Source organism: Verrucomicrobium sp. BvORR106 (assembly GCF_000739655.1).
Lineage (GTDB): Bacteria > Verrucomicrobiota > Verrucomicrobiia > Verrucomicrobiales > Verrucomicrobiaceae > Verrucomicrobium.
This window is the reverse complement of the sequence record NZ_BATR01000102.1, coordinates 1-85,201: the sequence shown is the minus strand read 5'-3', so window position 1 is coordinate 85,201 and position 85,201 is coordinate 1. Positions and strand designations below refer to the sequence as shown.

69 protein-coding genes are annotated in these 85,201 nt (G+C 60.5%); 29 read left to right on the top strand and 40 right to left on the bottom strand.

Translation table 11 applies throughout. From position 1 onward, the window contains the following. Nucleotides 1–86: 86 nt before the first annotated feature. Entirely contained in the window at nucleotides 87–2,867 is a 2,781-nt protein-coding gene (rnr, locus tag BV106_RS17980) for a ribonuclease R (RefSeq protein ID WP_038166974.1), read from the bottom strand. 133 nt (nucleotides 2,868–3,000) lie between these two features. Here rnr and BV106_RS35830 point away from each other — a divergent pair, with 133 nt between their 5' ends. After that, nucleotides 3,001–4,773, top strand: a complete 1,773-nt coding sequence (locus BV106_RS35830) for a family 16 glycoside hydrolase (RefSeq protein ID WP_051946013.1) — start codon at nucleotides 3,001–3,003, stop codon at nucleotides 4,771–4,773. A gap of 211 nt (nucleotides 4,774–4,984) precedes the next feature. Here the strand turns inward: BV106_RS35830 and BV106_RS17970 are convergent, their stop codons facing one another. Continuing rightward, nucleotides 4,985–6,112: a Gfo/Idh/MocA family oxidoreductase gene (locus BV106_RS17970; RefSeq protein ID WP_265595811.1), complete on the bottom strand. Its 1,128-nt coding sequence runs from the start codon at nucleotides 6,110–6,112 to the stop codon at nucleotides 4,985–4,987. Between the two features lie 7 nt (nucleotides 6,113–6,119). On the opposite strand from BV106_RS17970, the gene BV106_RS17965 reads away from it, so the two are divergent. From BV106_RS17965 to BV106_RS17885, 17 genes are all read left to right on the top strand, one after another. Continuing rightward, nucleotides 6,120–7,010 (top strand): alpha/beta hydrolase, encoded by an 891-nt coding sequence (locus BV106_RS17965; RefSeq protein ID WP_063767954.1) that lies wholly within the window; start codon nucleotides 6,120–6,122, stop codon nucleotides 7,008–7,010. 75 nt (nucleotides 7,011–7,085) lie between these two features. After that, nucleotides 7,086–8,255, top strand: coding sequence for a PLP-dependent aspartate aminotransferase family protein (locus BV106_RS17960; protein WP_038166972.1), 1,170 nt, complete (start codon nucleotides 7,086–7,088; stop codon nucleotides 8,253–8,255). A 56-nt stretch (nucleotides 8,256–8,311) separates the two neighbouring features. Continuing rightward, a complete protein-coding gene (locus tag BV106_RS17955) occupies nucleotides 8,312–9,808 on the top strand; it encodes a PLP-dependent transferase (protein ID WP_081891878.1) in 1,497 nt (498 codons plus the stop codon). Nucleotides 9,809–10,421: 613 nt separating this feature from the next. Beyond that, a complete protein-coding gene (gene urtB, locus BV106_RS17950; RefSeq protein ID WP_038166969.1) occupies nucleotides 10,422–12,176 on the top strand; it encodes an urea ABC transporter permease subunit UrtB in 1,755 nt (584 codons plus the stop codon). Beyond that, the gene (gene urtC, locus BV106_RS17945) at nucleotides 12,176–13,342 is read left to right on the top strand and encodes an urea ABC transporter permease subunit UrtC (protein ID WP_038166968.1); all 1,167 of its coding nucleotides are present in this window, start codon (nucleotides 12,176–12,178) and stop codon (nucleotides 13,340–13,342) included. The genes urtB and urtC overlap by 1 nt, the downstream gene beginning before the upstream one ends. Continuing rightward, on the top strand, nucleotides 13,339–14,106 hold the full coding sequence (gene urtD / locus BV106_RS17940) for an urea ABC transporter ATP-binding protein UrtD (protein WP_038166967.1): 768 nt from the start codon (nucleotides 13,339–13,341) through the stop codon (nucleotides 14,104–14,106). Before urtC ends, urtD begins: the two co-directional genes overlap by 4 nt. A 42-nt stretch (nucleotides 14,107–14,148) precedes the next feature. Then, on the top strand, nucleotides 14,149–14,850 hold the full coding sequence (gene urtE / locus BV106_RS17935; protein ID WP_038166965.1) for an urea ABC transporter ATP-binding subunit UrtE: 702 nt from the start codon (nucleotides 14,149–14,151) through the stop codon (nucleotides 14,848–14,850). Between the two features lie 94 nt (nucleotides 14,851–14,944). Then, a complete protein-coding gene (locus tag BV106_RS35825; RefSeq protein ID WP_051946011.1) occupies nucleotides 14,945–15,556 on the top strand; it encodes a HupE/UreJ family protein in 612 nt (203 codons plus the stop codon). A gap of 21 nt (nucleotides 15,557–15,577) precedes the next feature. Further along, entirely contained in the window at nucleotides 15,578–15,880 is a 303-nt protein-coding gene (locus tag BV106_RS17925; protein ID WP_009960814.1) for an urease subunit gamma, read from the top strand. A 25-nt stretch (nucleotides 15,881–15,905) separates the two neighbouring features. Next, nucleotides 15,906–16,235, top strand: a complete 330-nt coding sequence (locus BV106_RS17920) for an urease subunit beta (protein WP_038166964.1) — start codon at nucleotides 15,906–15,908, stop codon at nucleotides 16,233–16,235. Further along, entirely contained in the window at nucleotides 16,232–17,953 is a 1,722-nt protein-coding gene (gene ureC, locus BV106_RS17915) for an urease subunit alpha (RefSeq protein WP_038166962.1), read from the top strand. The genes BV106_RS17920 and ureC overlap by 4 nt, the downstream gene beginning before the upstream one ends. Nucleotides 17,954–18,069: 116 nt before the next feature. Continuing rightward, nucleotides 18,070–18,501 carry a hypothetical protein gene (locus BV106_RS17910; protein ID WP_051946010.1) on the top strand — a complete coding sequence of 144 codons (432 nt, stop codon included), beginning with the start codon at nucleotides 18,070–18,072 and terminating at the stop codon, nucleotides 18,499–18,501. Next, a complete protein-coding gene (locus tag BV106_RS35820) occupies nucleotides 18,491–19,165 on the top strand; it encodes an urease accessory UreF family protein (RefSeq protein ID WP_051946009.1) in 675 nt (224 codons plus the stop codon). Before BV106_RS17910 ends, BV106_RS35820 begins: the two co-directional genes overlap by 11 nt. Before the next feature lie 18 nt (nucleotides 19,166–19,183). Next, on the top strand, nucleotides 19,184–19,846 hold the full coding sequence (gene ureG / locus BV106_RS17900; RefSeq protein WP_051946008.1) for an urease accessory protein UreG: 663 nt from the start codon (nucleotides 19,184–19,186) through the stop codon (nucleotides 19,844–19,846). Between the two features lie 11 nt (nucleotides 19,847–19,857). Then, the gene (locus tag BV106_RS35815; RefSeq protein ID WP_265595810.1) at nucleotides 19,858–20,673 is read left to right on the top strand and encodes an urease accessory protein UreD; all 816 of its coding nucleotides are present in this window, start codon (nucleotides 19,858–19,860) and stop codon (nucleotides 20,671–20,673) included. Between the two features lie 623 nt (nucleotides 20,674–21,296). Continuing rightward, nucleotides 21,297–22,052, top strand: coding sequence for an ATP-grasp domain-containing protein (locus BV106_RS17890; protein ID WP_038166960.1), 756 nt, complete (start codon nucleotides 21,297–21,299; stop codon nucleotides 22,050–22,052). Between the two features lie 53 nt (nucleotides 22,053–22,105). Next, complete coding sequence (locus BV106_RS17885) at nucleotides 22,106–22,585, top strand: cupin domain-containing protein (protein ID WP_038166958.1); 480 nt, start codon at nucleotides 22,106–22,108, stop codon at nucleotides 22,583–22,585. Between the two features lie 17 nt (nucleotides 22,586–22,602). On the opposite strand, the gene BV106_RS17880 is transcribed toward BV106_RS17885, so the two are convergent. Continuing rightward, entirely contained in the window at nucleotides 22,603–23,472 is an 870-nt protein-coding gene (locus tag BV106_RS17880) for a LysR family transcriptional regulator (RefSeq protein WP_038166957.1), read from the bottom strand. A gap of 93 nt (nucleotides 23,473–23,565) precedes the next feature. Here BV106_RS17880 and BV106_RS17875 point away from each other — a divergent pair, with 93 nt between their 5' ends. Continuing rightward, on the top strand, nucleotides 23,566–23,886 hold the full coding sequence (locus BV106_RS17875) for a catalase-related domain-containing protein (protein WP_038166956.1): 321 nt from the start codon (nucleotides 23,566–23,568) through the stop codon (nucleotides 23,884–23,886). A gap of 598 nt (nucleotides 23,887–24,484) precedes the next feature. On the opposite strand, the gene BV106_RS17870 is transcribed toward BV106_RS17875, so the two are convergent. The 10 genes from BV106_RS17870 to BV106_RS17825 form a co-directional block, all read right to left on the bottom strand. After that, complete coding sequence (locus BV106_RS17870; protein WP_265595809.1) at nucleotides 24,485–25,693, bottom strand: magnesium transporter; 1,209 nt, start codon at nucleotides 25,691–25,693, stop codon at nucleotides 24,485–24,487. A 131-nt stretch (nucleotides 25,694–25,824) separates the two neighbouring features. Next, nucleotides 25,825–26,208, bottom strand: a complete 384-nt coding sequence (acpS, locus tag BV106_RS17865) for a holo-ACP synthase (RefSeq protein ID WP_038166954.1) — start codon at nucleotides 26,206–26,208, stop codon at nucleotides 25,825–25,827. 66 nt (nucleotides 26,209–26,274) lie between these two features. Continuing rightward, a complete protein-coding gene (locus tag BV106_RS17860; protein WP_038166952.1) occupies nucleotides 26,275–27,021 on the bottom strand; it encodes a pyridoxine 5'-phosphate synthase in 747 nt (248 codons plus the stop codon). A 137-nt stretch (nucleotides 27,022–27,158) separates the two neighbouring features. Next, nucleotides 27,159–28,697 (bottom strand): bifunctional phosphoribosylaminoimidazolecarboxamide formyltransferase/IMP cyclohydrolase, encoded by a 1,539-nt coding sequence (gene purH / locus BV106_RS17855; protein WP_038166950.1) that lies wholly within the window; start codon nucleotides 28,695–28,697, stop codon nucleotides 27,159–27,161. 206 nt (nucleotides 28,698–28,903) lie between these two features. Beyond that, nucleotides 28,904–30,781, bottom strand: a complete 1,878-nt coding sequence (locus tag BV106_RS17850) for a KUP/HAK/KT family potassium transporter (protein ID WP_038166949.1) — start codon at nucleotides 30,779–30,781, stop codon at nucleotides 28,904–28,906. Nucleotides 30,782–30,889: 108 nt separating this feature from the next. Beyond that, nucleotides 30,890–32,764: a KUP/HAK/KT family potassium transporter gene (locus BV106_RS17845; RefSeq protein ID WP_038166946.1), complete on the bottom strand. Its 1,875-nt coding sequence runs from the start codon at nucleotides 32,762–32,764 to the stop codon at nucleotides 30,890–30,892. Between the two features lie 147 nt (nucleotides 32,765–32,911). Then, on the bottom strand, nucleotides 32,912–35,131 hold the full coding sequence (locus BV106_RS17840) for a SulP family inorganic anion transporter (protein WP_038166945.1): 2,220 nt from the start codon (nucleotides 35,129–35,131) through the stop codon (nucleotides 32,912–32,914). A 155-nt stretch (nucleotides 35,132–35,286) separates the two neighbouring features. Further along, a complete protein-coding gene (locus BV106_RS35810; RefSeq protein ID WP_051946006.1) occupies nucleotides 35,287–36,720 on the bottom strand; it encodes a DUF4126 domain-containing protein in 1,434 nt (477 codons plus the stop codon). Nucleotides 36,721–36,821: 101 nt separating this feature from the next. Beyond that, nucleotides 36,822–37,055, bottom strand: a complete 234-nt coding sequence (locus BV106_RS17830; protein ID WP_038166944.1) for a hypothetical protein — start codon at nucleotides 37,053–37,055, stop codon at nucleotides 36,822–36,824. A gap of 552 nt (nucleotides 37,056–37,607) precedes the next feature. After that, nucleotides 37,608–39,215, bottom strand: a complete 1,608-nt coding sequence (locus BV106_RS17825; protein WP_038166941.1) for an ABC-F family ATP-binding cassette domain-containing protein — start codon at nucleotides 39,213–39,215, stop codon at nucleotides 37,608–37,610. A gap of 199 nt (nucleotides 39,216–39,414) precedes the next feature. On the opposite strand from BV106_RS17825, the gene thrC reads away from it, so the two are divergent. After that, nucleotides 39,415–40,773, top strand: coding sequence for a threonine synthase (thrC, locus tag BV106_RS17820; protein ID WP_038166940.1), 1,359 nt, complete (start codon nucleotides 39,415–39,417; stop codon nucleotides 40,771–40,773). Between the two features lie 295 nt (nucleotides 40,774–41,068). On the opposite strand, the gene BV106_RS35805 is transcribed toward thrC, so the two are convergent. Next, nucleotides 41,069–43,114, bottom strand: a complete 2,046-nt coding sequence (locus BV106_RS35805) for a hypothetical protein (RefSeq protein WP_265595808.1) — start codon at nucleotides 43,112–43,114, stop codon at nucleotides 41,069–41,071. Continuing rightward, the gene (locus BV106_RS17815) at nucleotides 43,002–43,835 is read right to left on the bottom strand and encodes a serine/threonine-protein kinase (RefSeq protein ID WP_051946004.1); all 834 of its coding nucleotides are present in this window, start codon (nucleotides 43,833–43,835) and stop codon (nucleotides 43,002–43,004) included. The genes BV106_RS35805 and BV106_RS17815 overlap by 113 nt, the downstream gene beginning before the upstream one ends. Before the next feature lie 289 nt (nucleotides 43,836–44,124). Here BV106_RS17815 and BV106_RS17810 point away from each other — a divergent pair, with 289 nt between their 5' ends. Next, nucleotides 44,125–48,615 carry a discoidin domain-containing protein gene (locus BV106_RS17810; protein ID WP_038166939.1) on the top strand — a complete coding sequence of 1,497 codons (4,491 nt, stop codon included), beginning with the start codon at nucleotides 44,125–44,127 and terminating at the stop codon, nucleotides 48,613–48,615. A 106-nt stretch (nucleotides 48,616–48,721) separates the two neighbouring features. Here BV106_RS17810 and BV106_RS17805 read toward each other — a convergent pair whose 3' ends face one another. From BV106_RS17805 to BV106_RS17795, 3 genes are all read right to left on the bottom strand, one after another. Further along, a complete protein-coding gene (locus BV106_RS17805; protein WP_038166938.1) occupies nucleotides 48,722–49,027 on the bottom strand; it encodes a hypothetical protein in 306 nt (101 codons plus the stop codon). A 127-nt stretch (nucleotides 49,028–49,154) separates the two neighbouring features. Next, nucleotides 49,155–50,348: a low temperature requirement protein A gene (locus tag BV106_RS17800; protein WP_038166937.1), complete on the bottom strand. Its 1,194-nt coding sequence runs from the start codon at nucleotides 50,346–50,348 to the stop codon at nucleotides 49,155–49,157. A 209-nt stretch (nucleotides 50,349–50,557) separates the two neighbouring features. Beyond that, on the bottom strand, nucleotides 50,558–51,328 hold the full coding sequence (locus BV106_RS17795; RefSeq protein WP_038166935.1) for an SDR family oxidoreductase: 771 nt from the start codon (nucleotides 51,326–51,328) through the stop codon (nucleotides 50,558–50,560). A gap of 141 nt (nucleotides 51,329–51,469) precedes the next feature. Here BV106_RS17795 and BV106_RS35800 point away from each other — a divergent pair, with 141 nt between their 5' ends. Further along, complete coding sequence (locus tag BV106_RS35800; RefSeq protein WP_081891876.1) at nucleotides 51,470–52,420, top strand: AraC family transcriptional regulator; 951 nt, start codon at nucleotides 51,470–51,472, stop codon at nucleotides 52,418–52,420. A 523-nt stretch (nucleotides 52,421–52,943) separates the two neighbouring features. Here the strand turns inward: BV106_RS35800 and BV106_RS17785 are convergent. The 6 genes from BV106_RS17785 to BV106_RS17760 all read right to left on the bottom strand — a co-directional run bounded on the left by BV106_RS17785 (nucleotide 52,944) and on the right by BV106_RS17760 (nucleotide 60,298). Then, a complete protein-coding gene (locus tag BV106_RS17785; protein WP_265595807.1) occupies nucleotides 52,944–53,873 on the bottom strand; it encodes an alpha/beta hydrolase in 930 nt (309 codons plus the stop codon). 118 nt (nucleotides 53,874–53,991) lie between these two features. Beyond that, nucleotides 53,992–55,053: a zinc-binding dehydrogenase gene (locus BV106_RS17780; protein ID WP_038166985.1), complete on the bottom strand. Its 1,062-nt coding sequence runs from the start codon at nucleotides 55,051–55,053 to the stop codon at nucleotides 53,992–53,994. A 185-nt stretch (nucleotides 55,054–55,238) separates the two neighbouring features. Then, entirely contained in the window at nucleotides 55,239–56,249 is a 1,011-nt protein-coding gene (locus BV106_RS17775; RefSeq protein WP_038166934.1) for a substrate-binding domain-containing protein, read from the bottom strand. A gap of 51 nt (nucleotides 56,250–56,300) precedes the next feature. After that, a complete protein-coding gene (locus tag BV106_RS17770) occupies nucleotides 56,301–57,317 on the bottom strand; it encodes an ABC transporter permease (RefSeq protein WP_038166933.1) in 1,017 nt (338 codons plus the stop codon). A gap of 41 nt (nucleotides 57,318–57,358) precedes the next feature. Next, a complete protein-coding gene (locus BV106_RS17765) occupies nucleotides 57,359–58,897 on the bottom strand; it encodes a sugar ABC transporter ATP-binding protein (RefSeq protein WP_051946001.1) in 1,539 nt (512 codons plus the stop codon). Nucleotides 58,898–58,972: 75 nt separating this feature from the next. Beyond that, nucleotides 58,973–60,298 carry a carbohydrate porin gene (locus BV106_RS17760; RefSeq protein WP_038166932.1) on the bottom strand — a complete coding sequence of 442 codons (1,326 nt, stop codon included), beginning with the start codon at nucleotides 60,296–60,298 and terminating at the stop codon, nucleotides 58,973–58,975. Nucleotides 60,299–60,492: 194 nt separating this feature from the next. Here BV106_RS17760 and BV106_RS17755 point away from each other — a divergent pair, with 194 nt between their 5' ends. Then, on the top strand, nucleotides 60,493–61,617 hold the full coding sequence (locus BV106_RS17755) for a GntR family transcriptional regulator (RefSeq protein ID WP_038166930.1): 1,125 nt from the start codon (nucleotides 60,493–60,495) through the stop codon (nucleotides 61,615–61,617). A 12-nt stretch (nucleotides 61,618–61,629) separates the two neighbouring features. Here BV106_RS17755 and BV106_RS17750 read toward each other — a convergent pair whose 3' ends face one another. Then, on the bottom strand, nucleotides 61,630–62,136 hold the full coding sequence (locus tag BV106_RS17750; protein ID WP_038166928.1) for a hypothetical protein: 507 nt from the start codon (nucleotides 62,134–62,136) through the stop codon (nucleotides 61,630–61,632). Between the two features lie 124 nt (nucleotides 62,137–62,260). Beyond that, nucleotides 62,261–62,476 carry a hypothetical protein gene (locus BV106_RS17745; RefSeq protein ID WP_038166927.1) on the bottom strand — a complete coding sequence of 72 codons (216 nt, stop codon included), beginning with the start codon at nucleotides 62,474–62,476 and terminating at the stop codon, nucleotides 62,261–62,263. A gap of 149 nt (nucleotides 62,477–62,625) precedes the next feature. On the opposite strand from BV106_RS17745, the gene BV106_RS17740 reads away from it, so the two are divergent. After that, on the top strand, nucleotides 62,626–63,516 hold the full coding sequence (locus tag BV106_RS17740) for a hypothetical protein (protein ID WP_038166926.1): 891 nt from the start codon (nucleotides 62,626–62,628) through the stop codon (nucleotides 63,514–63,516). A gap of 3 nt (nucleotides 63,517–63,519) precedes the next feature. Here the strand turns inward: BV106_RS17740 and BV106_RS17735 are convergent, their stop codons facing one another. Then, nucleotides 63,520–66,033, bottom strand: coding sequence for an ankyrin repeat domain-containing protein (locus BV106_RS17735; RefSeq protein ID WP_038166924.1), 2,514 nt, complete (start codon nucleotides 66,031–66,033; stop codon nucleotides 63,520–63,522). Nucleotides 66,034–66,335: 302 nt separating this feature from the next. On the opposite strand from BV106_RS17735, the gene BV106_RS17730 reads away from it, so the two are divergent. After that, nucleotides 66,336–67,097: a hypothetical protein gene (locus tag BV106_RS17730; protein WP_265595805.1), complete on the top strand. Its 762-nt coding sequence runs from the start codon at nucleotides 66,336–66,338 to the stop codon at nucleotides 67,095–67,097. A gap of 6 nt (nucleotides 67,098–67,103) precedes the next feature. On the opposite strand, the gene BV106_RS17725 is transcribed toward BV106_RS17730, so the two are convergent. The 3 genes from BV106_RS17725 to BV106_RS17715 form a co-directional block, all read right to left on the bottom strand. Beyond that, entirely contained in the window at nucleotides 67,104–69,590 is a 2,487-nt protein-coding gene (locus BV106_RS17725) for an ankyrin repeat domain-containing protein (protein WP_038166921.1), read from the bottom strand. Nucleotides 69,591–69,683: 93 nt separating this feature from the next. Beyond that, nucleotides 69,684–70,049 (bottom strand): 6-carboxytetrahydropterin synthase QueD, encoded by a 366-nt coding sequence (queD, locus tag BV106_RS17720; RefSeq protein WP_009960776.1) that lies wholly within the window; start codon nucleotides 70,047–70,049, stop codon nucleotides 69,684–69,686. 48 nt (nucleotides 70,050–70,097) lie between these two features. After that, nucleotides 70,098–72,170 (bottom strand): sulfatase, encoded by a 2,073-nt coding sequence (locus tag BV106_RS17715; RefSeq protein WP_081891874.1) that lies wholly within the window; start codon nucleotides 72,168–72,170, stop codon nucleotides 70,098–70,100. Nucleotides 72,171–72,207: 37 nt separating this feature from the next. Here BV106_RS17715 and BV106_RS17710 point away from each other — a divergent pair, with 37 nt between their 5' ends. Continuing rightward, complete coding sequence (locus BV106_RS17710; RefSeq protein WP_081891872.1) at nucleotides 72,208–72,933, top strand: DUF1287 domain-containing protein; 726 nt, start codon at nucleotides 72,208–72,210, stop codon at nucleotides 72,931–72,933. A gap of 16 nt (nucleotides 72,934–72,949) precedes the next feature. Here BV106_RS17710 and BV106_RS17705 read toward each other — a convergent pair whose 3' ends face one another. Then, on the bottom strand, nucleotides 72,950–73,894 hold the full coding sequence (locus BV106_RS17705) for a metal ABC transporter substrate-binding protein (RefSeq protein WP_265595804.1): 945 nt from the start codon (nucleotides 73,892–73,894) through the stop codon (nucleotides 72,950–72,952). 76 nt (nucleotides 73,895–73,970) lie between these two features. Then, on the bottom strand, nucleotides 73,971–74,705 hold the full coding sequence (locus BV106_RS17700; protein WP_038166977.1) for a glycerophosphodiester phosphodiesterase: 735 nt from the start codon (nucleotides 74,703–74,705) through the stop codon (nucleotides 73,971–73,973). 278 nt (nucleotides 74,706–74,983) lie between these two features. Here BV106_RS17700 and BV106_RS17695 point away from each other — a divergent pair, with 278 nt between their 5' ends. Continuing rightward, nucleotides 74,984–75,814, top strand: a complete 831-nt coding sequence (locus BV106_RS17695) for a hypothetical protein (RefSeq protein WP_265595803.1) — start codon at nucleotides 74,984–74,986, stop codon at nucleotides 75,812–75,814. A gap of 132 nt (nucleotides 75,815–75,946) precedes the next feature. Then, nucleotides 75,947–77,185 (top strand): urea ABC transporter substrate-binding protein, encoded by a 1,239-nt coding sequence (gene urtA / locus BV106_RS17690; RefSeq protein WP_343123377.1) that lies wholly within the window; start codon nucleotides 75,947–75,949, stop codon nucleotides 77,183–77,185. Nucleotides 77,186–78,449: 1,264 nt separating this feature from the next. On the opposite strand, the gene BV106_RS17685 is transcribed toward urtA, so the two are convergent. Beyond that, nucleotides 78,450–78,752, bottom strand: a complete 303-nt coding sequence (locus BV106_RS17685; protein ID WP_038166915.1) for a hypothetical protein — start codon at nucleotides 78,750–78,752, stop codon at nucleotides 78,450–78,452. 253 nt (nucleotides 78,753–79,005) lie between these two features. Between BV106_RS17685 and BV106_RS17680 the strand changes: the two genes are divergently transcribed. Then, nucleotides 79,006–80,478, top strand: a complete 1,473-nt coding sequence (locus BV106_RS17680) for an IS4 family transposase (protein WP_038166914.1) — start codon at nucleotides 79,006–79,008, stop codon at nucleotides 80,476–80,478. 69 nt (nucleotides 80,479–80,547) lie between these two features. Here the strand turns inward: BV106_RS17680 and BV106_RS38650 are convergent, their stop codons facing one another. The 7 genes from BV106_RS38650 to BV106_RS38645 all read right to left on the bottom strand — a co-directional run. Beyond that, nucleotides 80,548–80,826 (bottom strand): hypothetical protein, encoded by a 279-nt coding sequence (locus tag BV106_RS38650; protein ID WP_265595802.1) that lies wholly within the window; start codon nucleotides 80,824–80,826, stop codon nucleotides 80,548–80,550. Between the two features lie 99 nt (nucleotides 80,827–80,925). Continuing rightward, on the bottom strand, nucleotides 80,926–81,543 hold the full coding sequence (locus BV106_RS35795; RefSeq protein WP_265595801.1) for a transposase: 618 nt from the start codon (nucleotides 81,541–81,543) through the stop codon (nucleotides 80,926–80,928). Then, entirely contained in the window at nucleotides 81,441–82,472 is a 1,032-nt protein-coding gene (locus BV106_RS17675) for a transposase (protein ID WP_051945997.1), read from the bottom strand. Before BV106_RS17675 ends, BV106_RS35795 begins: the two co-directional genes overlap by 103 nt. Nucleotides 82,473–82,513: 41 nt before the next feature. Then, on the bottom strand, nucleotides 82,514–82,828 hold the full coding sequence (gene tnpB, locus BV106_RS17670; RefSeq protein WP_038166913.1) for an IS66 family insertion sequence element accessory protein TnpB: 315 nt from the start codon (nucleotides 82,826–82,828) through the stop codon (nucleotides 82,514–82,516). Nucleotides 82,829–82,875: 47 nt separating this feature from the next. Continuing rightward, the gene (locus BV106_RS17665; RefSeq protein ID WP_265595800.1) at nucleotides 82,876–83,241 is read right to left on the bottom strand and encodes a hypothetical protein; all 366 of its coding nucleotides are present in this window, start codon (nucleotides 83,239–83,241) and stop codon (nucleotides 82,876–82,878) included. 297 nt (nucleotides 83,242–83,538) lie between these two features. Continuing rightward, complete coding sequence (locus tag BV106_RS17660; RefSeq protein WP_038166907.1) at nucleotides 83,539–83,841, bottom strand: hypothetical protein; 303 nt, start codon at nucleotides 83,839–83,841, stop codon at nucleotides 83,539–83,541. Continuing rightward, on the bottom strand, nucleotides 83,838–85,201 hold a 1,364-nt coding region (locus BV106_RS38645; RefSeq protein WP_038166904.1), incomplete at its 5' end, for an RHS repeat-associated core domain-containing protein. The genes BV106_RS17660 and BV106_RS38645, both read right to left, overlap by 4 nt.

The following is an 85,201-nucleotide window of genomic DNA, read 5'->3' as shown; positions in this document are numbered from 1 at the left end:
GCGCAACCGCCAACCAAGAGCCGGGACGGCTCTTCTACAATCCTTTGTGCCTTAGTGCCTTTGTGTGAGAACTCCCACAATCTGCGCTACCGCTTGCGCTTGACGATCACCACTTTGTCTGGCTTCGACTTCTTCGCCGACTTGTCGCTGGCATCCGCGCCTGGAGCACCTGAACTAGCATGCGGAGCCTTGCGGGGAGCGCGCTTTGGTTTGTCCTTGGACCTCTCCTGGGGCATGGGCTGCACTTGAGGAGCAGGCTTGGCCTTGTCCTTCTTGATGAACTTGGGCTTGCCCGGTGGTTGGGCCATGGGAGCCAGCTCTGGCCGGGCATGGGGTTCCGCCACGTTTTTCCTCGGTCCCAGCTCTTTCGAGGTGTTCTTGCCTTGAGGCTTGATGACCTCCCAATCGCGATCCTTCTCCCGGCGACGTTTCTTGTCAGACTTCGTACCCGGCTTGGTTACAGACTTGTCTTGGGAACCAGGTTTAGAGTCGAATCGCCCCTGCCAGAACGGCTTGGCGGGTTGCTCAGTCGTTCGTTCTGCACGTCCGGCCGGAACGAACTCCTTCGCCCCACCCTTGGCCTTGTCCTTGGACCAGCTCTCTTTGCCTTTGCCCTTGCCGCGATCGCGGTCACGGAAGTCATCCTTGCGGCCGACCTTCGGACCTGAACGAAATGGCTCGCCGCGACTTGGGCGCCAGCCACCTCGGTCACGTTCACGCTCGCCTTCGCGATTCTGAACAGGTTCCGGCCGCTCGGACGCGATGCGGAAGTCCACCTGTTTCTTGAAGTCATCCACCCGATAGACCTGCACAGGCAGTTTGTCACCCAGACGGATGATCCTGCCACTGTGACGACCCACAAGGCGAGCCAGCACGGGATCAAAGGTGAAGAAGTCATCCGGCACGGAGGACAGGTGCACCATGCCGCTCAGGCCCAGGTCACTTACATCCACAAAGAACCCAAAGTTCCTTACATCAGTCACCAGACCTGGGTAAGTCACGAGTTTGCCAGACTTGATCTGCGCCTTCAGATAGGCGTAGAGTTTCACATCCTTGCTGTCGCGCTCCGCGTCCGAAGAGTTTCGCTCCGTGGCGGTGATGTGATCCGCAATTTCCTGGATCCGCGAAGCCTGGATAGCCTGATTCTCAAACAGCACCCGGTGCACCACCAGGTCCGCATAGCGGCGGATGGGCGAGGTGAAATGGGTGTACTTGGCCTTGTTCAGGCCATAGTGACCCAGCGGTTCCATGGCATAACGCGCTCTCATCATGGAGCGCAGGAACCCTATCTTGAGCGCCGCGCCAATCGGCAGGGTGCCCAGCAGTTCCAGGAGCTTTTGCACCTCGGAGCGCTTGGTCAGATTGCCGCACTCCACCTTGTGAGCCAGCACATCCTCGCGGTAGTCCTTGAGCTTTTTCTCCTTGGGCGGCTCGTGCACACGGTACACCGCAGGACGGTTCAGGTGCATGAGGCGTGAGGCCACCGCTTCATTGGCAAGGAGCATGTACTCCTCGATGAGCTGGTGGGAGACGTCGTTATCGATCTTCTCGATGCGGGCCACCTTGCCCTCTTCATCCAGGCGGATCTTTGACTCCGGAAAATCCATGTCCAGCGAGCCAGCCTTGAAGCGGGCGCGACGGATGGCCTGAGCCATCTCGTGAGCATCCAGGATCATGCGCTCAATGGCATCGTCCTTCTTGGCGCCGTTCTCGATCACCGCCAGCGCTTCCCGGTAGGTGAAGCGTCGCTTGGAGTGAATGACGGCAGGATAGAACTTCGTCTCCAGCACGCGCCCCTCGGGATTGAGCAGGAATTCAACACACTTGGTCAGGCGGTCCAGACCCGGCTTCAATGAGCACAGTTCATTGCTCAGAGCCTCAGGCAGCATCGGGATCACGCGATCCACCAGGTACGTGGAGTTGCCCCGCTTGCGAGCTTCCTTGTCCAGTTCCCCGCCGGGCTTCACGTAGTGGGACACATCCGCGATGTGCACCCACAAGCGCCAGCGGTCCTTGCCCTCGCGCTTGAGGCAGATGGCATCGTCGAAGTCCTTGGCGTCATCCGGGTCAATCGTCACCACCAGGTGTTCACGGCAGTCCACCCGATCCGCGACTTCGTCAGGAGAGGGTTGGTTGTCCGGCCGGGACTTGGCTATGGTGTTGGCCTCGTCTAGCACCTCTTTGGGGAAGCGCAGAGGCAGGTCGTAGTGCCGCAGCACGGAGAGCATGTCCACGCCCTCCTCATCCGGCGGGCCCAGTACTTCCACGATCTCGCCTTCGGGGTTGGTGTGGCGGGATTCCCACTGCACCATCTCCACCACCACCTTGTCGCCCACATTGGGACGACGCCCCACATCCTTGGGCGGCGGCACAAAGATGTCGCGCGGCAGGCGCGGGTCATCCGGCACCACGTAGAGGAATTGTTTCCCCTTCTGCAGCGTGCCCACGATGGTGGACCGCTTGCGTTCCAAAATTCGGATCACTGTACCTGTCGTTTCCTCAGGCCGGACCTTGCTGTAGCCTTGCGGCTTCACCTCCCGACGCACCAGCACCCGGTCGCCATGCATGGCGGTACCGGTGGCACTCTCCGGGATCACGATTTCATGCACCCCTGCTGCCGAGGGCAGCAGGAAGCCCTTGCCACTGCGGGTGATCTGGATGACTCCCGCCACCAGATCGGCCTCATCCGCGAGGATGTAGCGGTTGCCCTTGGTGCGGACCACGCGGCCCTGCGTTTCCAGTTCCTGCAAGAAGGCCTGCAACTCCTGTTGACGATTGGGAGCCCAATCGAGGGCGGCCAGCAGGCCGGGTACATTAGCGGGCACATACTCGGACCTTCCGAGCAATTCGAGAATATCACTTTCCATAACTAACTATCGCACAATTCCGGATCATTGGCCGGAGGGTATCTGGAGCACTTCATGGGCTCCGTCTGATGATGGAGAATACGCTTCCCGTCCGTAGTCGTCCAACTTTTTTGCGTTTTATCTGCATCGCACCATGAATTCCACACCCCTCACCCGCTGCCTCGGTCCCCTGCTGGCGCTGCTCTGCACCTCCCTGCTCCACGCGGGCCCCACGCTCTCCGATCAAGAACAAAAGCTGGGGTTCAAGCCCCTCTCTGATGGCCAGACCTTCCAGGGCTGGGAGCAAAAAGGCAACTGGGTGATCGAGGAGGATGGCACCTTCTACCGCAAGGCCAAGGGCGGCGACTTGGCCTATACCGCCAGCACGGTGCCAAACGACTTCGAGCTCCGCTTTGAGTGGAAGGTCTCCAAAGGGTGCAACAGCGGCGTGTACTACCGCCCAGGCCAGTACGAGTATCAGGTGCTGGACAACGCAAACAGTCCCTACGGGGAGAATCCCCGGCAGAGCGCCGCCTCCCTCTTCTTCTGCATGGCCCCGAACAAGGACGCCACACGTCCCTTGGGCGAGTGGAATGAGGGCCGCGTCCTCTGCCAGGGCAACGTGATCCAGCACTGGCTGAATGGCGACCTCGTCCTGGACTTCGACTACACCGACCCCAAGTGGGCGCCGCAGGTGGAGTTGTTGCGGATTCGCGGAGCCAACCTCAATGCCCGCGGTGGCCGGATCAAGCTGCAGGACCACGGAGCCGACGTGTGGTTCCGCCATCTGCGCCTCCGCACCGTGCCCAAAGATGAAAAGCTCACTCGGATCGATTTCCAGCCCCTGCCCATTCCAGCCGCTGCCTTGCAAAAGGAAAACGAGCGCGTGCAACAGATGCTGAAGAAAGCTCCAGCCAAGCCCTCAGCACCCGCCGCGCCCACCGTCCCTGCCAAGGTCGATGCAGCCAAATCCGCTGGCCCAGTGAAGATCATCTTCGACACGGACATGCACACCGACTGCGATGACGCCGGTGCTCTGGGCGTGCTGCATGCCCTGGCGGACAATGGGGAATGCGAGATCCTGGCCATGCTGTGCAGCACTCTGGATCCCTGGGCCGTGCCGACCATCGATGCCATCAACACCTACTATGGTCGCCCAGACGTGCCGCTTGGCACCGTCAAAGGAAAGGGTGTGCTCCGCAAGTCCGTGTACACCAAGGGCGTGGCCGAACGCTTCCCCCATGACGTGAAATCCAGCGATGCCGCACCCGATGCGCTCCACGTGTATCGCCAAATCCTGGAGGCGCAGCCTGACCAGTCCGTGGTGCTGGTGACCGTCGGCTACCTGACCAATGTCGCCAACCTCCTCAAGGCCCCTGCCCAAGACGGAAAGCCCAGCGGCCTCGACCTCGTGAAGCAGAAAGTCCGCACGTGGGTGTGCATGGGAGGTAATTTCATCGGCACGCCAGCGCGGGACGACCTGAAACTCGGCAACGTCAACTTCACCTATGACGCCCCCGCCACCTTGTACGCGATCCAGAACTGGCCCGGCGATCTGGTGTTTGCCGGCCGGGAAGTCTGCTCCGTACCGAGCGGCGTGGCCGTGGGGGAATGCCTTCGCAACGTGCCGGCAGATCACCCCGTGCGGGTGGCCTACGAGCTCTACTTCAGCGGCAAGCTGAGGAACCGCCACGTGGCAGATCTGGCCAGCGTGCTCTACGCCGTGCGTGGTCCAGGCGAGTTCTGGGACATCCAAGACCAGGGCCACATGGCCCTGAAGCCCGACATGACCTTCACCTGGGAAACCCAACCCGACAGCCGCCAGGCCTATCTCCTCAAGAAGAAAAACAAAGACGGCGTGCTGAGCGATCGCGCCGTGGAGGCAGCGCTGGAGAAGTTGTTACTGCAAGCGCCGAAGGCAAAATGAGAATGAGTTTAACCACAGAGGCACAGAGAACACAGAGGAATGACTTTTTAGACAGAATTAACGGAATTAACAAAATTGAGGTTCAAGCTTCGGACCAGGGTGCTCTAACACGTTAGTCCGAAGCTAAATCTAATTCCGTAAATTCTGTTAACTCTGTCTAAACCTCAGTTTCATTCCTCTGTGTTCTCTGTGCCTCTGTGGTTAATTGAAATTACCCAACCAACCCCGCCGCCCTCAACACCGTCTCTTGCACGATCATATCGTGCTCCGCAGTGAACTCCCATTTCACCTCGCCGCGGATGGCTTTGGCGAAGTCCACCCAGTCCGCCAGATAGCGCGGGGCTTTTTCAAACTTCACTTCCTGGCGGCCTTTTTTGTAGGGACCACGTGGGCGGTCGAGAGTGAGGATCATGCCAGCGGGCTCCAGAGGGCGGATCTCCACCGTGCCGTACTCGCCGCAGACCACAAACTGACGGCGGAAGCCGCCATCCACCTCCACCATGCTGCTGCGCAGGCTCACGGTGGCTTCCTTGTACTCCAGCACGGCCAGCATGTTGTCCGGCCAGTTGTCTGAGCGCGTCTTGCGCACATGCGGCATCACCGCCTCCGGCTTGCCCAGGACTCGCACCACGGAATCGATGAGGTGACAGCCCAGTTCAAACATGGAGCCCCCCTTGTACTGTACCAGCCCCTGACGCTCGCCATCGCTGAGGAGCTTGCTCATCTCGGCATGGATGGCGAAGACCCGCCCGAGCCAGCCTTCGCACACCGCCTGGATCATGAGTTGAAAGGCGGGATTGTACCGGAACATATAGCCCATCTTCACGAGCTTCTTGTGCTGGGTGGCCGTCTCCAGAATGCGCTGGAACTGCGTGAGGGATTCGCCCGCAGGCTTGTCCAGATGCAGGTGCAGCCCGGCCTTCACCACCTTCTCGGCTGCATCCAGCAGCCCGGCTACATCCGTCTCCACCGCCACCGCTTGCAGGCCGGGGGTGTTGAAGAGTTGCTCCTCCGTCAGCCACGGGAGCCCGGCATAGTCCGGGTAGTCTTTGACCTTGAGCCGCTGCGCCTCATCCGGCTCCACCACCCCCACCACTTCAAAGTCAGCACAGGACCGCACCGCCGCCAACTGGCCTCCGGCGTGAGCATGCTTGGTACCGATCTGGCCAATCTTGATGCGCCCCGCCCCAGTGGCAGCGCGAGCGGAACTCGTCCCCAGCCCCACCGCCAGCCCGGCCCCCATCATCACCCGGTGAAAGGACCGGCGTGACAGGTCAGTTTTCTCTGATCCCCACACCCGTGTGTTGGTTGGCTCCAAGTTCCCGTTCTCTTTCATCATCAGATACATGAAACTCTCCTCAACCTCTGTTCTTGCGTCGATCCTCCTCACTGCCGCTCTGGCGGGCCCTCTTCATGCCCAGAAGGCCGCCCCCGGCGTGACGCTGGATAAAGACATCACCTACCTTGAACCCGACCGGAAGGAGAAGGCGGATCTCTACCAGCCTGCCACCCCTCCCCCATCCGGCACGCTCTACCCCGCAGTGGTTATCATCCACGGCGGCGGCTGGACCGGCGGAGTGAAAAACGCCGCCCGTGAGGAGAACATCGGCAACACCCTGGCCACCCACGGCTACGTGGCCCTGAGCATCGACTACAAACTCCACGATCCCAAGAGCCCGCCGGATCAGATCTGCTGGCCGCAGAACCTGCACGACTGCAAAACGGCCGTGCGCTGGCTCCACAAGAACGCAGAGCGCCTCCACATTGATCCCAAGCGCATCGGGGCCATCGGAGGATCCGCCGGAGGCCACCTCACCTCCATGCTGGCAGTCACCCAGGCCAAAGACGGGCTCGATCCCAAGGGGCCGTACGGTGAGTTCCCTTGCGACATCAAGTGCGCCGTGGATCTGTACGGGCCCATTGAATTCCTGTCCTGGAAAGACGTCGCCGCCCTGCGCAAGTCCCGCGCTCAGGCACCGGAGCTGTACAAGCAGTTCTCCGTGACCACGTACCTGGACAAGAACGACCCGCCCTTCCTCATCCTGCACGGCACGGCCGATACCACGGTGGATGTGGAGCAGTCCCGCCTCTTCGCCCGGGCGCTGGAGAAGGTCGGCGTGGAACACCAGATCGAGATCATCGAGGGGGCGCCGCACACCTTCCACCTCCAGCCCAAGCAGAAGGACCTTCGCCCGCTGGTGCTGGCGTTTTTTGACAAACATCTGAAGGGGAAATAGCCCACCAGCCCCCGTTTGGCGGACATCTGTCCACTGGTTGCACTTCGTATCCCCCTGTGCCAGTGTCCGCCTCCCGTGTCCCAGTCCTCGCCATCCTCTCCCTCCGGTTCACCCTCTCAACAGTTTGAAACCGCCGCCATCCATGTTGGCCACGACTGGCGGGATCAAACGGGTGCGGTCATCCCGCCGGTGTACCTCACCAGCACATTTGAGTACGGCAATGAGGGCGGCTTTGACTACACCCGCTCCGGCAACCCGAACTTCCGGAACCTGCAGCAGACCCTCGCCGCGTTGGAAGGCTGCCGCCACGCCTGCGTCTTCGCGAGCGGCGTGTCCGCCATCACCGCCGTCGTCTCCACGCTGAAGTCGGGCGACGTCGTGGTGCTGGAGGAGAACGTCTATGGCTGCACCTACCGTCTCTTCGCCCGGGTGTTCGAGAAGTTTGGCGTGAAGCCCTGCTACTTCGACCTGAGCGATCCGGCCAACTACAGCAAGATCACCGAGCTCAAGCCGGCGCTGGTGTGGATCGAGTCCCCCACCAACCCCATGCTCAAGGTGCTGGACATCGCCGCCATCAGCGAGGTGGCCAAGGGCGTGAACGCCCCGGTGCTGGTGGACAACACCTTTGCCTCCAGCTACGTGCAGCAGCCCATCGCCCTGGGGGCCACGCTCTCCCTGCTCAGCACCACCAAGTACTCCAACGGCCACTCTGACGCCCTCGGCGGTGCCGTCTGCACCAATAGCGATGAGTGGCAGGACAAGATGATCTTTGCCCAGAAGGCCCTAGGCCTGCAGCCGTCCCCGTTCGACGCCTGGCTCACCTCCCGTGGCCTCAAGACCGAAGCCATCCGCATGGAGCGGCACAACTCCAACGCACTCACTTTCGCGGAGCGGCTGGAGCAGCGCAGCGGCATCCGCTGGGTGCGCTACCCCTTCCTCCCCTCTCACCCGCAGTATGAGCTGGCCAAGAAGCAAATGCGCGGGGGCAGCGGCATCATCACCGCCGATCTGGGGCTGAACCTGGAGGAGACCATGGCCTTCATGCAGCGCTCCCGTTATTTCACCAAAGCGGAAAGCCTCGGCGGCATCGAGAGCCTCATCTGCCACCCCGCCAGCATGACCCACGCCAGCATTCCCCGCGAGGTCCGCGAGTCCGTGGGCATCACCGACGGCGTCGTTCGCTTCTCCGTGGGCATCGAGCACATCGAGGACCTCTGGTCGGATGTCGAGCAGGCGCTGGGTTAAGCAGCCCACAGTCCCGGCATTCCTAATTCAGCATTCCTAATTCAGCATTTTTCAACGTGCGCAACCTCCTGACCGATCCCCTCTGCAAACCCGAAGACCTCGGCTCGCCCATTCCGCCCACGCCGTATGGCATCTCGGTTTGCCTGCCGCTCTGGTCGCATGTGATCGGGTATGAGGAGAAGGATCCGGCCGTGGTGGGTCAGTTCCGTAGCGGGTATCCCCGCTTCTTTGTGCCGCCCGCCATCGCAGCGCTGTTTGAGCAGGTCGAGAAGGAACAAGCCCGCCCGGGCGAGCGGGTTCTGGTCTTCCCGCGCCTCGTGCACGCAGAGCGCTGCGCCAGCTACCTGCGCCGCCATCGGGTGGATGCCGCACGGACAATGGAGTACGGGCCAGAAGACCTCGGCGTGACCTTTTTCCCCGGAGCCGCCTACGATGTGGCCCGCCACTTCTGGCGCTTCGCCGGAGAGGTCGTGAGCATCCGTCAGGCGGAGTTTGCCACCGGCACCGGTTGCCAGCAGTACACCGCTGAAGCAGGAGCTCGAGCCAATCAAGCCATCAAGGAGCGCCTGGCGGAGATCACGGGGCAACGTCCGGAGGACGTGTTCCTCTTCCCCTCCGGCATGGCTGCAAACTATGCTGTGCATCGCATGCTCACCACCCTGCTGCCGGAGCGTCGCACGGTGCAGCTCGACTTTCCCTATGTGGATGTGCTGAAGCTTCAGGAAAAGTTCGGCACCGGGGCGCACTTCCTGCCTTTCACGGAGGAGGCGGACTACGAAAAGCTTCGCGACATCATCAAGGCCGAACCTCTGGCGGGCATCTTTGCCGAGGTCCCCAGCAACCCGCAGCTCAAGACCGTGGACCTGCGCCGCGTGAGTGAGATGCTGTTCCTCGAGGAGAAGGACGTGCCCATCGTGGTGGATGACACCGTCGCCACCAACGTCAATGTGGACGCCTTCCTCATCGCCGACGTGGTCACCACCAGTCTCACCAAGGCCTTCTCCGGCGTGGGCGACGTTCTGGCGGGATCCGTCATCCTCAACAGCGACTCCCCTTTCCACGACGAGTTTGCCGAGTTTCTGCAAAAGCACGCCGATCACGAACTCTGGCGCGGCGATGCCGTGGTACTGGAGGAGAACTCCCGTGACTACGTGGACCGGGTGAAGACCGTAAGCCGCAATGGCGTGGCCCTCTTCGAATACCTTTCTGAGCACCCTGCAGTCGCCAAGGTTTACCACAGCCTGGTCGATGAAAGCGGGATCTACGATCATCTCCAGCGTGAAGATGGCGGCCACGGCTGCCTCCTCTCCTTTGTCCTCAAGGATCCCTCGAAGGCCCCCGCCGTGTACGATGCCATGGAGTTCTGCAAAGGCCCCAGCCTCGGCACCAATTACACCCTCGTGTGCCCCTACACCCTGCTGGCTCACTATGATGAGCTCGACTGGGCGGAAGCCTGCGGTGTGGACCGCTCCCTGATCCGCGTCTCCGTGGGTCTGGAGCCTGCGGAAGTCATCATCGAGCGGATGAAGCAGGCGCTGGCGAAAGCGGAGTGAGGGACTGAGTGAATGTGGAATAAACCACAGAGACACAGAGGGCACAGAGACTGATTTTTTAGACAGAATTAACGGAATTTACAGAATTGGGTTTTGACTGATGGGTCAGGTGATTTTCACACCGCTACCGCAGCAACAACCAACAACCGGGACCGCCACCTACGCCTCGAACAAACGGTGGGCAACTCGTCCCGGAGGGACGGCGGAGAGTAGCCGGTGGTGACAACCACCGGACATTGCGTCTCTTCATTGAATGCGTCCCGGATGGGACGCCGGATCATGCGCCGCATCTGTTGGGCCCGATCAACGACTCGACGCCTCGCTGTCCGCCGTCCCATCCGGGACGGAATGATCTAATGCCCCGTCGTCCGGTGGTTCCCGGCCTGATTACAGGCCTTCACCACCGGCTACACTCCAGAGTACCTCCGGGACTCGAGACTCGCATCTCGCGTGAAGGGCTCAAACCCATCTTGAACTCCACTGCTCCAAAACCCCAATTCCGTTAATTCTGTTAATTCCGTTCAATCCTAATCCTCCAATGAGGCTGCGCTGAATTTTATCCCAGCCATCTCCTAAATCTGGCACGGACGCTGCTTTCGAGGGGCGTCTAATCATGCTTTTGCGAAACACTTTTACTTGTGCCCTGCTCGTACTGGGCCTGGCCTCATTGATGAGGACCAGCGCACTGGCGGCAGACGGCCCCGCCCCCTCTGAGGCCACGGTACGAGCCGCGGTGGTGGAGGCACTCACGAAACAAGAAAGCGCCGAGCAAGTGGCGGCCATCCGCAAAATCCCAGCTGATGCGGGCCCGATCGCGGCAGAGCTCCTGACACTTTGGAAAGAAGGCGGCATCTACCTTCACGAGGACGACGAGGGCAAGATCACCCCGGTGACCCTGACCGGTGAGAAAGATGCCGATGGCAAACAGGCAGCGCTGCTCCTGCTCGACAAATCCCCTTTCAAAGATGCTGAGGGCAAACCCATCTTGATTGATCCGGCCGAGGTCAGCGGTGCAGAGACGGACTCTAACATCCGCCGTGCAATGAAGGACCTCACGGACATGGCGGCCCTCTCCAACCCCGATCTCAAGATCCGCCTTCGCGCCGTCAGCGATGTGGGCCTGGAGTTGAACCTCGAAAAACTGCCCGCTCTTCTCGAACGCCAAAAGGTGGAGACTCACAAGGAAGTGCAGAAGGCGCTCGAGCAATCCATCGCTCTGACCCAGCTCAAGTCGCCCGATGATGCCGAACGCATCAAGGCCTGCACCACCTTGGGCAACATCGGCTCCATCCCCAGCCAGGATGCCCTTAAGACTCTTGCCTCTGAAGCCACGAAGGAAGGCAAAAAGGACGTGGCCGCCGCCGCCACTGCCGCACTGGAGAAAATCGCCTCTCACGTGAAGGTGGTAAACACCGCCGGCACCATGTTCCGCGGCCTTTCCACCGGTTCCATCTTGCTCGTGGTCGCCATCGGCCTGGCCATCACCTTCGGCCTCATGGGCGTGATCAACATGGCCCACGGTGAGTTGCTCGTCGTCGGTGCCTATACGACGTATGTGGTGCAGTGCATCTTCGGTGCCGGGCTCACGCTCGCGCCTTTCAGCCAGAGTTCGCTGACCTTTACCATTCCCGGCATGCATGCCACAGGGGCCACGTTCAGCGTGTATTTCCTCGTTGCCCTGCCCTGTAGTTTCCTCATGGCAGCCCTCGTGGGCATTGCCCTGGAGCGCGGTATCATCCGCTTCCTCTACAAGCGCCCGCTGGAGTCCCTGCTGGCCACCTGGGGTGTTTCCATCGTCATGCAGCAGTTGCTGCGCCTCGTCTTCGGCCCGCAGAACGTGGCCCTGGAGAGCCCTGTGTGGCTGTCCGGAAGCTGGGTGGTGAATGACATCGCCTTCAACTGGAACCGCCTCTTTGTGATTGGGTTCGCGATCATCATCATCGTGCTCACTTGGGCCGTGTTGAACAAAACGCCGCTGGGCCTCCTGATCCGATCCGTGATGCAAAACCGCGACATGGCGGCCTGCATGGGCGTGCGCACCGAGCGTGTAAACATGCTTACCTTCGGCTTCGGCAGCGGTCTGGCCGGTCTTGCGGGCGCGTTCATCTCCCAGATCGACAACGTCGGCCCCTACACCGGTCAGAACTACATCGTGGACTCCTTCATGACGGTGGTCGTGGGCGGCGTCGGCAACATGATCGGCACCGTCATCAGCGCCCTCGGTATCGGGGTCGTTGACCAGTCTCTCCAGCAGATCCTCGGCAACCCGGTGCTCGGGAAGATCCTCGTGCTGGGCACCATCATCCTGTTCCTGCAGTGGAGACCGCAGGGCATTTTCGTCACCCGCAGCCGCAGCCTCGAATCCTGATGAACCGCCCCTTCCAACGCCGCGAAAGCATCATCTTCTTTGCTTTTGCCCTCCTCCTTGTCGTCATCCTGCCGCTGGCCAGTTCCATCGGTTGGATCAGCCCCTTCACGCTCAACACGTGGGGCAAGTACCTCTCCTACGCCATCTTGGCCATCGCCGTGGATTTGCTGTGGGGCTACACTGGCCTCTTGAGTCTTGGTCAGGCGCTCTTCTTCTCCCTGGGCGGCTACATGATGGGCATGTACCTCATGCTCATGATCGGGAAGCTGGGGCAGTACAAGAGTGATCTGCCCGACTTCCTCGTGTTCCTCGGTCACTCTCAGTTGCCCGCCATCTGGAAGCCCTTCTACTCCTTCCCGTTCGCGCTGCTCATGGTGGTGCTGATTCCCGGCATCCTCGCCTTCATCTTTGGTTACCTCGCCTTCCGATCCCGCATCAAGGGAGTTTACTTCTCGATCCTCACCCAGGCACTGACCTACGGTGCGGCGCTGATGTTCTTCCGCAATGACTTGAACATGGGCGGCAACAACGGCTTCACCGACTTCCGCTTCATCCTTGGCGCCGACATCCGGAGCGATGGCACCAAGCGCACTCTGTTCATCGTCACCGCCATCGTGCTTTTGGGCGTGTATGCCGGTTGCCGCTGGCTTACGACCACCAAGTTCGGCCTCATCCAGCGGGCGGTGCGTGACAGCGAGAACCGCGTGCTCTTCTCCGGGTATGCGGCAGCCAACTACAAGCTCTTTGTGTTCGTGCTGTGCGCCATCATCGCCTCACTTGGCGGCTCCCTTTTCGTGACCCAAGTGGGCATCATCAACCCGAGCGAGATGACCACTCAGAAGTCTCTGGAGGCCGTCGTCTGGGTCGCTGTGGGCGGTCGCGGCACGCTGATTGGTCCCATCCTCGGTGCCATCGGGGTCAACTCCCTTCAAAGCTGGGCCACTCGAGCGATGCCGGACTACTGGCTGCTATTCCTGGGTGCCGGATTCACCCTGGCGGTGCTCTTCATGCCCAAAGGTCTGGTCGGTCTCCCGCTCCAGTTGCGCAATGCCTTCGTGAAGTACAAGGCCCGCTCGGCTGCTGACGAAGACGCCGCGCCGATTCCATCCGCCGCCATCACGATCAAGCCCACTCCCAGCCCCTCCTCCTCACCCAGCGCTGAATGAGCCAGAAACCTTTCCTCCTCGCCGCCGAAGGCCTGAACAAGAGCTTCTCTGGATTCAAGGCCATCACCGACCTCTCTTTCTACCTGGATGAGGGTGAGCTACGCACCGTCATCGGCCCCAACGGTGCCGGCAAGACCACCTTTCTGGACCTAATCACCGGCCGCACCAAGCCGGACACGGGCACGCTCCAGTTCGAGGGATCACACGATCTGCTGCACAAGAACGAGTACGAGATCTACCGTCTCGGCATCGGTCGCAAGTTTCAGACCCCCACGGTGTACACCGATCACACGGTCTTTGAGAATCTGCTGCTCAGCCTCGGCGGATCCCGTAGCGTGTGGAAGAGCCTCTTCTACCGGCTCAAGTCCGAGGACAAGGACCGCATTGAGAGCATCCTCAAGACGATCAACCTCACCGACCGTGCCCATTGGAAGGCCGGTGCCCTTGCCCACGGCCAAAAGCAGTGGTTGGAGATCGGCATGCTCCTGGCCCAGAACGCGAAGCTTCTCCTGGTGGATGAGCCCGCCGCTGGCATGACGGACGAGGAAACACACCGCACCGGCGAGCTCCTCCTCTCCCTCGCCGGCAAGCACACCATCGTCGTCATCGAGCACGACATGACCTTCGTGCGCCAGATCTCCAAAGACCGCCGCGTGACTGTGCTTCATCAGGGCTCGGTGCTCTGTGAAGGCTCCGTGGACTTCGTCCAGAGCAACGAGCGCGTGATTGAAGTTTACCTTGGCCGCAAGTCCAAGGCCGCCTGACGCCAACGCCTCTCCACCCGAACGACCTCCTCTCTCACCTTCATGAACGTTCTCGAAGTCAGCGGTCTTCAAGCTTCCATCGGCGGCAGCCGCATCCTGCGTGGCATCGACCTCACCATCCCGGAAAAGTCCGTCTTCTGCCTCATGGGCCGCAACGGCGTGGGCAAGACCTCGACGCTGAAATCCATCATGGGCCTCCTGGCTGCGGAAAAGGGCCAGATCAATCTCACCGGCACCGAGCTCAAGGGCATGCGCCCCGAAGCTCGCGCCCATCTGGGACTGGCCTATGTGCCCCAGGGCCGCGACATCTTCCCCCACATGACTGTGGAGGAGAACCTTCACATCGGCCCCATCGCCCGTGGCAGGAAGCTCAATGGAGAACTGGAGCGCATCTACACGCTCTTCCCGATTCTCAAAGAGTTCCTTCCGCGCAAAGGCGGCATGCTCTCCGGTGGTCAGCAGCAGCAACTCGCCATTGGCCGTGCCCTGCTCACCAATCCCAAGCTGCTCATCCTGGATGAGCCCACGGAAGGCATTCAGCCGAACATCATCGACCAGATCGGTGATGCCATCAAGATGCTGAGGGCTGAGGGCCAGATGAGCATTCTGCTTGTGGAGCAGTACCTCGATTTCTGCAAGGAACTGGGAGACGTCTTCACCATCCTGGAGCGTGGCACGGTGGCTGCTGCCGGGAAGATGTCAGATCTCAGCGAGGAGATGATCAAGGAGTTTCTCACCGTGTGACCCGGCCCAGTCGGTCTTGCCTTTTGCGCCGTTCCAGATCAAGCTCCCGTCAATCCATCTCCCAAACTCCCGCAGACTCCCATCCCTGCCTCGCATGACCTTTCGCGATCTCACCAAGACCACCGTCCCTCTCGCCGCTCTCACCCTCGCCCAAAGCCTCTCCGCCCACCCCGGTCACTATCATCCGGAAGGCGATCAGGTGGATGAGTTTGATGCGGAGTCCTTCTTCAGCGCCGTCGCCCACCCCTTCACGGGTTTGGATCACATGGTGGCCGCACTCGCGGTAGGCATTCTGGCCTTTGCCATGGGCCGTCGCTTGGGCCTCGCGCTCGCGGCCAGCTTCCTCGGCATGCTGGCTGTCGGCTCTGCGGTGGGGCGCGCCGGTCTGGGCGTCCCATTCCTTGAGCAGGGTCTCGCCCTTTCGGTGCTGGGCCTCGGCGTGATGCTGATGCTGTACAAGAACTCCAGCCAGGTTCTGCGCCTCGGTATTGTGGCTGCCATGGGATTCTGGCATGGGAACGCGCACGGTCTGGAGAATGCTGGTGGTCTCTTTGCCATGGGCCTCTGGTTGGGCACACTGCTGGTGGTCGGACTCGGAGCTTTAATTGCTCTGCCATTCGCCCGCATCACCGCCAGCCCCTGGAGCTACGCTGGCCTCGCCGTAGGCACCGCAGGCTGCGTCTTCTGCGCCACTCACTTCGTCTGATCCCACCGCCCCACTTAGCACATGCACCTTTCCCCTCGCGAACAGGAGAAGCTTCTGGTGGTGGTGGCGGCCGATGTGGCCCGCCGTCGTCGTGACCGTGGCGTGAAGCTCAACCATCCAGAGACCATTGCGCTCATCACCGCAGAGATCTTTGAAGGAGCCCGCGATGGTAGATCCGTTGCCGAGCTTATGAGCTATGGCACCACCATTGTGAAACGGGATGAAGTCATGGAAGGGGTCGCGGAAATGATCCACGACATCCAGGTGGAAGCCACCTTCCCGGATGGCACCAAACTCGTCACCGTCCACCACCCCGTCCGCTAGCCGGTCGGGCCCCTCTCCCATTCTCATGATCCCCGGAGAAATCATCCATCCCGAAGGTGCCGATGACCTGGAGGCCAATGTCGGCCTGGCCACGGTGACCGTGGCAGTTTCAAATACTGGCGACCGCCCCATCCAGGTGGGCAGCCACTTTCACTTCTTTGAGGTGAACACCTCCCTCCACTTCGACCGCCCTGCATCCCTCGGCTTCCGCCTCAACATCGCGGCAGGCACTGCCGTGCGGTTCGAGCCCGGCGACACCCGCGAAGTGGAGCTCGTCGCCTTCGCCGGCAAACGCGAGGTCTATGGCCTCAACAACCTCGTCAACGGTCCCCTGCCCGCCCCTGCCAACGCATGAAGATCACGCGCAAACAACACGCCAGCATGTTCGGCGCCACCACGGGTGACCAGGTGCGCCTCGCCGACACCGAGCTTTTCGTGCAGGTCGAGCGTGACCTCATTGCTGAAAAAGGCGGCTACGGAAACGAAGTAAAGTTTGGCGGCGGCAAGGTCATCCGCGACGGCATGGCCCAGTCCTCCCTGGCGCTGGATGCCGACAGTCTCGACCTCGTCATCACCAATGCCTTGATCATCGACGCCGTACAGGGTGTGATCAAAGCGGACATCGGCGTGAAGCACGGCCGCATCGTCGGCATCGGCCACGCAGGCAATCCGCTGCTTCAGGACGGCATCGACATGATCATTGGGGCCGGCACGGAAGTCATCGCCGGGGAAGGCTGCATCATCACGGCTGGCGGCATCGACACCCACATTCACTTCATCTGCCCACAGCAGATTGACCATGCCCTGGCCAGCGGCATCACCACCATGATCGGCGGCGGCACCGGTCCTGCTCACGGCACCTACGCCACCACGTGCACCCCAGGCATCTGGTACATGGAGCGCATGCTGGAGGCGGCCGATGAGTACCCCATGAACCTTGGGTTCTTGGGCAAGGGCAACTGCTCCACCGCCCCTCCCCTGCGAGAGCAGGTGCTGGCTGGCGCCGTGGGTCTGAAACTGCACGAGGACTGGGGCACCACCCCTGCCGCGATCGACACCTGTCTGGGAGTCGCGGACGAACTGGACGTGCAGGTGGCCATCCATACGGATACCCTGAATGAAGCCGGGTTCGTGGAGAGCACGCTCAATGCCTTCAAGGGCCGCACCATTCACACCTTCCACTCGGAAGGCGCTGGCGGTGGCCACGCTCCGGACATCATTCGTGTGTGCGGCGAGGCCAATGTCCTTCCCTCTTCCACCAATCCCACCCGCCCCTTCACGGTGAATACGATTGATGAGCACTTGGACATGCTCATGGTCTGCCACCACCTGGATTCCCGCATCCCGGAGGACGTCGCTTTTGCTGAGTCCCGCATCCGGCCGGAGACCATCGCCGCAGAAGATCTGCTGCATGATTTGGGTGCCATTTCCATGATGTCCAGCGACAGTCAGGCCATGGGCCGCTTGGGTGAGGTCATCACCCGCACCTGGCAGACGGCGCACAAGATGAAGACGCAGTTTGGCAAACTGGACGGCCCCGCCCATGGCGCAGCCGACAACTTCCGGGCCATGCGCTACGTTGCCAAGTACACGATCAACCCCGCCATCGCCCACGGGCTGTCCCATGAGGTGGGTTCCATTGCGGTGGGCAAGCTTGCCGACCTCGTGGTGTGGAAGCCGATGTTCTTCGGCGTGAAGCCTGAAGTCGTGCTGAAGGGCGGCATGATCGCGATGGCGAACATGGGCGATCCCAATGCCTCAATCCCCACCCCGCAGCCCATGTTCTACCGGCCCCAGTTCGCCGCTCACGGACGGGCCAAGTACAAGACGAACATCACCTTCGTCAGCGAGGCCTCCCTCGTCCACGGCAACGTGCAGAAGCTCGGCCTGAACAAGATGCTCAGCGCCGTGAAGAACTGCCGCAACATTGGCAAGACGAACATGCTGTGGAACGACGCCCTACCCAAGATCGAAGTGGATCCCGAGACCTACACCGTGAAGGCCGACGGTCGGGAACTCCGCTGCGAACCCGCATCTGTTCTCCCCATGGCCCAGCGTTATTTCCTGTTCTAGCGGGCCCTCTCCGTTCTCCACGCCCGGCACATTCCAAACCCTCCTGACCTGTCCAGGCCTCACCGCCTCCTGACTCAGGTCTTGCGGCTTGTGCCTCCAAGTCTTGTGTCTTTTCCATGATCCTGATCAAGAACAAAGTCGCCCCCCAATCCACGAGACCCCTTGCCGAACAGGTCCAGCTCGTGGTGGAGCGTGCTATGTTCTTGAAACGGCGCTGGCGGCTCGATGCCTCCGATGGCACCGAATTCGGCTTCGATCTGGAATCGCGGCTCAACCACGGTTGCGTCATTCACCAGACCGACTCCCACGATTACGTCGTCCTGCAGCAGCCCGAACTCATCTACGAAATCGAAACGCCAACACCGGAGTTTGCCGCTCTGGTGGGTTGGAAGGTTGGCAATCTGCATTTCCCCATTCAGGTCCTGCCGGATCGCGTCCGCATTCTTCACGACTCCGCCATCACCCAGCTCTTTGAGCGGGAGAAGTGGAAGGTCGTGGAGGCGACAGCCATCTTCAACCCCATGCGTGTGGTGCCCCATGCTTCCTGAATGGCTACCCTGGCTGCTCCAGGTCAATGACTCCCAGTTCCCCAGCGGGGCCTATGCGCACTCCATGGGTCTGGAAGAGCTCACCCAGCGCGACTACATCCGCAAGCCGGAGGATCTGGAGAAGTTTCTGCACGAGCAGATCATCCCCAGTTTGAAAGCCTTTGAGCTGCCCTTTCTGGCACGCACCCATGCTGCCGCAGCAACCGACGACCTCAAGACAGTTCGAGCACTGGACGACGAACTGGAGGCCTGGAAGCTCGCGGCAGAATTGCGGCAGGCGAGTCGGCAGCTTGGATCGCGACGCCTCGTCATGGCCCGCAAACTGGAGAACAGCGCACTGCTGGAGCAGTATGTCCAGAGCGACGCCCCCTGCCATCACCTCATCATCTGTGCGCTGGAATTGCGCGCCCTGCCTACCGCTGCTGCGGGCTGCGCCTTCGGCCTGCAGACCCTCAGCGGCTATGCCACCGCCTCCATGAAACTTATCCGCATGGGTCAGGAGCGCTGCCAGCTCATCGTACGGCATGCCATGGCCACTCTGGCACCGCACATCGAGCCCGCCATGGCCGTGGAGGACGATTCTCGCATTGGCTGGTTCAATCCGCTCCTGGAGATCTCATCCATGCGCCATGCCCGGGCGCAGGAGCGTCTCTTTATTTCCTAAACCCCATTCCTTTCTCACATGTCTCTTCCTGCCTCCCCATCCCCCACCGCTGCCAGCGACGGAGCCGAATTTGAGTCCAAGCGCCCCATCCGCATCGGCGTGGGCGGTCCGGTAGGCTCAGGCAAAACCATGTGCGTGCTGCGTCTCTGCCAATGGCTCAAGGATGAATACTCCCTGGCGGTCATCACCAATGACATCTACACCCGCGAGGACGCCGAGTTCATGATTCGTCAAAACGTCCTGCCTGCGGATCGCGTCATGGGCGTGGAGACAGGCGGCTGCCCTCACACGGCCATTCGCGATGACACCAGCATGAACATGGCGGCGGTGATCGAGCTGGAAAAACGGCATCCCGATCTCCAGTTGATCCTCATTGAGAGTGGCGGGGACAACCTCTCCGCCACCTTCTCCCCGGAGCTGGTGGACGCCTACATCTACGTCATCGACGTGGCCGAGGGCGACAAGATCCCGCGCAAAGGCGGCCCGGCCATCCGTACCAGCGACCTGCTACTCATCAACAAGACAGACCTCGCTCCCTACGTGGGTGCCGATCTCGCCGTCATGGACCGCGATGCCAGGATCATGCGTGGCACCCGCCCCTTCCTTTTCGCCGACCTCAAGTCGGAGAAGGGCAAGGATGACCTCATCGCCTGGCTGAAGCGGGAGTATCTCTTCGTCTAGGTTCCCACACGGTGAAAGGTCATCTCCACCTCGCCTGCGCTCTGCGGGACGGCTCCATCCCGTATCTCCGGGAGCAGTCCTTCTGCGCACCGATGCATCTGAGCAAGCCGCATGTGGATGCAGGCGCACTGGTGACCAATCTCGTCAATCCCACTGCGGGCATTTTCGACAACGACGAGATCAGCCTCAACTTCGCGGTGGACCCAGGAGCCTCGCTGGTCCTCACCACCCCCAGCTCCAGCCGCGTGTACCGCTCCCGCAAGGGCGACACCGCCCTGGTCCGCCAGACCATGACCGTGGGTACAGGGGGCTTCCTTGAGTTTTACCCAGAACCCTTCATTCCGCACGCGGGTGCCCGCTATCGCCAGCACAACGTGATCAAGGTTGCGCCCGGCGGAGAACTGCTCTTCTTCGAGTGGCTCTCCCCGGGACGCGTCGCCCGCGGCGAGGCCTTTGAGTTCGAGGAACTCTGCTGGGATACCGACGTGTGGTCAGGCGACGTCTTGATTGCCCGGGAGCGCTACCGGCTTCGTCCCGACGACGCCAGCCTCAAGTCTCTTCGCCTCCCCTTCGATCTTGCGCACTACCTCGGGTGTTTCGTCATCCTGCCGGAGGGAGTTCCCTTCCCGCAGGCGGAGGTCGAGGCACTCGGAGGTGATGTGAGCTCCGTCTACCTGGGAGCCGCACCGCTCGCCGGCAACGTGAATGCCTGGACGGTGAAAGCCATCTGCCGGGATTCGCTGGTCACCCGGAAGCTGCTCAAAGACCTGCGCACCGTGATCTATCAGGCACGCGGAAAGGCCCAACCGACCCTGGGAAGGTATTGAGAGGAGGCTGCCAATGCAGAAGCTCTGCCTCAGGAGGACCAAAGGTCCGGCATCATCACAGCCTTGGGCAACGCCCAAGGTTTGCATCTCAATATTCATAGAGGGCTGAAGGCCCGGCCTCATCGAGCCTGCCCACGATGAGCATCCCTGAATGACCCCGGGCCTACAGCCCTCAACATCTTAAACCAACGCCAACCTTGGGCGTTGCCCAAGGCTCCTATGAGGCCGGGCTTTCAGCCCTCAAGCATCGCAAGCCGATCAAAGCCCCAAGCCCACCACCACCTCCTCCACCTGAGCGCGCAGCGCTTTTGGGACTGCGGTGAGAATCACCGCTTTCGTCGGGCCTTGTGATTTACTTGAACCCTTCGCTCCCCACCGAAGCCCACATCCTCCGCTCCCTTCATCCGGCATTTCCGCCTACACTGAACTCCCAAAATCCCGACAAGTCGAGATCAGGTGTCGGAAGTCGATGGGGGCTTGATCGTCAGATTGCCTTTCAGCGTCAAGTCCGCCCTTCCTCTCACGTATCCATTCTTCGGAGAGGTGGGATTCTTGCCATTCCGCATCCTCCTTCCACTTTGCCGTTGTCTTCAGCCTTCCCATGGACTTCCATTTGAGAGACCATGTTCCAGCGCGCCTACATTCTACAAACTGGCCAGGGAAAGCTGGGGCATGAGGAAAGCCTGCTTCACGCAGAGTGCCTGCGGCGAAACATTGCAGTGAAGTTGTTTCCAGCCAAGCTGATGCAGCGCCGTCAAGTGCCTCTGGATCCTCAAACTTTTGTGGCCGGAGATGGGGATGTCATGGGCATTGCCCTCAAGATGCTCAAGCTGGACCCTCGAACCCTGGACGACTACCCTGACTGTCTACGTCCATTCCTGCATCGCAATGTCTGGCGATCGACTTTGGGCAGAATGGCCGATCACATTCGCGAGGGCATCAAACCTGTCTTTGTAAAGCCTGCGGACCGACGCAAGGTATTTACTGGACGGTTGTTTGAAGGCCCTGACTATCTCTACTGTGTAACCTCCATCAGCCGACAAGAAACAGTCTGGTGTTCCGACCCTGTTGAATGGAGGTCAGAATTTCGCGTGTACATCCTGCGGGACATGATCCTATCCGTGGACCACTACGACGGCGACGCTTCGTTGCCCCCGGATGCCTCCCGCATTGAGGCAGCGATCACAACCTTCCGACAGTCCGGCCAAGCCCCGGCAGCCTATGCGCTGGATTTTGGCGTTCTCACCACCGGAGAGACCGCACTGGTCGAGGCCAACGATGCTTTTTCGCTGGGAGCCTATCACATTGGTGGCCCAGATTACACCGATCTGCTGTTTGAGCGCTGGGCGGAGTTGTTAGGCCAATCCCCTCCACCCTGATCTCTTTCATCCCACCCACTCATGGCGACGTATCTCACCCAACTGCTTCCGCCATGCAAAAGATCAACACCCGAGACGTCGCTGACGACGAATGGTCCTCCCCCAAAGGCCGGTTCCTCGGCTCCAGCAAGTCGCTCTCCATTGCCCTGGGCAGGGATGCCCAGTCCACGGATCTGCTCAAGCGGCACCCGTTCGATGTGGAGATCCTGCGCATTCCTCCCGGAGCCACGCCGTATCCGTATCACTCCCACAGCGCGCAATGGGAGTTTTACCATGTGATCTCGGGCGCAGGCACGGTCCGCCACGAGGCAGGCATCGAACCGATTGAATCGGGAGACGCCTTTGTCTTCAAGCCGGGTGAGCCTCACCAGCTCATCAACAATGGAGAAACCGACCTGCTGATCTACGTGGTGGCGGACAATCCGATCGGCGAATCCTGTCACTATCCGGACAGCAACAAGTGGCTGGTCCGATCCCCGGAGCGCCGCATGGTGCGGGGTGAAGACGATGACTACTACCGGGGCGAGGAATAGAGCTGCAGCCTCCTTCACTATTCCATCAGCTTCAACCAGGCCGCGGCCGCCTTGCCCAGAGGGCGTTGTTTGGGCCAGAAGGCCACGATGGTGCGCTTGGGTGAAGGATCGCTGAGGGAGCGATAGACCGGCTTCACGGATCTGTCTTCCTGCAGGGCCATCTTGGGCACGAGCGTGATGCCCATGCCAGACTGGACCAGCGACTGCACCGTCTCCATCTGCGCGCTTCGACAGCTCACTTGAGGATGGAAGTCACGGCGATGGCAGAAGTGCAGGACCTGATCCCCCAGACAATGCCCTTCCTTCATGAGGATGAACTTCTCCTCCAGCAAATCTTCTGGGATGATCTTCTTCTGGTCCACTAGGCGGTGGTTGTTCGGCAGAGCCAGCAGCAGTTCCTCGTCAAACAACTCCCGCACCTCAAACCGCTCATCCTGCAGCGGGAGGCTGGCAATCGCGATATCCACCTCACAAGCGGCGGTCAGTTCCCGGAGACGGGCAGTGGTGTCTTCATGCACAACCACCTGCACGCCGGGATACTTCGCGCTGAAAGCAGCAATGAGTTTTGGCAGCAAATAGGGAGCGATGGTGGGCAGCACGCCCACCGTGATCCGGCCCTGGTCCAGATCGTTGGCGGCACGGGCTTCCCGGGTCGCGGCATCCATCTCCTCCAAAATTCGCACCGCCCGGGGCAGGAACCGCTCACCGGCCTGGGTCAGCTTGGCATGCCGACGCAACCGGTCAAAAAGCCGCTCCCCCAGCTCATCCTCCAGCTTCTGAATCTGCTGGCTGAGAGACGGCTGGGAGACATGGCAGTTTTGCGCGGCCCGGCTGAAGTTCCCGGTCCGCGCCACGGCTACCACGTACCGGAGCTGATGCAATTCCATAGGCTGTATCTATAGTCGCAATAGGAACATAGTATTTTAACTATCGCAAGCGCTGAACAAAAATGGGCAAGTCGACGACAAGATCTTCCCGTCATGTCACCCACTCTTGCACTCAAGTTCGCTCCCCAGCCCGCGTCCGCGACCATGGCTGCCGTCGAGGAGAAGGAAGTGTTCAGCCAGCCCGGCCATCTTTTCCGCTTCATGACGGCGGATCTTCAGAAGCGCCTCTTCGGCAATATCGCCCGACTCATGGCAGGCCTGCCGCGTGAAGTCCAGCTTAGCCAGATCTGCGACATCTTCCGGACCGATCCCTCCTACGGTATCGGCCTGGCGAATGCCCTCGGTTTTTCCGTGCCACGCGCTTTGTCGCAGCGTCGGCCGCTCCAGTGCGCCCCGGCTCCCGCCAGTGCCTGAGCTCCTCCCCCCTGTGAGTGGATCCTGAACCCCAATGGCCACTCCTCCCCCCAAGAAAAAACACCCCATCAAATCCCCAGAGGGCGGCTCCGGCCGCCCTCTTTGTTTGGTGGGAGACAAGAGCACCTTGAGAGCGATGCAGAAATCGGCCAGCATGGCAGTTGCCGCGCGACCGACTCCTCACTCCCCGGCCAATCCCCAAGCGGCAGCCTCCACGTCATTTCCCCGAAGGGGATGAGGCCACAAGCCCAAGGTTGACGAGCCTCAAGCGAGTCTACCTTGGGAAATGGCATCAATACCGGTCAGGTGGGAAGGCCGTCCTCGTCATCATCGTCTCCTGATGGCGAGAGAAACCCACGACATTGGGTGTGCACCTTGTCCGACCGCACCACTCCCCGCGACTGGCGGTCAGCAAGACATTCGTGACTGCTGCTCAATCCCTTCGCGGCCTGACCGACGGGGACCGTCGGACTACTCCTGCATAGCACCTCGGGCGTAGTCCGGATGTGCCATCCGGCTCAGTCGCCGCACCCATGCAGATCCAAACTCACCTGTACTCTCAGGTCTGGCGTCTGGCAGTCTGGTGTCTGGCGTCTTTCTACCGAATCAACCATGTGGCCAATCCCAAGAACGTCCCCATGCTCACGACATCCGTCGCGGTGGTCAGGAAGATGCTGGACGCCGTGGCGGGATCGGCCCCGAAACGACGAAGGGTGAGCGGAATCAAAGCCCCGGACAAACCGCTGATGACGCAGCTGGCGATCATCGAAATCAACACCACCACACCCAGCATGAAGGCGTGTTCATTGCCCTGCATGCGGGCAAAGACATACATGCCCACCCCGGCGACCACGCCAACCAGCGCTCCGTTCAGGAGCCCCAGGACGCCTTCTTTGGCGAAGAGGATTTTTTCATCACCAGGTTTGAGATCGCCCAGCGTCAGACCGCGCAAGCACACGGCCAGCGCCTGACAACCTGTGTTGCCGCTCTGCCCGGCAAGCACCGGGAGAAACGCGGCAAGAATGACGATCTCATCCAAGGTCTTCTGGAACACCCCTACGACCGCAGCGGCGATGAAGGCGGTGAGGAGATTGAACTGGAGCCAGGGGTGTCGCATCCAGAGGCTGCGCGGCATGGGAGTGGAGAGACGCTCCTCCTCATTGACCCCCACCATGGTACCGGGCTGGGCGGAGAGTTCCATGGCCCGGGCTTCAAAGATGGCCTGCCCGCGGACGAGGCCCATCAGGTGCCCGTCCTCGTCGCAGACCGGATAGACCGGGAAATGCCGGTTCAGCGTGCTCTTCATGGCGTCCGTCAGCGCCATCTGGGGGTTGAGCCAGAAGAGATTGGTGTACATCACCTCGCTCAACTTCTTGTCGGCCTCAGCCAGCATGAGGTCACGGAAGACCAGCACCCCGATGAGTTTGTTGTGGCCGTCGGTGACGTAGCCGTAGGTGATGAAGGCCTTCTTGGTGAGCTTCCGCATCGCCTCAATGGTCTCCCGCACCGTCATGTGCGCGCGGAACACCGCCACGGGCGGTTCCATGAGCCAGCCCACGCTGTCCTCTGGGTACTCTTGGTTCCGCATCCACTGCCGGGCCTTTTCCACAGGTGCGGAAGCCAGCAGTTCTGACCGACGGCGATCGTCCAGTTCACGCAAGATCTGCTGACAGACCAAGGGGTTCACCAGCTCCAACACCGCGATCACGTCCTCGTCCTTGTGGCCCGTCAGGAGTTCGGCAGCCTCATGGGGAGCTCGCTGCACGGTATCGGCAGCCAGTTGATCAATATCTTCGCGAGGGAGCATCGCCCATTCTTGCCGTTCTCCCCGGGAGGGCAAATGAGAAATCACACACAGACCCATCGATTCTTGGGTTTCAAAACCGGGACATCAAGCGGCTCCCCCCTTGTTTCTCGACCCAGCCAGTGATACCCAGTTCACCCAGCGCAAGCCACCACACTGGCGGCGGCCATCTCCTTGGTATGGGTCAGGCTCAGCAACACCTTCTTGATCCCGGACAGCTCCGCCACGTGGACGGCTCCACCGTGAAGCTCGATGGACGGGCAGCCCTTTCCATCTCTCAGCACCTCAATGTCCTGCCAGCTCACCCCATCGGCAAAACCCGTCCCCAACGCCTTGGCCACAGCCTCCTTGGCCGCGAACCGGGCGGCGTAGTGAATGGCCGGATCCGCGCAGGCATCGCAATAAGCGATCTCGCCGGAGGTGAACGTTCTTTCCTTAAACCGATTCCCGTGTTTCTCCAGCAGCGCCCGGATGCGGGGCACCTCAACGAGGTCCAGACCGGTGGAGAAGGGTGTCATCTGGCAAAAGGCGAAGTTGCGGGTGGCAGCAGAGACAAGCTCCCGCCACCCCGAAAATGAACATGATCAGTGTTTCTCGTAGGTCGCCATCACCTCAAGCATCTCTTCCACGGCCCTGCGCAGACCAACGGTCACGGCACGGGCCACAAGGCTGTGGCCGATGTTGAGCTCCGCCAGATGCGGCACGGTGAAGAGATCAGGGAGGTTGCGTGTGGTCAACCCATGGCCGGCATTGACCTGCAAGCCCAAATCCTTGGCCAGCGCGGCTGCCGCCACCAGGCGGGAAACTTCCACCGCACGGGCTTCCCCCGTGGCATTGGCAAAAGTTCCCGTGTGCAGTTCCACCATGTTCGCCCCACAGTCAGCAGCGGCGTAGATGTGATCCAGCACGGGATCCACAAAGAAGCTGACTTGGGTGCCGTTCTCCTTGAGTCGGGTGGTAGTTTCCTTGAGCGACTTGGCGTGCCCCGGCACGTCCAGTCCGCCTTCGGTCGTGATCTCCTGGCGATTCTCCGGCACGAGGCAGGCGAAGTCCGGCTTCACATGCAGGGCAATGTCCAGAATCTCCGGAGTATTGCCCATCTCGAGATTCAACTTCACCTTCAGTTCCCGCTTCAGCAGCCAGACATCCGCATCCTGAATGTGCCGGCGGTCTGCCCGCAAATGCACCGTGATGGAATGGGCCCCCGCCGCCTCTGACTCCCGTGCCGCATCCAGCAGCACAGGCTCAGCATTGGGAGAATCCAGCATTGTGGCATAGCGCGCCTGACGCAGCGTGGCCACGTGGTCGATGTTAACACCGAGGGAGAGCATGTGAGTCGAGGTTAAGGGTTATGAGAAATGAGTTAAGCGTCTGGCCTCCAGACAATCATCCAGAGTGCGGGTGTCGCAAGAAACCGGTATCAACGGCCTCCTAACACCTAACCCTTAACTCCTAACTCTTTCATTCCCTAGTGTTTGAAGTGCCGTGAACCGGTGAAGACCATCGCCATTTCCCGCTCATTGGCGGCGGCGATGACTTCCTCGTCTCGCATGGAACCGCCCGGCTGGATCGCGCAGGTGGCACCGGCATCCGCACAGGCGACAAGGCCGTCTGCGAAGGGGAACATGGCATCGCTGCCCACGGCGCTGCCCTGAAGGGACAAGCCCGCTTCCTTGGCCTTCCACACCGCAATGCGGCAGGAGTCCACGCGGCTCATCTGGCCGGCACCAATGCCGAGCGTACGGTCGCTGGACGCGAAGACGATGGCGTTGGACTTGACGTGCTTCACCACGCGCCAGGCAAAGCGCATGGCTTCGATTTCCTCTGTCGTCGGAGGACGCTTGGTCTTGACCTTGCTCTCGATGTTGTCGAGGCCGAGGGCCTTGGGATCGCTGTCCATCACCATCAGACCGCCAGGGGCGGAGCGAAGCACCGGCTGAGCGAGTGCTTCCGCCACATTCGGCAGCATCTGGATGAGGCGAAGATTCTTCTTCTTCTGCAGCAGGGCGCGGGCATCCGCCTCGTAGTCCGGAGCGATGATCACGTCGGTGAAGATCTCCCCGATGATCTTGGCGAGGCCAAGGGTCATGGGACGGTTCGTGACGATCACGCCGCCAAAAGGAGCCTGCTTGTCCGTTTCAAAAGCCTTTTCCCAGGCTTCGCGCAGGTCCCCATCCGCACAGCCCACGCCACACGGATTGGTGTGCTTGAGGATGGCCACGGTCGGGCGGCGGAACTCAAGGGCAATCCCCGCCGCGCTCTCGATGTCGAGCACGTTGGTGTAGCTGAGCTCCTTGCCGTGCAGCTTCACGAAGTAGTCGCCGAAGTTGCCGTACAGAGCGGCTTCCTGGTGCGGATTGTCACCGTAGCGCAGCTCGCTGTAGAGCGGCAGGCTGAGGTTGAAACTCTTGGCCGTCTCCTGCTCCTTGTTCAGGTAGCGGGCGATGGCGGCGTCGTAGGCCGCCGTCCGCTGGAAGACCTTGGTGGCCAGACGCTCGCGGGTGGACAGCTTGGTGTCCCCCTTGTTGTGATTCATTTCCTTGAGCACCGTCGAGTAATCCGCCGGATCCGTGACGACCGTCACGCTCTGGTAGTTCTTCGCAGCGGAGCGGAGCATGGAGGGGCCGCCGATGTCGATGTTCTCGATGGCGTCTTCCAGGGTCACATCCGGCTTGGAGATCGTCTCTTCAAAGGGATAGAGATTCACCACCACGAGATCGATGCAGGGAATGTCGTGCTCTTCCGCCTGCTTTTTGTGCTCCGGCAGATCGCGACGCTGGAGCAGACCACCGTGGATCTTGGGGTGCAGGGTCTTGACCCGTCCGTCGAAGAGTTCGGGGAAGCCGGTGAACTCGGAGACTTCCTTCACCTCGATGCCCTCCGCTGCCAGGAACTTGGCCGTCCCGCCGCTGGAGAGGAGTTCCACCCCCATCAAAGACAGACCTTTGGCAAAATCCGCAAGACCGGTCTTGTCGGATACAGAGAGAAGCGCTCGTTGAATGCTCATTAAATAGGTGATGGTTGCTGGGGCGAGCGGCGGAACATAGAAGGAAAACCCCCGGTGCAAAGGGAATATTTTACGCCGGGAGGAAGCCGCTGGGGTGAAGGGAAAATTTTGAAATTGTGATTTTTGATTTCGGATCCGGCCGAGGGGCGATGTCCTCCCCTCTTGGCCAGATCCAACCGCCTCGGTTTCAACCCGAGTCGGGCCGGTCACAGCTCCATCTGGATGCCCAGCTCAATCACCTGCCGGGAGGGCAGGTCAAAGTAGCCGGTAGCCGGACGGGCGGCTCGGGACAGGGAGACAAATAGCTTCTTGCGCCACTCGGCCATTTTCCCCCGCCCCGTGGGCAGGAGAAGTTCTCTCGCCTGGTAGAAGCTGATGTTGCTCATTTCGTGCATCTTCTTGAACTCCAAAGCGTGGCAGAGATCACGCATCACATCTGGCGACTCCACAAAGCCGTAGTGCAACACCACGCGGTGGAACTTGGGAGCCAGTTCAATCGCGGAGACCCGCTTCTCTTCCTTCACATACGGCTCCTCGTGGAACTGGATGGTCAGCAGCACCACCCGTTCATGGAGGGCTTTGTTGTGCTTCAGGTGGTGGAGCATCACCAATGGCAGACCATCGGCGGTGCCGCTCATGAAGACGCCTGTGCCCTTCACTCGAGTGATCCGGTTGTTCTCCAATTCGGCGATGAGGTGTTCCGTCGGCAATTGCCCCTGCTTGACCAGCCGCCAGAGAATGGCACGACCATCCTGCCAGGTTTTCATCACGATCCACAGGACGACAGTGGCCAGCACCGGCATCCAAGCCCCGTGGAACAGCTTCGTGAGGCTGCCTGCCACGTAGGAGCACTCCAGCAGCAGGAAGGCGATCACCGGGATGAGAGCCTTCCAGAGCGACCACTTCCAGACGCGCACCGCAACAGCGTAGAAGAGGATGGTACTCAGCACCATGTTGGCAGAGACGGAGAGGCCGTAGGCAGCCGCCAGTGCGCCCGAGCTCTTGAAACTCACGACGAGCGCCAGACAGGCCACGCACAGCAGGGAGTTGATCTGCGGCATGTAGATCTGACCGCGAAGATCTGGGTTCGTGTGCTTGATCTTCAGTCGTGGCAGGTAGCCCAGTTGTACCGCCTGCTGAGTGAGGGAGAAGACGCCGGTGATCATGGCCTGGGAGGCGATGATGGTGGCCATCGTGGCCAGGATGACCATCGGCACCAGCCAGCCGCCCGGCACCATGCGGTAGAAAGGGTTGCCGTGAGCCTCCGGGTTCGCCAGCACCAGGCCCGCCTGGCCCATGTAGTTCAAAGAAAGGGCCGGTCCCGCCAGAAGGAACCAGGAGCGACGCATAGCCGTGGCCCCGAAGTGGCCAATGTCCGCATAGAGCGCCTCACACCCCGTCACGCACAGCAAGACAGAGCCCATGATCCCGATTCCATGATGGCCATGCTCGATGATGTAGCGCACGCCATAGTGTGGAGACAGCGCCTTCAGAGCCGCCGGATGCTCCACCACGTTCACAATCCCAGTCCCGGCCAGTACGACAAACCACACCACCATCACCGGGCCAAAGCTGGCTCCGATGCGATGAGTGCCGTGCCGTTGCACAAAAAACACCCCCAACAGGATCACCACCGCCACCGGCACAATGTACTGCTCAAAGTGGGGGTCGATTTCCTTTAACCCCTCCACGGCCGACAGCACCGAGATGGCAGGCGTGATCACGCCGTCCCCGTACATGAGCGCCGCCCCGAGGATGGCAAAGAGCCCCAGCCACGAGATGGCCTTGGAACTGAGCCCCGCGACCGGCTGCTTCAGAATGGAGAGCAAAGCAAACACCCCGCCCTCACCCTGGTTGGTCGCCCGGGTGAGCATGAGCAGATACTTCACCGACACGATCAGGATGAAGGACCACAGCATCAGCGACACCGGCCCCAGCACCGTCACCGGATCGGTCGAAAGGAATCTCCCCTCTCCCAAACACTCCCGCAGTGCGTACAGCGGGCTGGTTCCGATGTCCCCATACACTACCCCCAAGGCGGCGAGCGCCAGGGGCCAGCTTTTTGACGTGTCGTTGTGGTGCATAGCATTCCCGGCCCGAGAAATTTTGGGTCCGGGAGAATTTTCTCCCTCAGCTTTGGCAGGGTGGATTGTGAACAGGGTTCATGCCAGCAAGGCGGCGTATTACGTCGATCAGAGTTCGAGTTGAATACCCAGTTCAATCACCTGCCGGGAAGGCAGCTGGAAGTAGCCCGTGGCGGGACGCGCCACTCGGGAGAGAAAGACAAAGAGCTTCTTGCGCCAGGTGGCCATGCGGCCGTTGCCGTCGGTCAGCAGGAGCTCGCGGCTCTGGTAGAAGCTCATATCATTGAGCTTCGTGATCCCGCGGTCCTTCAGGGCGCGGCACATGTCGCGCATCACCTCAGGGGACTCACTGTAGCCGTAGTGCAGGATGACGCGGAAGAAGCTTTCGTGCAGGTCCACCACCTCCACGCGGCGCTCGGAGTCGATGAAGGGCTCCTCCTCGAACTTCACCGTCAGCAACACCGCCACCTCATGCAGCACCTTGTTGTGCTTCAGATGGTGCAGCAGCACCAGGGGAAGTCCATCGCCAGACGATGACATGAACACACCAATGCCCTGCACGCGATGGATCTTGCCGCGCTTGATCTCGTCCACCAGATGCACCACCGGCACCAGACTGCGGGTGACCCGCTTGATGAGAATGGCCCGACCGTCCCGCCAAGTCTTCATCAGCATCCAGAGCAGGCCGGTGATGATGAGCGGGATCCACGCGCCGTGGAAGAGCTTGAAGATACTGCCTAGCCAGTAGCCACTCTCGAGGAGCAGGAAGAGCGCGATCGGGATCGCCGCCTTCCAGGTCTCCCACTTCCACAGGCGGGTCATGACCATGAAGAGCAGGATGCTGCTGAGCACCATGTCCGAGGCGACTGAGAGACCGTAGGCCGAAGCCAGGGCGGAAGATTCCTTGAAGTACAGCACCAATCCCAGACACGCCACGCAGAGCAGCGTGTTGATCTGCGGCATGTAGATCTGGCCGCGGACATCGGTGGAGGTATGCACGATCTTGAGCCGCGGCACAAAGCCCAACTGCACCGCCTGCTGGGTGAGGGAGAAGACCCCCGTGATCATGGCCTGGGAGGCGATAATGGTGGCCATCGTGGCCAGGATGACCAGCGGGATCAGCAGGTGACCTTCCACCATGCTGTAGAAGGGATGCTCCGCAGCCTTGGGATTGTTCAGGAGCAGAGCCCCCTGGCCGAGGTAGTTCAAGACCAGAGCAGGATAGGCTACGTACACCCAGGAGCGCTTCATCGCCTCCCGGCCGAAGTGGCCAATGTCCGCATACAAAGCCTCACACCCAGTAACTGCCAGCAGCACCGTCCCCATGATGTGGAAGGATTGGGCCCCTTCATACCAAAGGTACTGCACCCCGTAGTGAGGGGAGAGCGCCCAGAGGATGCTGGGATCGCGCAGCAGATGCCAAAGACCAAGGCCCGCCAAAGCCGAAAACCAGACCAGCATCACCGGACCAAAACTGCCCCCGATGCGACCCGTACCGTGTCGCTGCACCAGGAAGAGCCCCAGGAGAATACAGGCCGCAATCACGGGAATGACCCAATGCGGCAGCCCTGGGCTGACCCGCTCGATCCCCTCCACCGCCGCCAAAACGGAGATGGCCGGGGTGATGATGCCATCGCCATACAACAGCGCCGCACCCACGAGAGCGATCAGACTCAACACTGAAACAGCCCGCTTGCTCAAACCCGCCTTCTGCTGACGCAATAAGGAGTAAAGGGCAAAGATCCCGCCCTCCCCCTGGTTGTCCGCCTTGCTCAGGAGGAACAGGTACTTGATCATCACGATGATGGTCAGCGACCAGATCATCAGGGAGACCGGACCCAGGACCGTCAGCGCATTCCCCGCCTCATAGCGACCATGCAGACACTCGCGCAAGGCGTAGAGCGGGCTCGTCCCAATGTCCCCGTAAACCACCCCAAGGGCGACCAGCGCCAGCGTCCAGCTCGAAGATTTTTGTTGTGACATTGGAGGGGTTTCGCGCTTTGCCGCGACCCATGTTTCGGGAAGGCCATCTATGCACTGAAGGATGATTTGTGCAAGAGGCAACCTGCACACATAATCACAACCAATTGATTCTCAACCGCAAACAAACCCCATTGCTTCCACGGGAAATCAATCCAGCAGCGCTTTGATTTCTCCATTGGCCGCCACGAGCCGTCTGGCGAGGAGGCGAAGCAGGAACTGTTGGAAGGCTGCGGCAATCTCCGGCACCTCGATCTGGATCAGACGGAGGGACTCGGCCGTGAGGCGGTACACCCGGCTGTCCAGATCCGCCACCACCGCGGCCGAACGTGGCGTCCCGAGAATGAGCCCCATCTCCCCCACCACCGTGCCCGCACCCATGGAGCGGAGACGCTTCTGCTGCCCATTGGTCAGCTCCACAATGACGGAGATCCTCCCCCGTTCGACGAAAAAGAGGCTCGTGGAGGCCTCGCCCTCCCGGCACAAATAAGTGCCAGCCGTGACGTCCAGACGCTCCAAATACTCGATGAAAGAGCGCGCCATGGTGTTGCTGCCGAACTGCTGATTCACCAGATCCAACAGGCCGTTGTACTGGGTCCGCTCCCGGTCGGCGTGCTCCAGCAGTTGGTCTTCGCACCACTCCAACGCCCGGTCCACATCATGAAAGGCTCGCGTCCGCTCGTTGCTGGGAGTCTCTCCATGAAGCTTCTCAGAGAGGGCCACTGGCACGCGGGAGAACAGGATTACCGAGTCATGCTGACGAGCGGTCTGCCGCATCTTGGCAAAGCTCAGCACGGAAGAGGAGTCCATGCCGCTCACCCGGGCAAAGTCGAGAATGAGGTACTTCACGGGCGGCTTTCCGTCCGCGCCGCGAATCTTCCGCCGCACATCGTCCACCAACCGGTTGGCCGTGCCGAAGAAAAGGTACCCGTGCAGCCAGAAGATCTGAATCTCCCGCCCATGCTCCTGGAGGTAGCGCTCCGCCGCCGGGGACCGCTCCACATTACTGCGGTGCTGAGAGCCGGTGAGGGCATGCTTGACCACATTGATCCGGCTGTAGTTGACGGCGAAGGAGATGGCCGCAATCACCACCCCCAGCAACATCCCCGGCAGGAAGCCAAAGCTCGCGACGGCCAACAGAATGACCACCACTATCCCATAGTCCACCTTGGAAAGCCGGCTCCAGTTGAGGATGAGCCACTCGTGCAACAGGCTCAGGCCGAGGAATAACAACAGCCCCCCCAGGAGCGGCTTGGGAGTGTAGGAGAGGAGCGGCCACTGAAACGCCAGCACAGCGGCGCACACCAGCGCCACCAGCACGCCGGCGAGCCGGGTGCGAGCCCCCGCTTGGTGATTGAGCAGAGTGCGGTTGATCGAGAGACAACCAGCCATCCCCCCCGCCATGCCCGAGATCAGGTTGCCCCAGCCATTCACCTGCAACTCCAGATCGAGGTTCGCATCCCGACGGGTCTTCAGTTCCAGCCCTGTGGCCGAGAGGAGGATGGTGATGGCCATCACCATCGCGAGTGCCACGAAGTTCCCTGCTTGGGAGGCGATGAGAGATCCCAGATTGGGATCCAGGTGAAGCTGCTGCCATGGCTCCCAGAAAGAGACCGGAGCCGGCATGTCAAAAAACCACCCCATCTCCCGGGCTTGCGGCACGCTTACCCCCATGCACCAGGCGACCGCGTAGGCCACGCCGAGTCCGCCGATTACCAGCAACGGCAACGTCAAGTAGTGCGTAATCAGACGAGTCGAGACCAGGACCACCAGTGCATACCCCAGACCCGCCATCCAGATGGGCGTGGAGGGGCTGTTCATGAAAGCGGTCAGGGATTGTGAGGTCAGGACCTGCCCCGTCATCACCTTGTAGGCCCCCGTCACCAGCAGCCACCCAGTGCCCGCCAGAAAGCCCCCCACGGCCGGGTATGGAATAAACCGAATGAACCGGCTGGCCTTGAACTGGCCGAGGAGAAAGAGGATGACGCCCGTGCTCAGACCGCTGGTCATGACGGTGAGCCACAACGCCGTCATGGGGTTGGTTCCTCCAACCTTGCCCGCCACCGCAGAGACCGCCACCGCCAGAATGGCCGCCGCGCGGGTGTCCGGCCCCGCCACGGCAAAGGGCAACGAACTCCGCCATGCCACCGCGAGCCCCAGAATGACGGCCGTCACCAGGGCACTGACCATCCCGTAGCTGAGCCACGGCGTCAGGTTCCCGGAATAAACGAGGGCGGCGCAAGAGATGCTGTAAACCAATCCCACCAGGGAGGTGACCAACCCTGCCAGGAACTCAGAGGGATGTGGCAGCTTGCGGGAAACGACAGGCGGGGTGGCCGCAGAGGACTTGGAACGTTGGGGGTGGGACATGACTGGCGGAGCTCAGCCGGCCGTCGGACCGACGGACGAGAGTCCACCACCGTCAAAACTCCGCAGCGCTGATATCCCTCTTCATATAGGAAGGAGCCGAAGGTTGGGCGGCACTATTGTGCAACAAAAAAGTCACAAGCCCTGCTCAACCCAGTCTAGGGGAGCGCGGGGAAGGCAGGCAGGGACTCTTTCTTGGGCTCCGTTCCAGCCGTCGGCTTGTCGGCCTCGGCACTTGAGGATTCTGTCGGGATTGGGAGATCGGCTTGAATCTCGCTGATCGCGGGAGGGTCATCCAGAGGGCGCAGGACCACCTCACTGCTCACACTGGGCCGCGGCAGGACCAGCGGCTTCAGACTGACGGACTCGGGTGCTTTCGAATCGGGAACCTTGACTAGATCCGGAGCTGGTATTGGGGCGGACGGCGCAGCGACCTCTGCTACCCCGGAGGGGGCAGGAATGGGCCGCAGCATGGGTGAAGTCGGCGAATCCAGGTCAACGGGGGGCAACTGTCCCGTCCCCGGCTTGATCCGGACCTGTTTGCCTCCTGAAACCACCGGTGCTTCCACCCCTTTGTCTTGGGGCAAGGGGGCGCCCTGCAGACGCAGGGCCAGCGTCTCGACCACGTCCCCCTCCCCTCTGGGGAAACGGAAGACCGCCCGATAGGCAGCCCCTTCCAGCACCAGGTTCTCACTCAAGAACCGGGAGTCTGTCTGAATCTCCACACCTTCCAGCGGAAGCCGGAAGACCCGGTCACTCAAGCCCTTGCTGGCGGCAAAGTAGAGGTGATCCTTCTGACGGGTGAGCACCAGCAGACCTGGCAGGTTGCTGCTGAGCCCGCGCACACCCCGGCCTTTGCCACTGAGGCAGCGCACCGTGGCCAGCACATCATTTTCATCAATGCCCACCTGAAGCTGTAGCAGATCTCGAAGGTCATCGTTGACCCGTCGTTCAAGTTCCAGAGGTTGGGTCAGAGCCCGTCGCATGCCTGGCATGCGCAGCTTCTTCCACACCAGCCACACTGCCGCCTTGGAAGCGCGCCAGAGACGAGGCAGCAGCATCCACAGGATGATGAGGATGCCGCCAAAGGTGATCAGCGCCACCATGGGATTGAGCAGCGTCAGAGCCACCCCACCAGCCACCGCCACATCTTCAGAGACACTCACCGCTACATTGCTGACAGGTTCCGGCGATTGATTAACGATGAGACGCGTGCCCGCCTTGGCCCCGTGAGTGGTGAGCGCTGCCCCGCCCGCCAGGAGGGCCGCCGTGACCTTTACGTAGAGGGGCATGTCCCCCACCGCTTCCAGCCCCAGCAGTACGCCGCCCACCGGACGGATAAAGGTGTGCACACTGTCCCAGAGAGAATCCACCCACGGTACCTTGTCAGCAAAGAACTCCAGGCAGAAGAGCAAGCCTGCGACGAACAGCACCACGGGGTGCCCGAGCACTTCCAAACTCTGATGCTGGGCAGCCAGATGAAGCCAGTCAAACCGCACCGCCAGACCAGCCAGCAGGACCGTGAGATACAAGTTCACCCCCGCCAGCGAGGCGAGCCCGAGCGCGACACCAAGTTGTTCCAGGATGTGCATGGTGGAGCCAAGCTATCATGACCTCTGACGGAGCGCCAGCACCCGTGTTCAAAGACCGGCCGGACGCTGCCAGCCTGAGGAAGGCTCCCGGTGACAGCCCGTCAGCCGTTCAGCCATTGCTGAAAAGCCGCATCCAGACGCTGGAGCATCTCCGCCCGGCTGCGTTTGATATCGACGAACTGGTTCCACTGGGTGGGATCCGCCGCGTGTTCAGGCCCCTCGATCTCAAGGATGTACTCCTCCACGAGTTCCCGCTGGTCTGCGTGAGATTCGCGAAGGTACTGCCGGCACTCCTGAGCCGTTTGCTGCAGGCGATTCTTGGTTCCAAGGGCCATGAGGGAAGATCGAAGCGGAAACTTCAAAATTCAAACCTCAAACTTCAATTTTCAAGGGGGTGTGCGTGGGTGGCATCTTCCCTGGCGAATCACCCGGCCACCACCTCCCGTGACGAACCCGGAGGGTTCACCATGAGTAGCCATGGGTGCAGCGAGCGAAGCGAGTGAAACCCATGGATGCGCGCCCCCTCATCCTCTACCGCGGAGCCGTAGGCCCATCGTGTTGCCGACCGCCGAGGTCATTCCGCGATGGACCCAGTTCGTCTCTTGGCCGCTATGGGCCTACCGCTCCGCGGTAGAATACCTCGTCCAGTGTTCCATGGGTAGTCCTCGCTACGCTCGGCCGACCCATGGCTACGCATGGCGAACCCTCCGGGTTCATGAGATAACGCGCCACGAAAGACCCAAGACCCAAGACCCAAGACCCAAGACCCAAGACCCAAGACCCAAGACCCAAGACCCAAGACCCAAGACCCAAGACCCAAGACCCAAGACCCAAGACCCAAGACCCGGAGAATCTTGTTAATCCTTTAAAAATCTTGTCAATCCTGTCTAGAGAACGGCCGCTGCCCTCGCATCTTCCTCCATGCCGCTCTTCTCCAGGTAATAGTCATAATCACCCGCATACGCCGTGACATGACCGGTGTTGATGTGCAGCACCTTCGTCGCCAGGGAGCGGATGAAGTGAACATCGTGGCTGATGAACACGAGCGTTCCCTCGAACCGCTGGAGGGCGAGGATCAGGCCCTCGATGCTCCAGATGTCCAAGTGCGTCGTGGGTTCGTCCATGAGAAGCAGGTTGGGCGGGTTCACGAGGAACTTCACCAGGTTCAGGCGGCTCTTTTCGCCCCCGCTCAGCACCTTGGTCTTCTTGAACACGTCCTCCCGCTTGAAGAGGAAGCTGCCCAGAATGGCGCGAATGTCGTCGTCCCGCAGATCCGCGGCAGAGTCACGCACCTCATCCAGGATGGTCTTCTCCGGATCCAGCGTGTCCGCGCGGTGCTGGGAGAAATAGCCCAGCTTGGCGTTGGCACCCAGACGGCGCTCGCCCTTCTGGAACGGCACCACGCCCGCCATGATCTTCAGCAGGGTGGATTTACCCGAGCCGTTCGGCCCCACCAGAACGGTGCGCTCGCCACGCTCGATATCGAGATCGAGGCCGTTGTACACCTTTTTCTCGCCGTAGGATTGGTGGATGCCTTCCAGCCCGATGGCGCGCTGGCCGATGCGGGTGGGTTGCGGGAAATTGAAACGGAAGGCCTTGCGTAGCGGCTTGGGCTTGTCGAGCTTCTCCATCTTCGCGAGCTGCTTCTCACGGCTCTGCGCCTGGGAAGCCTTCGACGCCACGGAGCGGAACTTGTCGATGAAATCCTGGATGTGCTCGATCTCCTTCTGCTGATTGCGATAGGCCTGAGTGGCCCGCTCCCAGGCTTCCTCCTTCTGCTTCACATGGTCAGAGTAGTTCCCTGTGTAGGAGATCAGCTTGCCCTCATCGATGTCATAGGTGGTCTCGATGATCTCATCCATGAAGTCGCGATCGTGGGAAATCAGGAGAACCGCACCGGGATAATTCTTGAGGTAGTTGCGGAACCAGAGCAGCGACATGAGGTCGAGGTGGTTCGTCGGTTCGTCCAGCAGCAGGAGATCGGGCTCGATCACCAGCAGGCGGGTCAGGTGGGCGCGCATGATCCAGCCACCGGAAAGCTCCTTGGCCGGACGATCCTGATCGACGTCTCTGAACCCAAATCCCTTCAGAATCTTCTTGGCCTTCGCTTCTGCCTGGGGGTTGTGCAGCGCTTCATGCTGGGAATGCGCCTCCAGATATTCTGCGGAGCTCACGTCCCCTGACGCTTCGCACTTCTTCAGGATCGCTTCCAGGCGGTCCATTTCCCCAGCTTTGCCCGTGGCGACGTCGAGGATGGTTTCGTTCCCCGTCGGCTCCGCTTCCTGGCGCAGGTAGCCGATCGTCGTCCACTCATCACGCTCAATCTCACCCGCATCCGGCGTGTCATTCTTCAGGATGAGGGAGAACAACGTGGATTTCCCTGCCCCGTTTGGCCCCACCAATGCCACACGCTCGGCATAGTTGATGGTCATGGAGGCATCCTTAAACAGGACGCGGTTGTTGAAGGACTTGGTAACGTTGCGCAGGGTCAGCATGGCGGACCGTCTATGTCCGTCAAAATAGCCGAAAAGCAAATGGCGAACGCCCCGGCGGGGAAACTTCAAATCTCAAATGCCGAAATTCAAACGAGCATGGCCGGGGCTTCGAGAAGCTCGATCCTCTTGAAGTTTGGTTTTTGAAGTTTGAATTTTCCCATTCTGAGGCACCTTTCCCGCCCCTCTGCACGCCCACCTCATGCACTACATTTCCACCCGCGGCCAAACCCGCCCGCACACTTTTGCTGAAGCCGTTGAAGCCGGACTGGCACCTGATGGCGGACTGTTCCTGCCCGAATCCTGGCCGGACATCAGCACCAAACTGGCCGGGTGGGCCACGCTCTCCTATGCCGAACTGGCCGCGGAGTTTTTCACCCTTTTTGCCCCCGATATCCCGCACGAGGAATGGCTGGGGCTGACCACTCAGGCCTACGCGAAGTTCGACTCCCCGGACGTGGCCCCGCTGAAGAAGCTGGATGACCGCACCTTCGTGCTGGAGCTTTTCCACGGCCCCACCCTGGCATTCAAAGACTTTGCCCTGCAGCTCCTCGGCCTGCTGTACAAGCGCCAGGTCGCCCACACCGGCCATCGGCTGGCCGTCCTTGGCGCCACTTCCGGCGACACCGGATCGGCCGCCATCCACGGCTGCATGGGCCAGGACGGCATCAACATCTTCATCCTCTATCCCCAAGGCCGGGTGGCTCCCCTTCAGGAGCGCCAGATGGCCTGCACGGGTGCCGCCAACGTCTTCGCCATTCCGGTGCCGGGGACCTTTGATGACGCGCAGCGCATGGTGAAGGAGACCTTTGGCGACACCGCCTTTGCCGCATCCCAGCACCTCTCGGCGGTCAATTCCATCAACATCGCCCGCGTGCTCGCCCAGTGCGTGTACTACATCTGGGCTTGGCTCCGTCTGCCAGAGGAAAACCGCAAGAACGTCGAGTTCGTGGTACCCACGGGCAACTTCGGCAACGTCCTCGCCGGCTGGATGGCTTACCGCATGGGCCTGCCGGACGTGGGCTTCCGTGTGGCGACCAATCAGAACGACATCTTGTACCGCTTCTTCACGAAGGGCGAATATGTGCCCGGTGAGGTCCAGCCCAGCTATGCTCCCAGCATGGACATCCAGGCAGCCTCGAACTTCGAGCGCTTCCTCTACTTCCTTCTAGATGAAGATCCAGAGAGCGTCCGCGATGTGATGGGCGCAATGAAGTCCGGGGCTCCAGTCCTGCTTCCTTCCCCAGAAGGCACCTTCCGGGCCTCTCGCATGGCGGACGATGCCATCGCGCAAACCATCGCCCGGATCTGGCAGCAGTATCAGTATGTCGCCGACCCGCATACCGCCTGCGCCTTCACCGACATGGCCACAGATCGCACCAGCGTGGTGCTCGCCACCGCCAGCCCGGCCAAGTTCCCCGAGGTGGTGACGCAATCCACTGGTCAGGAGCCGCTGCACCCCACGCTGGAGGCGCTGAAGGCACTCCCCTTGGTCACGAATCCGCTCCCTGCCGATGTGGAAGCGCTGAAGGCGTTCATCACCACGCATCACGCGGAGTAGAACCGGCGAAGGAGAAGCAGCCCCTGCCGAAAGCGTCGGCAGGGACCAATGCCATCAGAGAAAAGGCATGGGATTCCAGCTTTGCCTGTCGGTGCAAAAGCTTTGCCTCAGGAGGACCAAAGGTCCGGCCTCATCACAGCCTTGGGCAACGCCCAAGGTTTTGATCACAAAAAACTCCAGAGGGCTGAAGGCCCGGCCTCATCAAGCCTGCCCACGGCATACTTCCCCAATGGCATTGGCTTTTAAGCGGTGAAGCTACCGGATTCGACAAGCTCCTCCAGCGCCCCCGTCGCCATCACTCCCACATGCCGAGCTGAGTCAGTTCGCGCTGCAGCTCATCCCAGTCCCACAGAATCACAGAGCTGTCCTCGAGCTGTTCCGCGATCCAGTTTTTCCTCGAATCCACCGCCATGGCCACGTGCTCATCCCCGGCCAGGGGCGCGGGATGCGGGAGCCGGGCCAGGAGATTACCATCTGCAGCGGAGTAGAATTGAGCGCCCCGCCCATTCTGCACCACCACAGTACGACCATCGGGCAGCCACGCCCCTTGGTTGAACGACTCCCCCGCTCCCAGATTGGCGATCAACTCCCCGCTCGTCACGTTCCACACTGCACCGCGGTGATTGCTGACCGTGAGCAAACGACTGCCATCCGGTGAAAACGTCAGCGAGGCCGCAGGCTCCACCTCGGCCAGCTCCTGCAGCTTGCGCGCGCTCATGCCCGGACCAGAGATGTCCCAGATCACGACGCCGGGATTTTGGAAACTACTGGTGGCGGCGCGGGTGCCATCATGATTCAAGGTGACCGAGTAGGGCAGTGGCTGCGGCAAGGGACGAGCGCCCTTGGTCCCCGGCTTCACCACGGCAAACCTTTGGAGCGGCCCCTGCAGCAGCGCCAGCCACCCGTTCTCGGATCCCGCCATGAGCACGGCTCCGACGTAGGGAGACACGCCGGGGCGATCCGGCAGAGCCCCGCCGCTGGCGAGCTCCGCATCCGTCAGCCCCCGCAGGCCAGAGTTCCAGCCGCAGGTCTGGATGCCCTCCGCAGTAAAGCGGGCCCCCATCCATTCGCGCCCGCTCTTGGGGGCCACTTGGCGTTGCCGACCTACCGCTGGCTCCCACAGTTGAACGCCATTCCCCGTGGACCACAGCACCTGCTCACGCCGGGCATCGACCGCGATCGTGGAGAAGTTCTCGCGCCGCAGTCCGTCACTCTGACGCCGCAGGACACGCACCCCGGTGGGCAGCACCACGTTCATCTGCCGACGGGCACCATTGGCATCCTGCCAGGCGAGTTCGCGCCCCTCACTTTTCCATTCAGGCAGCGGATCCACCACCGCGCCCAGAGACTCGGCGATCACATCATCCGCCCGATCCAGGTCCCAGATCCACAACACGCCATCGGCCGCCACACACGCAATGTGCCTGCCGCCAGGATGCCAGACAAATCCGATGGTGGCACTGTCTCTGGGGCGCAGTCGGTTCTCCATCTCGGTCGATCCCGCCCGCCAGCGATAGGTCCGCATGGCCGTGCAGGCGAGCACGAGCTGATCGCCCTCGGTATTCCAGGTCATCGCCAGGAGTTTGCCGTCGAGCTTGAGCAGGGTTTCCTCGTTCCCGGCGGGATTCACGATCTGCACCAGATCCCCGTCATCATCTGATGGCCGGAGTCTGGCCCGGCGCTGGCCATTCAGTGAAACCACCTCCTTGGGGCCCGGTGGGAGGCTGAAGCGCCGCGGCAGGACCGTAGGCCCCTCCTGCTGGACAAAGTCTCCCAGGGTGAGAGCTCGAACCGCCAACTCCCGCAACCCGGGCTCCGGTTTGCGTTGCCACGCTTCCTTCACGATCTCCAACGCCTTGGTGCGCTGACCCGGACGCTGGCTGGAGAGCAAAAGCTCCACTTGGGCAAGGCGGGCGGTGTGGAGCCTCTCCTCAGCCAGACGGCCCGCCATCTGACCCCGCTCCCGCTCATAGTTGAGCACCCGCCGATCCGCCACCACGACCGCCGCCAGAGCCAGCACGAGAGCGAGGGCGGTAGTCAGAGAAAGGGCCGTCACCATGGGATTGCGCCGCACCACACGGCGGAGTTTCTCCGTGGGCGAGAGACGACGCACGCTGACCGGCGCTCCCGCGAGCCAGGAGCGGAGGTCTGTCTCCAGCTCGCGAGCCGTGTTGTAGCGGTCCGCAGGATCTGGTTCCAGGCACTTGCGGCACACCTGCCAAAGATCTTCAGCGATGCCCTGCTGGGTCAAGGGTTCCACCCGGCCTTCCACCGCCAATGTGAGGGTGCCCGCCGGATTGGCTCCGCGGTAGGGAGGATGCCCCGCCAGGGCATGGTACAAGACCGCCCCCAGGGAGTAGATGTCTGCCGCTGCCGAGGGGGGCCCGGCCTTGCGCCAACTCTGGGGCAGCGTACTCAGGCGTCCCCAGAGCCAGCAGGGTCACGCTCAGGGTTGACTCCTGCCCCTCCCAACGGGCCAGCCCAAAGTCCCCCACCATGGCCTGGCCGCGCTCGTCCAACAGGATGTTGTGGGGCTTGAGGTCCCGATGCAGCACGCCTCGGTCATGCGCGTACTGCACGGCGTTGGCGATGTCCGCCAGCATGGAGGCGGCCTCCCGTTGATCGAGACGCCCCTTCCCACTGGCCATCAGGTCCGCCAGGGTGCCACTCTCTGCCAGTTTCATGGCGAACCACGGCTCGCCATTCTCCTCCCCCACCTCGTAGATGGGCAGAATGCCCGGGTGGTCCAGGGCAGACAGGGCCTTGGCCTCCTGGAGGAACCTCCGGTAGAACAACTCGCGATCCCGTCCCTCCAGCCGGGGCGTTTTTAGCGCCACCGTCCTTCCCGTGCTGTCGTGACACGCGAGATAGACATAGCCCATGCCCCCCTGCCCAAGCAGGGTCTCCAGCGAATAGGGGCCGATTTTTCCCAGCCGGTCTGACCCCGAAAACTCCCGGATGCATCGGGGGCAGAAGGTCATCTCCTCCCACTGCACCTCCGGCGTGCCGCAGCGGGCACAGCGCGAAGGCAGGGCAGAGTCAGCGACCGGGGGAAAAGGCATGGAGGATCAGAACAGGGCAAAAAAGCAAAAACTTGGAGCACCCTTGGTACTTCTGCGCACCATTTCGCTCAACCTTCTCAGGATCAAGCAGCAATCCCGCCAGGAATCGGCTCCTATTCCTCAGTAACGTCCCACTTCCAGATCCAGCGTCATTCACACTGGATGGCCCTTTTTCGTGGCCGAAGGTTACAAGTCGGTGTCTGGTTTTGCCCAATTCCTCGCAAAGATGGCAAACCCAGCAAAATCCGCCATTCACTTCCGTACTTTTCTGTCCCATTCTCCGCTTTTTATGCGACGCCTACTGTTCCTGATACCACTCGCGCTGGCTGCGGTCAGCTCTTACCACATGCTGCCCGCACAGTCGGGCGACGCCAAATCCAAGCCGCTCAAGGCTCTCCTGATCGCAGGGGGATGCTGCCATGACTACGCCAAACAACAGGAGATCCTGAGTAAGGGCATCCAGTCGCGTGCGAACGTCCAGGTTGATGTGATCTGGACGGATGACAAGAGCACCACCCCGCCCCTGCCGTTGTATGACAACGCCGACTGGGCCAAGGGGTATGACATCATCATCCATGATGAATGTGCCGCGGGCTCCAAGGATCCCGCCGTGCTCCAGCGGGTGCTGGACGCGCACAAGACCATACCCGCCGTGCACCTCCACTGCGCCATGCACAGCTTCCGCACGGGATCGGACGCCTGGTTCAAGCACCTGGGCCTGCAGTCCACCGGTCACGGTCCGCAGGAGCCTGTCGCCATACGCTATGTTGACTCCGAGCACCCGATCACCAAGCCGCTCCAGGACTGGACGACGATCAAGGAGGAGCTCTACAACAACGTCAACATCTTCGATGCCCACCCGCTGGCCATGGGCAAGCAGTCCATCAAACAGAAGGACGGCAGCGTGAAGGATGTGGAGTACATTGTGGCCTGGACCAATGAGAAGTCCGGCGCCAAAAGCTTCAGCACCACCATCGGTCACAACAACGACACCGTGGCCGATGCCCGCTATCTGGATCTGCTCACCCGCGGGGTGCTCTGGGCCGCTGGCAAGCTGGATCCCGCCTACCTCGTGCCCTACACCGGCGAGAACAAGGTGACCTTCGTGAAGGCCAACCCGCCGGCTCCGAAAGCCGAGGCGCCCGCCCCTGCCGCGCCGCCCGCCGCCGCCAAGGATGCCACTCAAGTGAAGGTCACCGCATCCAGCGAGGAAACTGGCAAATCCAACTTCGCCTGGAAAGCCGTGGACGGCAGCAAGGACAGCCGCTGGTGCGCCAACGGCGGTGACCGCCCGCAGTGGTTGCAGTTGGAGTTCGACAAGCCGCAGAACCTGAGCGGCGCCAAGATCGTCTGGGAGAGCAACGCTCCTATCTACCCCCACAAGCTAGAGACCTCCGCCGACGGCAAGAGCTGGACCGTGGTGGCAGACACGACGAAGGACCCCAAAGGTGGTGACACCGAGCACAGCTTCATCGCCAAAGATGCGAAGTACGTGAAGCTGACGGTGGAGGGCAAAGCCTCCACTGGTTGGGTGAGCGTGCGAGAAATCTCCCTGAAGGGCGACGGCATCAAGTCGATCGCAGCCAAGGTCGATGCCAAAGATAAGGCGCAGGCCAAGAAGGAAGACGAGAAAAACAGCAGCGAGTTCGCCAAGGAAGGCAACATCACGCCGAAGATCGTGAAGCTGACGGCCGAGCAGGAAGCAGAGGTGCTCAAGGACGTGAAAGTTCCGGATGGGTTCGAGGCAACAGTGTTCGCCTCTCCTCCCGCAGTGAACTACCCAGTCTATGTGGCTGCCGCTCCCGATGGCACCCTCTACGTCTCCAGCGATGGCAACGGCTCCCTGGGCCGCAATCCCAAGCGGGGTCGCATCATCCGCCTCAAGGATGTGGATGGCGATGGCCGTGCGGATGAAGTGAAGGAGTTCGTCAAAGACGTGGACTCCCCCCGTGGTCTGGTTTGGGATCACGACCGCCTCTATCTCGTGCACCCGCCGCACCTCTCGGTCTTCATCGACAAGGACGGCGACGGCGTTTCTGATGAACAAAAGGTGCTGGTGAAGAACCTCGCCTTCGGCTTTGCGGATCGTCCCGCAGACCACACCACCAACGGCTTGAGCCTCGGCGTGGACGGCTGGCTCTACATCGCTGGCGGTGACTTTGGCTTCATGCAGGCGGAAGGCACGGACGGTCGCAAGGTGCAGCATCGTGGCGGCGGTGTCATCCGCGTACGCCCTGACGGCACCGGCCTGGAAATCTACTCCACCGGCACTCGCAACATCCTGGAAGTGGCCGTGAGCCCGACCATGGACATCTTTGCCCGCGACAACACGAACGATGGCGGCGGCTGGAACGTGCGCTTCCACCACTTCACCGGCCTGGAGAACCACGGCTATCCCCGTCTCTACAAGAACTTCGCGGACGAGGCCATCACGCCCCTCGCCGACTACGGCGGCGGCTCCGGCTGCGGCGCCGTGTACATTGATGAGCCTGGCTTCGGCAAATGGAGCAACGCCCCCTTCACGGCTGACTGGGGCACCGGTGCCCTTTGGCATCACACCGTGAAGGTCAAAGGCTCCACCTATGAAGAGACGGCTGCACCGCAGCCCTTCATCAAGATGACCCGCCCCACCGATGCGGACGTGGACGCCAACAGCAACGTCTATTGCGCCAGTTGGAAGGGTGCGACCTTCAACTGGGAAGGCCCCAACGTCGGTTATGTCGTGCGTGTGAAGCCCAAGGACTTCAAGGCCGCTCCGCTGCCGAACTACGCCAAGGCTGCCAATGCCGAGCTGGTGAAAGAATTGTCCTCCCCCAGCTATCGCCGCCGCATCGAGGCCGAGCGTGAACTGGTACGTCGCAAGGCCACGAAAGAGGTCGCAATTGATCTCGCCGGCACCTTCCGCAACAAGGACCTGTCCCCTGCAGCCCGCATCGCGGCCATCTACACGATGCGCCTGGGCGCCAAGGATCCGTCCGACTTCGTCGTCAGCCTGGCCTCCCCCGAGACCGAGGCTGACTGGCAGGTGGTGGCCAATGCCTACCGCGCCGAACTGCATGAGAGCGTGATGCCCTTTGGCACCGTGAACGTCGCGGCTTCCACCAAAACGACCTCCATCTACGAAGACTCCCGTCTCTCTGTGCAGATGGCCCGCACGCTTCTGTCCCTTTCGGACAAGGCCCCCCGCGGCCCGCTGAACATTGCCCGCTTCCTCAACGCGAAGCAGGACGAGGTGGCCCGTCACGTGGCCATTCGTGCGCTGGGCATGTCCGGCGCGAGCAAGGACCTCTTCGGTATTATTGACGCGAACCCGACGGACAGCTCCGTGGAGAAGGTCATTGACGACACTGCCCGCAAAGGGGCACTGCGCGCACTGGCGATGATTCACAAGCCGGAAGTGGTGGACGGTCTGATCGCCCGCCTGGACAAGGCCAACGATCCCGCCCTGCGCAAAGGCATCTTCTCCGCCCTGGCCCGCCTGCACTTCACCGAAGGCGAGTGGAAGGGCGATTCCTGGGGCACGCGTCCCGACACCCGCGGACCTTACTACCAGCCAGAAGCCTGGGGTGAGTCGCCGAAGGTTGCCGCGGCCTTGAAGGAAGCGCTGGCCAAGGCTTCTGCGGAAGACGCCGCCTATCTGGTGAGCGAGCTGAACCGCAACCGCATCCAGTTCAACGAAGCTCTGGAGCGCATCCTCACCCTCGCCGCCAAGGACAGCAAACTGCTGCCCGACGCCGTGGGTCAACTGGCCAATGCCGAGACCATCCCGGCCGCCGGCATCCCGCTGCTCATCAGCGCCGCCTCCTCGAACCCTCCCGCATCCCCCACCGTCCTGTCCCAGGCCATCGTGGCCCTGACCAAAACGGACAGCGCAGACGGTGTGAAAGCAAGCCTCGGTGCCCTCGTGGCCCTGAACGGGATGAAGGATGCAGGCAAGGAACAGGAAACCGCCCGCAACGCGTTCCTGAACTCCGCCAAGCTGGAGAACCACCATCAACTCCTCGAGTTGGAAGCTGAAAAGCTGGGAACCCCGGCCGCCCTCTGGGCCGATGCCGCCCTGCTGAATCTGAGCGCCCGCAAGACCGGCAGCCCCGAGTCCCGCGAGCTCTCCGGCAAGGCTCTTGATCAGGGCTGGCAGAATCCCCAGCGTCGTGTGCAGATCCTCAAGGCCGTGGCCATGCTCAAGCATAACCCCTATGCCGACAAGGTGATCGCCGCTCTGGACGACTCGGACAAGGCCGTGGCCGCCGCCGCGACCAATGCCGCCAAAGCCATGAAGCTGGAGAAGAAGACCAAGGAATCCGGCCCGCTCATCAGCACCCTGCAGCAGGCTGACGTGATCGCCCAGGTCCTCAAGACCAAGGGTGACGCAGAGCTGGGTGAGCAACTCTTCACCCGCCAGACTTGTGTGGCCTGCCACACCACGCGTGAAGACGAACCCCAAAAGGGGCCGTATCTGGGCAACATCGCCCAGACCTACAAGCGTGAGGAACTGGCCATGGCCATCCTTGATCCGAACAAGACCATCGCCCAAGGCTTCGCCACGGAGATGTTCGCGCTCAAGGACGGCACCCAGCAGCTTGGTTTCGTGACCCTCGAGTCCGCTGACCAGGTGAAGATCCGCACCATCACCTCCCAGGAGTTCACCTACAAGGTGGCAGACATCGCCAAGCGCGAAAAGCTGCCCATCTCCATGATGCCTCCCGGTTTGGTCATGAACCTGACCGTTAAGGAATTCGCCAGCCTGCTGGACTACCTCCAGGCGCTGTCGAAGAAGTAGGCGGGGATCCCGGAAATTGATGTAAACTGCAAAAACGGCCGGTCGCGAGACCGGCCGTTTTTTGTTTACCAGCCGCAAAGCCGCGGCGGCTCAAGGCATGCCCATCTCAATCATGACGGCCCTGCTGATGACGCACAGCGCGAAAGATCATCAGAAAAATCCCGCTGCCAAACAACCCCACCAGAAGCCCCCCAAAGGCTCCGATGATGATGGAGCCCGGCCAGGAGCTGGTCCAGCACGCTCCGATGCCAGCTCCCAACAGCAAGCACACAAGAATGGCCCCCCCTTGGAACAAGTTGTCCTTCAGACGAACATTGGGCCCTCCTACAATGTCCGTGACCGCGTTGTAAGTCTCACGGCCGTTGGGTGGGCGTTGCGATGGCGGAAGCTCCGGGGGTGCGGGAGTGCTCATGGTTGAATGAAATCATCACAAAACGAGATGCCCATGACAAGCACCGACTTTGACACATCCGTCCACCGGACAAGTGCAGAACCTCTGCGATTCCCGCCTCCGATGTCGCCAGCCTAATTCATCATTCCTAATTCCTAATTTTCACCGCATCCCCCACCACCCGCTTCACGCACAATCCCTCCCACACCGCGACCACCAACAACAACGCCGTGGCCACGGCTCCGGCGGTGGCCAGATGCCACCTCATGAACACGGGAATCAGCGCCAGTTGTACCAGCACCGCCACCACATGAGATCTGGGCACGCGGCCATACACAACGGTCTTGTACAGAGCATTACCTCCAAGATAGAACACGTTGGCGAGCCCGAGCACCAAGGCTGATGTCAGCGTGGTATGTCCATGCGGATGCGCCACAACCAGTTCGCTGGCCACGGCGTTGAGGATGATGCCCGCGACCATGGTGACATGGGTGTAGTGGTAGTAGGCCGCAATGCGCCCCGGATCACTGGAGTGCACGATGGCCTCTGATCCATCTTTGCTGCTGGTGTCGAAGTACACCCACCACATCGCCAGACTGCCGACAAAGGCCGCCAGGAAGGCGATCACCAAGGATGAATCAAAGTGATTCGCCGTGCTCAGCGTGGCCCCGGTGATGAGGAGACATTCGCCCAGTGCCACAATGACAAACAACTGACACCGCTCGGCGATGTGACCGCCTTCCACCGTCCATTCAGAAGTGCGTGATCGGCCCAGCTTGGGAAGCCAGAACCCAAACATGGGCGAGAAGTACTCGCAGCAGACCGCAACCGCCCACAGAGCGAGCCGGGCACCGCCACTGGCGAAGGCACCACTCAACCAGAACACGGCCGAGATCACCAGCCAGCCCAGCATGCGCTGAAAGTTCGGCGTCAACTCGTGGCCCTTCTTCAGGTGCGCCAGACAGAAGAGGGTGCGCCCCACCTGGATGAGCACGTAGCTGATGGCAAAGGCCAGCCCACCGTTCTTGAAGGCATGCGGGATGGCGGCCGCCATGACCAGCCCTGCCAGCATGATACCAAAGAGCATGAGCCGGACTGGCTTGGTTTCAGGGTCAAACCAGTTGGTGATCCAGCAGGAGTACTGCCAGGCCAGCCACACTCCGAACATCAGCACCAGCGTCTCCAGCGCCCCCAACACCGACAGATCGTGGAGCAGATGATGGGAGAGCTGGGTGACCGCAAAGACGTAGATGAGGTCGAAGAAGAGCTCGACGAACGAAACCCGAGCCTCATGCCCATCACGCACCCGCAAGAGGCTACCGGGAACTCGAAACTTTCCCAAAGCGGCCCCATGGGAATGCCCATGACCATGGCCGGAAGGAGAGGAGGCAACAGAAGCAGACGACGGCAGAGACTCGGAATCGCTCATAGACGACAAGATGAACCGGAGAGCCACGCTCGCCCTCCACAGGCAACGATGGAAGGGAAAACCATGCCAGAGTCAATCTCCGAATGGTTCTCCCCTACCATCACCAGCTTCGAACGAAGGGATTACCTCGTCGTGTAGCCACCGTTGGAAAAGATCGTCTGACCGGTGATCCACCAGCCATCTGACACCAAGTGCAGCACCGTAGGCACGATGTCGCCAGGATCCGTGAGACCGGTCTTGGTGAATGGGCTCAATGCCGCGGCGGTCTGATTGTAATGGGCGGACTCTGCCGACTCCTGACCGTAAAAGAACGGCGTCTCCATGGGACCAGGCCCCAGTGCATTGACCGAAATGCCCCGGGCACCGAACTCCTTGGAGGCCGCCCGCGTGAAATGTTCCACCGGAGACTTGCTGCCCGGATAGATGGAATAGAAGCCCGTGTAGCCCGCCAGGAGAGAACTCACGATGGTGACAATTTTGCCATGGTCATTGAGCTTCCTCCCAGCCTCCTGGATGAAGAAGAAGGCCGCCTTGGCGTTTACGTTGAAACTCCGGTCGAAGTCCTCCTCCGTCACGTCCGCGATCGGTTTCTTGATGACCAGACCGGCGGTGTTGATCGCGATGTCCACACTGCCAAACGCCTTGACGGCTTCCTCGAAGAGAGTCGCATTGTTGGCCACCACGGAGAGATCACCTTGCACGGCGATCGCTTCCGAGCCCAGGGCCTGCACGGCGGCAACGGTCGCCTCCGCATCTTTCTGGGTTGATGCGCTGTTGTAGTGGACCACCACCTTGGCGCCTCTCTCAGCCAATGCACGGCTGAGGAGACCACCAAGGTTTTTGGCACCACCAGCGACAATGGCCACTTTACCATGGATGCTGTGGTTGTTCATAGGTCTTGGGGGGATGAAATTGGAATAACTAGAACGATGTTGTGATAGCAACCGGCGCGGGTCCGCACACGCTTCCAGCCATAGCTCGACTTCACTTCAGCACCGTGCTTTGCGCTTTCAAAATCCCCGCAAAATTTTGCCTTGCCACCCCCGGTTGATGCGGTGCAGCTTACTGCCACCATGCAGGCTCAACCGCACCGGCACTGTCACGCAGACAATCCCGTGCATGCATCAAGCGATGCCACGGGCACACTGTGGCAATGGTCAAGACCGGGGGTGGAAGTGCGGTTTTGCCGGGACGTGGTAACCACTCCTCAAGTCTGGGAGCTGAGAGCGCCCAGTCACCATGTCATTGTGCACCTGGGGGGCTGGATCGATACGCTGGAGACTGAGTTGGAGGGACGCGGAGGTTCATCGGGACCTCCCTTGCCCGGTGAAGTGTGGACCATCCCAGCGGAAAGACGCTATGCCAGCTACCTCACCGGCGAAATGGCAGAGTATGCCATCCTATCACTCTCCCCAACCAGCCTGGATACTCCAGCCCCCAAAACAGAGCGTGTCACCGACATGACCGCAGTGGAGGGCACCGCCGATCCCGCGCTGCACCACAATCTATTGGAACTGGCCCGCTGGCACAACGCCATCCCGACCAGCGATCTTGAAGCCGCGGCCATTTCCAGCCTGGTGGACCAGTTGCACACGAGGATCCGGCAAGCTTATTCCCTAGAGCCGCTACCACAGCGCCAAGGCCTCCACCGGGCGACACTGAATGCCCCGCAGGCACGCCGCCTGAGGCGCTATCTGCACGCGCATCTCTCCGCCCCGCTGACGCTGGCCGAGCTGGCCCAGGAGGCCCGGCTTGGGGAACACCAGCTGCACCGCGCATTCCTTTCCACCTTTGGAACCAGTCCCTGGCAGTACTTGATCCGGCAGCGACTGCGTCGGGCGCAGCACCTGCTCGTTGCGACGGAGAAGGATATCACCACGATCGCGAACGAGACGGGCTTCTCCAGCCACAGCCATCTGACAACAACGTTTGGCAGACATGTCGGTTGCACCCCGCGTGAGTATCGTGAAGCGACGCTGAGGTAACGTGCCCCGCTACACGTCTCCAAGACGCTGCCGCGATGAGTGAACATGTCAGGCAAAACACCCTTAGTACCAGCGCGCACAAGTGTCGCGAAGCGTCTTGGAGTGCTGGCGGCTCGACGCCGCTTTCGCCTGCCGGGGATATGTCCCCTTACCCCTGATCGGCGCCAGCATCATTCGTCATCCAAGGACTGCCGGCCCCTCTGGTCCAGAACCATCAAACACCAAGGGCACATCACCCGCTTCGCTTACCATCGGCGGTTGTGCTTAAGGCACAAACCGCCGCTCCTTGGTTCTCAGCATCTCTACAGGCAAACTCCCTCCGCTTGTGCGATTGCATCGAACCCGGAGGGTTCACCATGAGTAGCCACGGATCGGCCGAGCTTAGCGAGGACTACCCGTGGATAGCCCCAAGCAGTGCTACCGCGGAGCGGTAGGCCCATCGTATTGCGAGCCCCTCACGTGATCCCGCGATGCAGCCTGTCCGTCGTTTGGTCCTTGTTCGCCCCTCGTCTCCACACCCGCTCTACATCTTCAAATTCCGCCGCAAAAACACCACCATCTTCAACAGGTGCTGCTCCTGGTCCTTGCCGAAACTGTCGTGCGAACCATCCGAGATCTTCACATACTCCACTTCAGCCCCCGCCTCGCGGAGTTTGGCCACCATCACATCCGCCTGCTCCACCGGTACCAGGGGATCCTGCTCGCCGTGACAGAGAAACAACGGAGCCACCTCCTTCCGCACATAGCTCACCGGGCTGGCAGCATGATAAGCCTCCGCCACTTGAGCAGGAGTACCGCCTAAGAAGCCTTCCAGCATTCCCCGCACCGCCTGCCCTTCCTGAGCCCGTTGCCTGGGACTGTTGGCATACGCCAGAGTCAGATCGTAAGGGCCAGCCAAGCCTACGGCGGCCACGACCTTGGACGAGAACCCCGCACTCCCCCCGACGCCTTCCAATTGCGACTGATCCGAGGTGACGGCCAGCATCACGGCCAGATGAGCCCCTGCGGAGGCTCCCAAGGCGGCTATCCGCTCCGGATCGACCCCGTACTCATCTGCGTGAGCCCGGAGCCACCTCACGGCGCACTTCACATCTTCCACCTGAGCTGGAAACTTGCTCTTCGGAGCCAGGCGATACTGCACCGTCACACACACCACACCCGCCTGAGCGAGATGAAACTGCAGCCCGTGAAAATCGCGTCTGTCTCCCGCGGTCCAGCCTCCACCATGGATCATCACGATCGCAGGTCGTTTGGCCGCGCTGTCCGCTTTGGGCCGGGCCAGATCCAGCTTCAGATCCTGATCTCCCCCTTTGCCATACACCACCCCCTCCTGAAAATGAATGGTGTCAGGAGGCGGCACCCGCTGCTTGGACGCATAAAGCAGCCCCGCCAGCAGCAGCACTGGCGCGAGTACCAGGGCGATGAGCAGAATGATGGCGTTGCGGGTCTTCAAGAGTCGGGGAGCAGACACGATCCCCATCTGACATCCTGAAGGTGAATTTGTCAGGAGAATCTACACGGGGAGGCGGGAATGGACGCTAGTCGCCCATCCCCGCCTCACAGCTTGGAGATCAAGGCTCCAGGGTCACCTTCACCGAGGTCAGCCCGCTGAGCACCATGTCGATCCCCTTCTGGTAGTCATCCAGGGACATCCGGTGCGTGACGATCTCTTCCATGGGCAGGAGTCCCTGCTCAATCATGCGGATCGCCACAGGGTAGCAATGCGGACCGAGGTGGGAACCGTGCACATTCAGCTCCTTGGTGTCGCCGATGATCGTCCAGTCCACCGTCACCTTCTCACGCATCACGCTGAACTCCACAAAGGTGCCGCGCTTGCGGATCATGTTGAGCCCCTGCTCCACCGCGGCGGGGTGGCCGGTGGCCTCGATGTACACATCGCATCCATAGCCGCCGGTCAGGTCTTTCACCATTTGAACCACGTCCTGCGTCCGGGGATTGATCCCCACATCCGCCCCGGTGCGGCGCGCCAACTCCAGGCGCTCTTCACTGAGATCCATGGCGATGATCTGGGCAGGCCCTTTCATCTTGGCTGCCGCCACCATGCCGAGCCCCAGCGGTCCACACCCCGCGATGACCACCACATCCTGATACTTGATCTCCCCACGCTCCACGGCGTGGATGGAGCAGGCCAGGGGTTCGATGAAAACCGCGTGGTGCAGAGGGAGAGTCTTCGGCACCTTGTAGTTCAGCGCCCCAACGGGGAACTTCATATACTCCGCCCAGGAGCCCGGCGTGCGCTGGCGAAATCCATAGATATCATGCACTGCGCACATCCAGTATTCGCCACGCTCGCAATAGCGGCACTTCCAGCAGGGCACGATCTGCTCGCTGATGGCGTGATCACCGATCTCAAGGCCATACTTTGCGGCCGAGCCTTCGCCCAAGGCGACGACCTCGCCGACGAATTCATGACCCGGGGTGATGGGGGCCTGACAGTAGCCTTCCTTCTGGCCATCTCCCCAGAACATGGGGGCTCCGGTGTAACACTTGATGTCACTGGCACAGATGCCGGTGCTTTTAACTTTGATCACGACTTCGCCCGGACCAGCCACCGGTGTGGGCACGGTCTCCATGCGATAGTCACCCGGCCCATAGGCCACCACGGCCTTCATGGTAGCGGGCAGGATGGGACTGGCGGCTTCTTTCGCGGAAGAGTCCGCACCTTCTTTTTTGGATTCGTTGGCGAACAGAGTGGACGATGGCAGGGTTGCGATCATGTCGGAATTGGGGGCAAATTGTTGGCTGCTGCAGGCTGCGTTGCCACAGCCTGCAGCAGTGTGAGCAGGGCTGGTGGGGCTTACTTGTTGGTGACCATCTTCATCACCTCGTCGGCATTGGCCTCGGTGATGATGGTCCAGGGCACGTCATAGTTTTTCTGAATGCCATCCTTCCAGGGCAGCTTGTCCCCGTAGTGCTTCCAGATGTCGGACTGGGGCTGGTAGCTTTCGCCACGCACCGCACGCAGGGCGATGTCCATCGCCCCCTGGGCCTGGGCTTTGGCATCCTGGAGGATGCTCACCATCTCGCCGCCCTTGGCAGCACGGATCGCGTCTTTCACCCCGTCCACCCCGACGATGGCGAAGTCTTTCACATTGAGTCCGGCGGCTTTGATCGCCTGGATGGCACCGATGGCCATCTCATCGTTCTCACCGATGACGCCCTGAATCTTGCCAGGGTGCGCAGTGAGCCAGTTTTCCATGAGAGCCAGGGCTTCAGCGCGAGACCAGTTGGCCGTTTTGCGCTCCAGGATCTTGATGTCCGGATGCTTGTCGAGCACGCTCATGATGCCCTTGAGACGCTCCACCTGGCCGGACTGGCCGATGGGACCTTCCAGGATGACGACATTCCCCTTCCCTCCCAGCTTGTCCACGATGTACTGCGCCTCGATGGCACCGCCCTCGTTGTCATTGCTGCCGACATAGGAAGTCAGCGCCTTGGAGTTGGCACGGGCATTGGCCCCGATCACCGGGATGCCGGCACTGATGGCCTTCGTCACCGTGCGACCGCCTGCCTCAATATCCAGGGGCACAAAGATGATGGCATCGAACTGCTGCACAATGATCGAGTCGAACTGGTCGTTCTGCACGTTGGGATCATAGCGCCCGTCGAAAACGGTGAGCTTCACGCCGCCGTTCTTCACCTCCGGGTGCTCCTTGAGCCAGTCGGTCCACACTTTCATGAACTCTGAGCGCAGGCCATACACAGCAGCGGCGACTTTCACCGGCTTTTCCGCACGGGCACTGGAAAGACCAGCGAAGGTGCAGGAACCGAGCAGCAGGGCGAGGAGCGTTCTTTTCGTTAGTTTCATTGGGATGTTCGTTGCTTTGGTTTGAGGAAAAGTTGTTACCTGAATTCAGGATCAGTCGCGGAAGCGGCGGGCGGGATCGAGCAGCACGGCACAGACGATGATGCAGCCCTTCACGACTTGTTGGTAAAAGGAGGACACCCCGAGGAGGTCCAGCCCGTTGTTGATGACGCCGATGATGAGTGCGCCGAACAAGGTGCCGCGGATGGTGCCCACGCCCCCGTTGAGGCTGGTGCCGCCGATCACGACGGCGGCAATGGCGTCCAGTTCATAAGACTGCCCCGCCTGAGGCAAACCTGCGGTGGTTCGTGCCGTGAGGATCAAGCCTCCCAAACCCGCGAGCATGCCTGCCAGGCCATACACGGCTACGAGGACCTTCTTGGTGCCGATGCCTGCAGTTCGGGCACTGCGTTCGTTGCCACCTACCGCATAGATGTAGCGGCCGAAGACGGTCTTGTTCAACACCACCCAGAAGATGATGAAGGTGGCAGCGAGGAACAGCACCGGCACAGGGATCTGCCAAATACGGCCCTGCCCCAACCAGAGGAAGCTCTGGCTCAGATCAGGGATGGGCATGCCCTCGCTGTAGATGTAGGTCAATCCACGGGCGACGCTCAACATGCCGAGTGTCGCGACAAAGGGAGGCACACTCAGACGGGAAATGACCAGACCGTTCACCAACCCGCAGGCGAGGCCTACGCCCAGCCCGGCGGTCACCGCCACCCAGGCAGGCTGCGGTGTTTCGCCTGTGGCCAGGCTCGCGGCCACAATGCCAGAGAGCGCCAGCACCGAGCCCACAGAGAGATCGATCCCACGAGCCAGGATGACCAAGGTCATGCCAATGGCGAGAATGCCATTGATCGAGGTCTGACGGAGCACATTGATGATGTTCTTGGGAGTGAGGAAATACTCACTGGAAAGCGACAGTCCCACACAGAGCAGGAAGAAGGCGACGATGATGCCGTACTGGTGCACGTACGTCATGGTGGACTGTCGGCGCGAAAGGGAGGGTGCGGATTCACTCCCCGTGGCTGGGGTGGTGAGGGCGACGTTGGAAGTGTTCGTGATCATAGGAAATAAAGTGAGGTGGGCAGATTGGAAAAAGGTCGGGGTCAGGCGGCGAGGTGGACGAGTTCCTCGCGGGTCAGAGGGCCATCACGGCTCTCCCGGCAGGGAAAGCCGCGGCGGAAGACCAGCACGCGGTCACTCATGCCGAGCACTTCATCCACCTCTGACGAAACCATGATGATGGCCCCGCCGGCGGAGGTGAACTCGGTCATGAAGCGGTAGATCTCCTGCTTGGCCCCTTCATCAATGCCGCGGGTGGGCTCATCCAGCAGCAGCAGGCGGGGCCGGGTCTGCAGCCATCGGCCCAGCACGACCTTCTGCTGATTGCCCCCGCTCATGTACTGCACGGGCAGGTTCACGCTGGCCGCACGGATCTTGAACTTCTCCACCATCTCCTGCACGCCCTGCGCCTCCTGTCGGCGGTTCACAAAGCCAGCGATGGACCACCGATCCAGTGAGGACATGGCGATGTTTTCCGTGATGGAAAGCGGCAGCACCAGGCCGGAACCTTTGCGATCCTCGGTGACCAGGGCCATGCCCTGTTTCATGGCGTCTTGGGGAGATCGCACGCGCACCGCTTCTCCATTCATACGCAACTCCCCTTTCACTCCCGCCTCCAGGCCGAAGAGCGACTGCAAGAACTCGCTGCGACCGGACCCCAGCAGACCGTAGATGCCCACCACCTCCCCCGGATGCAGAGTGAGGTTCACCTCCCCAAACTTGCTGCCACAGGCATAGTGTCGCGTCTCCAGCAAGGGGCGGTCCTCACGTTTGACCGTCACGGGGGCCACCGAGCGGAACTGCGAGGCCGCATCACGCCCAATGATCTGCCGGATGAGATGGCGCCGGTCGATATCCCGGATGGCGCCGGACTCCACAAATGCTCCATCGCGGAAGACGGTGTAGTCATCCGCCAGCTCGAAGATCTCCGTCATGCGGTGGGTCACGTAGATGATGCCCGCCCCGATGGAGCGCAGCTGCCGCACCGCCTTGAAGAGCAGCTCGGTCTCGTGCTGCCCGATGGCGGAGGTGGGCTCATCCATGATGAGGATGCGGGAGTCATGGGTAAGTGCCTTGGCAATCTCCACCAATTGCATCTCCGCCAGGCTGAGGGAGCTCATGAGACTGGTGGGTTGGATCCTGAAACCCAGCCGGTCCAGCAGTTCCGCCGCTATGGCGTTGAGTCGGCCGTGATTGACGAAACAGCCCAGGCGGCGGGGCTCCCGGCCCAGATACAGGTTCTCCGCCACTGTCATGCCTTTCACCGGGCTCAGCTCCTGCGTGATGATGGAGATGCCCGCCTCCAGGGCCTGCCGGGGGTTTTTGAAGTGGACCTCCCTGCCATCCACCTGGATGTCTCCGCCATCCCGCTGAAGGATGCCCATCAGGATGCTGAGGAATGTCGACTTCCCCGCCCCGTTGCCCCCGCACAGCGCATGCACACTGCCGGGGCGGAGCTTGAGCACGCCGTTGCGCAATGCCGGCACGCCGTTGAAGGATTTCGTGACGCCATCCGCACTTAGCAGCAGGGGCGGGCCATTGTCCGGGAGGTGCCCCGGTGCAAGGTTGGGTTCCTGTTTCATAAGTTCTGAAATCACAAATCAAACACGGGATTGATGCATTGAGGTTCTAGGCAATACGCCATGGCGGCGCCGGCATCAGAAGGTGATGCCAATCCGCAGGCCCACCACGAGGGCGTCATCCACCTGACCAGTGCCCGCAGGGTTGATGATCCACTGCAGCTCCGGCATCACGTAGGCGAACTTGGTGAGCTGGATGCGATGGCCGGCCTCCACCACGAACTCGTAGTCAGGATTGCCGCGCCCCGCCTTCCGTTCCTCGCGGGCGTAGTCCTTGCTGAAGCTGCCGTAGGAAAGGCCGAGAATGGTGGAGTCCGCTTCACGCCCGGGGATGAGCCCCTTGTACACCAGGCCACCGTTGATCTGGAAAGGGATGATATTGACCCGCTCATCAGGTTGATAGACCGCCGCGGTCCACAGAGTCAGTCCCTGATCACTGCCTGGGGATTCCTGGTACACCATCTGATCGGCGTGCACATAGAAACCATACTTGCCATCCTGCAGCTCATCGCTGTCAAAAGCCCGGGTTTCCCAGGTGGAGTAATACATCCCCAGCCAGTAGTGACCAGGCAGACCTTTCATCTCCGTCGTCGGCTGCACTGCCTTCGCAGACTTGCCATCCACGGTGGTTCCCGAAGCCACCGGCTTGCGGAAGAACTCCGGCGTCCAACCCACCTGACCGATGAACATCACGCCATCATTGCCGCGCATGCTCCAGTCGAGGCCATGCTTGCCTTCATCATAGACCGTGTCTGTGTTCTGATACACGCCGAGGGACACATTGGTTTCGGCAGACGTCTCGTATTTGAAACGTGCCGCCCATGAAGATCCTGGATACGAAGTAAACGCCCCGCTGGATACCAGTGACTTGGGATTGCCGTCGATGGCATTACCCATGTAGAGACCGTAGATGGGTGAAGTGGCAAAGTCGTCGTTGGTGGCAAACCGGCCGAACTTCAGCGAGGCGCGGTCATCCAGAAACTTCTGCTCAAAGTACACCCCGTAGAGCATGGTGGTCTGCACTCCGAAGTTCTGCTGCACCTGGTAGAAGTTGCCCACATAGTCGTTGGTCAGGCTGGTGCCGTCACGTTGCACTCCTTGAACCGTGAAGGTGGCTCCATCCCAGCCGACGAGCTTTTCCAGATCAAACCGCAGGCCGAAATCGAAGTTGTCCGAGTAGGCCACGCCCCGCTCGCGTCCCCCCACCGGGTTCCCGCCGATGTTGGCTTCATAGCTGCCGAAGAAAGTGACCCCTGCGGCTTCAAGGGAATCACGGATGCCGAGGAAGTTCCCGAGCGCGTGCTCGCCCTGCCAGTAGCCGCCCTCAGAGGCGGATGAAGATGCGAAGGAGGTTCCGGAAATAACCGCGGCGATGAGACATTTTTTGATGGGGCTCAAGTGCATGAGGAAGTCGTGGTAGGAAGTTTGGATTTTCTATTGAATGGGTTTCAGCGCACCGGTGGGCCCGTGTCCGGCGGCTGAAGAGATATTAAGAAAATCCACCCCAATTCTGTGAACACCTTGTCATGTCATCTTTTAGAAACTTGACCTGACTGATTCAAAACCTGATAGTGACAGGATTCACCCATGTGACACGCATGAAACATCAGGAGATCTCCCGCCAACTCGCGACCGAAATCGCCGCCGGCAAGCACGCCGGAAACGAGCGGCTGCCCAGTGAGGCTCAACTGGTTAAGCGGTTCAATGTCTCACGTCCCACGGTGGGCAGGGCGCTGCGCGACCTGCAGGACCAGGGCATCATCTACCGACGGGCCGGTTCCGGGACGTATGTCAGGGAATCTGTCAGCCCCCCGGGCGCGGCTGGCACGCGGACTTCCTTCCGCCAGCTCGGATTTATCCTCACCAGCCACGGAAAACCCGAAATATTCGAGAGTATTTTCGGGGAATTATCCGGTCTGGCGCGCGTGCACGACTACGGCATGTGGTGGGGAGGCACCAGCCGCCCCAAGACGGAAATGGACACCCGGGTGGAGGAGGTGGAGACCCTCTGTGAGCAGTTTATTGAAAAAGGCGTGGCGGGCGTGTTTTTCGTCCCCTTCGAGCACCGCCCGTACAATCAGGCGGCGAATCACCGCATCATCGAGCGTCTTCGCGGGGCAGGCATCCCCGTCGTGCTGGTGGACCGGGATATTGGTGCATTTCCCGAGCGCAGCCCAATGGACCTGGTGGGGCTCGACAATTTTGCCGGCGGCTACATCCTCGCGGAGCATCTCATCAAGCTGGGGGCCAAGCACCTCGGCTACGTGGTCATGCCCTTCTCCGCCCCACCAGCGGATGCGCGCATAGCGGGAGCCCGGGCCGCCATGATGACGCACGGTCTGGAAGTGCCCCGGGACTTTGTGCAGACCGGGGACCCGGGAGATGTGAAGTTCGTCCGGCAGGTGGTGGCAGGACGACGGGTGGACGCGCTCATGTGCACGACGGACTTCGTCGCCGCCCGCCTGCTGCAATCCCTCTCCCACCTGAAGATCAATGTGCCGCAGGACATCCGGGTGGTGGGCTTTGATGACGTGCAGGTGGCCTCCCTGCTCTCCGTCCCTCTCACCACCATGCACCAGCCCTGCCGGGACATCGCGCACATGGCGTTCAACACGCTGCTGGAGCGCATGACCTCTCCCACTCTGCCACCGCGGATGGTGCTGCTCTCTCCCCACTTGGTGGTGAGAGAATCCTGCGGGGCCTACACGAACCGGAGCCGCTGAGAGGCGGTTGCCCTACTTTTTGCCGCCCAGGAAGCACAGTACCGCGCCGACCGCTGCCGCACAGAAAGAGGCCCAGAATCCAGGAAGGAAGTTCACCACCAAAAGAGGGATCTGCTGCTCCTGGATCTCCTTGTTCATATCACTCTGGGATACCAAAAGCAGCGCACACGCGGCCATGCCCGCAAAACCACCCAAGCTGGGCCAGAGGAACCCCACCAACCCACCCACCACGGCCACAATCAGCGCCGCCGCCACGAGTGGACGTCCCTGGGTGCGCTCTTTCTGGCTGATCGTGAGGTCAAAGCCATCGCGGGAACGGGATTTCCCCAGTTCTCCGGGCTCTCGCTCCCCTTTGAGCCAGTCGCTGATCGGCAGATCCGCCGTCATGTTCTTGCCAAAGGCCACCTCGTAGCCGGTGGCGGTCATCACCTTCTGTCCCTTGCAGGAGAATTCCACAAACGGGAGCAAAAAGAGCCCGAGCAATGTCAGCAGGGCGAGAGGGCCGAGGGGAGCACGCATAGGTGGAGGGACGGTTGAGTCACCGCTTTAACAATATATCACCCGCTCCCGGGCCGTGGGGGCTAATTTTCAGCCCCCACTCTTACGAAAATCTAGAATGGAATGAAGAGGAGACCAGCCCAGCTTAGTGCTTGGCTTCGCCTTCCTTCTTCTCGCCATGGGAGTCAGCCTTGCCGTGGTCATCACCGTGACCTTTGGCATCGCCGTGGGCGCCATGCGCACCTTCTTCCCCGCCATGAGCCTTGAAAAGCTTGCTGGTCTCGGACCACTTGTGCTGTTCACAGGAGGTCGTGAAAAGGGCGGCGAGAGCGAGAGTGGCGGCAACGAACGTGGTCTTCATGCTTGGCAGGTCAATCTGTCGGACTGTCCCGCCCACACTAGCGGTCAAACCCGTCCGCGCAAGGCGGAAACGGTGAAACGGGGGTGCGACAAAATGACCGATGGCGAGAAGACTTGCCTCTCGGCCAATGGTCTGGGTATTTTAGCGCGATGGCACTCCCCAAAATGGTCCTTCAACTGGCGTGGCTTGGGCTGGCCGTGGGAATTGCGCAAGGGCATCAAGATCCCAGCGGGGAGACCCACCCCAGCATCGAGGTGATCGATGGGAAATTCGCAGTGGCATTTCGCGCCATCGAAGAAACCCCTGTCGGGCAACTTCGCTCCCAAAAGAATCCCTTTTTCCGGATCATCTATTCGCCCGACGGAAAGGTCGTCGTTCCCAGACATCGTGCTCAAGAGGTACCCGAACGCCCGTGGGCCGAACACCGTAGCAACGTCGCAGGGCTTGTCGTCGAGACGAAACCTACAGCCGAAGGACAACGCTTCGTCCTTACCAGCATTCGAATTGAAGGCACCCCTCTCCATGAAACGCCGCTGCCAGTTTCTCCCGAAAAGCATGCCGAGATCAGCGCCTGCACTTTCACCGACAAATGGGTCGGGTTCACCTGGACTGACTCCACCGGAGACCGAACCGATGGAGATACCCCCACCTCACTCTACTTGACCCATGTAGCCCGGGATGGCGCTCAACCGGGGAGTCGAATCCGGCTCGGTGAACCCGCGCTCGTCTACAGCTTTCCGCGAGCCTCGCCACCTGTCTGGGCCGGTGGACGCTGGTGGGTAGTCTGGGTAAAGGCTGCCAACACCCTCGCCGAACTGCAAAATCCCACGACGGCGTGGCAAACCGTTCTGAGCAGCTACGATCCCAATTCAGGAAAGCTAACCGAGGAGAGACTTCCGGGACAGAGTCATTGGAACGCCCATCTGGATCTCAAAACGACCAAGGGATGGCTCTGCGCAGCGTGGCACGCATCTCAAGATGGCGACTACCCGGGCGTTGGGAGAATCATCACCGCATTCAAAGCCGTCCCCTCCCCCTGATGGTCAGTTTTTTGGTGCGTTCTGGAGGGGCGTTTTGACGGGCAGGGACTTTTCTCCCAGCTCTTGGCTTCGAAGCAGTGCCACCACATCATCGTGACCGAATTCGACCGCCAGATCGAGGGCTGAGCTGCCCTTGCCATCCTTTGTCTGCAGGGATGCTCCTTTTGCGATCAGCAACTTGACCATCTCCACGTTCCCAGACGCAGCTGCACTACAGAGCGGAGGCCACCCACGGTCGTCCACGCCCTCGGTCTGGGCGCCTCGATCCAAGAGCCATTTCACTGTTTCCAGCCTGCCTTCAGCCACCGCCAGGCTCAATGCGGTCCGAAGCTTCGGACGAGGCTGCCCTTCTTCAGGCGTTGGTGTCCAAGATGGCTCAGTGGCTTTCTGCAGGGCATGGTTGATGTCGAGGTTCGCCTCTTTGATAAAGGTGGCCATCACAGCCGTGTTCCCAAGCAACGCGGATTGCTGCATCGCCGCAACCAACGCCATATCCGCTGGAGCAGGCAAAGGCAGCCCCCAATGACGAATCAGCATCCGGGCCAACTCCGGGTTCTTGACGTAACCGAGGCTTTCAATCACATCCAACAGCGGAAGCGTGCCCCATTGCTCCGTAGGTTTTTCGGACTTCGCGTCCTTCCCTGCAGCCAGCAATTCACGGAGGAGTTCCACGTCCTCGTTGAAGAGCGCGAGCCTGAGCCCCCCTAGGGATCGTTCAGGAGTCCAGCCTCTTAGCATCATTTTAGTCAAGATACCCGATTGGTAGGAGTCCAAGGCAGCTCTGCCAGCCGCAGGGAGCATGTCCACCGCCAGCACGGGCGGCGCTTTGTCCAGCAGCCAGGTCACCATCTCACTGCGTCCCCCGCGGACGGCGAGCTCCAAAGGTGTTTCTCCGACCGACGTCTTTTCATTCAAGAATGTCCCACCGCGCAGGAGGACTTCCGCCGTCTCGATGTGCCCCAGCGCGGCGGCCAGATGCAGTGGTCTCAAGCCACCCTGCTCATCCGTTAGCAGATTCTTGTCTGCGGTGAGCAGACGCCGCACGGTTGCCGCATCGTTGATCATCACAGACTTGAAGAACACCTCATGCGTCGCCTTTGGCACCTGCCCAGTCGTTGTCCCACGCTCAATCGGGTTCAAGGAACTCCCGTCGTCACGACCACCAGACTCCCCCTTGGCACTCTGCCGCATCTCTCGTTCCCAGGCCGCAGCATCCCGTCCGGAAGCATCCTTGATATGCGAGTTGGCCCCCGCTTTCACAAGGAGTTGCTTGGCTGATGAGTTACCGCACATGGCGGACCAAATCAGCGCGGTACGCCCAGTTGAGTCCGGCGCATTCACCTTCGCCCCTGCATTGAGCAATCGCTCCGTCAGTCGAGGCTGACCAAGCAACACTGAGCAAGCCAGCAGCGGTCGCCCTTCCACCCGAAGATCGTTCAACGTCCCTGTCCGAGGCAGCAATCGGTCGACGATCTGCTCCACGGCATCTTCTGAGACTGCAGACGATTGTGCTCTGGCAAACAAGGCGCAAAGGGTCTCCCCAATGTTTTTGAACTCCGCCTTAGCATCCAGCAAAGTCACGACATTACCCCAGGCCCCCTCTTCCCAGGCATAGTCGAGGACAGTCCTGCCTTTGAGGTCTTGGATCTGGGGATCTCCTCCAGCCTTCAACAAAATGGGCAGCAGAGGCTCATCGTAGGAGCCGCTTCCGACCGATGCCATCAAAGGCGTTCTCCCCTCCTTGTCCGCCAGATTAACATTCGCCTTTTGTTCCAGGAGCCAGACGGCCAGTTCGATATCGCCCTTCTCAGAGGCTAGGAGCAACGGCGTACGGCCGTCGTCACGTTGCGCATTGACATCCAGACCGAGATTGAGGAGACGTGCAGCCATGGGAACCCTGGTGGCTTCATGAAACAATGTCCCCCCATGGGACGCAACGCGCGCATTCGGATCCAGCCCCCCTTCCTTGATCAAATACTCGAACACTTCCATCTCCGTTTCCGAAACGGAAACGGCCAGAGCACCCATGGTCGGTTTTGCCCCTGCAGCCAGGAGTTGTTTCACCAAGTTCACTGACTGACTGGCCGCGCCCTCCAAGGCCATGCCGCCTGCGGCGCTCACATCGGCACCATTCGCCAACAAGATTTCCACCATGCGCTCTGCCGACTCTGGACTGGCTCCCCGCCGGGTGGCCTGATACAAGGGCGTCTTGCCATCGGGATCCGCTTCATTTACTCGCGCCCCGGCGAGTATCAGCAGGCGCACCACATCGGAGTACCCCCGCGCCAGTGCCGCGAAGAACGGCTTGCCTCGATACTCCTCGGAGTAGCCATTCACGTTGATGCCCTGCTTGACCAGTGCTTGCACCTTGGCCAGATCGCCGCCGTCACAGGCGGCATACAAGGCCCTCATCTGGACCTGCTCATGCTCCACGTCAATCGCCGCAGCCGCCGGACCGCTTTGCGCCCAGGCGGGACCAAGCAGCAGGAAAGCACCGAGCAAACAGGACCATCGCATGCCCCGTTTTAGTGGAAAGCTCCACCGCTCGACAAGCCCTATTGCACCTGACAGAGCAGTCCCGTTGTCGCCCGAGCGCGAAAGAGGGCTCCGAGGCTCGGTGAAACGGAGGCAGACAAAATAACAAATGGCGAGAAGACTTGCCCTGCCACCCTATGGACCGCTATTTTGGCGCGATGGCACTGCCAAGGACTCTCCTAGCGCTGGGATGGTGTGTATTGATGCACGGGCAAGTTTGTGCTCACTCCGATCCTGCGGGGGACACCGCCCCGATGATTGATGTCGCAGATGAAAAATTCATCATGACCTTCCGCACACGGCAGCCAAATCAAGGGGCTCGGGATGAGCCTGTCTATTCACGCATCATCTACTCCCCAGATGGCAAAATTCTCGTTCCCAGACACCGGCTGGAGAAGTGGCCAGATGAGGTCTATTTATCGAATCCCGACCGCAGAGACCAGGAGGACAGGGTAATCAGCATCTCGCCCGCAGGGACGGTCTCCCGTTTTGTCCTCACGCGCAGCGATCCAAATGGGCCGAGTGTCGAGCTTCCCCTCCCCTTGGATCCTCAGCAAGATCCCCATGTTGAAAGGACAAATTTCACCGGATCTACGGTTGGGTTTATATGGACGAACTGGTCGAACCTCCCGGGATTTCCTGATTACCGCATTCAGCAACTTCACCTCTCCCATGTAGATGTCGAAAGTGGCCGCAGTGGCAGCAGTGTGCGTCTTGGAGAGCCAGCGACCATCGAGAGCTTCGTACCGGCATCCTCACCTGTATGGGCGGGAGGAAAGTGGTGGGTGGCATGGGTGCGTGAAGCAGAATCCAGCGAAGATCGCAAGGATCCGCTCAAAGCGTGGCAGACGGTAATCAGCAGCTTCAATCCTACCAGCAAGGAACTCAAACACACGGTATCCCCCGAGATGAGCAATTGGAACACCTCCGTGGAACTGAAAACAACCGGGGGATGGTTGTGCGCAGCCTGGCACGCCTCTAAGGACGGCAGTTATCCGGGAGAGGCAAAAATCTGCACCGCTTTCGTCAAAGCGACTGGGCAGTGATGCCCCCTAGTCGGATGGCCGGGCAGTTGCTTTCCGCAGCAAGTTCGCAATCGCCTGGTGCTCCTTGAACTCCGCAAGTTGGAGCGCCGTTCTGCCTTGACGATCCTTCTCCTGAAGGGGCACGCCACGTTCGATCAGAAGGGCGACGAGTTTTTCATTTTTCGAATCGACCGCACCGTGCAGCAACGGAATGTCGTACGGTCCCAGACCTTCCAACTTGGCCCCCTGCTGCAGGAGATACTGCACCGTTTCAAACTGTCCGGCAGCCGCCGCGAAACCCAGGGCAGTGGTGAAGTTCCGATTATCTTCCTTCGCAAACCAGGTTCCTGGAGTGTACGCACCAGACTGGAGTCGAGCGTTCACATCCACCCCTCCCAATTCCAGACACAACTTCACCCCTGCCACATCGCCATTGCTGGCTCTGCTTTGAAAAAGCCCTGCAAGATGCGCCTGGTACTGATCCCGAACCGGCTGCTCAAGGTGCTGAAAAAAGGATTTCAACACCGCAGTGTCCGTGCTCTTCCCGACACTTCGCAGGAGAGACGCGAATTCATTTTCATCGCCGAGGTTCTTCGATGGAGTTGGGCGCAATTCCGCCCCTCCTTCCAACAACAGACGAAACAGGGCTGCATCATCGCGATCTACAGCCACTTGTAGCGCCAACAGACTGGCATCGCCTTGCGCAGGACGCCACCCTTCCCCAAAAAGAAAGCGCAGAATCCCGCTTTGCTTCATGCTCACCGCTTCCGCTCCAGCCTCAGGCAGCATTTCCCCAAAAACAACGCCCGGTGCTTTCTTCAGCAACCACGAAACTGCTGCCATCTGTCCGCCCCGAACCGCCAGGATCATCGGCGTCTCTCCATCGGGCGATTTGCCGTTCAGCATTGCCCCCCTGCGCACCAGTTCATCCATGATCTCCAATCGACCCAATGCAGCAGCCAGATTCAGTGGAGGTAGACCGCCCTGCCCGAGTTTCATCAATCCGGGCTTGCTTGACAACTGACGTCGCAACTCCTCCGGTTGGTTGCGATAGATGGCGGCAAAAAAACCATCACGCTCCTGCTCCTCACCGGAGCGGAGGTCCGGCACCTGTGAGACGAGAGCCCCATCAGACACCGCAGATTGGGGATGTTTCTCCAAATGCGCACGCCAGTCTGCCCAATCCCCCGCCGTTTTCCCGCTGGCATCTTTGATGTCCCGCCTGGCCCCTCTTGCCAACAGCTGATCCTTGGCCTGAGCGGAGCCGGTCATCTCCGCCCACATGAGCGCCGTGCGCCCTTCGCCATCGGTGGCGTCCACGGACACACCTTGTTTGATGGACAACTCCAACAGTTCAGAATGGCCCATGATGACAAACCAGACGGTGAGAGGTCGACCGTCAGGCTTGAAATCCGCAATCGGGTCCACGCTGGTGGACAGCCACCCCACGATCTCCCGCGACGTTGACGATTCCACCGCTGAACTGGCAGCCCGCCGGACGAAAAAGTCCAACCGCTCGCGTGGATCGGGAAAGCCTGCTCCATGGCGCTTGAAGTACAGGACGTCCTCCCATCTTCCTTTTGCCCAAGCATGGTCCAGAACGGTGCGCCCCTGCTTGTCGCGCAGATCCAATCGTGCCCCAAGCTCCACCAAATAGTGCATCATCTCGGTCTCCCTCATCCACCTGTTGGGAAGGCTGAGCATCACGGGCGTGATCCCCTCCCCGTCTGCCGCATTGATGTCTGCACCATGCTCCACCAGCAGCTTCATCACTGGGAGTTTTCGGGTTCCTCGCGAAGCGGCAACGTGAACGGGCCGCCGCCCGGAGTCGTCAGCGGCGTTAGGATCGAGACCCAGAGCCAGAAGCCTTTCGAAGAGCGCCTTTTCAGGAAGAGAGTGAAAGAGGGTCTTGTTGTTCTTGAGCTTCGACTTCGGATCCACTTTTTGCTGAAGCAGGTAGTCCACCACATCCTCCTTGTTGTCGCTTACGGCAGCAGCCAGGGATTCAGGAGTGGGCCTGGCACCAGCTGCCACGAGACGTTTCACCAGGTTCAAGTTATTTCCCGCTGCCGCGGTCACCGCCGCCTCTCCACCAGCGTGAACATCAGCTCCATTCTCCAGCAAATAGTTGAGCATCCTCAACGACGACTCTTCTGAGGGATTGCGGTGAGAATTCCCGACCGCCATCGACAGTGCTGTATTGCCATTGGCATCCGGCTCATTCAACCGGGCTCCGGCGGCGACCATCGCAGCAACGATGTCGTGGGCTCCGCTTTTGATTGCCACGTAAAAGGGTTTGGACCTTGACTCTGAGCCTCCACCGTTGACGTCCCACCCTTCTGCAATCAGCCTCTGAATGGTTGCGAGATCCTCCTGCCAGCATGCGATGTCAGCCACGTCGCTCAGATCCGCCTGCCTTGCCTCCTCCTTCGCCTTCTCCGGAGACCGATCCTGCGCAGCAAGGGGCGCAGACGCGAGGATGGCAAAGAGACACGTGACGAGACCAAAACGCATGCTCTCGTTTTAGTGCATGCACGCACCTCCCGACAAGTCCAATCCCCTCTGGGGAAAGCGACCCCAGAGATTCTGTTCAGCGGCTTTCAGCGCCTAAAATTGCCCGCGGAACACACAGCGCGCCGTGGGCGTCTCGTGAATCACGATCTCACACAGGCCCGGCAGTTGCGGGCTCAGACGCACCCAGAACCAGGCGGCCATGTTTTCAATCGTGGGATTCTCCAGGCCCTCGATCTCGTTCAGATAGGAGTGATCCAGAAGATCCATCAAGGGGTTCATCGCCTTGCTGATCTGGGCGTGGTCATAGACCCAGCCGATCTTCGGGTCCACCTCGCCCTCGACGGCGATCTCGATCTTGAAGCTGTGACCGTGCATGCGCTTGCACTTGTGATCCCCGGGCAGGGAAGGAAGGGTCTGGGCGGCTTCAAAACGATAGTCCTTAACGAGGCGGCAAATCATGGCTGAGAGAGGGAAAAGGGAAGAGGGGTAAGGGATAAGTAACAAGGCTCACTCCACTGGCACGGCGCGGGCCGCGCGGCGATCTTCGGTGACGCCGGGGAGGATGGTCATGCGCAGAAGACGGAAGGGGCCGTCAAAGGGGGTGCTGTTCGGGAAAAGTTTCGCAGGCAATGGGCCAAAGCTGGCTCCGGCCGAGAGCCCCTCAGAGGGAAGGCGGGGAAAGCCGCCTTCAAAGGGAGCGTAGCCGCGCACTTCCTTGGTCAGCCCTGTGGCGGCCAGGGACATGGAGCCATCCAGCGAGACCAGGCTGCGCACACGGATCTGGCCGGGAGCAAGCTGCTCCTCAGACTTCAGCGTGGATCGCAGGCCATCATAGTTCACCGTGAGCGCCGGGCGACCATCCACCAGGTGCAGGGCGAAGCCCAAGCGAGTGTCTCCCTGGCTGATGAGCGTGCTGTCCGCGTTGATCGCAGGGTTGTAGTCAAAGACCACCTCGATATCAAAGGCGCGCTCAAGGATGTCCGGTGAGGAGTCAGCATTCAGGCGATCTCCCCCCTGGAAGAAGTAGCTCACCATCCCGTCGGGTGAAGAATCCACCTTCACCTGATCCACCGTGCGCGACGAAGATGTCCACTTCTGAGGAATCTGCGCCGCCAGTTCCTTCTGCACCGCAGCCAGGTTTGTCCGGCCCGCGAGATTCGTCCACTCATGCGGGTCTGACTGGTGATCGTAGAGTTCCTCGCTCCCGTTGGAGTAGCGGATGTAGCGCCAGCGATCCGTCCGGACTGCGTAGCTGGCCTTGTCCCCCTCACCCATGGCGGTCAGCGCGGGGGTGGTGCGGGTGGAGTTGGGATCGCGCAGCAGCGGCACCAGAGAAATGCCGTCCAGATGTTGAGGCTTGGGCAGGCCTGTCAGCTCGCACAGAGTGGGATAGAGATCGATGAGGCTGACTGGCTGGCTGCTCTGCGAATCGGGCTGCGTCACACCAGGGGCCACCACGACCAGAGGCACATGCGTGCCACGCTCCCAGAGGCCGCCCTTATGCCAGCGCTGTTTTTCGCCCAGATACAGGCCGTGATCACTGGCGAAGACGATCACCGTGTTGTCCTTGTTGGGGCTGCTCTCCAGCGCATCCAGCACGCGGCCCACCATGGCATCACAGAAGGAAATGCTGGCCAGGTAGGCGCGCACTGCGGAGGCCCAGAGCTGGCGATCCATCATCTGACGGTGCAAGCCGCCATTGAGATAGGCCTTGGCCGTGGCAGGCACATCGGCCAGGTCATCCTCCTTCACCTCAGGAAGGCGCACCTCTGAGAGCGGACGCTCGGCAAAGTACTGGCGCGGCACATACCAAGGGGCATGCGGCCGATACAGGCCGACCGTGAGGAAGAAGGGGCGGGGTTGCTTGCGCTGGAGGTATTGGGTGGCCCAGTTCACCACCTGGCCGTCGTCGGTAGCCTCGGGCTTCACGTCCACTGTGCCCCAGTCCCAATACCAGATGTCCAGCCCGTTGAAGTTCTGCCCCGTGTGCACCGGCAGATCGGGGATCTGCACCCCGTTCCCAGGGAAGCGCGTGTCCCATGCGGCGTCCTGCTCAAAGCCCCGACGCCCGCCGTGCCAGCCCGTAAGCCGCCCTTCAGGGCCACCGTGGCTGGCGTGAAACACCTTACCCCCGGCTGCCGTGGTGTAGCCTTGCTGGCGGAAGTACTCGGGGAGGGTGGGCTTGCCCACCAACGTCTCAGCATTGCGCCAGTCCTGCTCGTTCCCCGCCACCCCGCTGTTCCACGGCTGAATGCCGGTGAGCATAGAGGTGCGGGAGGGATTGCACAGGGCATAGCTGCAGTGCGCGTTCATGAAGCGCATGCCCATGCGGGCCAGGCGGTCCATGTTCGGCGTCCGGGCCTGAGGGTGGCCGCCCATCCAGCCAATCCAGTCATTGAGGTCGTCGGCGATGATGAAAACCACGTTGGGCGAGTCCGCGCGGGCGGCCTGTGCCTTGGGCACGATGGCCGGTTTCACGGTCACTTTGGGAGCGCTGAACGCGAGGGCATGCCCCAGCGTCAAACCGACCGCCAGCATCGCGCCGCGCAGAAAATAATGCCTGGAGAACCTGCCTTGCATGAAGTGGCGCAGTGTACCCAGAACGCGTCTCCCGACAATGAAAACACGCCTCACTCTCCCCTCTCCCTCCCTGATCCCCGCCCTGGCCAGCCTGATTTTTTCCTGTGGCCTCGCCGTCGCAGCTCCTGCGCCAGAGGGTGCCCCCGCCCCCTCAGAGCTCAAGTCTGCCCTCACGGACCGGGGGCTCACCCCTCAGTCTCGGGCGCAACTTCCAGCAAATGGCGGCTCCTTTGGCATCAAGCTCGCCCACGCCGCCCTGGACCGCACCCGCCACGACGTGCGCTATGAGCCCGCCTACGTAAAACTGTCCTACCCGGGAGGCGACGTCGATCCCGCCACGGGCGTCTGCACGGACGAGATCATTCGCGCCTGTCGCGCCCTCGGCCTAGATCTTCAAAAACTGGTGCACGAGGACATGAAAGCGAACTTCAGCAAGTACCCCAAAAACTGGGGCCTGAGCCGACCGGACCGCAACATCGATCACCGCCGCGTCCCCAATCTGCAGACCTTTCTGAAACGCCAGGGCGCGGAGCTCGCCGTTACTCAGAAAGACGAAGACTACCGGCCAGGAGACATCGTCACCTGCACGGTACCGCCCCATCTCCCCCACATCATGATGGTCGTGCCCGCCCCAGATGGTGGAGCTCGCCCCTGGGTGGTGCACAATATCGGCCGCGGACCACAGCTGGAGGACGACCTGTTCACCTACCCGCTCACTGGACACTATCGGTGGAGCCCGAAGTCCAACGTCAAGGATCAATGAAATTACATAACCTTCATCAAGGGATGATCTTCTTGATCTCCTGGATGTTGGACTTCATCACATCCAGCCAGGTGCCTTTCTCCGGCACGTTGGCTGATGGATCGAAGACCACGCTATTGACTCCCAGAGCCTTGAGCTTCTCCACCGATTCCGGCGCGGGAACCCCTTCCCACACCATCCACTTCGCCGGGTGGGTGGCGAGGATTTTCTTGAGCGCCTCGATCTGGGCTTCATCAGGGACGGTGTCCGGTTCCCATAGCACCGACTGGACATTCAGCCCGTACCGCCGCGCCCAGTACTGGTAAATGGGGTGAGACACCACGAGCGGCTGCTTGGCAAGCCGTGTGCCCTCGCTCTTCATGTCTGCATCCAGCGCCAGAAGGTCCGTCTTGAGCTGGTCGAAGTTGAGCGCGAACAGCTCGACCTGGGAGGTCCGTGCTGCCTGCAGGGCCTCGCGAACCGCGTCCGCCTGCTGAATAGCCTGGTCAAAGTCAATCCACGTGGTGAACACCGTGCCGCTGTGCGAGTGCTCGCCCTCACCGCTGTGACTGTGCGTGATGGCATCCTTCACCACGATGAATTTGTCTGAGAAGGAAGCGGATGTGTTCACCGTCTTCGAGTCAGGGAGGGTCACCGTATCCAGCCAGTGCGAGTAGCTCGCCCCATTGAGCAGGATGATATCGGCCGACTGGTAGGCCTCCACCTCAGCCTCAGTGGGCTCCCAAAAGGCCGGATCCACGTCTGCGGGTGCAGGAAACTTCACCTCCACCTCAGGTCCTCCGATACGCTCTGCGAAGTACGCCAGGGGATAGTTCGCGACATACACCACCAAGCGACCGTGCGAGCTGGTTGGCGGGGTCGTTTCAGCCGGCTGGGAGCTGTCTGGAGCTTTTTGCTCCGGGGCGCATGATGCCAGCAAAGCGCCGACAAGGACGGTGGACAACAGGGACAGGGGTTTCATGAGAAAGTCAGGAATGCGTGCAGCGAAGATTCTCGCCACCCTGCGCATGGATGCAACCACGGAAAACCACCCCACCTCAACGCGACGGGGGAAAGACGGCCCGACGGAGCCTCTCTGGGATGTTCGTCGTCAGCCCATTCACCCTCATCGCCGCCAGCTCCCTGGCCCGCACCAGATCATCCACCGTCCAGATGTAGAGCTTGAGACCTGCCTCATGAGCCCGGGCCACATCCGGCTCGGTCAACGGCCAGTCCACCCGCAAGTCCAGTCCTCCGATCCGATGGCTCACTGCCAGCTTAATGAGATGCGTCAAATTCCAGATGGAGGGGTAGTCCACCACCCATGCCGTTTCCACCACCGGCATCGCCTCCCGGGCCTGCTGCACCAAAGCATGGTCGAAGCCAATGATCACCACCTGCTCCGGGTCCAGCCAGCTGGCCTCCAGCACCTGTCGGACCCCTTCCACCAGTCCCGCGCCAGCCTTCAATTCCAAGAAGACCCGCCGCCCCTTCGGCACCTCTCTCAAGACTTGGGCCAGCAACGGCACCGTCGTGTGTTTGGCTGAGCCCCTGCCCAGCCCCGTCTGTATCTGCACCAGGTCCACGGCATCCAGTGCTGCCACCTTGTGCGCATTGCCCGCTACCCGGCGCAAGTCCGCGTCATGAATCACCGCCACCTGATTGTCGCGGGTCATGCGCAGGTCCATCTCCACCGCATCCGCACCCTGCTCCCATGCCAGACGAAAAGCGGCCAAGGTGTTTTCCGGAGCCTCCGCTGAAGCGCCACGATGGGCAATGATCAGCGGCTTCATGGACTTATCATGCCACATTCAGCCATTTTTTCCAGCGGAGACTGAGGATACAAGTCGGTTGGCCACACAATGCCAACACGGACCAGAAATGTTTTTCGATATGCATTCATCTTGTTTTTTCCATCGCCCGCTCCGCCATCCCGCCCGCAGCAACAAGGGATAATGTTCGGGTAAAAGATTTATCGGAAATACATTCAAAGCTGGCATCCCCGCTGCTTACGAACGTGTTGCGACCGGCAAGTCGTGACAACCAACAACAACCTAGAAAGAACAGACGCATGAAACTATCCTTGATTGGAAACCTCAGAAAACTGCTCTCCCACAAGGGGGCGATGCTGGCCGCTGCTGCCATGCTTTCGCCCGTCGTCGCTCAGGCTGGCACCGTGTCCGGCAAGACCGTGGTGCCCCCGGTTGAGCCTCCGGCCCCCACCCCGCTCATCACCGGGAACCTTTCCCTGTTCTATGACACCCACTTCATCTCTTACGGCCAGGACGTATGGGGCGTGGGCAATGATTGGGGTGAGTGGTTCTTCCACCCCTCCCTTGAGCTCGACTTCAACCTCGCTCCCGGGTTGCAGCTCTACATCAACACCTGGGCTGACGTCAATGACCAGGTCGAAGGTGACATCGGTGACTACGTGCAGGAAATCGACGTGAACGTCGGCTTCTACTACACCGTGGACAAGTTCAAGTTCCAGCTCGGCTACGGTTCCTGGAACTACGCTTCCCAGACGGAGCACATCATCGACGGCAAGATCTCCTACCTCGACGGACTCATCAATCCTTTCGTGGCCCTTCACGGTCGCGTCGGTATTGAGATCCCCGGGTATGATGAAGGTCTCGTGACCCAGGTTGGTATCGCTCCCGCCACCACGCTGGGCCCGGTCAGCCTCTCCTTCCCGATCACGGTCTCCTTTGACACGGACGGCTTCCACGCTGGTGACGGTGGCTTCGCCTACGTCTCCGCCGGTGTTGGCGCCTCGATCCCGCTGCACAAGCAGATCTCCCTCGCTCTCGGTGTGACTTACTACCACACCCAGGACGACGTGATCCCGAACGCTGACAGCGACTTCGTCGTGGGTTCCGCCGGCATCGTGTTCACGTTCTAATCCGTCCCTTTTCAAAAGGTTCAGATTCCTCTCACCAGCGCGCATCGTCACCCTTGGCGGTGCGCGCTTTCAATGAAAACACACATCGACAAGCACCAACCAAGTATGAACAGAAGGTACTTTCAGGCATTCATGGCCGCTGCGCTGGCCACCACCATCGCCACTCCCGTCATGGCGGCAGAGACCGTCAAAGTGGGCGTATTGCACTCCCTGAGCGGCACGATGGCCATCAGCGAGACCTCCCTCCGCGATGTCCTCCTCTTCACGTTTGACGAGATCAACGCCAAGGGTGGCGTGCTCGGCAAAAAGATCGAGCCCGTCGTCGTGGATGGCGCTTCCAACTGGCCGCTTTTCGCAGAGAAGGCCAAGCAGCTTCTCGAAGTGGACAAAGTCGCCGTCACCTTCGGCTGCTGGACCTCCGTGAGCCGCAAGTCCGTGCTCCCCGTGTTTGAAGAGAAGAAGGGCCTCCTCTTCTACCCCGTGCAGTATGAGGGTGAAGAAAAGTCGCCCAACATTTTCTACACCGCTGAGGCGGTGAACCAGCAGGCCACCCCGGCGGTGGATTACATGCTGGAGCAGGGCAAGAAGAAGTTCTATCTCCTGGGTTCTGACTACGTCTATCCCCAGACCACGAACCTCGTGCTTCTGGAGTATCTCCTGAGCAAGGGCGTGCCGCTTGAAAACATCGGCGGCGGTTTCACCAAGGACGCTTCCGGCAAGATCATCTCCGCCGGCAAGTACACCCCCTTCGGTCATACCGACTACCAGCAGATCGTGGCTGAGATCAAGCAGTTCGCCGCGGGCGGCAGTGCTTGCATCATCAACACCCTGAACGGCGATACCAACGTGCCCTTCTTCAAGGAGTACGCTGCGGCTGGTCTCACGGCAGAAACCTGCCCGGTGGTGAGCTTCTCCGTGTCGGAAGATGAGTTCCGCGGCCTTCCCGCCAAGCAGCTCGTCGGCCAGCTCGGCTGCTGGACCTACTTCCAGTCCCTCAAGAGCAAGACCAACGCGAAGTTCGTGAAGGATTTCAAGGCCTGGCTCGCCAAGTCTGACATCCCCGGCATCGTCAAAGAAGGCCGCGTGACCTGCTCCCCCATGGTGCTCAGCTATGATGGCGTGTACCTCTGGAAAGCCGCTGTGGAAAAGGCTGGCTCCTTCGACGTGGACAAAGTGAACGCTGAACTCGAGAAGGGCATCTCCTTCGAAGGCCCCGGCGGCAAAGTCACCACTCAGGGGAACCGCCACCTGACCAAGAACGTGTACATCGGCGAAACCAAGGCCGACGGACAGTTCAAGATCCTCAAGTCCTATGAAGGCGTGGTCGGCGAGCCATTCCTCAAAGGCACCTTCAAACCCAAGGAAAAGTAATTTGTTGTTGTTTGGTGAGCGCCCGGCCTGAGCCGGGAATTGCAAACCCTCCGTGATCCAGCCGCTGGCAACAGCGCCTCTTCACGGAGGGTTTTTTGTGCCCGCGTTTCGGGAGATGAAAGAGCGGGAGACAGAAGACCTAAGACGTGGGGCGCACTGACCTGCCGCCCAGCATTTGGGGTGGCCGCCGAGCAACCGATGAATTCCACGCGCTCAGTTGAAGTTTTTCCTCGAAGAGGATGTGGCTACAAGCCCAACGTTGACGAGCTTCCAGCGAGTCTACGTTGGGTCCGGATGTTGGAAGTTTCTACTCCGCAGGAGTTGTGGCGGTCTGAGGCCTTTCGTGCCTGAGGTTCCTTGGCAGAATCAACCTCGCCCGTTGATTTCAGGTAATTCCCGTTTCGCCGCCTTCTCTTCATCCGAAGCTCATCGCTGAAGGCGATGTCTAACACAGCCCAGTGGTTGAACGAGCCCTAAGCGAGTCAACCCTGGGTAGGTTACACCACGAACATCAGGTGTGGAAGCCGCTCCCATCGCTTCCCTCCCCACCGCCATCAACGCCTCCACATCGAAGTGAATTCGCCGGCCCATCGCTCCGCTTCCCCTCGGCGGTTGTGCAAGCACAAACCACCCATCCTTGACTAAGCAAGTTCGGCCAACGCCCTGTGGAATGATTATTCGGGCCTGATGAACTCACTGCGGTCTTTCGCACCTCGCCCATGCCGAAGACATCCCGGAAGGCAATCGGAGGTCGCGGGAGCCTGACAACCACTAGCTCCGATTGGAAAAGCATCAACCGACCGCAACGCGGTCGCAGCAAAAGCCGACTTCACGATGTATCGAAGCCTCCCTCATCACACGTTTACCTTCTAGGACCTCCACCCAGCGCAAACACGTCTCACACCGCCCCCTCTTTGCATTCGAGAAGGCGGACCGCCTGAATCGTCTAGATCATTTTCATTGAGACAAGGCATCCGCTCGATCTTCAAGCAGCCGCCGGAATAGCCTGTCTTCTGGCATTCCTCCGGCCCAACCGCCAACTGCCTCTCCACCACCCGAGAAATGCAGTGGTAGTACGACAACCGAAACCATCGGATCGCAAAGATGTGGGGGGGCGCCATGCCACGATATCGAACATTTGCGATAGATCCCCTCAAACTGGCAACAGATGTTGTCGCCGTCCCCATTGCGCTTTGAAGTTGAATCCGCAGCAGCTTAAGTCAGTTCCACTCTAGCCTGCCTATTTGTACTTGCATATTAGGACTCATGCATCAGCCGGCGGTCGAGGCTTCATATGAGAGAACAACCAAAGATCTCCATCTATCCTGGCCTTCAATTCGGCTGGCGTCGCAAACCAATTTGGCATAGTTGAAATCTGAAGACATCTTGGATGCTTTGCCAGGGCCTCGATGTGCTCTGCCTCGTGTGGGGTCGTCTTGAATCGGTATATGCTGACCACTTCACCGCTGCTGTCAAACAGCAATAAACCATGCTGAGGCGCAAACCGCCGATGTGACTCCTTATAGTCTAGATTGTTCACCAATTCGAATGCCTTTTCAAGATTCATGGTTATTTGGGACCAAAGTCGGACTTGCTACCGCAGGTTGTTTTCTGCAACAGGTGCTTGTTGTAGTCAATGAGTGGCTTTTCCATACGAGACCACTGGCCCTGTTTGCCCTGAATCAGCACATCAGGAATATCATCGGTGATTGTCTTTCTCACAAATAGACAGGCTAGAATGGCACTGACTTTAGGGATATTTGGGGTGTTTTAGTTCGACACGAACGTTGAAGATCGAGCGGTTCGATGTATTACTGCGAATGCGCCCGTCAACCCCCTTCTTTCCCGGCGTCTCCCGCATCCTCTTTGGCCGCGCCCCCTCCCGGCACAGCTCCCCGCTCAGCCAGTCCAGATCCAAGGTTGATGCCCTCTGTCTACGCCAGCTGGGTGTACTCTTGGGCGACTGGCTCCCGGGCTTGATCGCCTCCTTCAAACCAAAGGAAGGCGACAACAGCAGGGAGCGCATTTATACTTTGTCCGTCACCTTCTGGGCATTCCTCAGCCAGGTGCTTGATCCCGGCGGCTCCTGCCTTCGCGCCGTCTGCCGCCTCAAGTCTTTGATGTGCAGCCATCGGCAGGAACTTCCCGAAGAGGACACCGCCGCCTATTGCCGGGCCAGAGCTCGCTTGCCCATCAAGCTTCTGGTTCGAGCCTCGCGGGAGCTGGCTCGACGTCTTTGCGCCGGTTCCTCCGGCTCAAAGGACCCGCGCCGCATCGTTGTCATGGACGGTACGGGCATCACCCTGCCCGATACTCCCGCCAATCGTGAGGCCTATGCCTATGGCCCCAGTCAGAAGCCTGGCTGCGGCTTTCCTCTCATGAAGCTGGTGGGTCTCTTTGATCTGAGTACCGGCGCCTGGCTGGCCACCGTCAAAAGGGGCCGGCGCATTCATGATTCAACCATGGCCTGGCGGTTGCTCAAGCACCTGCGTGCCGGGGATATCCTGGTGGCTGACCGGGGCTTCTGCTCTTACGCATTCATCGCCGTCCTCAAGCAACGGGGCATTGATGTGGTCATGCGTATGCATCATTCGCGCCAGTGTGATCTGCGCAAGGGGCGACGCCTGGGCAAGAGCGACTCCGTCCAACGCTGGTCCAAACCTCAACGGATCGGCAAGAGCGCTGCGACGGTTCACTTCAAAGACCTCCCTCCTCAACTGGAAGTGCGAGTGACCCGTTTTGATGTCTCCATCAAAGCTCATCGCACCCGCCAGATCTGGCGGGTGAGCACCCTCTTGGATGCCGGGCAATGGAGTTCATCAGCCATTGCCAGTCTTTATCTGCGGCGCTGGCAAGTAGAGCTGTTCTTTGCGGACATCAAGACCACGATGGGCATGGACATGCTGCGCACGCGCAGCCCTCACATGGTGGCCCGCGAGTTGCTCATGCACATGATTGCTTACAATGTGGTCCGGCTGATGATGGCGCGAGCCCAGCCTCTGCGCGAACTGGGCTCCAGCGGGGTGTTGAGCTTCAAAGGAAGCAGGGACCGGCTCGATCAGTGGCAATGGTGCCTGTGGAGCGCCTCCAGTGCCCGCCAATCGCGGATGAGGCTGACTGAAATGCTGCAAAGCATCGCTGACGATCCCTTCCTGGAGAGACCGCATCGACGGGAGCCGCGATGCAAGAAACGACGGCCCAAGAACTACCAACTCATGAGCAAACCCAGGCACGAAATGAGCGAGACGCCGCACCGAGCCCAGCGGCAGAGCCGCAAAAAGGATGCGGCTTAACTCAGTGCCATTCTAGACAGGCTATTTGTACTGGCATAGATACATATCGTCCACAATTGCCGAAAATACCTACGCTAGTTCCACTTCATACCCCAAAGATTCGAGATATTTCTTATTTCTATCTAATATCATCGCTGAATATGCTTGATCGGCCTGAGTACTGCAATTCCACAGTGCCATGTTTTTGAGCGGAGGACCAGATTGCAAGATTAATCGTTTTGTAGCACCGTTTAAGGCAAACTCATCGATGTCGCAATCAAAGACAAAAGTGTAATTCCCCGAAGCATCTTTATAGTCAATTGTCCAAGCATCGGATCCAAACTCGACAACGTAATCTGAAATATTCATTTTAGAAGTTTACCTCTATCACAAGATTTTTTCCTTCGCTCATATTTTTCGTAAGCGTCACCGACGGTTCCGTCTTTTAACACTTGACGTCCCTAGGGGTCAGGCGGCCTGGGGCCGTTGCCAGGCCAGCATCCTAGCCACGGCCGCCGGTGTCACGTCCTTGATCTGGCGGTTGGTCATCGTTGGCATCCGGCTCAGCAGGTCGCGAAGGTACTCAAATGGATTGAGCCCCCACCTGCGACAGTTCTCGATGATCGTCAGGCACACTGCCGTGAGGTGCCCCGCCCCGGCCTCCCCAATGAACTGCCAGTTCTTGCGCCCCAATGCCGCAGGCCGCATCGCGTTCTCGATGCGGTTGTTGTCGATCTGCAGCCGGCCATCCTCCACATACACCACCAGGCGCTCCCACTGGTTGAGTGCATAAGTCAATGCCTGCCCCATCGCGCTCTTGGGGGTAAAGCGCGCCTTTCGGCTCATGACCTCAATCATCCTGTGGAGACGTTCCAAGATGGGCACAGACTCCTGCTGGCGCACCACCTCACACAGGCCAAGCCCGGCTCGCTGCTTTCGCAGTCGGGCTTCAACGGCGTAAAGATGACGGATCTGTAGCAGGATCAGCCCCGCATATTGCGGCGCTTCATCCTTGGCCTCCACAAAGTAACGCCGGGCATGCGCCCAACACCCCAGCAGGGTGATGGCAACTTCGCTCTGCGCCACATGGCTACTGTAGGCGGCATAACCATCGCTTTGCACGGCCCGTCAAAGTCCACCGGCAAGATATTGGCGACACAGTCAGCTCCCCGGCCCAGCTGCCAGGTGTAAAACACCCCGCCGTGCGGATTGCCACAGACCCATAGCTGGGCGGTCTTGGTCTGACCATGCCCGGGGCTCAGGTAGTCAATGTGCGTCTCGTCCATCTGGACGTAACCGGCGGCCAGCACCTCCGCCTTGATCTGCTCATAGACCGGTTGCAACCACTCCACCGCCAGCTTCAGCCAACGGCACAGACTCTGGCGGGGCAGCTCCACACCATGGCGCGTGGCGTAGATGCGCTCCTGGCGGAACAACGGCAGGTGGTCGCAGTACTTGGCGATGATGATCTGGGCCAGCAATTCAGGAGCCGCGATGCTGCGCTCCTGAAGCGTGTTGAGCGGAGCGATTACGGGAGGTTCATGACTGGCATCACGATGGACATACTTGCGGCGGATCAACAGGCGACGCAGGAACCGGCCCGGCTCAAAGTCCAGCAGCTCGGTGACCTCCTGACCGATGCAGCGCCAGTCCTGCGGGTTGTTGGTGACCTCTATAGGATCCACCACCTCTTCCACGGCGGGCAGATGTTCGGGTACACGGGGTTGGGATGCCCGACGCTGCTTGTCGGGCTTGGGCTGGCCCGGTGCGGGTTTGGCCAGTTCAGCCTCCAGGGCGGCGCAACTTGCGCTGGAGGCTTCGGCTTTTTTTGGCCCGTCATCCCCCTGCAGCAGCGACAGCAGCTGATTGGCGTCGAGCTTCTCGCTACTGGCCCCAAAGAGCCGCTTGATGAGGGCGTCGACCTTGTCGCGCAGCAGCTTGTTTTCCTGACGAAGCGCCTCGACCTCCTGGGTCAGCTGGGCTTCGCGGGGACTCATCATGGTGGACACCATCATGATGAGTCCTCATGCTGGTGGCAAGGAAAGTTGTTTCCTTTTTACACCGGCCCCGCCGGAGGTCGCTCATACCACGGTCGCATCGTGGCCTGATGGAGGTCGATGCCGTCGGTCAGCAGCGCAAAGATCTCCGGGGTGAGGGACATCTTGGTCTGGCCCGCCTGGGAGGAGCGTGGCCAGAAGAACGTACCCGCGTCCAGCCGCTTGGTTAGCAACCACATCCCGGTGCCATCGCAGTAGAGGATCTTGAGCCGGGTGCGCCGCTTGTTGGCAAAGACATAGAGCGCCCCGTTGCGCACGTCTTCTTTGAGCTGGTCATAAACCGCCCCACAGAGACTGCCAAAGCCCTTGCGCATATCGCAGGGTTAGAGGGCCACGAAGATCTTGAGACCACCGGTGAAGCTCAACATGGGCGGGCGAGGTTGCGCAGGAGTTCACCTGCCAGGGGCACCTGGCTGGCATGGTGCAGTTGCAGGGTGATGCCTGCGGCCAGCTCGATGATCAGCGGCAGCGCTAGCTCCGGGACGGGAGCAGCCTCCACCTCGACAAAGCGCGGTGGTCGCTGGGCCGACACTGCTTTGCCCGACCCGCGGTTTTGCTGGTGCTCCCAGCCCATGAAGGTTTGATAGTTCACGCCAGCCAAGGTCGCGAAGCGTGCCCCGCTCAGGCCACTGCGGGCGAACTCCGCGAGCAATGCCTCTCGTCGTGCCGCCGGGGTGCGCACACACCCCAGCCCGCCCTGCTTCAAAACCAATGACGTCGTAGTCATAGACGTCATACCTTTCAAACCTCGACGTCTATGATGCCAGCGAGATCATAAGGCACTGGGCGTCACGCTTACGAATGAAATGCTGCAAAGCATCGCCGACGATCCCCTCCTGGAGAGTCCGCATCGACGGGAGCCGCGATGCAAGAAACGACGGCCCAAGAACTACCAGCTCATGAGCAAACCCAGGCACGAAATGAGGGAGACGCCGCACCGAGTCCAGCGGCAGAGCCGCAAAAAGGATGCGGCTTAACTCAGCACCATTCTAGCCTGTCTATTTGCATCTGTTAACCCAGTCGACTACGAGTTCTCACTTTCTGGCCATTCATCGTCCCATCCGTCCCATACTGTTATTTTTCTATTTGGACGCTTCTCTTTGAGATAGGAGACCACTCTTTGAAAAGCTGTGGCAATACGATCCATATTTTCAGGCGTTTTTGCAATACGATTTTTCCCGCTTAGGTCAAAGGCTGTGCTGTAGAGAGTGATGTCATCCGGAAAGTTCTCGCCGGGATCAAATGGAAATTTGATTACCCCCGTCTGATCGCTGTGCGAGAGGCTGAAGTCGCCTTCAAACTTGATGGTATACGCTTCTGAACTCATGAGGATTTCCCTGGGAAAATATATTTGATCGATACTTCACCTTTATTGGCCTTTTGCAAGAGGATCGGAAGTTCGTGTTTCCAAAAATATTCTCCAGCTTTCCCTGCCTGCCCTGCTTTCGAGACATAAACTGGCACCTTTCCCGAGGCACCCTTTGCCCAATTGATACATGCTTGCACTAAAGCAGCATTGTTATCACTTCCGGCCTGTTCAAGTAATTCAGGAGACACCCGCAAGACCTGATGCCCAACCTTCTCAGCAGCCTTGCGTCCTTCCTGGCCCATGTAAAACGCCCTCGTGCCCTGTGTCGTCGAGCCAGGTGTCGCTTCGACTGGTAGGACCGTCTTTGCTACTTCGGTTGCAGCCTTTGCTGAGGTCAGCTCGGCTTCAGCTGCGGCAGCTTTCGCAGTTGTAGTTAAAGCAGCTCTCCCCTCGCTGACCGCAGTCCTTAGTGCGACAACTTCGGTAGCAGCAAACATTGCAATGTTGAGAGATGCAGCAATGCCAAAAGCACGCCAGTCACCAGCATTGGCGTCGATGGAATAACCCAGGTTTCGTCGCGCCTCCGGAGTATTGTCATGGCACGACATACAGAAACTGCGATGTTTGTTTCCAAAAGCATCAACGTACCCACGGCCGCTTGCGTAGCCCGCCCCAGCGACAGGCAAGATTTTTCCATTCTCTTTGCCCATTCCACCCACTTGGAGCCAAGAGTTGTCATATTCCGCCAGCCCCTCCGGATCCCACGCGGTCCACGGATTCTGCCGCACGTACGCATAAAGGTTCGGCCCATCCACGAACCCCGCCGGGTCGCGGCTCAGCCAGACGCCGGTCTCGATGTCTCGGTACCGGAACCCTTCGTTGAGCAATCCGGTCGGGTCCTCCTCCTTGGTGTTGGCTCGCTGCCGATCCAGGTTGGTCCCGGTTTCCACCGGGCGTTTGCCATACGCTTCGTAGCTGGCCGTCCAGGTCAGGGCTCCGGCGTCGTTGCTCTGGGCCACGACGTCCCCACGGCCGTTGCTCATCGCATACTTCGCCTCCGTCCCGCCGTTGCGCAGGCTGTACATCATCCCACCCACGCCACCGCCCATGTCCGGGCCACGCAGGTACTCCACCGTGGGCGTAATGCCCTGGGACTCGTACTCGGCCACGCTCAGGCCACCGCTGAACACGATCGCGGTGCCGATCCCGTTTTCCACCCGGCTGATGCGCCGGGTCCGGTAATCATAGCCATAGTCGTGCTCGTCTGCATTGGGCAGGGTCACGCCTTCCAGGCGGTTCTCCGCATCCCAGTGATAGGTGGTGGTCTGGGCGGATTGTCCGGTGACCGTCAGTGTCTGGGTGGCGCGATTGCCCGCCA

Bases quoted from the DNA above. Each gene is read 5' to 3' on its own strand.
- rnr (WP_038166974.1), bottom strand. From the start codon at position 2,867: ATGGAAAGTGATATTCTCGAATTGCTCGGAAGGTCCGAGTATGTGCCC.
- BV106_RS35830 (WP_051946013.1), top strand. From the start codon at position 3,001: ATGAATTCCACACCCCTCACCCGCTGCCTCGGTCCCCTGCTGGCGCTG.
- BV106_RS17970 (WP_265595811.1), bottom strand. From the start codon at position 6,112: ATGATGAAAGAGAACGGGAACTTGGAGCCAACCAACACACGGGTGTGG.
- BV106_RS17965 (WP_063767954.1), top strand. From the start codon at position 6,120: ATGAAACTCTCCTCAACCTCTGTTCTTGCGTCGATCCTCCTCACTGCC.
- urtB (WP_038166969.1), top strand. From the start codon at position 10,422: ATGCTTTTGCGAAACACTTTTACTTGTGCCCTGCTCGTACTGGGCCTG.
- urtC (WP_038166968.1), top strand. From the start codon at position 12,176: ATGAACCGCCCCTTCCAACGCCGCGAAAGCATCATCTTCTTTGCTTTT.
- urtD (WP_038166967.1), top strand. From the start codon at position 13,339: ATGAGCCAGAAACCTTTCCTCCTCGCCGCCGAAGGCCTGAACAAGAGC.
- urtE (WP_038166965.1), top strand. From the start codon at position 14,149: ATGAACGTTCTCGAAGTCAGCGGTCTTCAAGCTTCCATCGGCGGCAGC.
- BV106_RS35825 (WP_051946011.1), top strand. From the start codon at position 14,945: ATGACCTTTCGCGATCTCACCAAGACCACCGTCCCTCTCGCCGCTCTC.
- BV106_RS17925 (WP_009960814.1), top strand. From the start codon at position 15,578: ATGCACCTTTCCCCTCGCGAACAGGAGAAGCTTCTGGTGGTGGTGGCG.
- BV106_RS17920 (WP_038166964.1), top strand. From the start codon at position 15,906: ATGATCCCCGGAGAAATCATCCATCCCGAAGGTGCCGATGACCTGGAG.
- ureC (WP_038166962.1), top strand. From the start codon at position 16,232: ATGAAGATCACGCGCAAACAACACGCCAGCATGTTCGGCGCCACCACG.
- BV106_RS17910 (WP_051946010.1), top strand. From the start codon at position 18,070: ATGATCCTGATCAAGAACAAAGTCGCCCCCCAATCCACGAGACCCCTT.
- BV106_RS35820 (WP_051946009.1), top strand. From the start codon at position 18,491: ATGCTTCCTGAATGGCTACCCTGGCTGCTCCAGGTCAATGACTCCCAG.
- ureG (WP_051946008.1), top strand. From the start codon at position 19,184: ATGTCTCTTCCTGCCTCCCCATCCCCCACCGCTGCCAGCGACGGAGCC.
- BV106_RS17890 (WP_038166960.1), top strand. From the start codon at position 21,297: ATGTTCCAGCGCGCCTACATTCTACAAACTGGCCAGGGAAAGCTGGGG.
- BV106_RS17885 (WP_038166958.1), top strand. From the start codon at position 22,106: ATGCAAAAGATCAACACCCGAGACGTCGCTGACGACGAATGGTCCTCC.
- BV106_RS17880 (WP_038166957.1), bottom strand. From the start codon at position 23,472: ATGGAATTGCATCAGCTCCGGTACGTGGTAGCCGTGGCGCGGACCGGG.
- BV106_RS17875 (WP_038166956.1), top strand. From the start codon at position 23,566: ATGTCACCCACTCTTGCACTCAAGTTCGCTCCCCAGCCCGCGTCCGCG.
- BV106_RS17870 (WP_265595809.1), bottom strand. From the start codon at position 25,693: ATGCTCCCTCGCGAAGATATTGATCAACTGGCTGCCGATACCGTGCAG.
- acpS (WP_038166954.1), bottom strand. From the start codon at position 26,208: ATGACACCCTTCTCCACCGGTCTGGACCTCGTTGAGGTGCCCCGCATC.
- BV106_RS17860 (WP_038166952.1), bottom strand. From the start codon at position 27,021: ATGCTCTCCCTCGGTGTTAACATCGACCACGTGGCCACGCTGCGTCAG.
- purH (WP_038166950.1), bottom strand. From the start codon at position 28,697: ATGAGCATTCAACGAGCGCTTCTCTCTGTATCCGACAAGACCGGTCTT.
- BV106_RS17850 (WP_038166949.1), bottom strand. From the start codon at position 30,781: ATGCACCACAACGACACGTCAAAAAGCTGGCCCCTGGCGCTCGCCGCC.
- BV106_RS17845 (WP_038166946.1), bottom strand. From the start codon at position 32,764: ATGTCACAACAAAAATCTTCGAGCTGGACGCTGGCGCTGGTCGCCCTT.
- BV106_RS17840 (WP_038166945.1), bottom strand. From the start codon at position 35,131: ATGTCCCACCCCCAACGTTCCAAGTCCTCTGCGGCCACCCCGCCTGTC.
- BV106_RS35810 (WP_051946006.1), bottom strand. From the start codon at position 36,720: ATGCACATCCTGGAACAACTTGGTGTCGCGCTCGGGCTCGCCTCGCTG.
- BV106_RS17830 (WP_038166944.1), bottom strand. From the start codon at position 37,055: ATGGCCCTTGGAACCAAGAATCGCCTGCAGCAAACGGCTCAGGAGTGC.
- BV106_RS17825 (WP_038166941.1), bottom strand. From the start codon at position 39,215: ATGCTGACCCTGCGCAACGTTACCAAGTCCTTCAACAACCGCGTCCTG.
- thrC (WP_038166940.1), top strand. From the start codon at position 39,415: ATGCACTACATTTCCACCCGCGGCCAAACCCGCCCGCACACTTTTGCT.
- BV106_RS17815 (WP_051946004.1), bottom strand. From the start codon at position 43,835: ATGCCTTTTCCCCCGGTCGCTGACTCTGCCCTGCCTTCGCGCTGTGCC.
- BV106_RS17810 (WP_038166939.1), top strand. From the start codon at position 44,125: ATGCGACGCCTACTGTTCCTGATACCACTCGCGCTGGCTGCGGTCAGC.
- BV106_RS17805 (WP_038166938.1), bottom strand. From the start codon at position 49,027: ATGAGCACTCCCGCACCCCCGGAGCTTCCGCCATCGCAACGCCCACCC.
- BV106_RS17795 (WP_038166935.1), bottom strand. From the start codon at position 51,328: ATGAACAACCACAGCATCCATGGTAAAGTGGCCATTGTCGCTGGTGGT.
- BV106_RS17780 (WP_038166985.1), bottom strand. From the start codon at position 55,053: ATGAAGGCCGTGGTGGCCTATGGGCCGGGTGACTATCGCATGGAGACC.
- BV106_RS17775 (WP_038166934.1), bottom strand. From the start codon at position 56,249: ATGAAACTAACGAAAAGAACGCTCCTCGCCCTGCTGCTCGGTTCCTGC.
- BV106_RS17770 (WP_038166933.1), bottom strand. From the start codon at position 57,317: ATGATCACGAACACTTCCAACGTCGCCCTCACCACCCCAGCCACGGGG.
- BV106_RS17765 (WP_051946001.1), bottom strand. From the start codon at position 58,897: ATGAAACAGGAACCCAACCTTGCACCGGGGCACCTCCCGGACAATGGC.
- BV106_RS17760 (WP_038166932.1), bottom strand. From the start codon at position 60,298: ATGCACTTGAGCCCCATCAAAAAATGTCTCATCGCCGCGGTTATTTCC.
- BV106_RS17755 (WP_038166930.1), top strand. From the start codon at position 60,493: ATGAAACATCAGGAGATCTCCCGCCAACTCGCGACCGAAATCGCCGCC.
- BV106_RS17750 (WP_038166928.1), bottom strand. From the start codon at position 62,136: ATGCGTGCTCCCCTCGGCCCTCTCGCCCTGCTGACATTGCTCGGGCTC.
- BV106_RS17745 (WP_038166927.1), bottom strand. From the start codon at position 62,476: ATGAAGACCACGTTCGTTGCCGCCACTCTCGCTCTCGCCGCCCTTTTC.
- BV106_RS17740 (WP_038166926.1), top strand. From the start codon at position 62,626: ATGGCACTCCCCAAAATGGTCCTTCAACTGGCGTGGCTTGGGCTGGCC.
- BV106_RS17735 (WP_038166924.1), bottom strand. From the start codon at position 66,033: ATGCGATGGTCCTGTTTGCTCGGTGCTTTCCTGCTGCTTGGTCCCGCC.
- BV106_RS17730 (WP_265595805.1), top strand. From the start codon at position 66,336: ATGACCTTCCGCACACGGCAGCCAAATCAAGGGGCTCGGGATGAGCCT.
- BV106_RS17725 (WP_038166921.1), bottom strand. From the start codon at position 69,590: ATGCGTTTTGGTCTCGTCACGTGTCTCTTTGCCATCCTCGCGTCTGCG.
- queD (WP_009960776.1), bottom strand. From the start codon at position 70,049: ATGATTTGCCGCCTCGTTAAGGACTATCGTTTTGAAGCCGCCCAGACC.
- BV106_RS17715 (WP_081891874.1), bottom strand. From the start codon at position 72,170: ATGCAAGGCAGGTTCTCCAGGCATTATTTTCTGCGCGGCGCGATGCTG.
- BV106_RS17710 (WP_081891872.1), top strand. From the start codon at position 72,208: ATGAAAACACGCCTCACTCTCCCCTCTCCCTCCCTGATCCCCGCCCTG.
- BV106_RS17705 (WP_265595804.1), bottom strand. From the start codon at position 73,894: ATGAAACCCCTGTCCCTGTTGTCCACCGTCCTTGTCGGCGCTTTGCTG.
- BV106_RS17700 (WP_038166977.1), bottom strand. From the start codon at position 74,705: ATGAAGCCGCTGATCATTGCCCATCGTGGCGCTTCAGCGGAGGCTCCG.
- BV106_RS17695 (WP_265595803.1), top strand. From the start codon at position 74,984: ATGAAACTATCCTTGATTGGAAACCTCAGAAAACTGCTCTCCCACAAG.
- urtA (WP_343123377.1), top strand. From the start codon at position 75,947: ATGGCCGCTGCGCTGGCCACCACCATCGCCACTCCCGTCATGGCGGCA.
- BV106_RS17685 (WP_038166915.1), bottom strand. From the start codon at position 78,752: ATGAATCTTGAAAAGGCATTCGAATTGGTGAACAATCTAGACTATAAG.
- BV106_RS17680 (WP_038166914.1), top strand. From the start codon at position 79,006: ATGCGCCCGTCAACCCCCTTCTTTCCCGGCGTCTCCCGCATCCTCTTT.
- BV106_RS38650 (WP_265595802.1), bottom strand. From the start codon at position 80,826: ATGAATATTTCAGATTACGTTGTCGAGTTTGGATCCGATGCTTGGACA.
- BV106_RS17675 (WP_051945997.1), bottom strand. From the start codon at position 82,472: ATGATGGTGTCCACCATGATGAGTCCCCGCGAAGCCCAGCTGACCCAG.
- tnpB (WP_038166913.1), bottom strand. From the start codon at position 82,828: ATGCGCAAGGGCTTTGGCAGTCTCTGTGGGGCGGTTTATGACCAGCTC.
- BV106_RS17665 (WP_265595800.1), bottom strand. From the start codon at position 83,241: ATGACTACGACGTCATTGGTTTTGAAGCAGGGCGGGCTGGGGTGTGTG.
- BV106_RS17660 (WP_038166907.1), bottom strand. From the start codon at position 83,841: ATGAGTTCAGAAGCGTATACCATCAAGTTTGAAGGCGACTTCAGCCTC.